Source organism: Exiguobacterium sp. S22-S28, from assembly GCF_043359615.1.
Lineage (GTDB): Bacteria > Bacillota > Bacilli > Exiguobacteriales > Exiguobacteriaceae > Exiguobacterium_A.
This window is the reverse complement of record NZ_JBHFFC010000029.1, coordinates 57,672-173,014: the sequence shown is the minus strand read 5'-3', so window position 1 is coordinate 173,014 and position 115,343 is coordinate 57,672. Positions and strand designations below refer to the sequence as shown.

Annotated in this window: 109 protein-coding genes, 1 tRNA gene, 1 pseudogene and 3 other annotated features (2 of these 114 cut by a window edge); of the genes and pseudogenes, 15 read left to right on the top strand and 96 right to left on the bottom strand. The window is 46.7% G+C overall.

From position 1 onward, the window contains the following. The 14 genes and pseudogenes from hisS to ACHA8N_RS12525 form a co-directional block, all read right to left on the bottom strand. On the bottom strand, positions 1–1,107 hold the 5' portion of the coding sequence (hisS, locus tag ACHA8N_RS12590) for a histidine--tRNA ligase (RefSeq protein ID WP_393965933.1). It extends 174 nt beyond the left edge of the window; only the first 1,107 of its 1,281 coding nucleotides appear in the window; it begins with the start codon at positions 1,105–1,107; the stop codon falls past the left edge of the window. A 40-nt stretch (positions 1,108–1,147) separates the two neighbouring features. After that, positions 1,148–1,371: a binding site (T-box leader), on the bottom strand. Between the two features lie 56 nt (positions 1,372–1,427). Then, entirely contained in the window at positions 1,428–1,865 is a 438-nt protein-coding gene (gene dtd, locus ACHA8N_RS12585; protein WP_147510711.1) for a D-aminoacyl-tRNA deacylase, read from the bottom strand. Positions 1,866–1,878: 13 nt separating this feature from the next. Next, the gene (locus ACHA8N_RS12580) at positions 1,879–4,077 is read right to left on the bottom strand and encodes a RelA/SpoT family protein (protein WP_147510710.1); all 2,199 of its coding nucleotides are present in this window, start codon (positions 4,075–4,077) and stop codon (positions 1,879–1,881) included. Positions 4,078–4,218: 141 nt separating this feature from the next. Next, entirely contained in the window at positions 4,219–4,737 is a 519-nt protein-coding gene (locus ACHA8N_RS12575; protein ID WP_012370959.1) for an adenine phosphoribosyltransferase, read from the bottom strand. Continuing rightward, positions 4,716–7,025, bottom strand: coding sequence for a single-stranded-DNA-specific exonuclease RecJ (recJ, locus tag ACHA8N_RS12570; RefSeq protein ID WP_393965932.1), 2,310 nt, complete (start codon positions 7,023–7,025; stop codon positions 4,716–4,718). Before recJ ends, ACHA8N_RS12575 begins: the two co-directional genes overlap by 22 nt. A 69-nt stretch (positions 7,026–7,094) precedes the next feature. Then, positions 7,095–9,306: pseudogene (gene secD, locus ACHA8N_RS12565) on the bottom strand (protein translocase subunit SecD). A gap of 154 nt (positions 9,307–9,460) precedes the next feature. Then, entirely contained in the window at positions 9,461–9,751 is a 291-nt protein-coding gene (gene yajC / locus ACHA8N_RS12560) for a preprotein translocase subunit YajC (RefSeq protein WP_147510706.1), read from the bottom strand. Between the two features lie 71 nt (positions 9,752–9,822). Continuing rightward, positions 9,823–10,968 (bottom strand): tRNA guanosine(34) transglycosylase Tgt, encoded by a 1,146-nt coding sequence (gene tgt / locus ACHA8N_RS12555; protein ID WP_014970892.1) that lies wholly within the window; start codon positions 10,966–10,968, stop codon positions 9,823–9,825. Beyond that, positions 10,965–12,008 carry a tRNA preQ1(34) S-adenosylmethionine ribosyltransferase-isomerase QueA gene (queA, locus tag ACHA8N_RS12550; RefSeq protein ID WP_393965931.1) on the bottom strand — a complete coding sequence of 348 codons (1,044 nt, stop codon included), beginning with the start codon at positions 12,006–12,008 and terminating at the stop codon, positions 10,965–10,967. Before queA ends, tgt begins: the two co-directional genes overlap by 4 nt. A gap of 2 nt (positions 12,009–12,010) precedes the next feature. Then, positions 12,011–13,006, bottom strand: coding sequence for a Holliday junction branch migration DNA helicase RuvB (ruvB, locus tag ACHA8N_RS12545; protein WP_026832440.1), 996 nt, complete (start codon positions 13,004–13,006; stop codon positions 12,011–12,013). Positions 13,007–13,010: 4 nt separating this feature from the next. Then, positions 13,011–13,604: a Holliday junction branch migration protein RuvA gene (ruvA, locus tag ACHA8N_RS12540; RefSeq protein WP_026827827.1), complete on the bottom strand. Its 594-nt coding sequence runs from the start codon at positions 13,602–13,604 to the stop codon at positions 13,011–13,013. 199 nt (positions 13,605–13,803) lie between these two features. Further along, on the bottom strand, positions 13,804–14,901 hold the full coding sequence (nadA, locus tag ACHA8N_RS12535) for a quinolinate synthase NadA (RefSeq protein WP_393965930.1): 1,098 nt from the start codon (positions 14,899–14,901) through the stop codon (positions 13,804–13,806). After that, positions 14,891–15,733, bottom strand: a complete 843-nt coding sequence (gene nadC, locus ACHA8N_RS12530) for a carboxylating nicotinate-nucleotide diphosphorylase (protein WP_393965929.1) — start codon at positions 15,731–15,733, stop codon at positions 14,891–14,893. The genes nadA and nadC overlap by 11 nt, the downstream gene beginning before the upstream one ends. After that, positions 15,702–17,129 carry an L-aspartate oxidase gene (locus ACHA8N_RS12525; RefSeq protein ID WP_393965928.1) on the bottom strand — a complete coding sequence of 476 codons (1,428 nt, stop codon included), beginning with the start codon at positions 17,127–17,129 and terminating at the stop codon, positions 15,702–15,704. The genes nadC and ACHA8N_RS12525 overlap by 32 nt, the downstream gene beginning before the upstream one ends. Before the next feature lie 96 nt (positions 17,130–17,225). Between ACHA8N_RS12525 and ACHA8N_RS12520 the strand changes: the two genes are divergently transcribed. Next, the gene (locus tag ACHA8N_RS12520; protein ID WP_393965927.1) at positions 17,226–18,317 is read left to right on the top strand and encodes a cysteine desulfurase family protein; all 1,092 of its coding nucleotides are present in this window, start codon (positions 17,226–17,228) and stop codon (positions 18,315–18,317) included. Continuing rightward, a complete protein-coding gene (locus ACHA8N_RS12515) occupies positions 18,304–18,879 on the top strand; it encodes a transcription repressor NadR (protein ID WP_393965926.1) in 576 nt (191 codons plus the stop codon). The genes ACHA8N_RS12520 and ACHA8N_RS12515 overlap by 14 nt, the downstream gene beginning before the upstream one ends. A gap of 86 nt (positions 18,880–18,965) precedes the next feature. Here ACHA8N_RS12515 and ACHA8N_RS12510 read toward each other — a convergent pair whose 3' ends face one another. The 23 genes from ACHA8N_RS12510 to ACHA8N_RS12400 form a co-directional block, all read right to left on the bottom strand. After that, positions 18,966–20,246 (bottom strand): hemolysin family protein, encoded by a 1,281-nt coding sequence (locus tag ACHA8N_RS12510; RefSeq protein ID WP_147510700.1) that lies wholly within the window; start codon positions 20,244–20,246, stop codon positions 18,966–18,968. Positions 20,247–20,294: 48 nt separating this feature from the next. After that, positions 20,295–21,590 carry a GTPase ObgE gene (obgE, locus tag ACHA8N_RS12505; RefSeq protein WP_147510699.1) on the bottom strand — a complete coding sequence of 432 codons (1,296 nt, stop codon included), beginning with the start codon at positions 21,588–21,590 and terminating at the stop codon, positions 20,295–20,297. A gap of 15 nt (positions 21,591–21,605) precedes the next feature. After that, positions 21,606–22,091 (bottom strand): Spo0B domain-containing protein, encoded by a 486-nt coding sequence (locus ACHA8N_RS12500; RefSeq protein ID WP_147510698.1) that lies wholly within the window; start codon positions 22,089–22,091, stop codon positions 21,606–21,608. A 69-nt stretch (positions 22,092–22,160) separates the two neighbouring features. Then, positions 22,161–22,439: a 50S ribosomal protein L27 gene (rpmA, locus tag ACHA8N_RS12495; RefSeq protein ID WP_012370976.1), complete on the bottom strand. Its 279-nt coding sequence runs from the start codon at positions 22,437–22,439 to the stop codon at positions 22,161–22,163. A gap of 14 nt (positions 22,440–22,453) precedes the next feature. Beyond that, the gene (locus ACHA8N_RS12490) at positions 22,454–22,792 is read right to left on the bottom strand and encodes a ribosomal-processing cysteine protease Prp (RefSeq protein WP_393965925.1); all 339 of its coding nucleotides are present in this window, start codon (positions 22,790–22,792) and stop codon (positions 22,454–22,456) included. 3 nt (positions 22,793–22,795) lie between these two features. Beyond that, complete coding sequence (gene rplU / locus ACHA8N_RS12485) at positions 22,796–23,104, bottom strand: 50S ribosomal protein L21 (protein WP_012370978.1); 309 nt, start codon at positions 23,102–23,104, stop codon at positions 22,796–22,798. Between the two features lie 15 nt (positions 23,105–23,119). Beyond that, positions 23,120–23,189 (bottom strand) — a sequence feature (ribosomal protein L21 leader region). 78 nt (positions 23,190–23,267) lie between these two features. Next, on the bottom strand, positions 23,268–24,605 hold the full coding sequence (locus ACHA8N_RS12480) for a ribonuclease E/G (RefSeq protein ID WP_393965924.1): 1,338 nt from the start codon (positions 24,603–24,605) through the stop codon (positions 23,268–23,270). Positions 24,606–24,669: 64 nt separating this feature from the next. After that, a complete protein-coding gene (gene minD, locus ACHA8N_RS12475) occupies positions 24,670–25,473 on the bottom strand; it encodes a septum site-determining protein MinD (RefSeq protein WP_393965955.1) in 804 nt (267 codons plus the stop codon). A gap of 50 nt (positions 25,474–25,523) precedes the next feature. Then, a complete protein-coding gene (locus ACHA8N_RS12470; RefSeq protein ID WP_147510694.1) occupies positions 25,524–26,198 on the bottom strand; it encodes a septum site-determining protein MinC in 675 nt (224 codons plus the stop codon). Between the two features lie 3 nt (positions 26,199–26,201). Then, on the bottom strand, positions 26,202–26,705 hold the full coding sequence (gene mreD / locus ACHA8N_RS12465; protein ID WP_393965923.1) for a rod shape-determining protein MreD: 504 nt from the start codon (positions 26,703–26,705) through the stop codon (positions 26,202–26,204). After that, on the bottom strand, positions 26,698–27,582 hold the full coding sequence (gene mreC / locus ACHA8N_RS12460) for a rod shape-determining protein MreC (RefSeq protein ID WP_147510692.1): 885 nt from the start codon (positions 27,580–27,582) through the stop codon (positions 26,698–26,700). Before mreC ends, mreD begins: the two co-directional genes overlap by 8 nt. A gap of 14 nt (positions 27,583–27,596) precedes the next feature. Beyond that, positions 27,597–28,631 (bottom strand): rod shape-determining protein, encoded by a 1,035-nt coding sequence (locus tag ACHA8N_RS12455; RefSeq protein WP_012370984.1) that lies wholly within the window; start codon positions 28,629–28,631, stop codon positions 27,597–27,599. A gap of 161 nt (positions 28,632–28,792) precedes the next feature. Then, entirely contained in the window at positions 28,793–29,446 is a 654-nt protein-coding gene (radC, locus tag ACHA8N_RS12450) for a RadC family protein (protein ID WP_147510691.1), read from the bottom strand. A 26-nt stretch (positions 29,447–29,472) separates the two neighbouring features. After that, positions 29,473–30,051 carry a Maf family protein gene (locus tag ACHA8N_RS12445; RefSeq protein WP_393965922.1) on the bottom strand — a complete coding sequence of 193 codons (579 nt, stop codon included), beginning with the start codon at positions 30,049–30,051 and terminating at the stop codon, positions 29,473–29,475. Positions 30,052–30,158: 107 nt separating this feature from the next. Further along, the gene (locus ACHA8N_RS12440; protein ID WP_147510689.1) at positions 30,159–30,887 is read right to left on the bottom strand and encodes a hypothetical protein; all 729 of its coding nucleotides are present in this window, start codon (positions 30,885–30,887) and stop codon (positions 30,159–30,161) included. Beyond that, positions 30,884–32,626: a fimbrial assembly protein gene (locus ACHA8N_RS12435; protein WP_393965921.1), complete on the bottom strand. Its 1,743-nt coding sequence runs from the start codon at positions 32,624–32,626 to the stop codon at positions 30,884–30,886. The genes ACHA8N_RS12440 and ACHA8N_RS12435 overlap by 4 nt, the downstream gene beginning before the upstream one ends. 18 nt (positions 32,627–32,644) lie before the next feature. Next, positions 32,645–33,400, bottom strand: a complete 756-nt coding sequence (locus ACHA8N_RS12430; RefSeq protein ID WP_393965920.1) for a prepilin peptidase — start codon at positions 33,398–33,400, stop codon at positions 32,645–32,647. 62 nt (positions 33,401–33,462) lie between these two features. Then, the gene (locus tag ACHA8N_RS12425; protein ID WP_393965919.1) at positions 33,463–33,981 is read right to left on the bottom strand and encodes a type II secretion system protein; all 519 of its coding nucleotides are present in this window, start codon (positions 33,979–33,981) and stop codon (positions 33,463–33,465) included. A gap of 137 nt (positions 33,982–34,118) precedes the next feature. Beyond that, positions 34,119–35,336, bottom strand: coding sequence for a type II secretion system F family protein (locus tag ACHA8N_RS12420; protein WP_147510685.1), 1,218 nt, complete (start codon positions 35,334–35,336; stop codon positions 34,119–34,121). A gap of 4 nt (positions 35,337–35,340) precedes the next feature. Continuing rightward, positions 35,341–36,384 carry a type IV pilus twitching motility protein PilT gene (locus tag ACHA8N_RS12415; protein ID WP_147510684.1) on the bottom strand — a complete coding sequence of 348 codons (1,044 nt, stop codon included), beginning with the start codon at positions 36,382–36,384 and terminating at the stop codon, positions 35,341–35,343. After that, positions 36,381–38,045 (bottom strand): GspE/PulE family protein, encoded by a 1,665-nt coding sequence (locus ACHA8N_RS12410; protein ID WP_147510683.1) that lies wholly within the window; start codon positions 38,043–38,045, stop codon positions 36,381–36,383. The genes ACHA8N_RS12415 and ACHA8N_RS12410 overlap by 4 nt, the downstream gene beginning before the upstream one ends. Before the next feature lie 8 nt (positions 38,046–38,053). Next, positions 38,054–38,371 (bottom strand): hypothetical protein, encoded by a 318-nt coding sequence (locus ACHA8N_RS12405; protein WP_147510682.1) that lies wholly within the window; start codon positions 38,369–38,371, stop codon positions 38,054–38,056. Between the two features lie 27 nt (positions 38,372–38,398). Beyond that, positions 38,399–39,778: a G5 domain-containing protein gene (locus ACHA8N_RS12400; protein ID WP_393965918.1), complete on the bottom strand. Its 1,380-nt coding sequence runs from the start codon at positions 39,776–39,778 to the stop codon at positions 38,399–38,401. Positions 39,779–39,955: 177 nt separating this feature from the next. On the opposite strand from ACHA8N_RS12400, the gene ACHA8N_RS12395 reads away from it, so the two are divergent. Genes ACHA8N_RS12395 through ACHA8N_RS12385 form a run of 3 tightly spaced genes read left to right on the top strand, consistent with a single transcriptional unit; the run spans position 39,956 to position 42,652 of the window. Next, a complete protein-coding gene (locus tag ACHA8N_RS12395; protein WP_393965917.1) occupies positions 39,956–40,480 on the top strand; it encodes a prepilin-type N-terminal cleavage/methylation domain-containing protein in 525 nt (174 codons plus the stop codon). Continuing rightward, on the top strand, positions 40,443–41,057 hold the full coding sequence (locus ACHA8N_RS12390; RefSeq protein ID WP_393965916.1) for a PilW family protein: 615 nt from the start codon (positions 40,443–40,445) through the stop codon (positions 41,055–41,057). Before ACHA8N_RS12395 ends, ACHA8N_RS12390 begins: the two co-directional genes overlap by 38 nt. A 17-nt stretch (positions 41,058–41,074) precedes the next feature. Then, entirely contained in the window at positions 41,075–42,652 is a 1,578-nt protein-coding gene (locus ACHA8N_RS12385) for a type II secretion system protein (RefSeq protein ID WP_393965915.1), read from the top strand. Between the two features lie 51 nt (positions 42,653–42,703). Here the strand turns inward: ACHA8N_RS12385 and ACHA8N_RS12380 are convergent, their stop codons facing one another. From ACHA8N_RS12380 to ACHA8N_RS12255, 26 genes are all read right to left on the bottom strand, one after another. Beyond that, positions 42,704–43,393 (bottom strand): ankyrin repeat domain-containing protein, encoded by a 690-nt coding sequence (locus ACHA8N_RS12380; protein WP_393965914.1) that lies wholly within the window; start codon positions 43,391–43,393, stop codon positions 42,704–42,706. A 16-nt stretch (positions 43,394–43,409) separates the two neighbouring features. Beyond that, positions 43,410–46,985 (bottom strand): GEVED domain-containing protein, encoded by a 3,576-nt coding sequence (locus ACHA8N_RS12375; RefSeq protein ID WP_393965913.1) that lies wholly within the window; start codon positions 46,983–46,985, stop codon positions 43,410–43,412. Between the two features lie 72 nt (positions 46,986–47,057). After that, the gene (locus ACHA8N_RS12370; protein WP_393965912.1) at positions 47,058–48,308 is read right to left on the bottom strand and encodes a bifunctional folylpolyglutamate synthase/dihydrofolate synthase; all 1,251 of its coding nucleotides are present in this window, start codon (positions 48,306–48,308) and stop codon (positions 47,058–47,060) included. 56 nt (positions 48,309–48,364) lie between these two features. Then, a complete protein-coding gene (locus ACHA8N_RS12365) occupies positions 48,365–51,001 on the bottom strand; it encodes a valine--tRNA ligase (protein ID WP_393965911.1) in 2,637 nt (878 codons plus the stop codon). A gap of 48 nt (positions 51,002–51,049) precedes the next feature. After that, positions 51,050–51,279, bottom strand: a binding site (T-box leader). Positions 51,280–51,334: 55 nt separating this feature from the next. After that, entirely contained in the window at positions 51,335–52,645 is a 1,311-nt protein-coding gene (hemL, locus tag ACHA8N_RS12360) for a glutamate-1-semialdehyde 2,1-aminomutase (protein WP_147510673.1), read from the bottom strand. Further along, a complete protein-coding gene (gene hemB, locus ACHA8N_RS12355; protein WP_393965910.1) occupies positions 52,642–53,631 on the bottom strand; it encodes a porphobilinogen synthase in 990 nt (329 codons plus the stop codon). Before hemB ends, hemL begins: the two co-directional genes overlap by 4 nt. Further along, positions 53,628–54,314 carry a uroporphyrinogen-III synthase gene (locus tag ACHA8N_RS12350; RefSeq protein ID WP_393965909.1) on the bottom strand — a complete coding sequence of 229 codons (687 nt, stop codon included), beginning with the start codon at positions 54,312–54,314 and terminating at the stop codon, positions 53,628–53,630. The genes hemB and ACHA8N_RS12350 overlap by 4 nt, the downstream gene beginning before the upstream one ends. Further along, on the bottom strand, positions 54,304–55,230 hold the full coding sequence (gene hemC / locus ACHA8N_RS12345; RefSeq protein WP_393965908.1) for a hydroxymethylbilane synthase: 927 nt from the start codon (positions 55,228–55,230) through the stop codon (positions 54,304–54,306). Before hemC ends, ACHA8N_RS12350 begins: the two co-directional genes overlap by 11 nt. Positions 55,231–55,312: 82 nt before the next feature. Further along, entirely contained in the window at positions 55,313–56,653 is a 1,341-nt protein-coding gene (gene hemA / locus ACHA8N_RS12340) for a glutamyl-tRNA reductase (protein ID WP_147510670.1), read from the bottom strand. Between the two features lie 200 nt (positions 56,654–56,853). Further along, positions 56,854–58,002, bottom strand: coding sequence for an AI-2E family transporter (locus tag ACHA8N_RS12335; RefSeq protein ID WP_147510669.1), 1,149 nt, complete (start codon positions 58,000–58,002; stop codon positions 56,854–56,856). A gap of 185 nt (positions 58,003–58,187) precedes the next feature. Further along, positions 58,188–58,769 (bottom strand): ribosome biogenesis GTP-binding protein YihA/YsxC, encoded by a 582-nt coding sequence (yihA, locus tag ACHA8N_RS12330; protein ID WP_147510668.1) that lies wholly within the window; start codon positions 58,767–58,769, stop codon positions 58,188–58,190. A 1-nt stretch (position 58,770) separates the two neighbouring features. Further along, a complete protein-coding gene (gene lon / locus ACHA8N_RS12325; RefSeq protein WP_147510667.1) occupies positions 58,771–61,080 on the bottom strand; it encodes an endopeptidase La in 2,310 nt (769 codons plus the stop codon). Positions 61,081–61,151: 71 nt separating this feature from the next. Beyond that, positions 61,152–62,417, bottom strand: coding sequence for an ATP-dependent protease ATP-binding subunit ClpX (gene clpX / locus ACHA8N_RS12320; RefSeq protein ID WP_147510666.1), 1,266 nt, complete (start codon positions 62,415–62,417; stop codon positions 61,152–61,154). Between the two features lie 233 nt (positions 62,418–62,650). Next, positions 62,651–63,943, bottom strand: a complete 1,293-nt coding sequence (tig, locus tag ACHA8N_RS12315; protein ID WP_393965907.1) for a trigger factor — start codon at positions 63,941–63,943, stop codon at positions 62,651–62,653. 109 nt (positions 63,944–64,052) lie between these two features. After that, the gene (locus ACHA8N_RS12310; RefSeq protein ID WP_393965954.1) at positions 64,053–65,069 is read right to left on the bottom strand and encodes a hypothetical protein; all 1,017 of its coding nucleotides are present in this window, start codon (positions 65,067–65,069) and stop codon (positions 64,053–64,055) included. A 25-nt stretch (positions 65,070–65,094) separates the two neighbouring features. Further along, on the bottom strand, positions 65,095–65,619 hold the full coding sequence (locus ACHA8N_RS12305; protein ID WP_393965906.1) for a hypothetical protein: 525 nt from the start codon (positions 65,617–65,619) through the stop codon (positions 65,095–65,097). A gap of 102 nt (positions 65,620–65,721) precedes the next feature. Then, a tRNA-Arg gene (locus ACHA8N_RS12300) sits at positions 65,722–65,795 on the bottom strand. A gap of 67 nt (positions 65,796–65,862) precedes the next feature. Then, positions 65,863–66,369: a metallophosphoesterase family protein gene (locus ACHA8N_RS12295; protein WP_393965905.1), complete on the bottom strand. Its 507-nt coding sequence runs from the start codon at positions 66,367–66,369 to the stop codon at positions 65,863–65,865. 6 nt (positions 66,370–66,375) lie between these two features. After that, a complete protein-coding gene (locus ACHA8N_RS12290; RefSeq protein WP_393965904.1) occupies positions 66,376–66,972 on the bottom strand; it encodes an XTP/dITP diphosphatase in 597 nt (198 codons plus the stop codon). After that, complete coding sequence (rph, locus tag ACHA8N_RS12285; RefSeq protein ID WP_147510660.1) at positions 66,969–67,721, bottom strand: ribonuclease PH; 753 nt, start codon at positions 67,719–67,721, stop codon at positions 66,969–66,971. The genes ACHA8N_RS12290 and rph overlap by 4 nt, the downstream gene beginning before the upstream one ends. Further along, positions 67,712–68,527: a glutamate racemase gene (gene racE / locus ACHA8N_RS12280; RefSeq protein WP_393965903.1), complete on the bottom strand. Its 816-nt coding sequence runs from the start codon at positions 68,525–68,527 to the stop codon at positions 67,712–67,714. Before racE ends, rph begins: the two co-directional genes overlap by 10 nt. A gap of 87 nt (positions 68,528–68,614) precedes the next feature. Beyond that, positions 68,615–68,878: a phosphocarrier protein HPr gene (locus ACHA8N_RS12275; protein ID WP_012371023.1), complete on the bottom strand. Its 264-nt coding sequence runs from the start codon at positions 68,876–68,878 to the stop codon at positions 68,615–68,617. A 65-nt stretch (positions 68,879–68,943) separates the two neighbouring features. Beyond that, complete coding sequence (locus ACHA8N_RS12270) at positions 68,944–69,399, bottom strand: acyl-CoA thioesterase (RefSeq protein WP_393965902.1); 456 nt, start codon at positions 69,397–69,399, stop codon at positions 68,944–68,946. A 71-nt stretch (positions 69,400–69,470) separates the two neighbouring features. Then, on the bottom strand, positions 69,471–70,277 hold the full coding sequence (gene sdhB / locus ACHA8N_RS12265) for a succinate dehydrogenase iron-sulfur subunit (RefSeq protein ID WP_147510657.1): 807 nt from the start codon (positions 70,275–70,277) through the stop codon (positions 69,471–69,473). Then, on the bottom strand, positions 70,277–72,040 hold the full coding sequence (gene sdhA / locus ACHA8N_RS12260; RefSeq protein WP_147510656.1) for a succinate dehydrogenase flavoprotein subunit: 1,764 nt from the start codon (positions 72,038–72,040) through the stop codon (positions 70,277–70,279). The genes sdhB and sdhA overlap by 1 nt, the downstream gene beginning before the upstream one ends. Positions 72,041–72,059: 19 nt before the next feature. After that, positions 72,060–72,677, bottom strand: a complete 618-nt coding sequence (locus ACHA8N_RS12255; protein ID WP_393965901.1) for a succinate dehydrogenase cytochrome b558 subunit — start codon at positions 72,675–72,677, stop codon at positions 72,060–72,062. A gap of 224 nt (positions 72,678–72,901) precedes the next feature. Here ACHA8N_RS12255 and ACHA8N_RS12250 point away from each other — a divergent pair, with 224 nt between their 5' ends. Both ACHA8N_RS12250 and ACHA8N_RS12245 read left to right on the top strand, forming a co-directional pair. After that, a complete protein-coding gene (locus ACHA8N_RS12250) occupies positions 72,902–73,312 on the top strand; it encodes a YslB family protein (protein ID WP_147510655.1) in 411 nt (136 codons plus the stop codon). 109 nt (positions 73,313–73,421) lie between these two features. Continuing rightward, on the top strand, positions 73,422–74,036 hold the full coding sequence (locus tag ACHA8N_RS12245) for a PH domain-containing protein (RefSeq protein ID WP_026832382.1): 615 nt from the start codon (positions 73,422–73,424) through the stop codon (positions 74,034–74,036). A gap of 142 nt (positions 74,037–74,178) precedes the next feature. On the opposite strand, the gene uvrC is transcribed toward ACHA8N_RS12245, so the two are convergent. Further along, positions 74,179–75,963 carry an excinuclease ABC subunit UvrC gene (uvrC, locus tag ACHA8N_RS12240; RefSeq protein ID WP_147510654.1) on the bottom strand — a complete coding sequence of 595 codons (1,785 nt, stop codon included), beginning with the start codon at positions 75,961–75,963 and terminating at the stop codon, positions 74,179–74,181. Between the two features lie 82 nt (positions 75,964–76,045). Here uvrC and ACHA8N_RS12235 point away from each other — a divergent pair, with 82 nt between their 5' ends. Both ACHA8N_RS12235 and ACHA8N_RS12230 read left to right on the top strand, forming a co-directional pair. Next, on the top strand, positions 76,046–77,368 hold the full coding sequence (locus ACHA8N_RS12235; protein ID WP_147510653.1) for a dihydrolipoyl dehydrogenase family protein: 1,323 nt from the start codon (positions 76,046–76,048) through the stop codon (positions 77,366–77,368). A 22-nt stretch (positions 77,369–77,390) separates the two neighbouring features. Then, complete coding sequence (locus ACHA8N_RS12230; RefSeq protein ID WP_147510652.1) at positions 77,391–77,768, top strand: VOC family protein; 378 nt, start codon at positions 77,391–77,393, stop codon at positions 77,766–77,768. Between the two features lie 68 nt (positions 77,769–77,836). Here ACHA8N_RS12230 and trxA read toward each other — a convergent pair whose 3' ends face one another. The 11 genes from trxA to zapA form a co-directional block, all read right to left on the bottom strand. After that, positions 77,837–78,199 (bottom strand): thioredoxin, encoded by a 363-nt coding sequence (gene trxA, locus ACHA8N_RS12225; protein ID WP_147510651.1) that lies wholly within the window; start codon positions 78,197–78,199, stop codon positions 77,837–77,839. 115 nt (positions 78,200–78,314) lie between these two features. Beyond that, entirely contained in the window at positions 78,315–79,277 is a 963-nt protein-coding gene (locus ACHA8N_RS12220; RefSeq protein ID WP_393965900.1) for an electron transfer flavoprotein subunit alpha/FixB family protein, read from the bottom strand. A 15-nt stretch (positions 79,278–79,292) separates the two neighbouring features. Beyond that, entirely contained in the window at positions 79,293–80,066 is a 774-nt protein-coding gene (locus tag ACHA8N_RS12215) for an electron transfer flavoprotein subunit beta/FixA family protein (RefSeq protein ID WP_393965899.1), read from the bottom strand. An 81-nt stretch (positions 80,067–80,147) separates the two neighbouring features. Next, positions 80,148–80,726, bottom strand: a complete 579-nt coding sequence (locus tag ACHA8N_RS12210) for a fatty acid metabolism transcriptional regulator FadR (RefSeq protein ID WP_147510648.1) — start codon at positions 80,724–80,726, stop codon at positions 80,148–80,150. A gap of 71 nt (positions 80,727–80,797) precedes the next feature. Beyond that, complete coding sequence (locus ACHA8N_RS12205) at positions 80,798–82,471, bottom strand: AMP-binding protein (protein ID WP_147510647.1); 1,674 nt, start codon at positions 82,469–82,471, stop codon at positions 80,798–80,800. Positions 82,472–82,643: 172 nt separating this feature from the next. Next, positions 82,644–83,537, bottom strand: coding sequence for a YitT family protein (locus ACHA8N_RS12200; protein ID WP_147510646.1), 894 nt, complete (start codon positions 83,535–83,537; stop codon positions 82,644–82,646). A gap of 180 nt (positions 83,538–83,717) precedes the next feature. Next, positions 83,718–84,125 carry a DUF350 domain-containing protein gene (locus ACHA8N_RS12195; RefSeq protein WP_012371039.1) on the bottom strand — a complete coding sequence of 136 codons (408 nt, stop codon included), beginning with the start codon at positions 84,123–84,125 and terminating at the stop codon, positions 83,718–83,720. Positions 84,126–84,136: 11 nt separating this feature from the next. Further along, entirely contained in the window at positions 84,137–86,503 is a 2,367-nt protein-coding gene (locus ACHA8N_RS12190) for an endonuclease MutS2 (protein ID WP_393965898.1), read from the bottom strand. Next, positions 86,504–88,219, bottom strand: a complete 1,716-nt coding sequence (polX, locus tag ACHA8N_RS12185) for a DNA polymerase/3'-5' exonuclease PolX (protein WP_393965897.1) — start codon at positions 88,217–88,219, stop codon at positions 86,504–86,506. 45 nt (positions 88,220–88,264) lie between these two features. After that, positions 88,265–88,813 (bottom strand): CvpA family protein, encoded by a 549-nt coding sequence (locus tag ACHA8N_RS12180; RefSeq protein WP_393965896.1) that lies wholly within the window; start codon positions 88,811–88,813, stop codon positions 88,265–88,267. Positions 88,814–88,815: 2 nt separating this feature from the next. Beyond that, complete coding sequence (gene zapA, locus ACHA8N_RS12175; RefSeq protein ID WP_012371043.1) at positions 88,816–89,052, bottom strand: cell division protein ZapA; 237 nt, start codon at positions 89,050–89,052, stop codon at positions 88,816–88,818. Positions 89,053–89,168: 116 nt separating this feature from the next. On the opposite strand from zapA, the gene rnhC reads away from it, so the two are divergent. After that, complete coding sequence (gene rnhC / locus ACHA8N_RS12170; RefSeq protein WP_393965895.1) at positions 89,169–90,089, top strand: ribonuclease HIII; 921 nt, start codon at positions 89,169–89,171, stop codon at positions 90,087–90,089. Positions 90,090–90,109: 20 nt separating this feature from the next. On the opposite strand, the gene ACHA8N_RS12165 is transcribed toward rnhC, so the two are convergent. Next, positions 90,110–91,579, bottom strand: coding sequence for a UDP-N-acetylmuramoyl-L-alanyl-D-glutamate--2,6-diaminopimelate ligase (locus tag ACHA8N_RS12165; protein WP_393965894.1), 1,470 nt, complete (start codon positions 91,577–91,579; stop codon positions 90,110–90,112). A gap of 122 nt (positions 91,580–91,701) precedes the next feature. Here ACHA8N_RS12165 and tnpB point away from each other — a divergent pair, with 122 nt between their 5' ends. From tnpB to ACHA8N_RS12145, 4 genes are all read left to right on the top strand, one after another. After that, entirely contained in the window at positions 91,702–92,877 is a 1,176-nt protein-coding gene (tnpB, locus tag ACHA8N_RS12160) for an IS200/IS605 family element RNA-guided endonuclease TnpB (protein WP_393965893.1), read from the top strand. A gap of 196 nt (positions 92,878–93,073) precedes the next feature. Next, positions 93,074–93,343, top strand: coding sequence for a response regulator transcription factor family protein (locus ACHA8N_RS12155; protein ID WP_393965892.1), 270 nt, complete (start codon positions 93,074–93,076; stop codon positions 93,341–93,343). 73 nt (positions 93,344–93,416) lie between these two features. Then, a complete protein-coding gene (locus ACHA8N_RS12150) occupies positions 93,417–93,854 on the top strand; it encodes a MarR family winged helix-turn-helix transcriptional regulator (protein ID WP_393965891.1) in 438 nt (145 codons plus the stop codon). Further along, positions 93,851–95,035 (top strand): MFS transporter, encoded by a 1,185-nt coding sequence (locus tag ACHA8N_RS12145; RefSeq protein WP_393965890.1) that lies wholly within the window; start codon positions 93,851–93,853, stop codon positions 95,033–95,035. Before ACHA8N_RS12150 ends, ACHA8N_RS12145 begins: the two co-directional genes overlap by 4 nt. Positions 95,036–95,120: 85 nt before the next feature. On the opposite strand, the gene ACHA8N_RS12140 is transcribed toward ACHA8N_RS12145, so the two are convergent. The 9 genes from ACHA8N_RS12140 to infC all read right to left on the bottom strand — a co-directional run bounded on the left by ACHA8N_RS12140 (position 95,121) and on the right by infC (position 102,721). Next, the gene (locus ACHA8N_RS12140) at positions 95,121–95,300 is read right to left on the bottom strand and encodes a hypothetical protein (protein WP_393965889.1); all 180 of its coding nucleotides are present in this window, start codon (positions 95,298–95,300) and stop codon (positions 95,121–95,123) included. 74 nt (positions 95,301–95,374) lie between these two features. After that, positions 95,375–97,771 carry a phenylalanine--tRNA ligase subunit beta gene (gene pheT / locus ACHA8N_RS12135; RefSeq protein ID WP_393965888.1) on the bottom strand — a complete coding sequence of 799 codons (2,397 nt, stop codon included), beginning with the start codon at positions 97,769–97,771 and terminating at the stop codon, positions 95,375–95,377. 12 nt (positions 97,772–97,783) lie between these two features. Beyond that, positions 97,784–98,806 carry a phenylalanine--tRNA ligase subunit alpha gene (pheS, locus tag ACHA8N_RS12130; RefSeq protein ID WP_147510637.1) on the bottom strand — a complete coding sequence of 341 codons (1,023 nt, stop codon included), beginning with the start codon at positions 98,804–98,806 and terminating at the stop codon, positions 97,784–97,786. A 311-nt stretch (positions 98,807–99,117) separates the two neighbouring features. Further along, positions 99,118–99,873 (bottom strand): TrmH family RNA methyltransferase, encoded by a 756-nt coding sequence (locus ACHA8N_RS12125; protein WP_147510636.1) that lies wholly within the window; start codon positions 99,871–99,873, stop codon positions 99,118–99,120. Positions 99,874–99,876: 3 nt separating this feature from the next. Beyond that, positions 99,877–100,959 carry a M42 family metallopeptidase gene (locus ACHA8N_RS12120; RefSeq protein WP_393965887.1) on the bottom strand — a complete coding sequence of 361 codons (1,083 nt, stop codon included), beginning with the start codon at positions 100,957–100,959 and terminating at the stop codon, positions 99,877–99,879. 12 nt (positions 100,960–100,971) lie between these two features. Continuing rightward, positions 100,972–101,454, bottom strand: a complete 483-nt coding sequence (locus ACHA8N_RS12115) for a dUTP diphosphatase (protein WP_147510634.1) — start codon at positions 101,452–101,454, stop codon at positions 100,972–100,974. Positions 101,455–101,571: 117 nt separating this feature from the next. Next, positions 101,572–101,931, bottom strand: a complete 360-nt coding sequence (gene rplT, locus ACHA8N_RS12110; protein ID WP_012371057.1) for a 50S ribosomal protein L20 — start codon at positions 101,929–101,931, stop codon at positions 101,572–101,574. Positions 101,932–101,968: 37 nt separating this feature from the next. After that, the gene (gene rpmI, locus ACHA8N_RS12105; protein WP_012371058.1) at positions 101,969–102,163 is read right to left on the bottom strand and encodes a 50S ribosomal protein L35; all 195 of its coding nucleotides are present in this window, start codon (positions 102,161–102,163) and stop codon (positions 101,969–101,971) included. Positions 102,164–102,190: 27 nt separating this feature from the next. After that, positions 102,191–102,721 (bottom strand): translation initiation factor IF-3, encoded by a 531-nt coding sequence (gene infC / locus ACHA8N_RS12100; RefSeq protein WP_012371059.1) that lies wholly within the window; start codon positions 102,719–102,721, stop codon positions 102,191–102,193. A 432-nt stretch (positions 102,722–103,153) separates the two neighbouring features. On the opposite strand from infC, the gene ACHA8N_RS12095 reads away from it, so the two are divergent. Then, the gene (locus ACHA8N_RS12095; protein WP_147510633.1) at positions 103,154–104,623 is read left to right on the top strand and encodes a catalase; all 1,470 of its coding nucleotides are present in this window, start codon (positions 103,154–103,156) and stop codon (positions 104,621–104,623) included. A 64-nt stretch (positions 104,624–104,687) separates the two neighbouring features. Here ACHA8N_RS12095 and ACHA8N_RS12090 read toward each other — a convergent pair whose 3' ends face one another. The 11 genes from ACHA8N_RS12090 to polA form a co-directional block, all read right to left on the bottom strand. After that, on the bottom strand, positions 104,688–105,893 hold the full coding sequence (locus ACHA8N_RS12090) for a glycoside hydrolase family protein (protein ID WP_393965886.1): 1,206 nt from the start codon (positions 105,891–105,893) through the stop codon (positions 104,688–104,690). Positions 105,894–106,100: 207 nt separating this feature from the next. Then, on the bottom strand, positions 106,101–108,041 hold the full coding sequence (thrS, locus tag ACHA8N_RS12085) for a threonine--tRNA ligase (protein WP_393965885.1): 1,941 nt from the start codon (positions 108,039–108,041) through the stop codon (positions 106,101–106,103). A gap of 320 nt (positions 108,042–108,361) precedes the next feature. After that, positions 108,362–109,279 (bottom strand): primosomal protein DnaI, encoded by a 918-nt coding sequence (gene dnaI / locus ACHA8N_RS12080; RefSeq protein WP_147510630.1) that lies wholly within the window; start codon positions 109,277–109,279, stop codon positions 108,362–108,364. A gap of 12 nt (positions 109,280–109,291) precedes the next feature. Further along, entirely contained in the window at positions 109,292–110,644 is a 1,353-nt protein-coding gene (locus ACHA8N_RS12075) for a replication initiation and membrane attachment family protein (protein WP_393965884.1), read from the bottom strand. A gap of 70 nt (positions 110,645–110,714) precedes the next feature. Continuing rightward, positions 110,715–111,197 (bottom strand): transcriptional regulator NrdR, encoded by a 483-nt coding sequence (nrdR, locus tag ACHA8N_RS12070; RefSeq protein ID WP_147510628.1) that lies wholly within the window; start codon positions 111,195–111,197, stop codon positions 110,715–110,717. A gap of 13 nt (positions 111,198–111,210) precedes the next feature. Beyond that, positions 111,211–111,579: a hypothetical protein gene (locus ACHA8N_RS12065; RefSeq protein ID WP_147510627.1), complete on the bottom strand. Its 369-nt coding sequence runs from the start codon at positions 111,577–111,579 to the stop codon at positions 111,211–111,213. 106 nt (positions 111,580–111,685) lie between these two features. Further along, positions 111,686–112,072 (bottom strand): adenosylmethionine decarboxylase, encoded by a 387-nt coding sequence (gene speD / locus ACHA8N_RS12060; RefSeq protein WP_026827753.1) that lies wholly within the window; start codon positions 112,070–112,072, stop codon positions 111,686–111,688. Positions 112,073–112,330: 258 nt separating this feature from the next. Next, a complete protein-coding gene (locus ACHA8N_RS12055) occupies positions 112,331–113,374 on the bottom strand; it encodes a glyceraldehyde-3-phosphate dehydrogenase (RefSeq protein WP_147510626.1) in 1,044 nt (347 codons plus the stop codon). Positions 113,375–113,553: 179 nt separating this feature from the next. After that, positions 113,554–114,141 (bottom strand): dephospho-CoA kinase, encoded by a 588-nt coding sequence (gene coaE / locus ACHA8N_RS12050; protein ID WP_147510625.1) that lies wholly within the window; start codon positions 114,139–114,141, stop codon positions 113,554–113,556. Beyond that, positions 114,138–114,968 (bottom strand): DNA-formamidopyrimidine glycosylase, encoded by an 831-nt coding sequence (gene mutM, locus ACHA8N_RS12045; RefSeq protein WP_147510624.1) that lies wholly within the window; start codon positions 114,966–114,968, stop codon positions 114,138–114,140. Before mutM ends, coaE begins: the two co-directional genes overlap by 4 nt. 24 nt (positions 114,969–114,992) lie before the next feature. After that, positions 114,993–115,343: the 3' portion of a DNA polymerase I gene (polA, locus tag ACHA8N_RS12040; RefSeq protein ID WP_393965883.1), read on the bottom strand. The gene runs 2,247 nt beyond the window's last position; the window shows 351 of its 2,598 coding nt (coding positions 2,248–2,598); its start codon lies beyond the right edge, outside the window; it ends in the stop codon at positions 114,993–114,995.

Genomic DNA, 115,343 nt, shown 5'->3' with positions numbered 1-115,343 from the left:
TCCTTTGAACTTCCGTCCGAGATAATCACGGTCAGCGGCAAGTCCTTCCAGACGCATCAACTGAAGCAGGCGGGTCGCTGTTTTTTCGACTTCTTCATTGCCTTGCGCGACGATGAAGACATCGATTGAATCATCGACTTCCGGTAAAACTGCTTCGTTTTCAAGCGCCATCAACAGACGTTCAATGCCGATTCCAAAACCGATTCCCGGTGTAGCGGGACCACCAATCTGTTCGACGAGTCCGTTATAACGTCCACCGCCGCACAGCGTCGTGATGGCACCGAATCCTTCTGCCTCCGACATGATCTCAAACGACGTGTGGTTATAGTAATCGAGACCACGAACGAGTGTCGGATCAATCACATACTCGATGCCAAGTGCATCTAAATGGAGCAAGACCTGATCGAAATACGCTTTCGAAGCCGGATTCAAGAAATCGAGAATCGACGGCGCCGTCGCCATGCTCGGGTGATTGCGGTCGACTTTACAATCGAGTACGCGGAGCGGGTTGGCTTCGAGACGGTTTTGACAGTCTTGGCATAACTCGTGGGCGACCGGCTTAAAGTGATTAACCAATGCTTCCCGGTGCGCGGTACGGCTTTCGCTGTCTCCGAGTGAGTTGATGACCAGTTTGAGTTTTTTCAAACCAAACGAGCGGTAAATGCTCATTGCTAGACTGATGACTTCTGCATCGATTGCCGGTTCTTCACTACCGAGCGCTTCGACACCGTATTGGTGTAATTGGCGGAAACGTCCGGCTTGCGGACGTTCATAGCGGAACATCGGTCCGATGTAAAACAGTTTGACCGGTTGGTTGGCTGCGCCATACAGTTTATTCGTCACGAACGATCGAACGACGGCTGCTGTTCCTTCCGGACGAAGCGTAAACTGTTCCTTGCCGCGTTTTTCAAGCATGAACATCTCTTTTTGAACGATGTCCGTCGTCTCACCGACACCCCGTTTGAACAGCTCTGTTTCTTCGAAGATTGGTGTCCGGATTTCTTTATAGTTGTACCGTTTACTGATCTCCCGCAATTGGTTTTCAATATACTGCCAACGTTCGACTGTACCCGGAAGTACATCAAACGTTCCGCGTGGTAATTTCATCCTAATTCCTCCTTTTTGAATACAAAAAAGTCCTCGTCCGCAAAGGGACGAGAACTTGAAGATCCCGTGGTACCACCCTGGTTGCCGAAAAATCTCAGCCACTCGGTGCAGTTAACGCCTGCCTACGATTCCCCCTACTCTACACATTTCAGGAAAATACCTCAAAAGGGTCTTTCATCTAGTTCGTCTGATCACCCTTCCAGCCAAGGGGCGACTCTCTAAGCAGCCGAGATCTAAATTACTCTTCTTCGTCATCGGTTCTATAATCGTTCTATTATCCCTTATATTGCCTCGTTCGAAAGATCCTGTCAAGACTTTGGTCACTTTTCTAAAATCAAGGTCACTGGTCCATCATTGACGAGCGCAACATCCATCATTGCTCCGAACTGTCCGGTTTCGACCGTGATACCTTGGGTGCGCAGACGCGCATTAAAGGCTTCATACAATTCATTTGCAAAATCCGGTTTCGCCGCTTCTGTAAAGGCAGGACGGCGTCCTTTTTTGACATCTCCGTACAGGGTGAACTGGGAAACGGACAAAATCTGACCGTCCACATCTTGGAGCGAACGGTTCATCCGTTCTTCCTCATCTTCGAACACCCGTAGTCCGGCAATCTTATCCGCCAACCAATTGACTTGCTCCAGCGTATCTTCATGCGTGACCCCGACGAGTAAAAGAAATCCTTGATCGATTTGACCGGTAACTGTCCCTTCGACCGTCACGCTTGCTTCTTTGACCCGTTGTAATACGACTCGCATTTCTATCCGCTCCTTATGTCATCATGACGCGATGCACGGCATACACGTCTGATATCTGTTTAATTCGATCGACGACTTTTTGCAGGTGATTGACGTTATCGATCGCAATCGTCATCGAAATCTTCGCTTGTTTGCTGTCGTCCCCTTTACCGCTGACAGCCACGATATTCGTATTCATCGCGGACACGGATTGCAGGACATCGTTTAACAAACCGGCCCGGTCAAAACCGGAAATCTCGATTTCGACGTTATAGCTTTTAACCGTCTTGCCTTCGTGCTCCCACTCGACTTCAAGCAATCGTTCCGGATTTTGTTCATGAATGACGTTCAGACAATCAGACCGGTGAATCGAGACGCCTCTACCACGGGTAATGTATCCGACGATGTCGTCACCCGGAACCGGATTGCAACAACGGCTCATCCGGACTAACATGTTGTCGATTCCTTTAACACGAACGCCTTCCGGATTTTGTTTCTTCGGTCGGTCAAATGTCTTCATTTCACTGATAGCTTCGTTCAGCTCAAGATTTTTTGATTCTTTATCTTTGCGCAATTTTTCCGTCAATTTATGGGCGACTTGCGCAGCGGTCAGACCGTGGTATCCAACGGCGGCATACATATCTTCTTCTTGAGAAAAATTGAACTTCCGTGTGACATCTTCCAGTGTTTTTTCGTTAATGACTTCTTTTGGCTCAAAACCAAGCTTTTTAACTTCCGCCTCAATTAATTCACGACCTTTTGAGACATTCTCTTCCCGTTGCTGGCGTTTAAACCATTGACGAATTTTGTTTTTCGCCTGGCTCGATACACAAATCTTCAACCAATCTTTACTTGGACCGTAACTGTGTTTCGACGTGACGATTTCAATGATGTCACCCGTCTTCAGTTTATAATCGATCGGCACCATCCGTCCGTTGACTTTCGCACCAATCGTCCGGTGTCCGATTTCCGTATGGATCCGGTAAGCATAATCAATCGGCACCGATCCTTTCGGCAATTCGATGACGTCACCCTTTGGTGTAAAGACGTACAGCATATCACTGAAGAAGTCGACTTTGACTGATTCCATAAATTCTTCCGCATCGGCGGTATCTTTTTGCAGCTCCAGAATTTCACGGAAGTGGGCGATTTTATCTTCAAAACCAGATTTTGCTTCCTGCTCTTTACCTTCTTTATAAGCCCAGTGCGCAGCGATTCCGTACTCGGCGATAAAATGCATATCGCGTGTCCGAATTTGCACTTCAAGCGGTTCACCCTTCGGCCCGATAACCGTTGTATGCAACGACTGGTACATGTTCGGTTTAGGCATCGCGATATAATCCTTGAAGCGTCCCGGCATCGGTTTATACTGCGTATGAATGATTCCGAGGACAGCGTAACAGTCCTTGATGGAGTCAACGATGATTCGCACAGCCATCAAGTCGTAAATCTCGCTGAACTCTTTTTTCGAGTTTTGCATCTTGTTATAGATGGAATAGATATGTTTAGGACGACCATCGACTTCAGCTGCAATTTCCACCTCGTCCAAGACTTCATTGACTTCATCGATGACCGATGTGACGAGTGCTTCCCGCTCCGTCCGTTTTTGTTTCATCATCGAAACAATCCGGTAGTACTGTTGCGGATTGATGTAACGCAGGCTGATGTCCTCAAGTTCCCATTTGATTGTGGAAATTCCAAGCCGGTGGGCAAGCGGCGCAAAGATTTCGAGCGTCTCTTCTGCCTTTTGGACTTGTTTTTCTTTTACCATATGTTGAAGCGTCCGCATATTATGCAGACGGTCGGCTAACTTAATCAAAATGACGCGAATGTCTTCCGCCATCGCAATGAACATCTTACGATGGTTTTCAGCCAATTCTTCCCGTTTTGATTTATATTTGATTTTCCCGAGTTTTGTCACACCATCAACTAGCATCGCGACATCTGCTCCAAACCGTTCTGTCAGTTCTTCCAGCGTAATGTCGGTATCCTCGACGACATCATGAAGAAGCGCGGCTACGATTGTTGTCGCATCCAAACCGATATCCACTAGTATCCCCGCTACTTGAACGGGGTGAATGATGTAAGGTTCACCCGATCGGCGAAATTGTCCGTCATGCTCGTCTTTTGCGAATTGGTAGGCACGTTCGATGTCTTTGACTTCTGCCTCCGTCATGTACTCCGCACTTCGAGCGAGAAGGTCTTCTACATTTACGATTTGTTTATTTGTCATCCCTTATCCTCACCCAGTCCCCGGGATTGATTACGCTGAATCCCTAATATATATACCTTCTATTATCGTGAAATTTTGATAATATGTCAAAATAAAAAGAAATACCCCCCCGACCAATGTCGGGAAGGTACTTAGTATTCCTTAATCTGCATAACGAATCAACGATAGGATATCGTATCCTTCGAGTTTTTCACGTCCACCTAAACCATCCAGTTCAATCAAGAATCCGATTCCAGCAACCGTTCCACCAAGTTGCTCAATCATTTTGATTGTCGCTTCGATCGTGCCGCCCGTTGCCAGTAAGTCATCCAGAATGACAACGCGTTGCCCTGGTTGGATTGCATCATGGTGCATCGTCAAAACATCTTTTCCGTACTCAAGACCATACTCGACACGGACTGTCTCACGTGGTAATTTGCCTTCTTTACGGACAGGGACGAATCCGATTTCCATCGCGTATGCAGCCGGGCATCCGACGACGAATCCGCGTGCTTCCGGTCCAGCAATCACGTCTGCTCCTTGTTTACGGGCATAATCAATTAAAGCATCGACGGACTGCTTGTAGGCAGGACCATTCTGCATCAAGGATGTGATATCTTTGAAACTAATTCCTTCTTTCGGCCAGTTTTCGACCTCTTTTATATGCTGTTTGAACTCCATGTCATTTCCTCCTGCTTCGCCGCTTCTACCAAAGTATCAAAACGCTCTTTCAACTGAGCGAGTGACGAATAAATGTATTGTTGCTCAAGACGTTGACGTTCTTCATGACGCTTGTACGTCGCAGCTTCCGTCAAGTCCCGTTTTTCAGCATTCGGGTTCACACCCGGCAGCCCGTCCTCCATTGTAACAAGAAAATCAAGTTCCGAAAACACTGAATGCATAAAGTTAATCGAACGTTTCGACCATTTTCGAGATTTCGACAAACGAACCAGTCCGATTCGGAGCTCATCACGGGGACATTTTGCAAAGTAATTGAAATAATGCTTAAATTCTTCCCGTGATGGGATCGTCTCGAAATAGTACCCTTCGTCTTTGAAAGCACAGTAGATCCGTTCCGCTTGTTTCAAGTAGGGCAAAAAGGCCGACTCTTCTTCCGGTAAATCCAAAAAGACAACATTCGCTTTAGCCTCGCCATTTAGCGGACGCTCGGCATATTTGGATTGTGTTTCTTCCGAAAACGCAACGAACGTCGTCATTTCGTGTGGAAGCTCAAACACATTCGTCAACGGCTTTTTTCCACCACGGTAATCAAACAGTTGGTAATCCACGACTGCCAAATCCTGAATCATCAGTTGTGGTTTACGGAATCCGTTCCATTCATTGATGTTCAGACTCCCCATCAACGAAACTTCTGCCAGTGACGAAACTTCATCGACCGCGTCACCAAATCCGAATCCGATTCCATCCAGCTCCGTTTGCCCGTCCGTCACGAGTACCTTTAAGTGTGTCAAATCACGACCGATTCGTTTCAAGTCACGAATATTCGCTCCTTCCACGACAACACGGGGCGATGGATTACCCATACCGAACGGGGCCAACCGTCCCATCTCTTCAATCAATCCGATCGAGACATCAGAAACAGTTAAGCGTAAATCAATTTCTGTCGTCGCGATGAAGGCTTCTTCCGGTAAACTTGCAGCTTGAGCATTCAATCGTTCCCGCAGAACACTGACGTTTTCGGATGACAATGTCATGCCGGCCGCAGCCGGATGTCCCCCAAAGTGCGGCAGGATATCAGCACATTGATTTAACTCGGCAAATAAGTCAAACGCTGCAATCGAACGACCTGAACCTTTTGCAGTCCCTTTTTCTCTATCGTGGCACAACAGAATGACTGGTCGATGATACTTTTCAACGAGCCGGGACGCTACAATTCCGACGACACCGGGATTCCACTGATCCGAATCGACAACTAAGACACGGTCTGATAAATAATGCTGTTCTACCAGTTCGGTTGCTTCTTCTGCAATGTTCTTGACGATATCCTGTCGTTGTTTATTCTGTTGATCGAGTTGCTCCGCGAGCAGACTAGCTTCCTCAATCGTTTCCGCGAGTAACATCTCAAGTGCCGGCATCGCCGAGTCGAGTCGACCCGCTGCATTGATCCGGGGACCAAAGGCAAAACCAACCGATTCTTCCGTCAACTCTTCTTCAACGAGACTGCAGACTTTCCGTAAGGCCAGGATGCCCGGTCGTTCACTGGCGTTCAACGCTTCGATCCCTTTTGCTGCAAGCAAACGGTTTTCACCGACTAACGGTACCAGGTCGGCAATCGTTCCGAGGACAGCCAAGTCGAGCAGTTCTTCCGGCATGCGTCCGAGCAACGCATGGGCAACCTTAAAGGCAACACCGGCTCCGGCAAGCTTTGAATATGGGTAGTTGGGATCGATCCCAGGATGGATCATTGCAAAGGCATCCGGCAACACGTCTTTTGCTTCATGGTGATCCGTGATGATCAAATCGACACCGAGTTCTTTTAAGACGACGGCTTCCTCGATCCCGGAAATCCCGCAGTCGACCGTGATGACGAGACCAAATCCCTCTTCCGCAGCCCACTTGAACGCCGCCTCGTTTGGTCCATAACCTTCTGTAAAACGATTCGGGATATAACATTCCGCCATCGCACCGATTTCAATCAACGCATGCCATAAAATAGCAGCGGAACTGACACCGTCGACGTCGTAGTCGCCATAAATCAAAATCATCTCACCTTCGTCCGCTGCTTGCTGAATCCGGGCCACGACCTTGTTCATGTCCTGAAACAAGAAAGGATCATGGAACGCCGTTTGATCGGTTTCCAAAAAAGCTTTGGCTTGGTCAGCTGTGTCGAACCCCCGCTGAACGAGCAGATGCGCGACCTGTCGGGATACGTTCACCTGGTCGGCTAATTCGTCTATTTTAAGTGAATCAACTTCTTTGTCGATCCATGTTTTCTTTGAATGATACATCTAATCCCTCCAATCAACTTCATCATTATAGAACAAAACCCGCGTTAGCGATAGCTAACACGGGTCAGGTTATGAAGCTTGTTTCGATGATTTTAGTGTCCGACCTTTCATGACAAGCCACAGTTGGGCTGCGATGAAGATCGAAGAGTACATCCCCATGATCAAACCGACCAATAAGGCAAGACTGAAGCCACGGATGGCTTCACTGCCGAAGATATAAAGGGCAGCTGCCGTCATGATGACCGTTACGACCGTATTGATCGAACGAATGATTGTCTGTTGAATCGATTCATTAACGATGTGCGACAATTCACTGAACGTCACTTGACGACCACCTTTTTCAGCAAGACCTAAGTTTTCCCGGACCCGGTCAAAGGTAACGATCGTATCATTGACGGAATAACCGATGATGGTCAAAATCGCTGCGATGAAGTACAGATTGACCTCAATTTGGAACAACGAGAAGAATGCGATAATCATCAACGCGTCATGGAGCAGGGCGAGGACTGTCGCAATCCCGTAAAGCGGTTGGAAACGGAACGAGACGTAAATGACGATTCCGAGTGAAGCCAACAAGACGGCATAAATCGCATTACGGGCGATTTCTTGACCGACTTGAGCCGAGACGGTCGAGATGCTCGGTTCTTTTTTATACTTGGCTTCAATGACCTGTTTCATTTTCGAGATTTGTTCCTGACTGAACTCTCCAACGAACGTTACGTTGGCCAGTTTTCCACCTTGGGCAAATTGAACACCGTTGATTTCAGCTGCATCAATTCCAGCATCTTCAATGACAGAGCGAACTTCAGATTCTTTAATCGTATTTGTTGAAGAGATTTCTACCCGAGTTCCTTCTGTAAAATCGATTCCGAGGTTTAGTCCCCGAAACGCGAGTAATAGGACAGAAATCAGCACTAAGGCAATTGTAATCGTAAAGTAAATTTTCCGATGTTTAACATAGTCGAATTTCGTTGGATTAAAGTTCACGAATTTCACTCTCCTTTACGCCGAACCAGGTTTTTTTCTTATCAAACCAGCGGCTGCTGACGAGAAGTTGCATCAAGTAACGGGAGATAAAGACATTCGTAATAAACGTGACAGCAATCGAAACCATCAACATGATCGCGAATCCTTTGACGGTACTTGTTCCGAAGTAATAAAGTACTCCTGCCGAAATCAACGTCGTCAAGTTCGCATCAAGAATCGTGCCGAATGAACGGCGGTTACCGGCTTTGAACGCCGACAAGACCGATTTCCCGCTTCGGAGTTCATCTTTAATCCGTTCGGCTGTGATGATGTTGGCATCCACTGCCATCCCGACACCCAGTACAAGGGCAGCAATCCCCGGTAAGGTTAGTACGGCATTGATTCCGTTAAAGAAAATCATGACGAGGTAGATGTAGAATAATAGTGTAATGATCGACACTAAGCCGGATACCCGGTAAAACAGCAACATGAACAAGAAGACGGCTGCGACACCGATCATCGAAGCAAACAACGTCTGATCGAGCGCGTCTTGACCAAATGCGGCCGAGACAGACGTCGAATAGATTTCATCCAATTTCACCGGAAGTGCTCCAGCATTGAGGATCGATGAAAGTTGTTTGCCGTATTCTGCTGTGATATCGCCACCGGAGATAATGGCTTTATCCGAGTTGATCGGTTGTTGGACCGACGCATCAGAGACAATTTTGGAATTTTCTTTTTGAATCTCTTTTTCGTACGTATCGCCTTTTTCATAATCCAGCCAAATGACAAGACGATTCGCTGGTGGTTGCATTTTTGACACTTCTTGTGTCACTTCATAAAATTTCTCTTTTGATTTCATCGTCAGTTCGACGAGTGGTGCATTGGTCTGCGGATCGTATCCGACTTTTGCTCCTTTTGCCTTTAAGTCTGATCCATCAAGTAACACTTTGTCGTTGATGTCTCGGAATGACAATTCGGCCGTAGAGGATAGAATCTGACGGGCTTCACTCTGATTTTTGACACCTGCCAGTTGAACACGGATCCGGTTATCTCCTTCAATCCGAATGTCCGGCTCAGAAACACCGAGTACGTTAACCCGGTTTTCGATTGCTGTCAGCGTCGCGCTCATTGCATTAGCATCGATGACGTCACCTTTTTTTAATGGTTGTACTTCATACAACACTTCAAACCCGCCTTTTAAGTCTAAACCGAGTTTCGTGTCTTTTAAGAGCCAACTCGACGTCGTGCCGATCAAAACGAGCAGCGCGGCAACGATGATGAAGAATGTGGCCAGTTTTCCTTTCTTAATCATGCTACATTGTCCTTTCTCTCAATCCCATTATATTTTCAGACAACTTTCTTATCCTATCCTAGCTTACATAAGAATTGGTAATCTTAGCAATCGTTTTTCTCATATATAAACAGAAAAGACGCTTTCCGAATTCGGAAAGCGTCTGTTTCGAGCCTCATTCGACGATTTCGTCGTCCATGACAGCAGTCGATTTTTTCGTAACTTCTGCGACCGCACTACGGTTAAACGTCAATTGCGCGTTACCCGATTTCAATGTGACTGTTGTCTCATCTACTTTTTGTACGACCCCATGAAGGCCACCGATCGTAACGATCGAGTCACCGCGTGATAACTGGGTTTGCATCTCACGCACTTGCTTCTGGCGTTTGTTCTGTGGACGAATCAACAAGAAATAAAACACCACGAAGATCAAGATCATCGGGAGGAATGTCAATAATTGTTGCATCTGAGTCAGCTCCTTTTCATTCAAATCACGTTCATTATACCGTAAAAAGAATGGAATTGTCAGACCATTTATCAGAAATTCTTTGCGTTCGGTAAATTATAGCCGTATTCTTCGAAGAATTCGTCTTTGAAATCAAGCAGACGGTCTTCACGAATCGCTTGACGGACGCCTTCCATCAACTTGACGAGGAAGTGAAGATTGTGTGTCGAACAGAGGTGCAGACCAAACGTTTCCTGTGCCCGAATCAAGTGATGGATATAGGCACGTGAGTAATTCTTACATGCGTAGCAATCACATTTTTCGTCGAGCGGACGGAAATCACGGGCATATTTGGCATTTCGGACGACAAGGCGTCCGCTTGATGTCATCAAGGTCCCGTTTCGTGCAATCCGTGTCGGTAAGACACAGTCAAACATATCAATCCCGCGAATCGCACCTTCGATCAAGGCATCCGGTGAACCAACACCCATCAAGTAACGCGGTTTGTCTTCCGGCATGAGTGGTGTCGTAAAATCAAGTGCGCGGTACATGACGTCTTTCGGTTCTCCAACCGACAATCCACCAACGGCATAACCCGGGAAATCAAGCGACGCGAGGTCACGTGCACTCTGACGGCGTAAGTCTTCATACTCGCCACCTTGGATGATGCCGAACAACGCTTGATCTTGCGGACGTTCGTGTGCAGCAAGGCAGCGTTCCGCCCAACGGCTCGTCCGTTCGACAGACGCTTTCATGTATTCATGAGAAGCCGGGAACGGCGGACATTCGTCAAACGCCATCATGATGTCCGATCCGAGGGCGTTCTGAATCTCCATTGCTTTTTCCGGTGACAGGAACAGCTTATCGCCGTTCAAGTGATTGCGGAAATGGACGCCTTCTTCCGTGATGTTCCGTAAATCGGCGAGCGAAAAGACTTGGAAACCACCGGAATCGGTTAAAATCGCCCCGTCCCAGTTCATGAATTTGTGCAGTCCGCCGGCTTCTTTGATGACATCATGACCAGGACGGACCCAGAGGTGGTACGTGTTCGATAGGATGATGTTGGCATTCATATCCTTGATTTGTTCCGGTGCCATCGTCTTGACCGTCGCTTGTGTCCCGACCGGCATGAAGACGGGTGTCTCGAAACTACCGTGCGGCGTATGGACGATTCCTAACCGCGCACCGGATTGTTTACAGGTTTTGATGTGTTCGTAAGTTACTGCATGTTTTGTCATCGGTTTAATTCCTCTCTCGTTAAGAACATTGCGTCTCCGAAACTAAAGAATCGGTATCCTTGCGCAACGGCTTCTTCATAGGCATGTAAAATATGTTCGCGTGTCGATAAGGCAGATACGAGCATGATCAATGTCGACTTCGGTAAATGGAAGTTCGTGATCAATCCGTCGATTCCTTTGATTTCCTGACCGGGATAGATGAAAATATCCGTCCAACCGGAGGCTTCGACGAAATCACCATGATCCCGAATGACGGTCTCGAGTGTCCGCGTCGATGTTGTTCCGACAGCGATGATCCGTCCGCCGTTTTTTCGGGTGTCTCGTAAAATTCGTGCCGACGATTCCGGCAACTCATAGTATTCACTGTGCATCTTGTGGCTGTCGACATCATCGACCGAAACCGGTCGGAACGTTCCGAGTCCAACGTGTAGCGTCAATGGCGCCAGCTGGACCCCTTTGTCCGTCAACGCTTGCAACAATTCAGGCGTGAAGTGAAGTCCTGCTGTCGGAGCTGCCGCACTCCCACGTTCCCGGGCATAGACCGTCTGATAACGGTCCTGGTCTTCCAATTGTTCATGGATGTACGGCGGCAACGGCATCGTCCCCAGTAGATCGAGCACTTCGTAAAAGATCCCTGTATAGGAAAATTTCAAGATTCGTCCGCCGTCTTCAAGTGCTTCCGTACATTCTGCCCGCAGTAAACCGTCGCCAAATGACAGCACGGTTCCCGGTTTGACCCGTTTCGCCGGCTTCGCGAGGGTCTCCCAGACATCATCACTCGTCTGTTTGAGCAACAACAGTTCAATTTTACCACCCGTCTCTTCCTTGACGCCGAACAAACGGGCCGGTAAGACTTTTGTATCGTTGATGACAAGCGTATCTCCTGCGTTGAAGTGTGACACGATGTCATGGAACTTCTCGTGTCGCAGAGCACCTGTTTCCCGGTTAATGACCATCAATTTCGAACTGGTCCGGTCGAGCAACGGGACTTGGGCAATCTGTTCTTCTGGTAAATGAAAATCAAATAAATTTACATCCATCTTTAATTTCCTTCTTTCAATCCTAAATGTTGCCGTGCAAACGGCGTCAAAACACGTCCGCGTGGTGTCCGTTGTAAAAATCCCTGTTGAAGCAAATACGGTTCGTAAACGTCTTCGATCGTCTGCGCATCCTCACCGATCGTCGCAGCAATCGTCTCAAGACCCACCGGACCACCCGCAAACCGTTCGGCAAGCGAACGTAACAACCGGTGATCAACGTCATCGAGTCCGAGCGCGTCGACATGCAGGCGATCCAGCGCACTCGTGGCAAGTGTCGCATCAATTGCGGTTTGATGGGCGACCTGAGCAAAATCACGGACCCGCCGTAAAAGACGGTTTGCGACACGAGGTGTCCCACGTGAACGGAGCGCAATCGCTTCTGCTGCCATCCGGTCCGCTTCAAAGCCAAACAAACGGGACGTCCGCGTGACGATGGCTGACAATTCCGGCATCGTATAATACTCAAGTTTCAGCGTCACACCGAAACGGTCACGGAGCGGTGCCGATAACATGCCGGCCCGCGTTGTTGCGCCAACGAGTGTAAACGGTGGTAAATCAATCCGGACGCTTCGTGCCAGTTCACCTTGACCGATGACGATGTCGAGACAATAGTCTTCCATCGCCGGATATAAAATTTCTTCAATCGAGCGGCTCAGACGGTGAATCTCATCGATGAACAAGACATCTCCCGGTTCAAGCGAGGAGAGAATGGCTGCCAAATCTCCCGGACGCTCAATCGCCGGTCCGGCTGTCGTCTTGATCCCGACACCCATCTCATTGGCAATGATGGTCGCAAGCGTCGTCTTCCCAAGTCCCGGTGGACCATATAACAACACGTGATCCAGCGTTTCCTGACGGATTTTTGCCGCTTGGATGAAGACACTTAAATTGCCCTTCGCCTTTTCTTGACCGATGTACTGATCCAGCGTCTGCGGACGTAAACTCCACTCTTCTTGATCTTCTGCATGGGCAGATTCTGACAAAATACGCTCTTCCATATCCTCACCTCACATTCAATAACAGCTGCAACGCCCGTTTCACATATTGGTCGGTGGACAATACTTCGCCTTGAAGCGCTTTTTTGACTTTTTCGACTTCCCGATCGCTGTAACCAAGTGCCGTCAAGGCTTCGCATGCTTCGTTCAGTTCGGCGTTTCCTTGTGCAAACAAACCTTCGCTCGGGATATAATCCGGTGCCAGTTCAGCCAATTTGCCTTTTAAATCCAGAGTCATCTGTTTCGCTGTCTTTTTACCGACACCCGGGAACTTAATCAAATAACTTTCCTTTTCCTGTTCAATCGCTTCAACGAGTGCGTCCACGTCTCCCGATGCCACGATGGCAAGTGACCCTTTTGGACCAATGCCGGTCACACCAAGTAATTTCGTGAACAGTGCCCGCTCGCGTCGGGAACGGAATCCGAACAATACTTCCTGATCTTCTCTGACATAATGATACGTATATACGATAACCTGTTCGTCTCCGGTCCGATAAAAAAACGGGTTCGGTGCTACGATTTTGTAGCCAATCCCCCCGACCTCGATCGTCACGAATTCCGCACAGACATAAGCGACTTCGCCGCGTACGAATTCTATCACTTTAGAACGCTCCCATCCATTAAGAAACTCTCGTGTTATTGTAGCATATAACGAGGAAGCTCTTCAAAACGTAATTCCGTAAACGTAGCAATCGGGCAATCTGAATAGCCATATAAAAAAGCGAGGATGGCAGATTTTAAATCTGCCACCCTCGCCTGTCTGAAGCGACTTGCACATCCGCCTCTGCCATGACTTGATTTTAAGAACGTTCGAGCATCCGCTCAAGCGCGAGAACGGCATACCGGGTCGTCTCCGGATCCACCGTGATGATGTTGACAGGCTCTCCTGCTTCGATCTGAACAAGTGACCACGCGAGATGTGGTAAATCAATCCGGTTCATCGTCAGGCACGGACACATGAAAGGATTCAACGAGACGATATCGAGCTCCGGATGATCTTTTGCCAGGCGTTGTACCAGATTCATTTCTGTTCCAATCGCCCATTTTGTTCCCGGTTCCGCTTGTTCAATCTGCTGAATGATGTACGCCGTCGAACCATTCAAATCAGAAGCCGCGACGACTTCAAACGAACATTCCGGATGGACGAGAATCGTCCGGTCGGGTTCTGCCTTCCGGAATTGTTCGATTTGACCAACGGTGAACTTTTCATGGACCGAACAATGCCCCTTCCAAAGGATGACCCGAATCTCATCATCTGCGCCGTCAAACAACAGCTCATCCGCAATCGGATCCCAGACCGCCATCTGTTCAAGCGGAACGCCCAGTGCATGCGCCGTATTGCGGCCAAGATGTTGATCCGGTAGGAAAAACAGAATCTCTCGTTCCGCAAGCGCCCATTCGACCATTTGGACGGCATTGGACGAAGTGACGGTCGCGCCACCGTGGCGACCTACAAACGCTTTGATTTCCGCCGTTGAATTGACATACGTCAACGGGAGAATGGAACGTTTGAGACGTTCCGATAAAATCTCATAGGCACGTTCCGTCTGAAAACCATTTGCCATGTCAGCCATCGAACATCCGGCCCGCATATCCGGCAAGACGACCGTGTGGTCACTCGAGGTCAGCATATCTGCCGTCTCCGCCATGAAATGAACGCCGCAAAACACGGTATACTCCGCCGCTGTCATCTTTTTCGCGATTTGCGCGAGCTGAAGCGAATCTCCTGTCGCATCGGCAAACTGGACGACTTCATCTTTTTGGTAATGATGGGCCGGTAAAAATAATCGACTGCCCATGCGGGATTTCACACCTTCAATCTCAGCAATCAGTTCTGCATCTGATTTTGCCAAATATGTTTTCGGAATGCCGTTATCGGTAAACAAATCAAGCTTCATCTTTTTTTCCTCCTACGATTTTCATACTGATATCCAGTGCGGGCGCTGAATGCGTCAATGCACCAAGCGAGATGTAATCGGCACCGGTCTGACAATAAGCGGGTAACGTGTCGAGGGTAATCCCCCCCGACAATTCGACTGTGATGTGATTCGGTATGCGTTGCCGTAACACCTTGACCTCTTCCGGCGAACGATTGTCGAGCATGATGATATCCACCTTTGCCGCCACTGCTTCTTCGACTTCATCCGCTGTCTCGACCTCGACCTCGATTGGTGTCATATGACCAATCTGTCGTTTCGCCCGTTCCACGGCTGCCGTAATCGATCCGGCGACCGTGATGTGATTGTCCTTAATCATGACTGCGTCATCAAGGCGCCCCCGGTGGTTAAATCCTCCACCGATCCGGACGGCATGTTTCTCAAGCATCCGTAATCCGGGTGTCGTCTTCCGGGTGTCCGAAATCCGAACGTGTCCCGCCGCTTGTCGGACCGCCTGATGTGTCAGCGTCGCAATCCCTGATGTGCGTTGAATCAGATTCAAGGCGACCCGTTCGCCCGTCAAGATCGATCGCAAGTGTCCGGACCACCGGGCAAGGACTTGTCCCTGTTCAATCGCTTGTCCATCCTTGACTAAAAGCTCCTGCTCCACTCCGAGCAACGCTGCAAGTTCGGTTAAGACGAGTTCTCCGCAAAAGACGCCGGATTCTTTAGCAATGAATCGTCCGACCCCCTGTTCGCTTCCGGTCAGACATACTTCACTGGTCACATCTTGATGACCGATATCTTCCGTTAAAAAACCTTCAAGTTGTTGCCGCAGTAACCATTTGTTCATGTACTTGTTCTCCTTTTAAGCGTCGGATCGCCCCTTCTAACAACAACCGGGCCGTCCTCGTTTTTAACTGATTGATTTCTGCTTGCCGTCCTGTCCGCTGACCGTCTGACGACAGCTCGATTGTTCGCAAGGCATCCTCGAGCAATTTTTCATGCAACTCTACCTGCAGAACCTCAGTCAGCAAGGATTCGACAGCACGGGTTTCGTCGTCCTGTACACGTCTGTTCAACAATGGTTGTCGCTCCGGCAGCTGAAGCTGCTGAGCCAGTTGTTTCCCAACCACAAAACACTCGAGAAGCGAGTTCGAAGCGAGACGGTTTTTTCCGTGCAGACCGGTCGAGGCTGTCTCCCCGACTGCATACAAGCCGGGCACCGTCGTCCGTCCCGTTTGATCCGTCTTGATTCCCCCCATCAAGAAATGAACACCTGTCGTCACTTCGACGAGATCGGATGATATGTTCAATGATTCACATTTTTCAACAAACGTCGGGAATCGTTGATCAAGCGCCTGAACCATAGTCGTATTCAAATACACCGATTCTTTTTTTCTCGTTGCAGTAATGACGGCAGCCACTTCGTCCCGCGCCGCTAAATCCCCTTGCGGATGGTCAACCATCAATCGTCGACCGTCTGCTGTCATCAAATAAGCCCCGGCTCCCCGCAAGGCTTCTGTGATCAACCCTTGGCTCTTACCATCATGGACCAGGACCGTTGGATGGTGCTGAATGTATCCTAAGTCGGCCAGTTCGGCTCCCGCTTGACCGGCAAGTGCTAGACCGTCTCCGGTCAGACTCGGATCGTTCGTCGACGTCAGGAATAATCCGCCAATCCCTCCCGTCGCCAAAACCACAGCTCGAGCGGAAATCCGAATCGGATTTTCCCCTTGGTATCCATCAGCTCCGACAACCTGGTGACCGTTCATCAACAGCTCCGTCACCACCGTATCCTCCAAAATCGGGTGCTGAAGTTGTTGCAACAAACGAGTCATCATCCGTTCACCTGTTTGGTCGCCGCCGCTGTGAAAAATTCGTGGCAGGCTATGAGCACCTTCGCGTCCGAGTGCATAGTGTCCGGATGCGTCCCGATCAAAGGTCACGCCAAATGATTCCAGTTCGGTGATGACATGCCGGCCGGCCTCTGTAATGAACTCAATCATCTCTTCGTGGGTATGTCCTTTTGCCGCTTGGATCGTATCTGCTTGGTGGGAGAAATGAGTCTGCTCCAGATACGCGGACGCAATGCCGCCTTGTGCCCGCATCGAGTTCGTCTCGGTCTTCTTGCCTTTCGAGACGAGCAGGACGTTCATGGACGGCGGAACGTGTAAAGCAACCGAAACTGCTGCTAGTCCTGTCCCAACAATTAATAGGTCGACTTCCAATTCTTTATGTAAAGACATTTGTTTTACACCTCTGTATTATTTGTTTACTATTGACTTGACAATAAGTTTGGCATATTTTTAGCTGAGTGACAAGATGAAAGGATACGATAACTGATGATTTATTTGGATCATGCTGCAACGACCCCTATCCATCCGGATGCGTTGGAACAATACAAAAGAACAGCAGAAACCGCCTACGGCAACAGTTCTTCGCTCCATGACGCGGGGGATGATGCCCTTCGATTATTAAACCAAGCCCGTGCTCAACTACTTGATTGGCTCCAATTAACCGAAGGAAATATCTTATTTACCGGCAGTGGTTCAGAAGCAAACTATATCGCGCTCAGTCATTTGCTTCGCCAAAGCAAGAAGACAACTGTCTTGACACTTGCTTCGGAACACGATTCCGTCCTGCTCCCATTAAAACGCTTGGCCCATCAAACGGTGACGATTAACTTGTTACCAACAGGAGAATTTGACTGGAACGCCTTTCATGAGGCTTGCACCGACGACATCGGTGTCGTCTCCGTCCAACACGTCAATTCCGACACCGGTTTTGTGTTTCCGGTCGCTGACATCGCTGCCTTTTGCCGGCAAAACAATATTTTAGTGCATTGCGACGGAGTTCAGGGATTCTTAAAGCACCCCGTCTGTTTAAAAGATGTCGATGCCTATACGATCAGCAGTCATAAAGTCTACGGTCCAAAAGGTCTTGGCGCCGTCTACTTGCGACGCCCGTTATTCAGTCCGTATTATGAAGCCCATCACGAGTTCGGGATTCGTCCCGGCACGGTCGACGTCCCGGGGATTGCTGCATTCTTGATGGCTTGCCAGCGGTACCGTGTTGAAAATCAAAAGATCCAGGCATCGAGTAAAAGATTTCGTGGTATGCTAAAAAAAAGACTTCCCTCTACTCGGTATCACATCATTGAATCGCCTCAGCAACTCGACTCGATTTGCGCCATCCGGACAAAACAACGGGATGGTCAATTCGTCCTTCTTGCCCTGAACCGTGCTGGCATTGCCGTCTCGGCAGGAAGTGCTTGTCGTGCAGGTGAAAATGGTCCAAATGCGACGTTACGTGCAATCGGATATGATGATTCAGCAGCGCATGGACTCATTCGTCTGAGCTTTGGCCGCACCACCACTACCGAAGAAGTCAATCAGTGTATCGCTGTACTTTGTTCACTGGATGAATCAGATTAAGAGAAAGGTAGGAGTCGTCATGGAAAGAAGACAGTCCGGAGAAGAACGCCGGCAAGAATTACTGCGAATGATCCAAGAAAATGATCGTCCTGTTACCGGCACACAACTGGCAAAACAAGCGGGGGTGAGTCGTCAGGTCATCGTGCAAGACTTATCATTGTTAAAAGCTAAAGGATATCCGGTCGTCGCGACCGCCAGAGGATACTTATTAAATGATCCGGTGCTCGACGGAACCCGTCGGATTCGAAAAGTCGTCTGCCGTCACGGTTACGATCAATTAAAAGCTGAATGTGATGCCATTGTTGATGAAGGTGTCATTTTGCGAGATGTCATCGTCGAACATCCGGTGTATGGGTTTTTAACAGGTGAATTGATGTTGAAAAGCCGGCGGGATGTCCGTGCCTTGATCGAGCGGCTTGAAGAAACACAGGCTACACCTCTGTCCAGCCTGACAGATGGTGTCCATATCCATACACTCGAAGCCGATAATGAAGAAGCTTTGGACGCGGCGATTGAAGCCCTTGACCGGTTAGGTATCCTCGTTTCAGAACTGGATGTCTGAGCTTAGTCCATGTATTCCATGCAAATGCGCATATCAAAAAAGGTCCATCCCGTTTTTTTACGGAATGGACCTTTTTGTGGTTTAGATCAGACGGACTCATCGATCGGCTCAACAGGTGGTTCATCAGAAAATGTTGCCAAGACCGTTCGAACACGACGATTCTCGACGTGTAAGACAGTCAAAGTGACTTGTCGATACACCATCTGCGTGCCCTCTTCCGGAATATGACCGACATCTTCCATAATCCATCCGCCAAGTGATTGCGCATCTGTTTCCGGCATCGTCAGACCAAATTGATGACAAAAATCTTCAATGTCATATTCAGCGAGACATTCGTAACGATTCGTTCCGACTTGTTTCGTGTACTCCAGTGATTCATCGTGTTCGTCCCAAATTTCACCAACCAGCTCTTCGAGGATATCCTCGAGCGTGATGAGTCCTGCTGTCCCGCCAAACTCGTCCAGTACAACCGCCATATGGGACTGTTTTACCTTTAACTCAGGCAAAAGATCCATGATATGCGTTTGTGGAACGACAAATGAGACAGGTCGAATCAACTCTCGAATCTCCACCCGACCGTGTTTTACGAATTCACGTAAAAAATCGCGTTCGGATAAGACACCGATGATGTGATCGATGGAGTCTTTATAGACCGGCAAGCGTGAAAAGCCGCCTTTTTGAACTTCCTGTAAGATGTCATCAAAACTCGCATCAATATCGATCGCTTGAATGTCCGTTCGGGGTGTCAACGCTTCCTCGACCGTGACATTCTTGAAATCAACAGCGCGATGAACGATTTCCGCACTGGCTTGATTCATGATCCCTTCTTCTTCACTGATATCAACAAGTGCACGGAGTTCTTGTTCCGTGACGAGTGGTCCTTTCGGATCGGCACCAATCAGCACCAATGCGGCTTGACGTAACTTCAGGAATACAAAAATGAAGGGTTTGAAGACGACCAAACAGAGGTGAAGCGGACTGCTGATCCAAAACACATACGTTTCCGCATGTTCCCGCGCATACGATTTAGGAATTAACTCCCCAAACAACAAAATGAACAAAAACGTCAGGAAAATGATGCTGATTTGCATCAACAAATCCGTCGACAAGGACATCGCCAACCACCCGCCGATCATCGCTACACCTAAATTCGACAGTGTATTTCCGATCAGGATGGCGGTGAGTGTCTCCTCATAACGTTGTAACAGACGGAGTGCTTGTGTCGCACGTGCGTTGCCCTCTTCCGACTGATGTAAGATCCGTAACCGATTCGCACTAGATAAGGCTGTTTCAGAAGACGAAAAGAATGCTGAAATAACTAGTAAGACGAAGAACCAGATGAACTGAATCGCGGGAAGTGGGTCCACGATGCTCTCACACTCCATTTCTCAAATGAACTTATTTGACCGTTTCGATTAGAACGACGACTCGATGAATTCGAATTCGAAGTCACGGATTCGAACGACGTCGCCGTCAATCGCACCCATTTTACGAAGCTCTTCATCGACACCCATTTGACGCAATGTCCGGGCGAAACGTTTGATGGACTCTTCACGCATGAAGTTTGTCATCGTGAACAGTTTCTCAATCCGTGGTCCTTTGATGACGAAGCAATCATCTTCGTCTTTCGAAATCGTAAAGCCGGCTTCCGGTGCTTCATATCCGTAGACGACGCGTGGTGTCGCTGTTTTTTCTTCGAGTTCTTCCAGACCGAATTCAGGTGTTGCATCTACAAGATCCGCAATTCGGAACAGAAGATCGCGTAACCCTTGACGTGTTGCAGCTGAAATCGCAAACACTTCCAAGTCCGGGAAAGCTTCTTTAAATACTTCCAGATTGGCTTCCGCATCCGGCATATCCATTTTATTTGCAACGACGACTTGCGGTCGTTCTGTCAAACGCAAGTTGTAGTCGGCGAGTTCTTTGTTGATGATGTTGTAATCTTCAACAGGATCGCGTCCTTCCATCCCACTCATGTCGATGACATGGACGATAACTTTTGTCCGTTCGACGTGACGCAGGAATTGGTGACCGAGACCTACTCCTTCGCTCGCCCCTTCAATCAGACCCGGTAAATCGGCCATGATAAAGCTGCGGCTGTCTTCTGTTTCAACGACACCGATGTTTGGTGTAATCGTCGTGAAGTGGTACGCTCCGATTTTTGGACGCGCCGCTGAGACGATTGAAAGCATCGTTGATTTCCCGACACTCGGGAAACCGACGAGTCCGACATCCGCCAACATTTTCAATTCGAGTTTTAAATACTTCTCTTCCCCTGGTTCACCATTCTCCGCGTGTTCCGGAGCCGGGTTGGCCGGAGTTGCAAAACGTGAGTTTCCACGTCCGCCGCGTCCACCTTTTGCGACGATCGCTTGTTGACCGTGGTGAACGAGATCGGCAATGACTGCATCCGTATCATCGTCGTAGACGACTGTACCGGGTGGAACTTTAACGACGAGATGCTCGGCTTTACGACCATGCATCCCTTTCGACATCCCGTTTTCACCTTGGACGGCTTTAAAGTGACGTTTGTAACGGAAATCCATCAACGTCCGTAGCCCCTCGTCCACTTCGAGGACGACGTGGGCACCATGACCACCATCTCCTCCCGCCGGACCACCGTCTGGAACATATTTTTCGCGACGGAACGCAACTTGCCCGCGTCCTCCATCTCCTGCTTTTACATAAATATTTACCTGATCGACAAACATGTCAGATCCCTCCTATTACTGTTCTTCCTCTACAGGAAGACTTTCGATTTCGATCACACACTCATGTTCCGTCTGTGACTCGATCTCCATCGGCGTCACTAGATCTTTAAGGCGCGACATATCTAGTAGATCCCGATAGATCTCGATGGTCACGCCCTCATGAAAGGTTACGGATACTTCTCCATTCCCCACTTCTATCATGTCAAGCGCAGCTTCAATGATGGTCGCGAGACGCGAATCATCGATCTGCTTTGGTTTCTCAATCACATCATATTCGACAGTTAAGCCTGCCCAATCCGCTCGTTGTAGTGTGAGCGCTGCTTTCGGCAATTCAATCAAGGAGAGCCGTCCTTCTCGTGACGCTTGCTCCCGGTAGACTGAACAGATCGATTCAACAGCCGCCTCGTCACCCATCGCGCTATAAGAACGAACGAGTTGCAATCGATTCAACCATTCGTGACGAAGTGACTTCAAAAGATCCAGTACCTGCTCATCCTTCATCGGTCGTTCCCTCCTAAAAAAAGCAGACCCTAACCCCTGAAAGTGGCTAGAGTCTGCTTCATCGATCACTTATGCTGGGTAAACGCTGACTTGTTTTTTGTCGCGTCCGAGACGTTCGAAACGAACGACACCAGTTGCAGTTGCGAAAAGTGTATCATCGCCACCACGTCCGACGTTCATACCTGGGTGAATCTTCGTACCGCGTTGGCGGTAGAGGATTGAACCAGCAGAAACAGTTTGACCGTCTGCACGTTTCGCCCCAAGGCGTTTCGATTGCGAGTCACGACCGTTCTTTGTCGAACCTACCCCTTTTTTCGATGCGAAGAACTGAAGATTAAGTTTCAACATGTGGAATCCACCTCCTATATTTGTTCAAGTTGGATAAACTCACCGTAACTTTCGGCGATGGTTCCGAGTTGGACCAACATCGCTTCCAGTAACAATTGGGTGCGTTCACTGACATCCGGTGCTAAATCAGTGTACGGTTCTACATAAAAGTAGCCACCTTCTTGTTGTTCTGCCATTTCAAGGAGCAGGACCTGCCCGAGCAGTGACTCGATGGCATTGTATGCCCCGAAAATCACGCTTGATGTGCCGGCACAGACTAAATCTAAACCAGGCTCAGCGAACTCGGCATGTCCTGTCACTTCGATGGAGCGGATTAACTCTGCTCCATCTCGTCGAATCTTGACACGTATCATGGCTTACGCTTCGATTTTCTCGATGCGGACCTTCGTGTAAGGTTGACGGTGACCTTGCTTACGACGGTAGTTCTTTTTAGCTTTCATTTTGAAGACTGTGATCTTTTTCGCGCGAGCGTGTTTGATGACCGTTGCTACGACCTTCGCACCTTCTACGAGTGGAGCGCCGACTTTAACATCGTCACCACCAAGGATCAAGACTTCGCCGAATTCTACTGTGCTGTCGACGTCTGCGTTTAATTTCTCAACGTAGATCTCTTGGCCAGCTTCGACTTTAACTTGTTTACCACCAGTTTTAATAATTGCGTACATTACGTGCACCTCCTCTTAGGAACTCAGACTCGCCATCACGGGCAGCGGATGCTTTAAAACCCGGTCTGTGCGGTTGTAGTCATTTGGGTGCTTCCAAACGAACTAACGTTATTCAGAATACCAAACGATGTTGACTATTGTCAATAACCTTCTGATCGGATTCTTATTGTCTTTTGACGAAATTGTCACAATCCTCTTTCGTACCGGTAAATAAAATACCGGTTTCCCCTTCTATTAGAAACAATTCAAGTGGACTTTCCTGCAACAATAACGGACTGAGCAGGTCGAGCGGGGCACGCACGACAGCTGCTTCTGCATATGTCGCCATCTCCATCAATCGTGGTTCCAACTGCCGGTGGACGGCAATCCGCGACGGTTTCCCTTGATTGAAGGATCGCTCGGACAACGATTTCCCGTGCCGTTGCCGTGTCAATTCACAGAGCCCCATCTTCGTGAATCCATATACTTCAATCTGTTTTGATTCATGTGCGGCCCGCTCTTTCAACAATTGGGTGACACGGGTCTGTCCTTTACTCGAGCCTCGCAAGAAATCAACGGCAATCATCCCGCTGATATTGCGTAGACGGAGTTGACGCATGATTTCAACGGCTGCTGCTTCATTAATCTGATCAAACGTCCGTTTTTGTTCTTTGACGGACACGGTTTTACCGCTGTTGATATCAATCACCGTCATTGTCTCCACTTCTTCAATCAATAGATAAGCGCCGCCGTCCAGCCACACGACTTTTTCGAGCGCCTTCTCGATTGCCCGGTCGACTTGCTCCATAACAGGAAGACGCCCTTTGACGACCGGACGTTCTACCCGTAATCCCATCTGTTCGAGTCGTTCTTTCTCACTTCGATTTGTCACAATGGCCTCTTCGACATGACTCAATCGTTTCGCCTCTTGAAGAATCAACGACTCATCTTGAGTAATTGTCGTCTGTTGCAGCATCTGGTGATGACGTGCACGCAATTGTGTCAATTCCACTTGCAGGCTTGATGTCGCTGCTTGCGCCGCCTCCGTCCGGTAAAGAATACCTTCCTCTTCTTCGACTTGAATCACTCTGGAAAGTTGTTGTTGCGCCACGAGATCGAGCTTCCGACTGAAACGAATCCGGCGTCCGTAAGGAAAATAAACAAGAAAGCGGCCGCCGTACGTAATGTTTTGTGTGACTTTATGCTGTTTCGGTGCTGCACCTTCCTTAACAACTTGTACGAGCACAGTTTGTCCGACTTGCACCGCCTGACCGATTGTTGGAACTTCAGGATAACGATATAACGTCTCAAGTGTTTCATTGATCGGTAAATAGAGCGGAGTCCCGTCCGTCGCAATCAAAAATGCGGCTTCTAGCGTCGGGTGCAGACGATCAACTTTCGCCTGAAGCAGTGTTCCGACCCGAATTTCATCGCGCATCCGTTCATGGTATTCGATCACCCGTCCACCCTCGACCAAAGCCACCCGTTCAAGAGACGGAGTCTGTTCACTAATCCATTTCATCTTCATTCCTCCATGAAAAATAGACTAGAAGCATCAAAACCCTTCTAGTCTATTTTTCCCCATCTTATTTCATGCCAAGCATTTTTTTCAGTTTCACGAAAAATCCTTTTTGCGGTTGCTCCATAATATCAAGGAGTGGCACCGATTCCCCGAGAATCCGGCGGGTGATGTTCCGGTACCCGAGACCTGCCCGATTATCGGGATTCATTGTCACCGGTACACCGCGGTGAGATGCTGCAATGACTTCTTCGTCATCGATGATCAAACCAAGAAGATCAATCGACAAGATGCGCATGATTTCATCGATGTCGAGCATGTCACCGGACGCCATCATATGCGAGCGGACACGGTTAATGACGAGCTTCGGAATGATTTTTCGCTCTGATCGTTCGAGCATTCCGATGATTCGGTCTGCATCCTGAACGGCTGCTTTTTCCGGTGTTGTCACGATGATAGCTTCATCTGCGCCGGCAATTGCATTCATAAATCCTTGTTCAATCCCAGCCGGACAGTCAATCAAGACAAAGTCGTACTCTAATTTCAGAGAATCGATAATACCTTTTACCTGTTCCGGTGTGACAGAGGATTTATCCTTGGACTGAGCAGCAGGTAACAGGTACATCTCTTCAAAACGTTTATCACGAACGAGGGCTTGATGTAATTTACATTGTCCTGTCACGACGTCAACGATATTGTAGATACTGCGGTTATCCAGTCCAAGTACGATATCCAGATTCCGAAGACCGATATCTGTATCGACCAAACAAACTGAATGTCCCATCAGCGCAAGCGCTGTGCCGATGTTCGCCGTTGTCGTCGTTTTACCGACGCCGCCTTTACCGGATGTGACGACGATGGCACGTCCCACTTGAGATTTCGCCTCTGTATGTACCTGTTCTTTCACTTGTTCCATATCTGTCACCCTCTTTCACTGTCAATCGCAAATTGATCCATCCGCGCGAGCGGAACGGTTTGAAGACGAGAAAATTCTACTCCTGTTTCTCCGACGAACGCACACCCCATATCCAATGCCTGAATCGGCGCATCGTCTGGATCTTCATAGACAAAATCAGAAATCGAAATCCATTTTGGTTGTAAGACACTGGCAGCAATTACTGCCTGCTGATTTCCGCCTTTTCCGGCGTGAACCGTTCCCCGAAGTGCACCAAGACAGTAAATACTCCCTGTCGCATGTACGACAGCACCCGGATTAATGTCACCAATGACAACAATGGATCCTTCAACATCTACGACATGACCACTACGGGCTGTGCCGCCGAAATAATGAAATGTCCGTTCCCCGTACTGGGCTTTCGCTTCCTCTTTCGTCAGACATTCACTTTCATATCCGTTAAATAAAAATGAATCATGACGCGCGACGATAGATTCGACAGCCGTCACAACGCCTTCGTCGACATAACGGCGACCGAAGAAGAAGGTAATCGGTACGGCGCGTCCGTTCTCGACGGATTTGTCAGCAAGCGTCAATTCTAAATCGTCAAGAAATTCATCCACACTGCACCTTTCATTTACATAGACGGCGAGGCCACCACGATGACCTTTCATCGTTACATAACGCTTACGCTCAATCATGACTCATCCTCTTTTCTCATCAAGTGTGGATTGCACCAGTCGCGTCATCGGATAATACAGCACGATGATCCCGATCAACTGAGCAATGAGACTCCTTGGAATGATTTGCGTCGCGAGTTCCTTGAAGGGAACACCGACGCCTACGACCGAAGCCGTGAAGAAATAAATATCCAGTTCAAACAAAATAGCGCTGAACGTAAAGGTGACGATAATCGTTAATACGTTCTCCTTTACATATTTTAGCACGAAGCTACTAAAAAGCGGAATGGCAGATAGCGCAAATAAATAAATTCCGATGATATCGGAATAGACGAAATCATACAACAGACCAAATAACAGACCAAAACCAAGCGCCTGCTCGATTTTTCCATAACGTCCTAAAAACATCAACGCAATCAACGTCACATGCACGACGTACGGAGAACCGTCTCCGAGCGGTCCGGCAAACAGCGTCCCTTCCAAGATAAAAAGAAGGAACACGGCGAAAAACAACTTGACGTTATTCACGAGTGTCCCCTCCTTTGTCGGTCTCAGCGAAAGGTTCCTTCGCTTCGCGTTGAATCACAAAGACGTGACCAAACTGTTCGAAGTCTGCTGCCGGTTTGACGTATGCGATTTTCGAAGCACCGTATTGATCCGATTTCACCTGTTCAATCTTCCCAACGACAATCCCACTCGGATACTTACCACCGAGTCCGGAAGTCGTAACAGTCTGCCCTTTTTTCAGTTTGGCATCGTTCGGAATCTTCGTGAACTTTAAGCGGTTCGTCTCTTCATCAAATCCTTCGATCGTTCCGAAAACACTTTTCCCTTTCGTATCATCAGCGACTGCCGAGACATTATTCGTTCGGCTCGTATCCGATAACAGTTGTACGAGAGACGTGTAGGCACTCGTCTGAATGACCCGTCCGATTAGTCCGTCCGCCGTCACGACCGCCATATTCGTTTTGACGCCCTGTTCCTGTCCGATGCTGACCGTGACAAAACGTTGCCATTCGGAAGACGTTCGGCCAATCATCTCTGCCGGAAGTAATTTATAATCACGAATCGATCCTTTTAATTTCAACATGTCTTTTAATTCATCGTTTTCACGTTCCAAGTCGCGCACTTTAACCGAATTTCCGGCATAGTCCCCCAGTCGTGATTTTAAATACTCATTTTCCTTATATACATCGCGCACTTCTTTAACCGAAGTGACCGTATCATCAATCCAGCCAATCGGTGTCGCAAAAAGACGCTGACCAACTCCGACGGTATCACGGACAAAACTTTGATACCAGTGGCTTTGGTTACGTCCTTGAAGCGAAATTCCGATTAAAATCACCAAAAGGAGAAAACTAAGGAGTGTGATGAGCAGTTTTCGATTATTTAAAAATCGCTTCATCGCTCATCCCGTCCTTATCTTTTTTGTGAGATGCCTGATTTCGAACGCAATACATTCATCATCTCCAGTGATTTACCTGTTCCGATCGCTACACAATCAAGCGCATTTTCCGCAACGAGAGTCAAAATACGTGTCTCGTCTTCAATAACAGCATCCAAGTTTTTCAGAAGAGCACCGCCGCCTGTCAAGACGATTCCGCGATCCATGACGTCTGCCGATAATTCCGGCGGCGTCTGTTCGAGCGTGTGTTTGACTCCAGCCAAAATCGCATCGACCGTATCCGATAAGGCGTCACAAATTTCTGCACTCGTGACTTCAATCTGCTTTGGAAGTCCTGTCACGAGGTCACGTCCACGAATTTCCATCGTTTCGTTTTCCGACTCTTCGTCAATGCGAGCATAACCGATTGTCATTTTCAGCGTCTCAGCTGTCCGCTCCCCGATCATCAAGTTGTACTTCGACTTGATGTAACGAATGATTGACTCGTCCATCTCATCGCCGCCGACACGAATCGATTGACTTGTGACGATTCCGCCAAGCGAGATGACAGCGACTTCTGTCGTTCCGCCGCCGATATCAACGACCATCGAACCCGTTGGCTCAGAAACCGGAAGACCGGCTCCGATTGCCGCTGCAAACGGTTCTTCGATTGTATAGGCTTCACGTGCACCAGCCAGTTTCGCCGCATCTTCAACTGCCCGCTTTTCAACTGACGTGATACCACTTGGTACACAAATCATCACGTTTGTTTTTGACGAAAACAATCCTTTTTTCTTTGTTGCTTGATCCATGAAGTATTTGATCATCGTTGCTGTCGTTTCATAATCAGCGATAACCCCGTCTTTCATCGGGCGTCGTGCCGTCACGTTTCCCGGTGTCCGTCCAATCATGTTTTTTGCTGCATTACCTACTGCTTCAATCTTTCCTGTATCCGTACGGAATGCGACAACGGAAGGTTCGCGCACGACGATTCCTTGCCCCTTCACATAAACGAGCGTATTTGCCGTACCTAAGTCAATGCCGATTTCACGGCTAAATGATCCAAACATTATTCAAAAAACCCCTCTCTGAGAATACACTTCACTAATTATAACGGAAAAGCCTTCGTAGGAAAGCGTTAAAACGTTACAGCTTGTTTACAGTTCGTTGGTTATCACAAAAGCAAAAACGCCTGAGGTCAGGAAGCAAAGTTCCCCCTCAGACGTTATTCTTACATAAATCCCCGCTGTTTCATACTAATAAATTGTCCATGCCCGATGACGAGATGATCAATGCAGCTGATTCCGATCAATCTGCCTGCTTCAACCATCCGTTCCGACACTTCAATATCTTCCCGGCTCGGTGTCGGATCACCAGACGGATGATTGTGGACGGCAATGAAGCTTGCCGCCGAACAACGAATGGCTTCACGGAAAATATCACGGGGATGGACGATCGATGTATTAAGTCCTCCGATAAATAATGTTTTTTTCGAAATCACTTCGTTTTTCGTATTCAAATACAGGCAGATGAAGTGTTCCTGCTGATATAACCGCATCTCTTCCATTAATAATTCTGCCGCGTCCTCCGGTGAGCGGACGGCTGGTCGGACCCACTTCGGTTCCGTCACAAGCCGGCGGCCAAGTTCTAGCCCCGCCATGATTTGCATCGCTTTGGCTTTTCCAACACCTGGTGCTTTCTCCAGTCCGCCTACACCGGCCGCTTCAAGTTCAATCAACGATGGATAGATATCAAGTAACTCTTCTGCAATTTCAAGCGGTCCCCGGTTCCGTGTCCCGCTCCGGACGAGACAGGCGAGTAATTCGACCGTCGTTGCTTGCGCCAATCCCTTTAATTGAATCCTATCCTTTGGCCATTCAATCACTGCATCCGACCTTTCTCTACAAGGAATTACGCAAACATCGGATTGATTCCAAACGTTTCAAGGTGACGGCTGATCGGATTGATCGGCAGACCGACGACATTGTAATAATCTCCCTCAATCGCCTCGACGAACAGACCACCCTGACCTTGAATCCCGTATCCTCCTGCTTTGTCATAAGGCTCATTGGTCATGACATATGACAGGAGCCATTTTTCCGGAATCAAGCAGAACCGGACCTTCGTCGGCACGGTAAACGTCTCTTGCCGCTCCACTGTCCAGATGGTGACACCGGTTACGACCTCGTGCGTCCGTCCGGACAACAGCCGTAACATCTCAAGCGCAGCCTCCCGGTCGACTGGTTTTTCAAGGATGCGGTGATCCAGTGAGACGACCGTATCAGCAGCCAATACAATTTCACCCGGTCGTGCCACGGCCCGTGCTTTTTTCTGCGACAGGTAACGGACATACTCTTCAGCCGTCATCGGGTGTGGTGCTTCTTCTCTTACATCCGCCGGTCGAATCGTATGCGGCACACCGATTTGCCTTAACAGTTCCGTCCGCCTCGGCGACGCCGAAGCGAGAATCAATGAGTGTTGCGTTATCATTAGTATCACGCTCTTTTCTTTCTTTTTCGACCAGTCTTACTGGTATTATCTTTGAGTATAACGAAAAACAAGTGCTTCCCCGAGTCGAAGAAACACTTGTTAAGGGTTCAATTATCTGTGACATCCACAAACGGATCTGATTTTGGAGTCGTTTCTTTTAGGGGCGTTTGTTTATCCGGAATCAACTTGGTTAAATCCGGGCGATAATAACTTTCAATTTCGACCGTGAAGGACATCATTTCATCCTCAAGTACAATCGCTTGACTGCCCGGTCCCGGCTCCTCCGGTCCCGTCAGCTGGATTTGCCGCAAAATCGTAATCCGGTCCGTCCGTTCGATTTGCTTCAAAAATGCCATTAAATCCAAATAGGACGGAGCCTCGACAACTAATGAAGCAGGTAATGCGGTTGCCGTCGTTGCCGTAACCGGTGCTTCTGTTGCTTGTGCGGCATCCACTTCTGATTCTGTTGCCATTGCACCGTCGACAGCAGGTGTCGATTGGACAGGCGAGGCGGGGGTATCAGTACTTGCCGCGCCGAAGGTAATCCCCTGAACCTTGACACCGGCAATCTGACTGGCTGCATTGATGGCATCGATGACATCATCATTTGCCGGCAAGACAGGTACTTGTTTTTGCAGGAAGCTGGATTCTGCCACATCGACTTTTTGTTCGTTGGCTTTAGCTGCCTCAAGCGCCATCTGTTCCCGTTCGAGTGCTGTTTCCGTCTTGTTCAGTTCTTGATATGTCGTGTACGTCGTGTAACCAAAGTAGGATAGACCTCCGATGACAAGCAGGACTGTCAGGGCCAAAAGAATGAAACCACTATATCGTTTCAATTTCCTTCCACCTCCTCTACTTCAGTCGAGACGACTTCACCGCTTTCCGGATTCGCCGGATCCGGGACCACCTCTTCCGAATTTGTCTCCGGATCGGCGGCAGGTTCCGTTGTTCCGTCTTCTTTCGGTGCTTCCGGATCTGCTTGGTTCGTCTCTCCCTTGATGACTTCTGCCGGAATGACGGTTAGACCAAACTGACCGATATAGCGCGGTTCTTCCGTTTTTGTTTCATCAGACGGCGTAATCGTCGTCGTCGGCATTTCTTGTCCGGTCGTCGGATCAACAGCCGTTGATGTGACCACCTCTGCTTTTTCATTCATGGTCTTCGTCGTTACACTTGTCAAGCTGATCCCCGTAAAAGAAGTATCCGTCAACAGTTGACGGTAAAAACCGTTTAATTCATCCAGTGTTTCAAACTGAGCATTCATTGAGACGGTTTGGTCGGCACCATACGCAAACTGCAGAATATACCCCCGTTCCGGTAAATAACGCGTGATCCGTTCGAGGGTCGGAACAGCAGGACGCGGCGTCGTTTCAAGACCTTCAACCGTTTGCTTTAGTTGTGCGACTTCCTGTTTCGCGGACTGGGCTGATTCGGATTGAAGCGTCCGAACAATTTGAATTTGATTATTTGCCGTCTCAATCCGGTCGGCAAATTGATCGGTCTGCCAATAAAGATATCCACCGATTATCCCGCCGAATAACAATAAAACCAGTGAAGCAATCAGCGGGAACTTGGGCGCGACATCACTGTCCGGCAATAAATTGATGCGTTCTTTTTGAGTGGTCGAGAGACCAACGAGCGGTAAATAGGCTTTCGGCATCAACTGACCATTCAGATCCACTTGATCCGGGACTTGTTCCAAAACAAAATCAAAGTTCGCTTCAAATCGCCGGACCAATTCTTCTTGAAACGGAAAATCGCCTGTCAGCATGACCCGCTTAATTTCACGACCATCTCGTGCCAAAGAGAAACGATAAAAATCAAGTACACGTGAAAACTCCAACAGCATCTCTTCTAAAATGTATTCGACATTCTCATCATCCAATTGATATCGATAGTGCAGACGATCCTCCATGACCTCTACATCCCATGCAGTGGAAACAAATGTATCTACCGAACGGATCAAACGCGGGACACGATCTTCAATGATAATCAATTGGTGGTTCGTCGCGTTGACGTTCCAAATCAATAAGTTACTGTCCGCTTCGATTTCATAAAGCGCATCCAAGCCGAAAAATGTCGCAAGCGGTTGTGGTTCTGCTGCAACCAATCGAAGATGTTTTTTCTTAAACAACTCCATATACTGCTTCAATGCTTCGTTTGGAGCAGCGTACAACATGATTTCCCGTTTCCCATCTTCTTCGAGTAACGTGTAGTCAAAATAAGGTTCTTCAAACGGCAGAACGATGCTGTGACCCAGTTCCATGAATAAGTATCCCCGAATTTGATTCGTCTCGATGGTTTCGGGAATTTCAAGTTTTCGGGCAAGAACAAGTGAACCGTCAAGAGCTAAAACAGCTTGCGCACTACGCGGAACTTTTAACTTTGTCAGTAAACTTTCAAAAATAAGATCAAGCGATGCTTCCGGTTGAAGCCATCCGCCTTGCAGTGTGCCTGGAGGGAGCGAAACGACGGCACGACGTTTGATGATTCCGTTTTTAACGACCGCACCAAAAATTCCGACATCTGTAAAATTAAAATAAATGTACGTACCTCTGCGCCTAACTTGCGGCATATGTATGTTCTTCCTTTCCTAGAGGAACAGATCGAGATAAAGATTCACCCAATCGTCCGCAAAATAATATGTCAGTAATGTCCCGACGGCGATGGACGGAACAAAGGGAATAGGTTGTTTTCGTTTGACCCGCTTGAGTCCAAGCAACGTCAGACCGATGACGGATCCGACAAAGGCGGAGACGAACAAAGCGATCACGACATGCAAAGGACCTAAGAAGATGCCGAGCAACCCAAACAGTTTGACGTCCCCCGCCCCCATTCCTTGTCGTGAAGCAAGATAAATCACGAACAATAAACAGAAGCCGACGAATCCGCCAATAATTGGATTATACCAGTTCTCAAGGGGGGAAAGGTAGCGAACAATCAGACTAACCGGTAAAAAAAATAATAAAATTTTATTAGGTATCAGCATATACGCAAGGTCCGACATCACAAGGATACTTAACAAACTCGTTAATACAATCGACAGGACGAACTGCATCGACCAGCCGAACTGATAAAAGGCGTAGGCATACAGGATGCCGCCGAGTAATTCGAGCGCCGGATACTTGATTGAGATCGGCAACTGACAGGTCCGGCACTTCCCTCCAAGAACCAGATATCCGATGACCGGTGTCAGCTCCAGCGGACCAAGAACATGACCACAGTTCGGACAATGCGACCGCGGCCGGATGACCGATTCCCCAACCGGAACACGTAAACCGACGACGTTCGTAAACGATGTTACGAGCATTCCAATCAGAAAAAAATAAACCGTAAAGACCACTGTCATCTTCGCGTTCCCTCCTTAAAAAAGTTCAGAAAAAAACCCCCGAGATGGGGGGATTTTACTTCTTATGGTTTTTCGACGACGCCCGAACGTTTCAGATCATCCGGTGATTTTTTAGTGAAATACGTGTAATCCGCAGACTGACTTGCCAATGTAACTTCATACGTGTAACTACCATTCTTTTCAGTCACAACTACATATGAATCTTTGTAGGCTTTATCTGAGTTTAACGCATCCTTCATCGAATCGATGTATTTGCTGAGTGAATCTTCGCGTGGCGCAGTTGTAGTCCCTGCTTTCGGTCCGATATTATTATTATTATCTTTAATTCCTAATTTCACGCTCTCACCCGGTTGAATCGGATTCGAAGATGTATAAAGTTTTGCTGCAGCAACCAATTGTTTCGCATCAGATACGACCGCATCTTTACGCGAGTTCTCAATCAATCCGCCGATAGCGACGACAGCGATCGCTGCAATGATTCCTAAAATAACAACAACAACAAGTAACTCGATCAATGTCAAGCCGCGCTCATCGCGCATTTGTTTGGCATCTAACCAAACTTCTTTTAAACGTTCTAACATGTTTATTATTCCTCCCTAATGCTTTTTCCTGTGACTGGTGTATAGGTCATACTGTCCAGATGAATACTATTATAGTAGCACCATATTTTTTGTAGAAAATGTCTTTTTTCTACAACAGGTAAATGTTTTGACAGTTGTCAACTTGCTTGAATATCGGAATAAATCTTGAACATCGGTACGACGACCGCGATGACGATGACACCGACAATGACAGCGAGTACAACAATCAATAACGGCTCGATGATCGACTTCAAACGATCCGTCGTCGTCTCGACTTCCGTTTCATAAAAGTCCGCGACTTCTGTCAGCATCGAATCGAGCCGTCCGGACTCTTCTCCGATCGCGATCATCTGCGTCACGAGTGGTGGGAAATGTTTGTTTTTCGTTAAAGGCTCGTGCATCGGAATCCCGCGGGACATCGCTTCGTTTGCAGCAGCAATTCCTTTACGGATGACACGGTTCGTTACGATGCGTTCCGTGATGTCCAGAGAGGCTAAAATCGGAACCGAGGCATTCAATAAAACAGATAAGCCACGTGTCATTAAGGCAATTTGTGATTTTTGAATCAATGGACCAAAAACAGGAATCATTAATAAAAAGCGATCAAAAATGACCCGTTGTCTTTCATTTTTTAAATTGAAATAAAGCAACCCGATTAAACCAAATACGATAAGCAACAAGACCCACCAATAGGCGACGAAAAAGTCTGAAACAGCGACGACGATTTTAGTGATCAACGGCAACTCACTTCCGAGCTGATCAAAAATCGAAGCAAAGGTCGGGACGACGTTCAACATCAAGAAGACGACAACCCCAATCGCAACAACAGAGACGACTGCCGGGTAAATCAATGCTGAAATCACTTTTCGTTTAATTTCATACTGTTTCTGAAGTTGCGTCACGATATTATCCAAAGCTTCTTCCAAGTTCCCGCTCGCTTCCCCGGCCATCGCCATACTGACGAAAAACGTATCGAATACCCGTGGATGTTTTTCAATGGCCGCGGAAAATTGAATCCCGCTCCGCAAGTCATCCTCAACTTCGACGAGTGCCCGTTCGAGCGGCTTGGATTCCGTTTGCTTTCGCAAAATTTCGGTTGCTTTGACAATCGATACACCCGACCGAACAAGCGTCGCAAACTGTCGCGCATACATGACAAGATGCTCGATTTTCGGTTTGGCGGTCAAAAATGTAATTTCTGTATTCAACCCTTTGGATTCTTGTTTTTCAAGGGATGTCACAGCAATTTGTTCCGTCCGTAACCGTTCCGCCGCTTCCCGTTTTGTCAAAGCGGTAATTTTACCTTTTTTCCGTTTCCCGGTCATCGTTCGACCTTCATATATGAAAACTGCCATTAACTCACCCCGATATGTAAGGTGTCGCGGCTGATGCTGGAATCAGTCCTCGACTTACTAAGTCTTGTAGTGCCATTTGCATCGTCTGCATTCCGTATTGTTTACCGGTTTGTAGAACGGATTGAATTTGATACTCTTTGCCCGTCCGAATCAAGTTTGATACTGCCGGCGTCTCGACCATGATTTCCAGTGCAGCCACACGTCCTGTCCCGTCACTGCGCGGCATCAGGCGTTGGGACACTACCCCTGCCAAAACATTCGCGAGCTGTGCCCGAATTTGATCTTGTTGCTCAGCCGGAAAGACATCGATAATCCGACTGACGGTTGAAGCGGCTGTCGAGGTATGGACCGTCGCAAAGACGAGATGCCCCGTCTCGGCGGCTGTGACGGCCGTCGAAATCGTCTCAAGATCACGCATCTCACCCAGCAAGATGACATCCGGATCTTGTCGTAATGCTGAACGAAGACCTGTTGAAAAACGGGGAGCATCAATCCCGATTTCGCGTTGATCAATTAGACTCTTATTGTGACTATGCAAATATTCAATTGGATCTTCCAGTGTGATGATTCGTTTATACATCGTTTGATTGATTTCATTAATCATTGCCGCAAGTGTGGTCGATTTCCCGGATCCCGTCGGTCCCGTCACAAGAATAAGGCCATGTGGTTTCGTTAAAAACCGTTTTAAGACAGGTGGTAAATTGAGTTTATCGAACGTTGGAACTTCAGTCGGAATCGTCCGGAAGGCCATGGATAAGGTCCCACGCTGATAAAAACAGTTGACACGATATCGTGCCACACCCGTGACACCAAACGAAAAGTCAATGTCCCGGTCTTGTTTCAATTGAAGAAACATTTCCTCGGTAATAAGTGACCGAACAAAACCTTCGATAATGACAGGTTTCATCTTGTCTGTCCCAAATGATGTCAGCGCCCCATTGATTCGGAAGACCGGAGGAGATCCTGCTGTCAAATGAACATCGGACGCCCCTTTTTCTTTGGAAGCCCGTAGAATATCCTCAATTTGCGCACGTTCCATCGTACTCATTCGGAAATCACCGTCCGTAGAATTTCTTCAGTCGTCGTGATGCCTTGTGCGACTTTAGTCAACCCATCTGTCAGCAGTAACTGTTGTCCTTGTGAACGAACATATGTCGTAATTTCACTTTCAGTCGACTGATTCATGATCATCCGACGTAACACTTCATCCACCATGACGACTTCTTGAATGGCTAAACGTCCTCGATATCCTGTCATGTTACAAGAGGAACAACCGCGACCACGAACAACACTTGTTGCTTCAATGCCCTCCTGTTCAAACAATTCCAATTCACGCTTCGACAGCGGTTGGACTTCTCCACAGTCTCGGCAGACCCGCCGGACAAGACGCTGGGCAATCAATCCCGTGACCGAGGCCGCAACAAGGAATGGCTCAACCCCCATGTCAATCAACCGGGTAATCGAACTGACTGCCGAATTCGTGTGCAACGTCGAAAGAACCAGGTGACCGGTCAGTGACGCTCGGATGGAAATTTCGGCTGTCTCAATATCCCGGATTTCCCCGACCATGACAACGTTTGGATCCTGCCGTAAGATGGACCGTAAACCGCTGGCGAACGTCAACCCGATTTTTGAGTTGACCTGTACCTGATTAATCCCGTCGACTTGGTACTCGACCGGGTCTTCGACCGTGATGATATTCCGCGACTCATCATTCAATTCATTTAACGCGCCATATAAGGTTGACGATTTTCCTGATCCGGTCGGTCCTGTAATCAAAATAATTCCGTTCGGTCGTTTTAACATCTCCCGGAATTGTTGCTCGTTTCGTTCACTGAATCCGATTTTAGCGATGGAAATATTAGAGTTTGAACTGTCGAGAATTCGGATAACTACTTTTTCTCCATAAACGGTCGGTAACGTCGACACGCGGAAGTCGTAGGCGGCACCATTATATAAAAACTTAATCCGTCCATCCTGCGGCAAACGGGTTTCTGTAATGTCAAGTTCACTCATGACTTTAATCCGTGTTGTTAAGATATTTTGAATTTGTTTCGGATAATTATTTTCTGTCCGAAGTTCACCGTCAATCCGAATTCGGATGGATAAAGATGTTTCTTGCGGATCCATATGGATATCGGATGCCCGCTGTGAAATTCCGTTTTCAAGAATTTGATTCACAAGCCGGATAATCGGTGCATCTTCCCGGGTGACTGTATCACGTGAAGTATCAGAAATCGTCATCTCATCCGACTCGAGCAATTCCCGTAAGGACGAATCGATATCGTAATATTTGAGAATCGTCCGTCGGATTTCATCACGTGTCGCTAGTCCCACTTCGATCATCAAACCGGTCTGAAGACGCAAGTCGTCGATTGCAATCAAATCCATCGGATCTGCCATTGCGATGAACAGCCGGTTTCCTTCCCGGTAAACCGGAACAAGTGTATGGCGTTGCGCCAGCTCTTTTGAAATCAACTTCGTAACGGCGACATCGACCGGGTAGTTATACAATTGAATGACCGGAATCTTTAACTGGTGGTGTAAGGCTTCAATCAATTGTTGTTCCGTCAAATGACCGAGTCGTAACAACGTGTCGCCTAGTTTTTCCGCCGTTCGCTTGACGGATAACGCTTCCTCGATTTGTGCTTCCGTCACAACACTTTCTTCTAACAGCATTTCACCTAATCGTTTTCGCTTCATCGCCATTTACATCGTCATCCTTCCGCGTGCCATGTTTCTTCGTCTTCAAGAGGTGTCTGCTTCGTTTGCTTTTTTTCATCGACCACACTCGTAATGGCTGCAACGATTAAGATCGTTACGATATATCCCGCAATAACAAACGGATTTGTCACCCCATCTAGTTTGACAATCAAGTAAAGGGCAACGACTAAAAGGAGTGCTGTCAATGAAAGAATGACTTTCGAGACCGTTGTCTTCACAAACGGAATTTGAATGGCAAACATCAATCCACAAATGATTGTTGCAAGACCGATGATGATACCGAGTTCAATCGCTAAATCTGTCCAGTTCATATTTCATCCTCTTTTCTTCTCATGAAGTTAACCGACTGCGCCGTCTGTTGGATCACCCTCACCCTCGGCAGGAGATGCCGGATCACCGGTCGTCGGTGTATCGGGTTTGTCAGGAGCCGATGGTTGATCCGGTGTATCCGGTGTCGGTGTCCCGTTATCAGTTGTTTCATCAGTCGAGCCGTCTGTTGAGCCGTCTGTTGAACCGTCTGTCGATTCGTCGTTAGTTCCATCTGTCGTACCGTCATTCGTCGTACTGTCGTCTGTCGTCTCCTCTGAAGGTTCGGGCGTTACGACAGGCGGTGCTTCTTCTTGGCTGCTTTTCGTCACAATGGCAGGTGTCGCCCGGTAAAAATCAAGAGCAAGTAATCGCTTGACTTCGCCTTTGTTTGATTTCGTAACCCGGTACAATTCAATGGACTTCCCTTCGGTCCCGGCTTGAGTATCACTGCTTGTTCCCGCAGATAATGTGGCTGAATAGCGTGTAATCGTGCGGTAAGGAATTGTTTTTTCTGCTTCAAGAACAGCTGAAACGGTTTCTTTAAACGATGTTCCGCGTAATTCCAACGTGACATCACTGCCATTTTTTGTCGCTACTACTTGATAATTAACCGACTGTGTATTACGGACAGCAAAGTCTGTCTTTTCATCGATCTTGACATCATAGCCGAGTGTAATGTCATCCGGTAACTTGTCATGCGGCATCCGTTCTACAATTTCAAACGGTGTTTTTGCAAACAATTCATATAACTTACTGCCGATGTATGATCCTGCGATTGGGTCCATGCCATATGTTTTCACATTCATCAGTTGGCCGGCTTTGATGTCGACATTTCTCATAGCCTCAATCATTTGATCTTCTGATGCAGAACGTGTCGTAAACGTAACGCTTGATACGACCTCTCCCGACGAGTTAGTGGCGGTCGAGGTGGCGGCCGGATCAAAGTTTCCGTCTTCCAAACCTTTACTGCTAGCAATCAACCACTCTTTAAATGCTTTGTTTTGGTCTTCTGAATATGTAACAGGTTGCGTCGATAGGTAAGCTGAAACTGCTTCTTCATCCAATGTCACGCGCAATGCCCCTCCCTTTTTTAGGGACGCATTTTTAACGGACTGGTTAATGTCAAAAGAAATCAACTCTGTCGGAACAGGCAACGTATCTTCCCCGGTTCCAATCGTCAAAGGTGTTTTTTTCGACCATGCCGTGACCGCTTCTTGAACTTTTGGTTTTGCCTCTTTTCGTGTCAATCCACTGACAGGAATAGAACCAATTCGAGCCGTATCAGAAAAGTTTTCGGAAACCGTTGCTTTTCCAGTAAAAGAAATCAAAGCAAAAGAAGGTACGTAGATTAAGGCGACTAACGCCACTAAAAGTAAAGTATGTACAGCAAAACGCTTAAAATTTATCATCATCTGTTTCCTTTCCGTTTGAAATAACCATTTCGGGTGTCTAGTATTTCCATTATAATGAATAATATGATGAAACATAAGTCCTACCTGACAAATACTTTCTTCATGTGAGAATACATACCGTTTTTTTATACTTTTCATCCTAATATCCTATCGATTCAGACACGAGGTGAGTCCATGCAAGATGAGCAACATGGTTTTTCGTTGATTGAAGTGTTAGTCAGTATAACCATTTTATCCATTATTTCAGTATCCTTAATCAGCATCTTTTCACAATCGCTCTCAGCTTCCAGAAATAGTACAGAATTGACCTTTGCCAATTATTTAGCTAAAAATGCTGTTTCTTATATCGAACGCGAAGTGCTCGAAACTGACTCCGGTCCATTTGTTTTCGATACCTTGTTCGAAGAAGCTCAATTGACTATTTATCAAAACGGTGCTTTTGAAGTACCCGCTCCCCAATCGCCTTCATGTAATGTATCGGCTGTTTGCGATTCAATCTTCAATGACGCAGAAATTAATAACCTGCCATTTGACGTGAAATTCAGCGTTACACCACACAGAATCAATGGGAAAACCGATCCGAACCTACTGGATTTATATGTCTACGTTTATCCGGACGGGCAGCCAGAACCTATTACGTCTTTGAAAGGATCGATCACGAATGCGACGCTTAATCAAAGTTTTCCATCAACGAAGTAATGGATTTTCGCTCGTTGAGTTATTGGTCGCCATCGTCATTGCAGCGATTTTCAGTGCTGTCATCTTAACAGTCTTCATTTCCGGAACTAAAAGTTTTCAAGCAACCGGAATCATCAGTGAACTGCGAAGTGAAGCAGATAGTTCCGTCGGAATGATTCTAAATGAAATCACAGGTTTTGACGCCATACGGATCGATCAACCCAACGAAGTCGCTTTTTATCAAAAAACGTTGCCCAGTCTCAGTCAATCAACCGGTTTATTGGAACGATCCATCGGTTTTATACCTTACCGAGCCAATCAAGAAAAAGAGGAGACGGTGATTCAACCCGTCACGTATACATTCACCGATCATCAAACAAATCAGTCGACGCTCATTTATAACGGTCCGCTCGAAACTGTCAATGAGCAGACTACGCTGCAAAAAACATTTACTTTATCGCGTCCGGAAACCGTCACGATTAAAACCGGTGAATATCCCGGCATTTATGTCATTCACGGAATTTTGACGATCACCCTAACGATCCAGTCGACTGACCAAGAAGAAAAACAAACACTCACGAGTACGATTGGTTTTTAAGACAGAAAGGACGACCCATGCGAAAATCTGAAGAAGGTTATACTCTACTATTTGTATTAGTTACATTGACGGTCCTTTCTGTTTTAGCCGTCGCGACAATTGGCATCAGTTTACAATCCACACGTTTGACAGAAATACGCGGCACGAATATTGAAGTCGAATCAGCGGCACAAAATGAATTAAACCAAGCTGTGGCTGCGCTGCAACAAGTCGTTGCGACGACGACAGGCGAGAATCCTTCCAGTTCGTCAACGCAATTATTCAACGATCCGACCAATCAAATTATTCTCAAACTGGCAACTGCGGCGCCCAATGTTAAAGTGACATTAAACGAAGGAGCTTCGAATGTCCGGGTCAAAGCATTTGATTTAACTGCACAGGCGGAAGAAACAAAGGGTGATCAACCGACGGTCCAAAAAACATATGCCCAACGTGTTTATCTGTCTGCGATTCCGGGATTTTTATATTACATTCTTGGTTCTGATAATCAGGTTATCTTAAATGGTGCTCCACGCATTCAAGGAAATGTATTCTCGCGTAAACCATTGGAAGTATCCGCCTCACCTAATTTTATCTACAACGGTGTTAAGGGCACGTACACCGACAAGACAGCCCGTTCCTATATTGACGGTCAAGTCAAAGTCTTTCAACCAAAGGATCAACCACTCTTGACCTGTCGTGACTTCATCACTTGCGACAGTACTGTTTTTGATCCGAAAGTCAAAACAGATGTATTGGCAACAAAAGATGCACTCGTTCCTTTTGATTTTGAATTTGCACTCAATGACTTTTTGGCTTTACCGAGTTCAACACCGCTTGCGACATTGCCTGCTTATTTAAGAAATTTACCGAACGAGCAACTCAAACAATATCCGCTCGACGGTCCTTTTCTAAACGAGTTAAGTACGGATAAGCAACTTGTTCAGCCAGGAAAATTAGCAAACAATACGGTTACGATTACGGACGATATTGTCAAAGCAACTACTGAACCGCTGATTATCGACGGTAATTTAACGATTTCTTCTTTAAATCCTGTTGATCAACCGCTCGAAATTAAACGACCGATTGTTGTGCTTGGTAACCTGTTAATCCGAGGCAACGTCAGTTTTGCGACAACGATGTTCTCGACAGGTTCCAGTCGTCTTGATGATGCCAATATTCAAGGTATTGCCAGTTCATCGAGTCAAAACACACTTATTTTACTCAGTAAAGGGAGTTTGACCATCAACCGGGTTAATAAGTTTTCAACACCGAAAACCGCAACACCTAACATGAGTGCTTTTTTATACAGTGATGATCCTAAGGTGAATCATATTTATTCAGTCGGTTCGACGATGAACCTTCAAGGCGGCATTTTCACGAGAGGAAGTCTCGAAGTCAATGCCTATCGCGGAACACTTGATTTACCGGAAAACAGCTTTCCTCAAGACGTAACAGCTCTTGAAACATTGATGCAAGCAAAAAAATCAATGGATGCTGAAAAATCAAGACTTCGTTTAACTTATGACGCCAGTGTATTAAAAAATCCAACATCCATGCTTCCGCTCAGCCGTGCAGTCCAACTTTATGTCGAGACGCCAAAACGTCTCCGATGACAAACAAAAACACGAGATCCTCTCAGTAATACCAGAGAATCTCGTGTTTTATTATTGAAATGCTTCCGCCCCATAGTTTTTAGCTAATGTTTTCACTTTTTTTTCGTCCGGTGTTGCTCCACTTGTTTTTAACAATTGATACAGATCTTTGCGATTTTGTTTGACAGTTTCATAAATCGGAGGATTTGCACCTTCATCAGGTGAAGCACCCGCTTGAAGCAACAGCTCCATCGCTTCCTCATTCTGATCAACAGTCGCATAATAAAGCGGTGTGTGCTTCGATTGATCTTGTTGATTCAATTGACGGTTCGTTGCTTTTTTTACGAGTAAGGCATACGCATCCACCGAACGGTTTACACTTGTTGCGACATGCAACACATTTTGTCCCTGCTTGTTGACTTGTTTGATGGAAGCTCCGGTTGCCAACCAGTCTGCTACAACTTCTGTCGGTGCAAACTGAGCTGCATAAAACCAGTTCGTTTGATTTTTTACACTCGTTTCATCTAGCAGTACAAGTGCCTTTTTATACTCCAGTGATTCTTGAAAGCGCTGAATATAACGGTTGCGTTCTTTCGTAGACAAATCAACGGCTTCAGCTGCCTGTTCCAACTCACGCGAATCCTTTGCTTTGAGACTGCTTTGAAAATTTTGCTGATTTCGATAATCAATAAGAAAATACGTCGCTCCTCCAACTCCAACTAAAATCAGAAGGACGATGCTGATGATTTTTTTACGTGTCACGTTGTTTTCTCCTCTTTTAATACACGTCCGTATCGCTTTCTGTTGTTGATCCTGATCCTTCAGACGATATCGTGACCTTAAACGTCGTCGTCAACGGCTGTTTCTCCGTTGTTCCTTCTTTTATCACTTCTAACACGTCTTTATTTTCTTTTAGAGCAGTGACCTTAACTCGTGCAACACCTGGTCGCAGTGCTTTTAATGTTTGAGCAGTCGGATCTGTCTTCACATATTCTTTTCCTTGCAGAATCTCGAGACGATAAAAACGCTCTGTTGTCGTCGCAGGCAACCAGTTTAAAAGCGGTCGTTTTTGATCATCCTGTAACGTCATCGTCAAGTCACTTGCCGTTAAGGTCAATGGATTTTCGCGTACTTTAATTCTTGTGACAGCTTGAGTATCCGGGAAATCACTTAGTCGCAATACAGCTTCGACCGGTCCATCCGGTGTTCCTTTGACACCTCTGACAGTATATCCTGTGTCTGTTGCTGTTAATTCAATCGCGTCGCTGACTTTCGAAAGGATAAACGGCAAACGGATATCTGGTGCAAACGATGCTGTCACATTTTGTGTTGTCCCAGCCCATAGTTCCAGATTGGTCGGATTAACAGACAGCTCCGGTACTTTCACTTCAATCGAATACACTTGTGATTGTGCCAAATACGTTGTACTGCCTGCTGTCGCCGGTACAACTGCTTGTACCGTCAAGATGCCCGGCTTCATACCTTTTAAAGTTAATGAGTCCGTATCGTTTCCTTTTGAATCGACAGCTGTCGGGTTTGTAATGATCCATTTAATAGGTGCATCCGTACCGGATAACATGATGGCGTCTCCGGTCATTGTTTTGTTTTGCCCTACATATATCACATTCGGAACATCTTTTACAATCAGTCCGCCAAACACATCATTGACAGTCAACTTAGACGTTGTGACAAGTTCTTTTCCGTTTGCGACAGGAACAATCAATTTTATATCGGTCGTACCGATTTTTTTCGGAACGATGATTCCTTCTTGGTTGATGGTCGCAATACTCGTATCTGCAATCGACCATTTTAATGTGCCGTACTGGCTGCCGGCAGGTCCAATCTCAGGTAGAATTTTGTAAGACGGTGTATTGAGATCGATCCGAACCGGAGAAATCTTCGCTTCCGTTGCATACCGATTGGATAACGCATACCCCAGTACTTGGAATGACTGGACGTCATTCGCCACACTTGTAAATCGATCACTCGTCGAATTCGATCGGTATACGTTTTTCATGGATGTCAACGTGTTATTCTTTTTATCCAATGAGTACGTTCCGCTGTTTTCTTTAGCCCGAACAACCACTTTGAACGTAATTTCTTTTTGGTTCGAAACCCACTTGCCTAAACTCGTGTCTTCCCGATATTCAATCCCTTTAAAGGAGCCAGATAAATTTTGATTTGTAATACTGACATCCTCGATTCCAGTAGCAGAGACGATTTCAAGGTTACTCGGGAACTGTTCTTTAAACTTAATATTTTCCATCTTGACGACGTACGGTTCATTGGCAGTGACGTTATCGCCAATCGCATACGTCCGGGAGATTGGATCGGGTTTAATCGTATACGTGATTGTAGCCATCTCCCCTTGAGGAATCGTTGTTGGATCAATCGAACGCGACAGTGTAAACGGTGAAGAAGCTGCTGGTTGAACAACTTGAATCGTCCGTGTCTCAATCGTTTTCGCCCCACGTTGATCCTCTGCTTCAATCCGGATCACCGCCGTTGTCTTACCCGCCAGTTTTCCTGTGAACGTTTCACTGACAAACGAATTATTTTTTAATTTATCATTGTCATATACTTTTTCATTATCAATATAAATACGTGTTTTGAGTACACGATCACGTAGATCATAATCATTCACTTGATAGGAGATTGTAAGTGGTTCGTTATTCAAATAACTCGCTTGGTTATTCGGTAAAACATTTTTGATTAACGGTTTATGGTTCGCACCGATAAAGGCGCGGTACATCGTATTCGAAAACAGTTCTTTTTCCTGTTGCTGGTTAAACGTCGACGTATGACCGGCACCGGAATACGTAACATTCCCTTTTGTATACATATAGTAGTGGTTTCGAGCGTCACCAATTGTTCGTCCTGCCGCTTGGTTCGCGGAAGTGACACTGTTCTCACGAATGTTGTACCACGGAATCAAATCAGGTTGCTCTAAGTCCAAACCAAAATATTGATTGTGGGTCGTCGCAATCTGGACGTTATTTCCTAATGTAAAGGGATAAGACGTCATAACCCCTTCGTTTTGTTTAACGGCTTGTCCTGATGTCTGAGGTGCTCCGTAGCCCATGTTCGTAAAGTTTTTCTGTCCGGCAAGTCCGGCAAACTTTTTTTCCCAGAACAACTCTGGGTTTGACGATTGACTTGGTCTAAAAATCGTATCGTGGGACAACATTAATCCTTGTCCAGTATTTGTAAAATCAAGAATTTTATTTGATGCAGAATCACTTAACGATGCCGCTCCATACGAATCTTGAAAACCAAATATCAACAAATCATACTTAGAATTCAAATCAACGTTCGCATAATCTGAAGAAAATTTTGCAGAGTCAGTTACTTCTACATTAAAATTATAAAAACCGTCTTGTTTTAACAACGTTCCCGAATTCATAAATCCGTTGATTGAACCGGTCGCTCCGCTCCGAGTCACTTGGAGAATTTTCGCTTCCGCGACCTGATCCTTCATTAAGAAACTGCCGGTTTTATAGTCCGTCAAGCCATCACTGCTTGAGACACGAATCATCCAGTTCCGTGGACCGGTATAACTTGGCGCGTCAAAATTATAGCTTAGTGTACCCGTTTTCCCTGCTGGTTTTTCGTCGACTTTTTCCGACTCTTCAAATTGATCGTTACTGTCAAAATCAATGTAGAGTTGAACAAGTTGATTCGTATTTTCAGCACTCGTCGTGTACGCAAAATCAATCGGGACGTTTGGAACGGCTGTAGTTCCTTTGTCAATTTTTGTTAATGCCGTTCCTTTTTGTTGAACCGATACGCCTTCTAGTCGAGGGCGAATAATTTTAGATGTCTTTAATCTCGTGATAACACTTGAAAGGTCTGTATACGTCGGTACACCTTTAAACACCGATGTAAAGTTACTTGATGCATGCGTCAGAACATCTTGATGTAAGAAGACAGGTAATCCTTTTTTGATGTAAGCATTGTTGATCTCATTCGCCTTTAACTTCGTAATATCATTTTCAATCTTACTTGTATTATGATTTTTTTTCGCATCAGAAATAGTCACCGAATAACGGTCTGTTCCCGAAAATACAGATGGATCAAAAACGATTGCATCAAACGCCCCGTCAAGCGGAAAACGTGACGCATTCAGTTCCTTGACCGTCATCATTTTAATATCATACTGATCAGGCTTCAGTTCGGTTAACATCGAAGAAATCACTGTATTCGGATCAATCCGGTTCGTCGTTGACCAATCGTCACGGATTTCCAGAATTTTAAACTTTTCACCATTTGCCGCCTTTGTATGTGGTGGTTGTATATACGTAAAGCTGGTAAAGATCAACAGACTGACTATAAATAGACGTGCTAAACGCTTCATCTTCATCGTCTCCTCGTCGTAAGATCGTAACATTTGGGAATAAATTCCCCCAACCTTAGTATACAAGTTCTTTTACCGTTTCCCCTTTTTTGTAAAAGACTGTGCCGTCAGTAATGTGCGGACAGTACTGATGAAATAAAGAGAGCCTGTCACAATCCGTGTTTTATCGACCGTGTCATTCTCACTGAAAAAAGACTCGATATCTGTCACATTCGCTCCGTTTGCGTTTAGTTCTTCTAACGTCCGCGCCCGCGGAAAATCAAACGTCGTCTCATAGATGTCTTGCGTCACTTCCCGCAATTGGTTTAGCATTGCTTCTCGGTCTTTATCCCGTAAGATCGAGCACAAGACAATGACAGGTTTTGTCTCTTCCTTTAAACGTTCGACAAGTGCCGTCACGCCTTCCGGATTATGCGCACCGTCTAAAATAATCCGCGGCTTTCGGGAAATGATTTCAAATCGTCCTGGATGTGTCGCATTCCGCAATCCGCGCCGGATGGCGGTCTTTGACCAACCGAGTTGTTTTGCACAGACGACGGCATTGGCCGCATTGTGGACTTGATGTATACCTTCGAGTCCAAGACGTGTCTCGGGAACGCCTTCATAGGTTGCCCATGTCCCCGCTTCACTCAGGCGGTAATCCCGGATCACTTCCTGACTCCAGGCCAGATTTGCTTGTCGATCGCCACAATAAGCCATTAACGGGACCGTCAATTCTTCCTGCAACTTCCCTGCGATAACCATCGTTCCTTGCTTGATGATACCGAATTTTTGTAAGGCAATCTCTTGGAGCGTATCTCCGAGGATGGCTTGGTGATCGTGACCGATCGAGGTGATGATTGCAGCTTTCGGTTGTTTTAGGACATTCGTCGAATCATACAAACCACCGAGTCCGACTTCATAAATGACGAAATCAGGACGGACGTGACTAAAATGATAAAAAGCGAGTGCCGTCAAGGCTTCGAATTCCGTCACAGTCCCGACCGTTGAATCGATATTCGCGATCGCTTTCTGGACAGCAACGGCCGCCTCCACCAAATCCGCTTCACTGATCGGTACACCGTTCAACATGATTCGTTCTTCAAACTGAATGATATACGGTGACGTAAAAGTTCCAATCCGCAGTCCTTGCGCTACTCCCATCTCGCGCAAAAAAGCGACCGTCGATCCTTTGCCGTTCGTTCCCGCGACATGAACCGTCGAAATCGTATCCGGATCGATTCCCAGTTCCGTCAGTAATGCTTCCATCCGACTCAGTCCCGGTTTGATGCCAAATGCCAGTAACGCCGATAACCATTCGAGCACATCTTCTCGTGTTCTCACGCTTGCTTCACTCCTTCAAAAAAAGTGACTCAAGAAAACTTGAGCCACTTTTAAGATTATTTTGCGAGTTCGCTGATCCGGACTTCAACTGCCGCCTGTTTCTCTTTATAGTCTTGTGCTTTTGCTTGTTCTTCTTCAATGACGTGTGCCGGAGCTTTTCCGACGAAGCCTGGATTGTTGAGTTTTTTCTCGACCCGTTCGACTTCTTTTGTATACTTGACGAGTTCTTTGTTCAGACGAGCGATTTCTTCTTCGATGTTGATCAAATCAGCCAACGGAATGAACAATTCCGCTCCCGTGACGATCGCACTCATCGCTTTTTCTGGTGCCGTCATATTGCGTTCAACAAGTAATTCAGACGCATTCGTGAATTTTTTCAAGTACGACAGATTTGTTTCTAAATCGTGCTGGACTTGATCGTCACTCGTTGAAATCATCAACTGGATTTGTTTCGACATCGGCGCGTTCACTTCCGCCCGAATATTTCGGACTGAACGGATGACGTTCTGAACGGCTTCAAATGCCGGAACAGCTTTTGGGAAGTCCAGTGAATCGTTCCGTGTCGGCCATGCGGCACGTGTGACGGTTTCACCTTCATGCGGTAGATGCTGCCAGATTTCTTCCGTGATGAACGGCATGAACGGATGCATCAGACGCATGATTTGATCCAGCGTATAGGCAAGAATCGAACGCGTCGTCAATTTGGCTGCTTCGTCCTCACCGTTTAACGGTAACTTCGCCATCTCGATGTACCAGTTACAGAAGTCTTCCCAAATGAAGTGATAGAGGACACGACCGGCTTCACCAAACTCGTATTTGTCCGACAGACGCGTCACATCATCAATCGTCGTGTTCAGACGTGTCAGAATCCATTGATCGGCAAGTGATTTCTCGCCTGACAGGTCAATTTGATCGTGTGTCAGTCCATCCATGTTCATCAAGGCAAAACGGCTTGCGTTCCACAATTTGTTCGAGAAGTTCCATGTCGCTTCGATTTTCTCCCAGTAGAAACGTAAATCGTTTCCTGGTGTTGAACCGGTCGTTAAGAACCAACGGAGCGAATCCGCACCATATTTTTCGATGACATCCATCGGATCAATCCCGTTACCGAGTGACTTCGACATTTTCCGTCCTTCTGAGTCGCGAATCAAACCGTGAATCAGTACATCGTTGAATGGACGTTCGCCTGTGAATTCATACGATTGGAAGATCATCCGTGAGACCCAGAAAGCGATGATATCATAACCTGTTACGAGTGTTGACGTTGGGAAGTACTTCTGATAATCAGCTGCGCCTTCGTTCGGCCAACCCATCGTCGAGAACGGCCAGAGCGCTGAAGAGAACCATGTATCAAGCACATCATTGTCTTGTTCCCAGTTTTCGATGTCAGCCGGTGCTTCTTTGCCGACGTAGACTTCGCCCGTTTCTTTATGGTACCAAGCCGGAATCCGGTGACCCCACCAGAGCTGACGGCTGACACACCAGTCGCGGATGTTTTCCATCCAGCGGACATACGTGTTTTCAAAACGTTGTGGAATGAAGTTGATTTTGTCTTCCCCTTGTTGCTCGTGCAGTGCTTTTTCAGCAAGCGGCTCCATTTTGACGAACCACTGGAGCGACAAGTACGGTTCGACGATAGCATCCGACCGCTCGGAGTGACCGACGGAATGCAGATGCGGTTCGACCTTGATCAAAACACCTGACTCTTTCAGATCTTCAACGATTTGCTTGCGGCATTCAAAACGATCCATGCCTTCATATTTCCCTGCATTTTCGTTCATCGTTCCGTCTTCATTCATGACAAGGACACGTGGTAGATCATGACGGTTTCCGACTTCGAAGTCATTTGGATCGTGGGCTGGCGTGATTTTCACAACCCCTGTTCCGAATTCCATGTCGACGTACTCATCGGCGACAATCGGAATTTCCCGTCCGACGATCGGTAACGTGATCGTTTTTCCGACCAGGTGCGCATAACGCTCGTCTTTCGGATTGACCGCAATCGCCGTATCCCCAAGCATCGTTTCCGGACGTGTCGTCGCCAGTTCGACGTGACCTGATCCATCCGTCAACGGATAACTGAAGTGATAGAAGGCACCTTCGATGTCTTTATAGATGACCTCGATGTCCGAGATCGCTGTTTTCGTCGCTGGATCCCAGTTGACGATGTATTCGCCACGGTAGATCAAGCCTTTTTCGTATAATTTAACGAACACTTCTTGAACCGCTTCCGACAATCCTTCATCGAGTGTAAACCGTTCCCGTGAATAATCGAGCCCGAGTCCGAGTTTTGACCACTGTTCACGGATCGTTGAGGCGTATTCTTCTTTCCAGGCCCACGATTGTTCCAGGAACTTTTCGCGTCCCATCTCAAGGCGTGACTTGCCTTCTGCCCGGAGTTTCTGTTCGACTTTTGCTTGCGTCGCGATTCCGGCATGGTCCATCCCTGGCAGGTACAAGACGTCAAAGCCTTGCATCCGTTTCATTCGTGTCAGCATATCTTGGAGTGTCGTATCCCAAGCGTGACCGAGGTGTAATTTCCCGGTAACGTTTGGCGGGGGGATGACAATCGTATACGGTGCTTTTTCCGGGTCTTGATCGGCTTTGAAGTATTCCCCTTTCATCCAAAAGTCGTACCATTTTTCCTCTGTTGCTTGCGGATCGTACTTTGTTGGCATTGATAATTCCTGCATCTAAATCGCTCCTTTAATCCATAATAAAAACGGCTTCTCTCGTCCTCATCTAAGGACGAAAGAAGCCGTTGCTCTTCCGCGGTACCACCTTAGTTCACTCTTTACAGAGTGCCCTCTAGCCCGCGTAACGTGCGGCAATCCGGATCTCGCTTGCTGTTGCTTACGAGACCAGCTCGTGGGGTGACCTTCATCAGGACGTCCTGTCACATCTCTCAGCCATGGATGTGTTCTCTCATAACAGTTCGTTTCTCGACTACTCTTCCCGTCATCGCTGTTTTCCAAATTATTCTTTCCTTATTTTATCCGAGACGTCCGTGACTCGTCAAGAACTGCTTAACGATTAAATTCGAGTTGTAATTCTTTGAACGTCAGCTCAACCGCTGCAAGCGTCTGTTCGATGTCTTCGTCCGTATGAACGGTCGACAAGAAGAGACCTTCAAATTGTGATGGTGGTAAGAAGACACCGCGTGCTGCCATCTTTTGATAATACGAACGGAACATCTCAAGATTCGATGTTTTCGCTTGTTCGAAGTTCGTGACCGGCTGATTGGTAAAGAAGACACCAAACATCGCACCCGCCCGGTTCGTCGTTAACGGAATGTTATATTTCGCCGCTGCTGCGAGATACCCTTCCGCCAGTCGACCGGCTTTCCGGTCAAACTCTTCGTAATGCTCCGGCTTCAGTTGCGTCAGTGTCGCGAGCCCCGCTGTCATCGCCAGTGGGTTACCGGATAGTGTACCGGCTTGGTAAATCGGACCTTGCGGCGCAATTTGTTCCATGATGTCGCGACGACCACCGTAAGCACCGACCGGCATGCCGCCGCCGATGACTTTCCCGAGGCACGTAATATCCGGTGTGACACCAAAGTATCCTTGGGCACAGTTGAAGCCAACCCGGAAACCAGTCATGACTTCATCAAAAATCAAGAGTGTCCCGTATTGTTCCGTGATGTCGCGTAATCCTTCGAGGAAGCCCGGCTGCGGTGGGACAAAGCCCATATTTCCGGCTGCCGGCTCCACGATGACACCCGCGATGTCGTCGCCGTGTTTTTCAAAGGCAATCCGGACTGCGTCCATGTCATTGTACGGAACAGTTAACGTCATGCTGGCGATTTGTGCCGGAACACCGGGTGAATCCGGTAAACCAAGTGTCGCCACGCCCGATCCTGCTTTAATCAAAAGCGAATCGCCATGACCGTGGTAACAGCCTTCGAACTTCAGGATTTTCGTTTTCCCTGTATATCCGCGTGCAAGGCGAAGTGCCGCCATCGTCGCTTCTGTACCCGAGTTGACCATCCGGACGACTTCGACCGACGGCACACGGCTGATGACGACTTCTGCCATCGCTGACTCAATTTCTGTCGGTGTCCCGTAACTCCATCCGCGTGTCGCTTGTTCTTGAATCGCTGCCGTCACGATTGGATCGGCATGACCAAGAATCATCGGTCCCCACGACAAGACATAGTCGATATATTCTTTGCCATCGATATCGTAAAGTCGCGAACCTTTTGCCCGCTCAGCAAAAATTGGTGACATCCCGACTGATTTATAGGCACGCACCGGGCTGTTGACACCACCCGGCATCAACGGTAACGCCCGTTCAAAAGCGGCTTTTGATTTTGAGTTTTGATTAATCAGGCTCATTTTGTCCCCTCCAAGTAATGACAGATGTCTTTTGCAAAATACGTAATGATTAAATCAGCGCCTGCTCGTTTGAAACCAAGCATCGTTTCCATGACAATCCGTTCCTCGTCAATCCAGCCGTTTAACGCAGCGGCTTTGACCATTGCATATTCACCCGATACGTTGTAAGCGACGATTGGTAACTCGACGCGTTCGCGGACGTCACGGATAATATCCATAAAGGCAAGTGCCGGTTTGACGATCATGAAGTCTGCTCCTTGATCGACATCGGCTGTCGCCTCCCGGAATGCTTCGCGGCGGTTGGCAGGATCCATTTGGTAACCTTTACGGTCCCCTTCGCCCGGTGCTGAATTGGCTGCGTCACGGAACGGTCCGTAATAAGCGGAAGCATATTTGACCCCGTAACTCATGACCGGGATATGGCTGAAGCCATTTTCATCAAGTCCCTGACGAATGGCTGCCACGAATCCGTCCATCATCGAAGACGGCGCGATGATGTCTGCACCGGCACGTGCTTGTGACACAGCTGTTTGGACATGCAACGGAAGCGATGCATCATTATCAACGGTTCCGTCAGCAACGATACCGCAGTGGCCTGTTGACGTGTATTCACATAAACAAGTATCTGCAATGACCGTCAGTTGTGGTGCGACCTTTTTAACGAGTCGTGTTGCTTCTTGCACGATCCCGTGATCATGAAACGCTCCTGTTCCTTGCTCATCTTTTAAATGATCGTGCGGAACACCAAACAAGATGACGGACTCGATACCGAGTTCAACCACTTCTTTGATTTCAGCTTCCAGATGATCGAGCGAAAGGTTAAACACACCGGGCATCGAGCTGACTTCCCGTTTGATATCGTCCCCTTCTGCAATAAACAGCGGATAAATCAAATCCGATTTGTGCAGATGATTTTCCCGGACGAGTGAGCGTAATGACGCGGTATTCCGTAAGCGGCGGTGGCGTGCGAATTCTAATGTATTCATAACAGTTCCTCCTCTAAAATACAGTCAATCAGTCCATCGAGTGTATAGATGTCAGCGACCAAAAGCGGTGCCAAACCAGATCGTCGAGCGGCTTGCTCGGTGATTGGTCCGATCGTCACATAGGTTGCGGTCGTTTCTTTGCAAAGCGGCGCAATCGCTTCGACAGCTGAAGGACTTTGTAAACCAATATACGTAGCACGTTGCAATACATCAGGTGGAATCACCCGTAACTTCGTTTCGTATGTGATGACTTCCAACACTTCAGCCGCAACGGCGTTTCTTAATCGTTCGAGCGGTTCTTGACGCGACCGGTTTCCGCGGGCAAAGCAAATGCGTTGTCCCGCTTGAAGCAGCGGTCGTAATTCTTCGACCAGCACATCCCCTGTAAAAGCCGATGGTATAAAATCAGGTGTTCGTCCCTGTTTGATTAATGCCGCCGCCGTTTTCGATCCGACCACTGCAATCTTTGTGTCCTGCAAGGAAGGGAGCTCCGACTGGATGCGTTCGACGCCTGTCGGGCTCGTCACGATCAGCCAATCTAGTTCTGTCGGTAAGTGAAACGCGACGGGAATCGTTTTGATGACCGGATGATAAACGACTTCGATTTGTTGTTCCGCTAATCGCGCCACCTGCTCTACAGTTGGTCGACGACTCCCTGTCAAGACAAGTTGCTTAAAGATCATCCGGTAAAGAAGCGAGAATTTCACGACCACCCGCATCAAGAAGACGTGTTGCTACCATTTGACCGAGTTGCATCGGATCAAGTGATGTTTCTCGTTCAAGCAAAATTTGTTGTCCGTCCACTGAACCAAGGAAACCGACAAGTGTCGTTGATAAATCTTCATTGATCGTCGCAAATCCACCGACAGGAACATGACAGCTTCCTTCGATTGCTGCCAAGAAAGAACGTTCCGCAAAGGCTACTTTTTCTGTCATCTGATCGTGGATCAAATTCAACAAGTCGCGTACTTCTTGATCGTCCGCCCGGCATTCAATTGCTAAAATCCCTTGTCCAACCGCCGGAATCATATCGTCAGTCGAAAGATATTCGGAAACGGTCTCATCCGACCAACCCATTCGTTGCAGGCCGGCAGCAGCAAGCAGGATGCCGTCAAACGGTCCTGTCTTCAGCTTTTCAAGACGTGTGTCGATATTGCCGCGAATGGATTCGATTTTTAAATCCGGACGCAGTTTGAGTAATTGAGAACCGCGGCGTAAGCTGCTCGTTCCAACAATTGCCCCTTCCGGAAGTGAGTCCAGTCCGCCACCCGTCGTCGTAATCAACGCATCTCGTGCATCTACACGGGCGGGAGTCGCACCGATGATGAGCCCTGCCGGTAATTCAGACGGGAGATCCTTCATGCTATGCACAGCAAAATCAATGTCTTCGTCAATCATCTGTTGTTCGATTTCTTTAACAAACAATCCTTTACCACCGACTTTAGATAGTGTCACGTCAAGGATGCGGTCACCCTTCGTGATGATGTTCTTGATTTCGAATTCGTATGGTGCACCTGCTTGTTTCAATTGTTCGATAACCCACTTCGTTTGAGTCATCGCAAGTTTTGAACTACGTGAACCTACTATGATTTTTCGCATGCTGAAATCCCCCTGTACAATAATAAAGGGGCGGCACAAGTCCGCCCCATGCTTTTCTATTGTAACACAATTCGGTCTATGTTCATCGATTCACAGCTTTACGTTCAGCTGCTGGTTCGTCTTGTAATACCATTTCCTCGACGCCACCGTCAAACAGTTCTTCGTCTAATGCAAACGTATCCATGAACTGAGCAATCCGTTGCTCGGCATCCGGTTTTGCTGCCGCGTCTTTGATGTACGACAGCGGCTCACGAAGCAGTTGGTTGATGATCGATTTCATGTGTTTTCCAATAACGGTTTTTTCCCGATTCGTCATGTTCGGTAACTTCCGTTCCAGGCTTTGCATCGTCTCTTGCTGAATTTTAAGCGATTGATCACGCAGTTCGGTAATGATCGGAACGACACCAAGTGTTGTCATCCAACCTTCAAACTCAGCAATTGCGGCCTCAATCCGACGTTCGATTTTTGCGGCTTCTTTCATTCGTTCCGCCATGTTTTGTTGCACGATCGACGTCAAATCATCGACATCGTATAAATGGACACCCGGCAGGTCTCCTGCTGTCGGCTCGATATCGCGTGGAACCGCGATATCAATCAATAGAAACGGACGCTCGCTCCGGAACAGCTGTGCCGCAGCAATATCTTCCCGTTTAATGATGGCTCGTTTGGCTCCGGTTGAAGAAATAACGATGTCAGCCCGAAGCAGACCGCATTGCATTTCATTAATCGAATGTGCGGATCCTTCGAAACGATTCGCCACTTCTTCGGCTTTGGCGAGTGTCCGGTTAAAGACCGTAATGTCGCGCGCACCTGCTTCATATAAGTTCAATGTCGTCAATTCACCGGTCTCGCCTGCACCAATGACGACGATTGATTTATCTTCAAGCGATCCAAGCAACTGTTCTGCTAACGTTACGGCAGCCGCACTGACCGAAACCGCGTTTTCACCGATTCCCGTTTCGGCATGTGCCCGTTTCGCAAGTGTAACGGCTTCTTTGAACAATTTATTGAAGACCGTTCCTGTCGTTTCGAGTTTTTGTGCCGTGAAGAAACTTGTCTTCACTTGACCTAAAATCTGTGTTTCCCCGACGATCATCGAATCAAGTCCACTTGTGACCCGGAAGAGATGTTTCATCGCGTCAAATCCCTCATGGATGAACAAATAAGGCTCTAATTCTTCCATCGTCAAACCAAACCAATTCGCCAGAAAACGTTTTGTATAATAACGGCCTGTATGCGGTTGATCTGTGACGACATATAATTCCGTTCGGTTGCATGTCGAAACGATGACACTCTCGAAAATACTTTTTTCGTCACGTAGCGCAACGACCGCTCCCTTCATCTCATGTTCCCCAAATGAGACTTGTTCGCGGATTGATACAGGCGCCGTCTTATTATTTAAACCGACAACTACGATATGCATGCGCTCTACCCCTTACGTCCAAAGATTTCATTCTCATCTATCTTTCGTTCTCTACTCTACATTATAACCATTATAAAAAAGATTCCAATCAATTTATAAACTAAAATGAGTCGAAGTTGTGAAACTTATCTTCTTACCATATCCCTCTCCACGACAAAGTACAAACCCTCTGCTTTTATCGTCAGCAGAGGGTTATGGTTTTATTTGGTCGAATCGGTGATAATTACGGATTCTTCCGTTTGTAAATCAAATTTTTGTTGTCGCAATTGATAAATCCGAGCGATGTTTTGGACAACAACTTTGGTGACGGCATACGTCGGGACAGCGAGAATGACACCGATGATTCCGCCGATTTTCCCGGCGACGAGTAAGACGATGATGATCGTCAGCGGATGCACCTTCAATGTTTTCCCCTGAACGTACGGAGAAATCAAATTCGATTCAATCTGCTGGGCGACGACAATCGTGATGATCGCATACAGCGCCTTGATCGGATCATCGATGAAACCGACGATGACCGCAGGGACAGCTCCGATGTAAGGTCCAAGATAAGGAATGATGTTCGTGACCGTACAGAACAAGGCCAGTAGTAACGCGTACTGGATATCTGCGATGAAGAAACCAATCAGCGACATCAAGCCGACACACAACGACACGATGACTTGACCGTTGACGTAATGTTTGACCGTCACGTGCATATCGTGAAGAATCTTCCGTGTTTCCGTCTCGTAGCTTTTCGGCAACAACTTGACGACGGAGTTCGGGAACTTATAGCCGTCTAGCAACATATAGACCAAAATGAACGGAACCAATACGATGATCAAGACTGTTGAAGAAATGACATTGAAGATGGTTCCGACAGACGTCGAAACAGACTTGAACAGCGTCCCGATATATGATGTTGCTTCGTTTGTCCACGAATCAAACAACGCCGTATTCTCATGTACCCAATTGGAGATGAGCCGGTTGTTCATTAATTGATCCCGGAGATTCAACGTTTGATCACGCAGTTCGACGACCAAGTTCGGAATACTCGTCACGAAATCCGAAACTTGCTCGACCAGAATCGGACCGAGCGATGCGACTGCAATCGTGATGATACCGAGGAAACCGACTAAAACGATTAAGACGGCTAATCCGCGTTTTTTCACTCGTTTTTGAAGCATATCGACGATACCGAGCGTAAAGTAATAAAAAATTCCGGCAATGATCAACGGCGGGAAAATTAAAGCGAGCATGACTTTGATCGGTTGGAACAGGAAGGAAATTTTTGTTCCGACCCAAATCACCAAAAAGATTGTCAAAATCCAGAGTAATGCTTTAAACCATTTATTTCGAAGTAAATCCACGCACAGTCCTCCTACAATTTCACATTTATTCATTTTTATGCTGTTTATTTTAACTTATTTGACGTGTCCCGTCTTTCTTTTTCGAAATTCATACTGATTTTTTGGTATGTAAAGATTTTTAAAGTCTAGAAGACACTTAAAAAAAGAAACTTGTCCCCAAAAGAACAAGTTTCCTTTTAATTCAATCATAAATGACGATAAATCGCTTCCCATGCTGCATCGACACCTTCACCCGTTTCCGATGAAAACGGAATGAACGTATCTTGCCCGTCAAATTGAAGCTTTCGCTTAACGGCCGCGATGTGTTTGTCACGCTGACTCCGCTTAATTTTATCCAGTTTCGTCGCCACGACGATTACTGATAAATCATAATACTTCAGAAAATCATACATAATGACATCATCCGCTGAAGGTTCATGACGAATATCGACGAGGAGAACGACGCCTTTTAAAATTTCACGCGTCGTGAAATATTTCTCCATCATCTTGCCCCATGCTTCGCGTTCCGTTTTTGAAACTTTCGCATATCCGTAACCCGGGACATCGACGAACATGACTTCATCATTGATGTTAAAGAAGTTTAAGGTCTGTGTTTTCCCCGGTTTAGATGATGTGCGTGCGAGCGCTTTACGCTGGACAAGCTTATTGATGAACGACGATTTCCCGACGTTCGATCGTCCGGCCAACGCCACCTCTGGAAGGAGCGGTTCCGGATAATGCTCCGGATTGACACCACTCGTAATAAAATCTGCTTTATAAATTTTCATGTTACTCTCCTTTTAATGCATGTTCGAGCACTTGATCCATTGTCGCGACCGGTATGAAGCGAATACCATCCCGAACCGTTTCCGGGATGTCATCGATATCACGAGTATTGTCTTGCGGCATCAAAATCGTTGTCAGACCGGCACGATGCGCCGCGAGTGACTTCTCTTTCAGACCACCAATCGGCAAGACACGTCCTCGTAACGTGATCTCTCCCGTCATCCCGACATCACGCCGGACCGGTCGTTTCGTCAACGCTGATATCAGAGCTGTCGCAATCGTGATCCCGGCAGAAGGACCGTCTTTCGGAACAGCCCCTTCCGGAACGTGAATATGAATATCTTGTGTCTCATAAAAATCAGGATCAATTTTGAACTCCGCTGCATTGGCACGGACAAAGCTGTGTGCCGTCTGCGCCGACTCTTGCATGACATCTCCTAATTTCCCCGTTAACTGCAATTTCCCTTTACCTGGAGCGAGACTGACCTCAATGGTCAACGTATCGCCCCCAAATGCAGTATACGCTAAACCGGTCACGGCGCCAATCGTATCTTCAAGCTCACTTTGACCGTAGCGGTAAATTGGTTTTCCTAAAAAGTCCGGTAAATTCCGTTTTGTGACGGTAACCCGTTTCTTTTCACCCATTGCAATTTGTTTCGCCGCTTTCCGGCACAAGGCACCGATAACGCGCTCTAAACTCCGGACACCGGCTTCGCGGGTGTAACGACGCACGACTTCTTGCAAAGCGTCCGGTTTAACCGTCAATTGACTTTTTTTCAAACCGTGTTCTTTGATTTGCTTCGATAACAAGTGACGAATAGCGATCTCCGTTTTTTCCTGTTCCGTGTATCCACCAATTTGAATCAACTCCATCCGGTCAAGCAACGGTCCCGGAATGTTTGAGACATCATTGGCTGTCGCAATGAACAAGACGTTTGATAAATCAAACGGTTCTTCGATATAGTGATCGGAAAAACTGTTGTTTTGTTCCGGATCAAGCACTTCAAGCATTGCTGAAGAAGGATCACCTCGGAAATCATTGGACATTTTATCAATTTCATCGAGCAGGAAGACGGGATTATTCGTTCCCGCTTGTTTCAAACCACGGATGACACGACCCGGCATTGCTCCGATGTACGTCCGGCGATGACCACGGATTTCAGCTTCGTCCCTGACTCCGCCAAGCGAGACACGAACAAATTTCCGTTCAAGCGCTGTCGCGATGGACCGGGCGAGCGAAGTTTTCCCGACTCCCGGAGGGCCGGCTAGACACAAAATCGGTCCGCGTAACGAATCCGTCAACTGCCGCACCGCCAAGTATTCCAAAATCCGTTCTTTGACTTTCTCCAGTCCATAATGATCTTCATCTAACTGTTCCGATGCAGCTTCGACATTTAAGAAATCATCCGTCGCTTCATTCCAAGGAAGGGAAAAGAACCATTCCAAATAATTTCGGATAACACCGTGTTCAGGACTCGTTGCCGGAACTACAGCAAGACGGTTGATTTCTTTTTCAATGTTCAGGACTGCCGTCTCCGACAAATCGAGCATCGCTAGTTTTTCCTTGTACTTAACAGCATCACTTTCGGCCGAAACTGCTTCTCCACCAAGTTCTTGCTGAATCGTCTTCAGCTGTTCCCGCAAGTAATATTCCCGTTGTGATTGTTCGATTGTTTTTTTCGTCCGTTCCCGCATTTCCCGTTCGAGTTCAACGACCTCGTACTCATGCTTCATGACATCGAGCAACATGACGCCGCGCTCGACCGGATCATTTTCTTCCAGGAATTCTTGTTTTTTCGCAATGTCGATCGGTAGTTTAGAAGCGATATAATCCGTCAATGAATCTAGACGTTCATAAGTTTCAAAACGACGACGCTCATCCGTGCCGATCCCTTTAATCCGTGACACCAACTGACCAAACTGTTCCTTAATCAAACGAACGAGCGCTTCTTGTTTCGCCCCTTTGATATCTGCTTTTTCAATCGGTTCGATGTTCGCTTGATACCCTTCGTCCGTTTCCGTGACTTGATCAATCCGGACACGTTCTTTCCCGATGACACGCACCCGGACCGTATCATTTCCAAGTTCACTCATTTTCGCGATTTGAACAAGCGTGCCGATCGTATGCAGTCCGTCAACGGATGGTTCTGCTTCCGGATCCCGTTGCGTGACGACGACTAAATCAATCTCATGTTCTTTCGAGGCAAGCAATGCTTTCAGCGAGACAGGACGCCCGACATCAATTGTCAATCCGATTAATGGATAAGCCACGACGCCACGTAGTGGCAATAATGGATATTGTTTTGTCTTCATCAAAAATCTCCTCCTAAACAAAAAGACTCGGAAAGGCGTACAAGTAGCCTCCGAGCCGATTTGTCACGGTGTTACGCCGTTTCTTTTTCTTTGCCTTGTTCAATTGTACCATCTTTCAACTCAAGCGTCGGACCGCGTTTACCCGTCAGCGTCTCTGCTGTGATGACGACTTTTGCGATATCTTCGCGTGATGGTATTTCAAACATAATATCAAGCATCGTTTCTTCGATAATCGAACGAAGACCACGTGCTCCTGTTTTCCGTTCAATCGCAAGTTTAGCAATTTCAACGAGTGCATCTTCTGTGAAGTCGAGTTCGACATCATCCAGTTGAAGCATTTTTTTGTATTGTTTAATCAATGCATTTTTAGGTTTCGTCAAAATTTGAACGAGTGCCTCTTCATCCAATGGTTCAAGTGTCGCCATGACAGGCAAACGACCGATGAATTCTGGAATCAATCCAAATTTTTGTAAGTCTTCCGGTAAGGCTGCTGCAAGAATTTCTTTTTGCGTCAGGTTACGGTTTTCTGAATCGTTTCCGAATCCAATGACTTTTTTACCGAGACGACGTTTGATTGATTGATCGATTCCATCAAACGCACCACCGACGATGAACAGGATGTTCGTCGTATCGATTTGGATGAATTCTTGATGTGGATGTTTACGTCCACCTTGTGGCGGAACACTTGCCACAGTACCTTCCAAGATTTTTAGAAGGGCTTGTTGCACCCCTTCCCCAGACACATCACGTGTGATGGACGGGTTCTCAGATTTACGGGCAATCTTATCAATCTCATCGATATAGATAATGCCTTTTTCTGCTTTTTCCACATCATAATCAGCAGCTTGAATCAATTTCAAGAGAATATTTTCAACATCTTCCCCAACATAACCAGCTTCTGTCAAACTTGTTGCATCCGCAATTGCGAACGGAACATTCAGAATACGAGCCATCGTTTGTGCAAGAAGCGTTTTACCACTACCAGTTGGTCCGATCATGACGATGTTCGATTTCGATAACTCGACATCATCCGCACGACCACCTGCATTGATCCGTTTATAATGATTATACATCGCGACAGACAACGATTTTTTCGCTTTTTCCTGCCCGATGACATAGTCATTTAAAGTCGCACGGATTTCATGCGGTTTCGGTACATTTTTTAATTCGACTTCTTCTTCTGTACCAAGCTCTTCTTCAACGATTTCGTTGCAGAGTTCGATACATTCATCGCAAATGTAAACGCCAGGTCCAGCAACAAGTTTGCGCACTTGTTCTTGTGTCTTTCCGCAGAAAGAACATTTCAGCTGACCTTTTTCTTCGTTAAATTTAAACATAAAGGTCCACCCCTTTAACGTGGAAGTTGTATAGATCCGTTTCGCATCTATTCTCACGTTTTACTATTTATGATTGTAGCATGAACAAGGAAACTCTTTCAAATCTTGGATGAGCGTTTTACAGTTTGATTTAAAAATCATAATTTAGTTTGTCCTTGTTTGACCTATCGTACAAAAAAATCGACTTCAAGACCAGAAATTGGCCTTGAAGTCGACTTGTTCGGTTGGTTTGCTTATTTTGCTTTTGCGTTGTCAACGAGAACGTCGATTGCTTTACGGAACTGAAGATCACCTTTAAGTGTATCAAGTCCGCCTTGTGGAGCAAGCATCGTTTCGAGTTGGTCAGCAGGAATGTTGTAGAGTTCAGACATCGATTGAAGTTCAGCTTGCGCTTCTTCTTCTGTTACTTCGATTTTTTCGTCTGCAACGATTTGTTTAAGAACAAGACGCGCTTTAACACGCTCTTCTGCTTGTTCTTTCATTTCAGTGCGCATTGCCTCTTCAGTCGTTCCAGTTAACTGGAAGTACATGTTAAGGTCAATTCCTTGTGACTGAATACGTTGTGTGAATTCTTGGACCATACGCTCCACTTCGTTTTCAACCATAACTTCTGGAAGATCCACTGTCGCGTTTTTCGTCGCTGCTTCAACCAACTCATCACGCATAGAAGAATCAGCTTCTTGTTTACGTGTGTTTTCAAGACGTGTACGGATTTTTGTTTTCAACTCGTCAAGAGAAGAAACTTCTTCGTCCATTTCTTTAGCAAACTCATCCGTCAATTCAGGAAGTTCCTGAGCTTTGACTTCGTGGATTGTTACTTTGAATACGACTGGTTTTCCAGCGAGTGATGCTTCATGGTACTCTTCTGGGAATGTTACGTCGATGTCTTTTTGTTCGCCTGATTTAAGACCAACCATCTGCTCTTCAAATCCTGGGATGAAGTTTCCAGAACCGATGACGAGTGAATAGTTTTCTGCAGTACCACCGTCGAATTGGTTTTCACCATCGAAACCTGCGAAGTCGAATACGACTGTATCGCCATTTTCGATCGCGCCGTCTTCTTTAACGACGAGCTCTGCACCGCGTTCTTGCATTGTTTTGAGTTCAGCATCGACATCTTCGTCTGTAACGTCTGTTTCGACTGCTGTATACTCAAGACCTTTGTACTCACCGAGTGTTGCGTCCGGCTCAATCACGAATGTGATTTTGAACTCAACTGGTTTTCCTTTTTCGAGTGTTTCGACGTCGATGTTATCAAGCGCGATTGGCTCGATTCCTGATTCGACGACAGCACCTTCGATTGTGTCTTGATACAAGATATCAAGTGCATCTTGATAAAGTGCTTCTTCGCCGTACATTTTGTTAAACATTGCGCGTGGCATTTTTCCTTTACGGAAACCTGGTGTGTTCAATGTCTTAACGACTTTTTTGAACGCTTGGTCTACCGCTTTATCAAATGCTTCAGCAGGCGCTTCATACGTGAGAACGCCGAGGCTACCTGATTGTTTTTCCCATTTTGCAGTCATGCTGAGTCCCTCCAAAAATGTCAATTAGCGTACATGTGTGTACAACAAGTCACATTATAGCACAATCTTTCTGAGGATTACCACTGTTGAACGAGGCAATCGCCTTCAATTACTGAAGGAGTGCTTGTTCGTACAGTTTTCCTTCCGGCAGCACCAAATGGACAGCACGATAAATCTTTTGCGCCTGTTCACTTAAAGATTCCGGCGGTACGACAGATGAAAAGTCGAAATCCGCCAATTCTTCGACGGCATGCAGCCACTCATCGGCCGATTCATCCTGTTCCACCGTCTCCTCCAAGTAAACGATTTGATACCACGTCATGATCAAAAGCGCCTTAAACGGATCCATTCGCTTCAAGTCGAACGCGCTGTCGGCAAATCGGTGTAGTTGTGTTGCCTGCTTTGCCAGATACAACTCAAGCTGTTCCGGACGATGAAATAAAACATGAACATCCAGCGACTGGATCGACACATCGATTGGAAAGACGTGCGCCGAATCCGTCAGTTGAGGAAGTAATCGGTGAATGACAAGAGCACTTGGATTCCTCACATCCCGGCCCGTCAAGTAATCGTTGACGATGTAGTGCATTAATATAGGATGTACCCGCAAGTCCGTTTGTGCCAAGAATCGAAATTGTTCGTTCAGCGTTCCGGTGCGGTAAAGTTCGATCCACTCCTGCTCCGTAAGTGTTGCTGCAGGTTTTTCTTCCCATTGTAAATATGACGCATCATCCGTGTGCTGGGCATTACGCGTTGTACGTGAGCGTGATACGGTCACTTCTTCTAACTTTAAAGCTAACCCGTATGGCAAATAAGGGGATGCTGTTCGCAGAGCAAGATCAAATGCATACCGTTCTCCCTTTTCATACATAAAAATCGCCAATACCTGCTCGACGCCATCCAATCCAAGAAAAGGGTCAACGATGCTTGAATAGACTTCGATTCCGTCTTCCCTTGCTAAAAAAGCACCTTGGATCGTATAGAGAAGATATAAGATATCATCTTCCGACGTCATGGTTTGAAGCTGGTTTAGGAGAACATTTAATTCTGCCTGACTCAATGCGGCAAGACGTTTTTGTTCATCCATTAACGGTTGTTCCATCCAACGTGACTGTCCCACGATCATTCCACCTTTTTCCTGTCTGACGTTCTTATTTCGTGAACGGATCAAGCAAAGACGTCCAGTTTGTAATCGCTTCTTGCAACTGGCCTGCCTGCTCGATGCCCATCTTGTTCAGTGTATCTAACGAGACATCGGCTTCTAGTAAACGCGTAATGTCTTCGGATTGATTGACGTATTGTTCGAGTTTTTCACTGAGATTCTTCAATTCTGCCGGCGGACTCTCTAAACTCGCCAGACGCTCATCAATTTGATTTAATTCTTCATTCAACTGCTGAACGGTTCCATCAGTTTGAAGTTTTTCGATTTGCTGATCGAGTGCTTGCTCCGGATTCGCTGAATCACGTGCTTCCGTGGCCGCTTGATCCAGTTTTGCCGATAATTCAGATGTCACTTTTGAAGTATCTTGGGCGATGTCCTGCAGCTGACCTGCATAATCGACACTATTTTTCACATCCGTCACTTGCTGTTTCGCATTATCCACAGTATCCGTAACCTCGCTACATCCCGCTAAAGCAACGGTCAGCAACAGGATTCCACTCATTCGTTTCATCATCTTCATCATCCCTTTCAAGTTCATGATACCTTAAGTATACCTGAATAAAAGGATAAAAAAAAGAGACCTTCCTCATAAGGAAAGTCTCTATTTTAATTATAGTGTCCCAAGAGGGATTCGAACCCCCGACCGACGCCTTAGAAGGGCGTTGCTCTATCCAGCTGAGCTATTGAGACGTGTCAACACGAATAAACTATACTAAAACAATTCTTTCGTGTCAATCACATTAGTAAAAACTATTTTTTAAAGTGTTCCGTCAAGATGTAAGGCATTGATCGTCTCACCGGTCAAATCATAAAAATCGACTGTGAACTGTCCGTCCTCTAACGTTAAGACGGCATACGTCTTTTCCGGACGGTGACGGGGCATCCGGATTGATCCCGGATTGATGAATAATTTCCCGTCACGCTGTTCTGCCTTCGCGACATGGGAATGACCGTATAAAACGATTGCGGCATTTTTTTGATCGGCATGATGAATCAACTGATCGAGACTGTATTTAACATCTTGTCGGTGACCGTGCACACATAAAATCCGAAATGTTCCAAACTCTTCCATCACTTCGTCCGAAAAATCATTTCCGTAGTCACAGTTCCCTTTGACAACACGATAGGGATATAATGATTCCGCACTTCCTGTCAATTGAGAGTCGCCGCAGTGAAAAGCGATATCGACATCCTGATGGCGATTAAAAATCGTCAGCAACTCTTGATCAAGTCCATGGCTATCACTTACGATTAATGCTTTCATCTCTGATCACTCTCCTAAAAAAGTAGTCAATGCCAATTCAAGTTTTCGTAATGCCTGTCCCCGATGACTGATGGACGCTTTTTCACTTTTCGTTAACTCAGCTGCCGTCTGATTCAAGGACGGGATGATAAACAACGGATCGTAACCAAAGCCGTTTGTTCCCTGCCGTTCAAAACCGATTGCCCCTTCCATCGTTCCGCGTACGGTTAACGTTTCACCGGACGGTTTCGCAAGAGACAAGGCGCAGACAAAACGGGCAGTCCGTTTTTCTGTGGGTACGCCGGCCAGTTTTTCCAGCAACAATGCGTTATTCGCTTCGTCTGATTTTTCCTCACCTGCAAATCGGGCGGAGTAGACACCCGGTGCTCCGTCCAAAGCATCTACTTCAAGACCGGAGTCATCCGACAGCACGGCATGACCAAAATAAGCTGCCGCCTCTCTTGATTTCAATTCGGCATTTTCTTCAAATGTCGAACCGGTCTCATCCGTCTCCGGAGCCGTTTCGTAGTCGAGTAAGGATTCGACATCATATCCGAGTCGTCCAAGCATCTCCTTGAATTCGTTTACTTTACCAGGATTTCTAGTCGCGACGATAATTTTCATCGGTGCTCCACCTCTTCTCCGACATACCACCATGAAGCGCCAAGTGCCTGCTCGGCCTCATGAAGGAGTTCTTCAATACCCTTTTCCCCAAGTTCGAGCATATCGAGCATTTCAAGACGAGAAAACGTCGCTTCTTCACCCGTTGCCTGAAGTTCAACAATTTTACCGGACGATGTCATGACAAGATTCAAATCGACGTCTGCCGCAGCATCTTCTTCATAACAAAGATCAAGCAACAAATCCGTCCCGACTTTACCGACCGAAACTGCCGCGATGCCTTCCTTGATTGGTGTATCCGTTAACTTCCCGCTTTGAATCAGTCCGTCGACTGCTAAGACGAGTGCTAAAAAACCACCCGTGATTGCAGCCGTTCGTGTCCCGCCATCCGCCTGCAACACGTCGCAGTCAATCCAGACCGTCCGTTCGCCCAACTTTTCCAAGTTGACGACCGATCGTAATGCCCGACTGATCAGACGCTGAATCTCCATCGTCCGTCCGGTTTGTTTTCCGCGGACCGCTTCCCGACCTGTCCGTTGCGCCGTTGCGCGTGGCAGCATCGCGTACTCCGCATTAATCCATCCTTGACGTTTCCCGCGTAAAAACGGCGGAACTTTTTCTTCAACCGTCGCCGTACAAAGGACACGGGTATCGCCAATTGAGATCAGGACGGACCCTTCCGCATGTTTATTAACTTCCGTTTCAAAGCGGATCGTCCGCATCTCAGACGGTTTTCTTTGATCTAGACGCATTTTTCTTCCTCCGTTCCTAACACTAACCTTTTCGCCTGAACAGATTGATTTAACCAGTCACTGGCGATCCGTTCAAAAGATCGCGTATCACCAGTCGCATGGTAGACATGCTCCGGGACATTATCAAGATCTGCTGTAATTCCGTTGTAATCGAGCAAGGCACTGACTTCGAGTGCCGTCTCATCTCCGGAAGAAATCAGTTGGACATCGGGTCCAATGACTCGTCCAATCACTTCCGCAAGCAACGGATAATGAGTACATCCTAAAATTAAGGTATCCATATCATAGTCCAGCAATGGCTTCAGCGTGTTGACAACGACACGCTCGACGTATGAACCACTCGTCTGTGATGATTCGACAAGCGGAACGAACGGCGGACAGGCAAGGGATTCAACGACGACCTGCCCTTCGACGTGACGCAAAGCTTTTTCATACGAATTACTTTCAATCGTCATTTTCGTACCGATGACACCGATTCGTTTCGACCGTGTGACTTTAACTGCAGCACGAGCTCCCGGATCGATGACACCGATGATTGGGATCGATAATTTTTGACGCGCTTCCTTTAAGACGACTGCCGTTGCCGTATTACAGGCGATGACAATCAATTTCACATCCTGCGCGACCAAATAATCAATCATTTCCCAAGTGAATTGACGAATTTCTTCTTCCGGTCGTGGCCCGTACGGACAACGTAACGTATCCCCGACATATATGATTTGTTCATGGGGCAGCTGACGCATCAATTCGCGTGCGACGGTTAATCCACCTACCCCAGAATCCAATACTCCAATTGATCTGTTCACGATTACCCCTCACTTTCCTCTCATCTCATATGGTAACAAAAAAGGACGACGGTGCAAGACCGGCGTCCAAGAATGTACGATAAAGGATTACTGAGCAAGACCTTCGCTTGTCAGCATATCTGAAAGAGTCGTGATTGCTTCAGAAGCATCGTCACCGTTTGCAACGATTTTGATGTCTGAATCTTTTGCGATTCCGAGTGAAAGAACACCCATGATCGACTTGAGGTTAACAGTCTTTCCGTTGTATTCCAAGTTGATGTCTGATTGGAATTTAGAAGCTGTGTTGACGAGTTGTGTTGCCGGACGAGCATGAATGCCTGAATCCGCGATGACTTTGAATGTTTTTTCCATGATTAAGAAATCTCCCTCCACTAATAACGTACTAGTGAGTCGTTTTCGAATATGTGAACTCATTATCAAATGATAACGGATTCGAATCGATTCTGCAAGGAATTTTTATACGCTTCATTCCAAGCAAACGCATTCCCGGAACGATCAATTTGGACCATCGAGGTCCGACCGGTGAACATCAATTCCTCGTTTTCACTAAATGCCGCATAGTGAACATCACAGGAAGCTGTTCCCACTTGAACCGGGTACGCATAGACCGCAAGACGGGCTCGTGGATAGACTTGTCGGATGTAATTGCATTGGGCATCCGCGACGACGACAATCCCGTCATCGGCAAGTGAATACCCTGTCTCTTCGAGCATCAATGTCCGGACATCCTCGAAATAGACGAACGGGACACGATTGTTCATATGTCCGTACGCATCGGTTTCCGCAAATCGAACGGCGACATCGAGTCGTGTGCCGTGTTTCATCTGTTCCAACCATTGATCGAGATCATTAATATAACTAGGTACACGCACGAAATTTCCTCCTCTGAAAATATAAAAAGAAGGAGCAAGGCCCCTTCTTTAATTTTACGATTTCCTATTGATTAACTACTGACTGCTTCTCCCGTACGTCCTTCGTCACTGCCGAAGAACTTCTTGAATGAGTGGAGTGTCGTTTGACGGTTCATTGCTGCGATCGATGTCGTCAATGGAATCCCTTTCGGACACACTTCGACACAGTTTTGCGCGTTCCCGCACTGCATGATTCCACCGTCTTCCATCAATGCTTCAAGACGATCTTCTTTGTGGAACGCACCTGTTGGATGCGAGTTAAAGAGACGGACTTGTGAAATGGATGCCGGTCCGATGAAGTTCGACCGGTCATTGACGTTTGGACATGCTTCGAGACAAACACCACATGTCATACATTTCGATAGTTCGTATGCCCATTGGCGTTTGTTTTCCGGCATACGGGGTCCTGGACCTAAGTCATACGTTCCGTCAATCGGTACCCAAGCTTTGACTTTTTTCAAAGCATCAAACATCCGTTGACGGTCGACTTGAAGGTCACGGACGATTGGGAACGTCTGCATCGGTTGAAGACGAATCGGTTGCTCCAGCTTATCAACAAGCGCCGTACAGGATTGACGGGGCGTTCCGTTGATGACCATTGAACACGCGCCGCAAACTTCTTCGAGACATCCCATGTCCCAGTTGATTGGCGTCGTTTTTTCTCCGGCCGCGTTGACCGGATTCCGGCGAATCTCCATTAAAGCTGAAATGACGTTCATATTGGGACGGTAAGGTACTTCAAACGCTTCATCATATGCTTTCCCGTCCGGTCCGTCCTGACGTTGGACGATGAATTGAACTGGTTTCTGGTTCGTTTTCTGTTCGAGTGGTGTCGCCATTATGCTTTCACCTCTTTCTTCGACTTCTTGCTGTAGTCGCGTTTACGCGGTGGAATCAGTGATGTATCGACTTCTTCATAATAAATTTCCGGATGACCGTCCGTATAGCGGGCCATCGTTGTTTTCAAGAAACGCTCGTCATCACGCTCCGGGAAGTCCGGTTTATAATGAGCCCCACGACTCTCGTCCCGTTTTAAGGCTCCGAGCGTAATGGCTTCCGCGAGATCCAGCATATGATCGAGTTGACGAATAAATGATGCGCCTTGGTTGCTCCAACGTGCTGTATCCGTCGCTGAAATCCGCGTGAATCGATCACGCAGTTCATGGATTTTCTCAAGCGTTTGCTCGAGTTTGTCATTGTAACGAACGACCGTGACGTTATCCGTCATGACTTCCCCGAGTTCACGGTGGATTTGGTACGCATTTTCCGTACCTTCCATTGCAAGAATATCGTTGAAACGGTTAATTTCTGCAATCTTATGCGCTTCCACGACCTCTTCCGGCATTTCATGGACAGATTGATCGAGATCGTTCATATAAGCAATTGCGGCTGGTCCCGCAACCATTCCGCCATATACGGCGGACAATAACGAGTTGGCTCCGAGACGGTTTCCACCGTGCATCGAGTAATCACATTCGCCGGAAGCGAACAATCCTGGAATGTTCGTCATCTGATCGTAGTCGACCCATAATCCACCCATTGAGTAATGAACTGCCGGGAAGATTTTCATCGGAACTTTCCGCGGATCATCCCCGACGAATTTTTCATAGATTTCAAGAATCCCGCCGAGTTTGACGTCGAGTTCTTTTGCGTCCTTATGCGACAGATCGAGATAAACCATGTTTTCCCCGTTGACGCCGAGCTTCTGATTAACACAAACATCAAAAATTTCGCGCGTCGCGATATCACGCGGTACAAGATTTCCGTATGCCGGGTACTTTTCTTCAAGGAAATACCATGGTTTTCCGTCTTTATATGTCCAGACACGACCACCTTCACCACGCGCTGATTCGCTCATGAGACGAAGTTTGTCGTCCCCTGGAATCGCTGTCGGGTGGATTTGGATGAACTCCCCGTTCGCATAGACAGCACCTTGACGGTAAACCGCTGCTGCCGCCTGTCCTGTATTGATGACCGAGTTCGTCGATTTTCCGAAGATGACACCCGGTCCACCTGTTGCTAAAATTACTGAGTCAGCTGCGAACGCTTCGATTTCCATCGAACGCAGATTCTGACATACCGCACCACGACAAATACCTTCTTCATCAATGATTGCACGAAGGAATTCCCATCCTTCATACTTTTCTACCAAACCTTGCGCTTCAAACTTACGGACTTGTTCGTCAAGAGCGTACAACAATTGTTGCCCTGTCGTAGCACCGGCATATGCTGTCCGGTGGTGTAACGTTCCGCCGAAACGGCGGAAATCGAGTAACCCTTCCGGTGTCCGGTTGAACATGACGCCCATCCGGTCAAACATGTGGATGATTTTTGGTGCTGCTTCCGTCATCTTTTGGACCGGTGGTTGGTTGGCTAAGAAATCGCCCCCGTATACCGTATCGTCCAAATGTTGGTAAGGTGAATCACCTTCCCCTTTCGTGTTGACGGCCCCGTTAATCCCACCCTGTGCACAAACGGAGTGTGAACGTTTAACCGGCACGAGTGAAAACAGTTTAACCGGTACGCCTTGCTCTGCTGCTTTTATCGTAGCCATCAAACCGGCGAGTCCTCCACCGATGATGACAAGATTTTTATTCGCCATGTTGTTAGTTCCCCTTTCCTTACAACACGCCTGCAAACGTTAAGATCGAGCGTACGCCTACAAACGATAATCCGATGAATACGAGGGCTGCCACATACGACATCGCTTTTTGGGAAGCGGGTGATTGTGTGATTCCCCATGTGATACAGAACGTCCAAAGTCCGTTCGCCAGGTGGAACGTCGTTGCCAAAATCCCGACGATGTAAAACGCCAGCATGAATCCGTTATCGACGATATTTTGCATCATACTCGCGTCGACTGCCGTTCCCATTGCTGCCGCAATCCGAGTTTCCCAAACGTGCCATGTAATGAACACAACAAGGAAAATACCCGAGAAGCGTTGTAACACATACATCCAGTTCCGGAAGTATGTATAGCGACCTGTGTTCGCGGAACCTGTAAACGCGATGTAAACACCGTAGACACCGTGTAGGATGATTGGAATGAAGATGACAAACACTTCCAAGAACAACCGATACGGAACGCTCCCCACGACTTCCGCAGCCTTATTAAAGTCTTCCTCCCCACGTACGATGAAATAGTTCGTCGTAAAATGAGAAAGTAAGAATAACCCGATTGGAATGACGCCGAGCAGTGAGTGTATTTTACGCCCCACGAAATCACGATGATTCGCCATCCAAATCCCCCCTTTTGTTTGCCAATCAAACGTTGGCGCATTTTGGTAGAAAAGCGCTTTCATAAGGAAATTCGTCTTTTCATTCCTTATTCTACTCCTGTGCATTTTATAAGACAACCCGAGGTGTTGCATTTATCTGCAAATAACTGCAAATTTTTTTAGGAAAACAATGACCCGTCGGAATTACCCCGCTATAATAGTTTCAGAGATAGGAGTGATTGTTGATGGATTCAGTACCAAACACCTTCGGAATCGAATTAATCCGCGACTATGTGTTGACAGATTTATTAGGAACAGATTACCGCCACGTCATTTATTGGGCGGGAAAGCGATTGGCACGTGACTTCCCTGTCTTAAGCATCGAAGAAGTAACACCATTTTTTCAAGAAGCCGGATGGGGACATCTCGAACTGCAAAAACAAAAAGGAACATCGGCCACATTTTTGTTAACGCCGCCGGAATCGATCCGAACGGAACGTCCGACAGGTTACTTTCAACTCGAAGCCGGATTTTTAGCCGAGCAATTTTCCAAAATGAACGGTTGTGTGGCGGAAGGTTATGCCGAACTCGTTAAATCGCAAGTACACATTATGATCGAAATGGATCCAAAAGATCCGATTGATCCGTCTCTTTAAATCCGATACAGGAGATTACAATCGGACAGCGAATTTCTTGAGACATGAAACCTTTTTGTGTTGACTGTCGTATTCATAACCAACCGTATCCATCAAAGGAGGAATTTTTATGTTCAAGAAACTCGCAGCCGATTTAACAGGATTCAGTGATATTGGGCAAGTGATTCACCCGGACGACTTTGACAAAGCCGCCGCTGATGATTATGTATTACATGAAGACGGTGAAAAAATTTATTTTCTGATCAAATCGAAAACCGATGAATACTGCTTTACGAACTTAGCGCTTGTGCATCTTGACGGCGAGAGTGCCGTCAGTTCAAAACGTGTTCTTTATCGTTATCCATATGCCCACTATCCGATTCGTCACGTCATGTTCGAGACGGCCGGTACGGTTGATCTCGATGTCGAGATCAAATTTGAAATCGGCGGAAAACATTATTCAATTGACGTTGATAAAAAGCAGTTGGAACACGTAAAGGATTTGTATAAAGCCCTTCTTGCGATTGCCGAAAAACAATATGAAGGACAAAAAATGCTGGAGTTTGCGAACAACTCACTTAATCATTCAGTCACGATTCTTGGTGGTCTCCGCCAAGGAGATATGAATGTACCGCAAACATTTAAAGACTTGTCGCAAGAGTCCTTCGACTGGTTGCAGGGACATTACTACAAATGGAACCAAAAAGACTTCGGTTCGTTCTACGAAAAATACATCAACAACTAAAGATATTTAATCAGGCGCGCTGAACACTCAGTGCGCCTGATTCTTTTTAAACTGAATCCTTAGGCCAAAAAAATGCGAACCCGCTGTTTGTCTGAGAGCGGGTTCGCATTTTTTATCCAACTGATTCAATTAAACCAAAACTCTACTCTTCATTCGTCTGACTGAGATATTCCGCAACAGTCTCTGCCAATTTAATGGGTAAGCCCGCTTCCGTCAGCTGTTCAATGTTGGCTTTCTTTAAGCTCCGCATCGATCCGAAATGACGGATCAACTGTTGACGGCGTTTTGGTCCCACACCGGGAATATCATCAAGCAGTGATCGCGTCATCCCTTTTGAACGCAGTGAACGGTGGAAGGTGATCGCAAAGCGGTGGACCTCGTCTTGCATGCGCTGTAATAGATAAAAGGCACTGGATCGTGGATGCAGTTCAACCAATTGACCGCCCTCCCCAAACAACAGTTGACTCGTCCGGTGCTTGTCATCTTTCTTAAGTGAACCGACCGGCAGGGATAAACCCAATTCATCTTGAATGACTTCAAGAGCCGCATTGAGTTGACCGAGTCCCCCATCAATCAAGACGAGGTCCGGCAATCGCGCTCCTTCTAATAAGAGACGCCGGTAACGTCGTCTGACGATTTCACGCATCGATTCATAATCGTCCGGTCCTTTGACCGTCTTAATCTTGAATTTCCGGTACTCTTTTTTGAGCGGCTTCCCGTCTTCAAAGACGACGAGAGCCGATACGGCATCAGCGCCTTGAATATTGGCATTATCGATGATTTCAATACGTGACAGCGGATGAACATCGATGGCATCAGCCAGTTCTTGCACCGCTTGAACAGTTTTTTTCTCGTCCCGGGCAATCAATTCAAACCGCTCGCCAATCGCATTTTCCGCATTTTTCGTCGCCAAATCAAGCAACTTACGTTTTGAACCTCGGACCGGAACATGGACCCGAAGCTCAAGTGCTTCTTTGAGCAGCATCTGATTGACGAGCGGCGGGACGTAAATCTCGCTCGGCTTAATGTTTTTCTCATAGAACTGAACGATAAAACTTTCGAGTTCTTCTGCCGGTGTTCCGTAAATCGGAAACAGGGATACATCCCGTTCAATCATTTTTCCGCCACGCAGGAAAAAGACTTGAACACACATCCATCCTTTGTCGACATAAATTCCGAATACATCCCGGGATGTTAAATCTGCCGTAATCATATTCTGCTTATTCATGATGGATTCAATGGCCCGAATTTGATCACGCAGTTCACCTGCCCGTTCGAATTCCATTGCTTCTGCTGCACCGCTCATCTTCTCTTGAAGGGATTGGACAAGGTCTTTTGTTTCACCGGACAGAAAACGACGGATTTCCGAGACGAGGTCCTTTTGCTCATTCTCTAGATTCGGAATCTCACAAGGACCGAGACACTGACCGATGTGGTAATACAAACACAGTTTTTTAGGCATCGGCTGACACTTTCGAAGCGGGTACAATCGATCGAGCAAGCGTTTTGTTTCATTTGCGGCATACGCATTTGGGTACGGACCAAAATAATGTCCGCCGTCTTTTTTTAATTTACGCGTCGTAATCAGACGCGGATATGTTTCATTCGTAATTTTGAGATAAGGATACGACTTGTCATCCTTCAACATGATATTGTATTTCGGATCGTGTTTTTTAATTAACGTCATCTCAAGAAGTAAAGCTTCCAGCTCACTTCCGGTGATGATGTACTCAAAATCACGAATATCGGAGACGAGACGCTCGGTCTTTAAATCATGCGCACCGGTAAAGTAAGACCGGACACGATTCTTTAAATTTTTGGCTTTTCCGACATAAATGACTTCGTCAAACTGATTTTTATGCAAATAACAGCCCGGTTCATCAGGTAAAAGGGATAATTTCGCCTTAATATGTTCTTGATGACTCACAAAAATGTCTCCTCCCACCGTTTTTAGTTTTACGTAATAGGGTAAATATCTTACATTGATTATGACACATGGGGGATAAAAAATGCGTACATACGATTGCATTGTTATTGGAACTGGTGCAGCAGGAAATCAAGCAGCTTATAAGTTCGTTGAAAAAGGGCTCCGCGTAGCCATCATTGAAAACTTCACACCAGGTGGTACATGTTCACAACGCGGATGTGATGCTAAAAAGATTTTATTGACAGGTAGCGAAACGAAAGATGCGGTGGAACGTTTGCTCGGTTATGGCTTAAAAGGACTTGTCTCCATTGACTGGCGTCAATTGATGGAACGGAAAAACGAATATACCCGTGCTATCCCGGAACAAACACGACAGCGATATGATGATTTAGGAATCGACTACTATCATGGCGAGCCTCGTTTCATCTCTGACAAAAAGCTTATCGTCGATGACGAAGAACTGGAAGCAGATACATTTTTGATTGCAACAGGTCTTCGTCCCCGGGAATTATCGATTCCCGGAAGTGAACGTTTCCTCAACAGTAATGAATTTTTAGAACTGCGCGATGTGCCGCGTCGTCTTGTCTGTATCGGAGGTGGATATATTTCCTTTGAATTTGCTCACTTGGCACGTATTGCAGGTGCTGAAGTTACGATTTTGTTGCGTTCAGGCGCCTTGAAACAGTTTGAACAAGATTTGGTCATGGTGCTTCTTGAAGCGACGAAAGCCTTGGGTATTCAAATTCTTCATGAAACAGAGGCCGTCTCTTATTCGGAGAAGACATTGACACTCTCGGATGGAACACGACTTGAAGCTGATGTCGTCCTAAATGCGACAGGTCGTATTGCAAGCATTGAACACCTTGATCTCGATAAAGCAGGTGTCACGTTTGAAGAAAAAGGTATCCACGTCAACGACTATCTGCAATCTTCCGCCCCCAATATTTATGCGGCAGGTGACGTCGCAGTCAGCGGAAACCCTGCCTTGACTCCTTTTGCGGGAACGGAGGGACGTCTCGCCGCCTGTAACATGCTTGAAAATAACACACGTACACTCGAATTACTTCCTGTTCCGAGTATCGTCTTCACTGCCCCGAATCTTGCACAGGTTGGTCAGACGGAGGCACGTCTAAAGCAGAACAACATCCGCTACCGCGGAAAATTGATTGATACATCCAGTTGGCAAACAAATGTCCGGATTAAAGATCCGTTTGCCCGGGCAAAAGTATTAATTGGTGATGACGATCAGATTCTCGGTGCCCACTTCATCGGTGTGCATGCCGCCGAACTGGCTAACTATTTTTCATTTGCCATGCAGCACCGGATTCCAAGCTCCGCTCTTCAAAAAACGAGTTTTGCTTATCCGACACCTGCATCTGACATTGCCTCATTACTTGAAGACTAAAAAATGAAAGCGAGGAGTTGACATGGTTAATTATGGCTATACGATTCTTTACATTACGGACCCCGTAAAAACACGTCTGTTCTACCACGGTCTGCTTGGTCTTTCGATTAAGGCTGAGCACGGAAGTTATACGGAATTCGAAACCGGTTCGACAATTCTTGCTTTCAATACAAAAGAAGACGTTCGTTCGATGATTCCCTATGAGATACCGGACAAAACCGGGCAACAATCGATTGAACTTGGTTTCGTGACTGATGATGTCGCGTCCTTGTATGAGAAGATTCGAGCTGCCGGACATGAAACGGTCTTACCACCAACCCAAAAGCCCTGGGGACAAACTGTCGCCTACGTGCTTGATCCCGATGGTCATTTGATTGAAATCTGTTCCCCGCTTTCTTAAAACGACTAGACAAAAAGATGGCATTCCGCGAATTGACGGAATGCCATCTTTATATATCGATTTTAGAATTAGTTAGATGTCTCAACGAATTCTTTTAAAGCGTCTTTAGGCATGAAGCCCATTGTTTTATTAACCGGTTGACCGTCTTTGAACAAGACAAGTGTAGGAATACTTTGGACTTGGAATGCTCCAGCGACTTCCGGGTTAGCGTCAACGTCGACTTTTACGATTTTTACGTTTTCCATATCCGCATCGAGTTCTTCGAGAACAGGAGCAAGCATGCGACAAGGTCCGCACCATGTTGCCCAGAAATCAACGAGAACGAGACCTTCTTGTGTATCTTCTTTAAACGATTGGCTAGTTGCGTGTACGATTGCCATTGAAAAAAACCTCCTATTTTTAGATCGATTTGATTTGTCTATCAAACCCATCTTTTTACTGACTTGAGTATAGCACAGCCCTACCTTACAACAAACGAAACTGCTCAGACAAGTCATAGCATAAAAAAGAAGCAAAGAAGTTACTCTTCGCTTCTTTTCCTGCCGCTTAATGGACAAGCATTTTTTTGAATTCTGCGGTTAACAATGGAACCACATCAAATAGGTCACCGACGATTCCGTAATCTGCTACGGAGAAGATATTCGCTTCCGGATCTTTGTTGATGGCGACGATGACTTTCGCATTGGACATTCCCGCTAAATGTTGAATCGCACCGGAAATACCGCAAGCGATGTACAAGTCAGGTGTCACGACCTTACCTGTCTGACCGATTTGTAGGGCGTAATCGCAATAGTCTGCGTCACAGGCGCCACGCGATGCGCCAACTGCGCCACCGAGTAGATCTGCCAGCTCTTGTAACGGTGCGAAACCATCCGAGCTTTTCACGCCCCGCCCACCGGCAACGATCACTTTCGCTTCCGACAAATCGACACCACCTGTTGCTTTTCGGACAACTTCTGAGACAATTGTTCGTAAATCCTTTAGCTCTACCGTGACAGACTCAACGGTTCCTTCTGAAACTCCTTCAGCCAGCGGCTCAATGTTGTTCGGACGGACTGTAAAGAGCGTTTTCCCTTCCGATACCTTCACTTTTTCAAAAGCTTTCCCTGAATAAATTGGTCGGATGAAGGAAGCGTCAGATCCAGTTCCTTCGATTGAGGTGACATCACTGATCAATCCTGCTTGCAGTTTCGCTGCAATTTTCGGAGACAGATCTTTACCGAGCGACGTATGACCAAACACGATGACGTCCGGCGCAACACGTTCCATCAGTTGCATGAAGACTTGTCCGTATCCGTCCGGTGTATAATGCTGTAATCGTTCGTCTTCAACGACCAGTACCTGATGTGCTCCTCGTGTCGCCAGTTGAGCTGCATCTGCTGCTACGTTTTGTCCAATTAAGGCAACCACGACTTCATCTGCCACTAGATTTGCTGCTGCAATTGCTTCAAATGAAACATTTCGTAAATTCCCGTCCCGTGATTCTGCAAGTACAAGTGCTTTTGACATATCGTTTCTTCCCCCTTAAACAACTTTTGCTTCGTTACGTAGTAATGAAGCGAGTTCTTGAACTTGTGTCGACAAATCACCTTCTAGAATTTTACCGGCTGCTTTATTTGGCGGTAAAAAGCGTTCGATTGTCTCAAGACGTGGTGCAAGTTCGTCCTCATCTAATTCAAGATCAGATAATTCGAGTTCCTCGAGTGGTTTCTTTTTCGCTTTCATGATGCCCGGAAGACTTGGATAACGGGGTTCGTTTAATCCTTGTTGTGCTGTAACGAGCAACGGTAACGATGTTTTAATGACTTCAGTATCCCCTTCTGAGTCACGTGTAACAACAGCTTCCGTTCCATTTAACTCCAGTTTCGTAATCGTCGTGACATATGGAATATCCAGTAGTTCTGCGACGCGTGGAGCGACTTGTCCGCTTCCTCCATCAACCGCGACATTCCCGGCAATAATCAGATCAACAGTCTGTTCCTTGAGATAACCGGCCAAAACTTCTGAAACCGAATAATGATCGGCTTCTTCAATATCCTCTTCAATCGAAATCCGTACTGCTTGATCGGCTCCCATCGCGAGCGCAGTCCGAAGTTCTTTATCGGAATCTTCCGGTCCGACTGTTACGACCGTCACCGTTCCGGATTGTGCATCCCGCACACGGATTGCTTCTTCGACTGCGTATTCGTCATAGGGATTAATGATAAATTCCGCACCATCCTCTTCGATTTGACCATTTTCGAGTTGGATTGCTTCTTCCGTATCAAATGTTCGTTTTAACAAGACGTAGATTTCCATTCTTCGTTCCCCCTCGTATCAACTTCTATAGACCACCATCATTTTTGTATCCGCTTACAAAAAGTTTTTCATGAAAAGGGCTTAACTCAGCCCTTTAATCAACATGCGATGAATACCGTGACGCGTCTCGAGCAACTCGTATTTAAATCCGCTCGCCATCCAACTCGTCACGACTTCGTCAATCGTTCCGAATACCATCTGTCGTGCTAAACGATAATCCAGCTCGTTCGAGAACTCCCCCGATTCCATCCCTTTTCGAATCACACGATCAATCAGGTGAAGATACGGTTTTAAAACCGTTGCGATGTTATGTCGCATTTCTTGATTAGATTGGCGTAATTCAATTTGGGTGACGACCGCTAAATCGTAATCAACCGACAATTGTTCGAGATGCGCTTCAATGAGCGCTGCCAGTTGTTGCGTCGCTGATTGATGATGCGCGATTTGCGCTTCCGAATATTCGATGAAGCTGCCCATCTTCGCTTGGAACAAAGAAATCAACAGGTGTTCCTTGTTCTTGAAGTAAAGATAAATCGTACCATCCGCTACGCCGGCTTCTTTCGCAATAGCCGTTACTTTGGCACCGTGGTAGCCGTTTTTCGCAATCACCTTCACTGCCGCATCAATGATGCGATCACTCTTAGACATCGTTCTTTTCATAAGACTATCTCCTAACACATAAAATGAATGATGGTTCATTCATATTTATTCTATCATGCCAATTTGAGCTGTCAACTGCTTTCTTCTAGTTGTTTTGCCCGTTCTTCCTCGACTAAGACACGACGAAGGATTTTCCCGACGAACGTTTTTGGTAACTCTTGTCGGAACTCATATTGCTTCGGCACTTTGAATGACGCCAAACTTTTCCGGCAAAATTGATCGAGTTCCTCTTCTGTCGTCTTCACGTCATCTTTCAAAACGATAAAAGCTTTGACCGTTTCCCCTCGGTAAGCGTCCGGAACACCGATGACGACGGCTTCTTTGACCGCTGGATGTTCATATAAAATCTCTTCGACTTCCCGTGGATAAATATTGAATCCCGATGCGATGATCAAATCTTTTTTCCGATCAACGATTCGGAAATAATGGTCCTCGCCGACATATCCAAGATCCCCCGTATGCAACCACCCGTCACGCAAAACAGCCTGCGTATCTTCCGGCCGTTTCCAATATCCTTTCATGACTTGCGGACCACGAACAAGAATCTCTCCGATTTCCCCTGGTGCAGCAGGTGTTTCTCCATCCGGTTGTACAATTTTCGCAATCGTATCCGGAACAGGAATACCGACCGAACCCGGAACACGTTTATCCCAAATACAGTTCGTATGCGTCACAGGACTGGTTTCTGACAATCCATATCCTTCGACGATCCGTCCGCCTGTCACCTGTTCAAACTTTTCTTGTACTTCAACCGGCAATGGTGCCGATCCCGAAATACACGCTTCGATTGAGGATAAATCATATTTTTTCAATTTTGGATGATTTAACAAGCCAACATACATCGTTGGGGCGCCTGGAAACAAACTTGGTTTTTCTTTATCAATCGTCTTCAAGACTTGTTCCAAATCAAATTTCGGCAAAATGATTTGTTCATACGCATTGAACATGCCGAAGTTCAAGTTACACGTCATACCGTACACATGGAAATAAGGGACGACTGCCAATAACTTTCGCCCGTCTCCCCGAGAATACTTATAGAACCAATGACTGATCTGTTCGACGTTGGCACTTAAATTAAAGTGCGTCAACATGACTCCTTTAGGCGCACCGGTCGTCCCGCCTGTATATTGTAACACTGCAATATCTTCTTTTGGGTGAATGATAATCGGTTCAATCATTGTACTGCCGCGATGGGATAGAAAAGGAATGGACCCCGTCGTATCAATAATGATGTTATTATCTTTACGCGACTTGATTGGGTACAGTTTATTTTTAGGAAATGGCAGGTAGTCAGCAATGCTTGTCGTGACGACGGTTTTTAAAAGCGTCTTCGCTTTGACACGCGAAGCTTTCGGATACAGTAAATCCAGCGTGACAAGTATCTCTGCCCCTGAGTCGACCAAAATCTGTTCAAGTTCACGGTCCGTATACAACGGATTGACTTGAACGACAATTCCACCGGCGTATAACACCGCGTAGTAACTGATCATGTACTGCGGACAGTTCGGTAACATCAAACCCACTCGATCACCCTTCTCAAGACCGGCGTCTTGCAGAACTTGAGCAAAACTCCGCGCTTCCTGCCGGACTTCCTGAAACGTCATGCGTTTCCCGAGAAAACTAAGGGCTCTTCGCTCCGGAAACTCGTTTGCCGCCTCTTCGAGTGCTTGATAAAGCGGTACCTCACGATAGTCGATTGATGCAGGTACTTGTTCCGGATAATCCTTTAACCATGCTGATTCCATTCCATTCCCTCCTCGTAACTGAATTACTATTCATTTTTATTATACGTGTAATTCATCCATAGCGGCTAGTCCTCTGCTAAAATAAATTTCATTTTTTCCAAATTACAGGGATTTTAAGATACATGGAAAAACCACCTGTGACGACTCACAAGTGGTTGGCTTCGCATTCTGTTTAACGGGAAGGGTACGTAAATCCTTCGCCGATGACTTCACGGACTTTATGAATGACGACAAAGGCACGCGGATCCGCTGCCTCCACGATTTGTTTTAATGGCGCGAGCTGACGTTTGTCGACGATCATGTATAACATATCGTTTTTCTGTTTCGTGAAATGACCGTGGCTGTGAATCACTGTCGCACTGCGTCCCAGTGTTTCGGTCAAAATCGTGGCGATTTCTTCCTGACGGTGACTGATGATCGTCACGGCTTCACGGACGTTCAATCCTTCACTGACCAAGTCAATTAAATACGAACCGATGATGATGGCAATTAACGTATACAGCATCGTTTCTTCCCCGAACAAAAATCCGGAAGCCCCGACAACCGTCACGTCGATGATGAACATCGACACAGCAATCCCTAAATTCAAATATTTGTTCATCAATCGTGCGATGATGACACCACCGCCAGTTGTCCCGCCCGCCCGGATGACAAGACCGATTCCAAGACCAATCAAGATTCCGGCATATACCGTCCCGATAAGACGGCTGTCGGAGGTCGTCGCGAGCGATGCTGTTGACGAAAGGACAAACGATGTTGTGGCCACGGAAATGACGGAGTAGATCATCGTTTTTCGACTTAAGAAGCGGTAGCCGACGACAAAGAGTAACGCGTTGGCAATTAACGAGACTAAACCGGTATCCCATCCATACAGATAATAGAAGATGACGGTGATCCCGATCAATCCCCCTTCAGACAAGTCATTCGGAATCGTGAAGTAATTGATGCCGAATGCCAGAATGGCTGAACCGATGATGACCCAAAAGATATCTTTCCAAGAAATCAGTTGCATCGCTTCAAAGGCGCGTCGCCGTATTTCATTCGTATTCGTTTTTTTGACGTTCATAGTCGTTTCCTCCTTCATAGTTTTCCATCAATAAAAATTCCGTACTGAATCGATCTCAGCACGGACTAATCACTTGGCAGAGCCAGTTCTTTTTAATTCATAAAAATCCATAATAAACCGACGACCAAAAAGGCAATCGATACGCCGAACATAATTTTTGCTAATCGTTCTAACACCTGTTCACCCCACTAACGCTGAACCAATCACATAGGACATCCCGATCGATAACGAACAGGAAATGATGCCGACAGCGATATTTCCTTTTTCGATCTCCCGGTCGACCGGAAGATTCGGAGTTAAGAATTCAAAAATCCAATAAGTCGAAATCAATAATAAAAATCCGAACGCACTTTCTAGAAAGATGGCGCCGACACGTTGTTCGCTTTGGACGGCAAAATGAACGATATTTGCCAGACCAATGATCTTGCCGCCGGTCGCAAGCGCAACGGCGATGTTTCCACTCTTGATATGTTCCCAGTTCCGATACCGGGTTGTCAACTCAAAGAGTGCCAGCCCCATGATGATCAGTAGCCCCGCAACCGAATATAAAGCTGTCGTATAGACATAGACGTTTTCAAAAATATTCACCTAACCGCGCCTCATTTCAATTCGATGATCGTCACGCCATGTCCGCCTTCCCCTTGACCGCCTAAGCGATGGGTTTTGACATGACGGTTTCCACGTAGATATTCTTGTACTCCTTGACGCATCGCTCCTGTTCCAAGACCATGGATGACACGAATCTGTTCGTAGTTGGACAGCAAAGCCTGATCCATGAACCGGTCGAGCTTCGCCAGTCCTTCCTCGACACGGACACCACGTAAATCCAGTTCGGCTGAAGCAGCAGATTGTTTCGTGATACTTGTTCCACCAGATCGTTTTTTTATTTTCGAAGCCGCTTTGGCTTCACCGACTTTGGCCAGATCCCCCGGCTTGACGTTTACTTTCATGATGCCGACTTGGACCGTGTATTCACCGTTCGAATTTTGATTGATGATGTATCCTTTTTGGTTAAATGTCAGCACTTTTACTTCTTCGCCTTTTGCGAACACCGGAGCCTGGTTGGTTTTTGCTTTGACCTTAGCAATCCGTTGATCTTGTAACGAAGGTTTCGCTTGCTCTAGCTGCTTGCGGGCTTCAATCAGTTCATGCTCTTTAACAGCTCCCGCATCACGCAATTCTTTCAGACGCTTAATGACAGCTTCCGCTTCTTTTTGTGCCCGTTCGACAGCACGTGCTGCCTTTTCTTCTGCTTTTGCTAAAATTTCATTTTTTTCTTGATGAATCTCAGCTTGTTCCCGTTCGAACTCTTCCCGTTCTTTCAACAAGCTTTGTTGTTCTTGCAACAATTCCCGCTCCAAGGATTCCGCCCGTTGTTTCGCTTCCTCCAGTCGTCCGATCATCGTTTCAACGGACTGGGCGTCTGTTCCCACTTGATCGCGTGCCGCATCGATGACGCGGTCCTCTAAACCAAGTCGTTTCGAAATTTCAAAGGCATTCGAGCGCCCCGGTACACCAATCAGCAAGCGATACGTTGGACTAAGTGACTCGACATCAAACTCCATCGAGGCGTTGACGACACCTTCCCGGTTGTAACCGTATGCCTTCAGTTCCGAATAGTGAGTCGTTGCAGCAACGCGTGCACCGCGTCGTTTGACTTCGTCCAAGATGGCGATTGCAAGTGCCGCCCCTTCCGTTGGATCCGTTCCTGCTCCGAGCTCATCAAACAGCACAAGACTCATGAAATCAATTTTTCCCATCATCGAAACAATGTTCGTCATATGCGAACTGAACGTCGAGAGGTTTTGCTCAATCGATTGCTCATCACCAATATCCGCATAAATCGCATCAAAGACACTCAGCTCCGTCTCGTCGGCTGCCGGAACATATAAGCCGGATTGGACCATTAACTGGAGTAAACCGATTGTTTTCAGCGTGACGGTTTTCCCGCCGGTATTTGGTCCGGTAATGACAAGCGACGTAAACTCGCCGCCTAACGAAACCGTGATCGGCACAACTTCGTCATCCGGAATGAACGGATGCCGCGCTTCTTTCAAGACAATATGGCGATTTTCATTTAAGCGTGGTTCGACGGCACGAATCGTGTGTCCATATAAGGCTTTTGCCATGATGAAATCGAGCTCCGCCAAGACATCGACGTTAATCCGTAACGAATCGCCAACCGATCCGACGAGTGCCGAAAGTTGGGCTAAAATCCGTTCGATTTCCGCCCGCTCTTTCAGACGCGCTTCTTGAATTTCATTGTTAGCCGCAACGACAGCTTGCGGTTCGATGAACAATGTCGCACCGGACGCTGATTGGTCATGGACGATTCCGCCAAATGCCTGACGGTACTCTTGTTTGACCGGTACACAATATCGGTCATTCCGCATCGTCACGATGGCATCGGACAACATCTTTGACTTACTGCGTAATACGCCGTCAATTTTCGAGCGAACTTGCCCTTCAAGTGAGCGGAGTTGGCTCCGTAAGGTCCGAAGTTTATCGCTTGCCGAGTCTTGAACCGTCCCTTGATCATCGATGGCATGACGAATTCCCTGTTCGATTTCAACAAGTTTCGTAATCTGATCGATTCGACTATCAAGCGCCGGTAATCGGAGATCCGGGTGATCTTCATGCAGACGTTCCTGAAAGGCTTTAACTTGACGTCCGGAATAAACGACGTCTGCAACCGCAAGCAACTCACTTGTCGAGAGGACCGAGCCAATTTCCGCCCGTTTCACTTCACTGCGGACATCCGTCAGTCCGCCAAATGGATAACGATCGCGCAGTCGATAGACCGTAGTTGCTTCTCTCGTTAAAGCGAGCAAAGCTTTCACTTGTTCAAAATCTTCTGCCGGCTCCATCTTGCGCACAAATTGGGCACCGAGTGAACTCGCCGTTTGTTTGGCGAGTAGTTCTTTTAATTTATCGTATTCTAATACACGCAGTGCATTGGCATTCATTTACTTCACTCCTAAACGTTTTCGATCAAAAAAAGCACGCGCTTCTTCTGCTGTCCACGTATTGATGACATCGGATGGCTCCAAGTATGCTTTACGGGCATGAAGGACACCAAGTTTCATATCTTCTAACATTTCTGGACGATGGGTATCGGTATTGATCATGAGTTTGACACCAGCTGCCTTCGCTTTTGCGAGCGACGAGGCGGTTAAATCAAAACGTCCGGGATTCGCATTCAGTTCTAATGCCGTTCCGGTTTCAGCCGCGAGCTCGACCAGTCGATCAATGTTGACCGCATAGCCCTCACGGCGCCCGATAATCCGGCCGGTCGGATGAGCAATCAACGAAACGTACGGATTCCGACAGGCATTTTCAAGACGTTGCATGATCTCATCTTCCGTCTGATCAAATTTGGAATGAATCGAGGCGATGACGTAGTCCATCTCCTGTAAAAAAGCATCGTCATAATCCAGTGAGCCGTCCGGTAAAATATCCATCTCAACGCCGCATAAAATCGTCATTTCCGGATGCTTTTGACGTGCTGCTTCAATTTCAACACGTTGTTTCCGCAGTCGTTCTTCCGTTAATCCATTGACGAACTTCATATATTTACTGTGATCGGTAATGGCCATCCAGGAATATCCCCGTGCTGCACAAGCATCCACTAACTCATCGACGGACAACGTACCGTCCGACCACGTGGTATGCATGTGAACATCAGCTTTAATATCCGTCTCTTGAATCAGCGTATCTAAATCTGCTTCAAATTCCAAGCGTCCTGCCCGAAGTTCCGGCGGGATGAAGGGCAAATCATAGCGGGCAAACAAGTCTTGTTCCGTTTTGGGTTGGAACAGACCGTCCTTCGTTTCGACACCATACTCCGAGATGCTTTCGCCACGTTCTTTCGCCAGTTGCCGCATCCGGACATTATGATCTTTTGACCCCGTAAAGTGGTGTAACGTCGAAGCAAATGCCAAATCATCGACTAGTCGGAAATCAACCGCGATATACGCATCGTCCCGCTTGAGGACGATCGACACTTTCGTCTCACCGGCCGCAATGATCTCGTCAATCTGTTCGATTTCAAGTAAACGTGCCTTCACCTCTTTTGGCTGATCCGTCGAGATGATGAAGTCGAGATCCTTACACGTTTCCTCCGCCCGCCGGAAACTTCCTCCGACTTCAAAGCGGATGATTTGATCGATACCGGCTAGTGTTTGCTTCAATTCACTGACACTTTTACGCATGACACCGTACGGTAATCGTTCTGGTCGTGTTTCAAACGTTTCCAGTGCTTTACTGTATTTTTCAACCGTCTTTTTACCAAAACCGGGCATTGCTTCTACTGTGCCGTCTGCCAGTTTCTCAGCAAAGGAATCGGCATCAATGACACCGACTTCATGTAATTTCGCCAACTTCTTGCCACCGAGTCCCGGTATCTTCAACAGGGCAATCAATCCTTCCGGTACTTGCTGCTCAAGTTCCGTCAATGCCGTACTCGTACCGGTATCACGAAATTCCTCAAGTACAGTGGCCGTTCCCTTTCCGATCCCTTTCATCGCTGTGAAATCATCGATTTCCATAAAATCAAGCTCCGCCGCCTCCAGTATACCGGCAGCCTTACGAAACGCATTGATTTTAAACGGATTTTCCCCTTTTACTTCGAGATATACCGAGATTCGCTCTAAATGTCGAATCGCATCTTGTGTTGTCCGCATGTTCAATTCTCCCCTCAAAAAAAGCTCCCATTCAACGGGAGCACGTTATTTTATCAAACCAACTTTTTGCATCAACCAATCTGCGAGCACAGGTGTGTGCTGAATCATGAACGAGGCCAAACTCGAGTCGGCAATGGCATCTTGAATCGACTGAATCGGTGCAAAGGCTGCCAAGAATAGGAGCAGGAAGATGAAAATGTACATCTCGATGAATCCGAATACTCCACCTAACAGTCCTTTCACTTGCTTCAAGATCGGGATGTTCGTCAGTGAATCAAACATTGCAAGAATGATCGACAAGATGATTTTCGTCGCAAAAAACAGGACGATGAACCAAAAAGCTTTATAAAACACCTCGTCTAACCCAACTGAACTCGGAATTGAAAACATCGTCAAATCAATCCCGGCATCATCCAGTGTCGAGGGATAGGGAACCCATAGTTTAAATTTTTCAGCCAGCTCATCGTAAAATGACAAGGCAACGATAAAGGAGATAATCAGGCTCAACAAATGTCCTGCCTGCAAAATCACTCCACGACGGACACCCGTCATCGTACCTAAAGCCAAAAACAACAAAATTACGAAAGAAATCATGTTTACAATTCACCCAAATTCTTTTTGATTTTCACATAATCACTACCGATATTGAGAGCTGCTAAGACAGCAATTTGACGAACATCAAGTTGTGGTGCCTGGTCTCTGATTTCACGAATTTTTGTATCCACGAGGAGACCCACTTCGCGTACATGTTCAGGTGACTCCGTTCCGACAATCGTATAATCATTCCCTGCGATATGAATCGTCGTCCGGTTCAACCCTTCTGAATCAGCCATTTTTCTGTCCTCCTCATACTTTGCTTCTTTCATATAGTACCATCATTTTTGAAATAGGAAAAGAAGTCCACCATCCGTCTTAAGGATGGTATGCTTATTTTGAAAGGGTGATCGTTATGGGAACCGTCGTATTAAAGTTAACAAAAGAAAAACAAGAAACCGTGATATCCGATTTCGCGCAACAAGGAATATCCCCTCCACCTTATGCCCGTTTCGCCGCCCGGACGACAGGATGTATTTTAACCGTCTACAACTCGGGAAAAGTTATGTTTCAAGGACAGGCAGCCGAATCCATTGCTGCCCGGTATGGTACTCCTGCTGCCAAAAAGGCACCTTCGACAGCAAGCAATTCTCTGCCTGCGGACTTTTCTTCCTGGTCAGTTGTCGGAAGTGATGAAGTCGGGAAAGGCGATTTCTTTGGTCCGTTAGTCGTCGTTGCCGCGTACGTCGATCAATCAAAAATCGAACTGCTTCGTGAACTCGGTGTCCGTGATTCCAAGAACGTCTCCGATACGGAAATCCGGAACATTGCCCGTGACCTGCACAATGTCGTTCCATATGAATATCGGATCCTGCACAATCCGGAGTACAATCGGATGCAGCGGACGATGACACAAGGTAAGATGACGGCTTTGCTTCACAACTCGGCACTGAACGGTCTGCTCGATCAACTGGATACACCACCTCAAGCCATATTGATTGATCAGTTTGCTGAAAAAACAACGTACTATAAACATCTGTCCGGAGAAGCCAGACAGGTCAAAGATAACGTTTATTTTTCCACAAAGGCAGAAGGATTACACGTCGCTGTCGCAGCCGCCTCGATTTTAGCTCGTGCCATCTTTTTAAAAGAAATGGATCAGCTCAGCCGACAGACCGGAACTGAAATTCCAAAAGGTGCTGGTGCGAAAGTAGACCAAGTCGCTGCTTCACTTTTACTCCGCTATAGAGCAGAACGCCTGCAGCAATGGACGAAATTTCATTTCGCCAACACTAAAAAAGCACAGGCTTTAGCCGAAAAACGGAACCGACCATGATTTCAAATATGGTCGGTTTTTTACATGGCAGACTCATGGCCGGACAGCCGTCCTAATTCTTCCGTCAAAATCTCCATCTCATCAAACGGAATATCTTGCATTCCAATCCGTTCAAACCGCTCGTGTCCTTTACCAACGATGACGATCCGCTTTCCGGTCAAGGCGATTTTTGCTGCAATCTGCAAAGCTTCTTTTCGTGTTTCATGACAGGTGATGATTTTTCGCGGCGCAATCTCAGCAATCAATTCCGTAATGATTCGTTTCGGATTTTCCATTCTTGGATCATGAACGGTGACAATGATTCCTTCGCAATATTGACTTGCGATTTGTCCCATCGCACTTCGTTTCGAACGATCACGTTCTCCCGCCGCGCTTAAAACCATATATAACGGTTCATCTGGAACAGACAATGCCTTCAAACATTTCTCTAAGCCATCCGGCGTGTGGGCATAATCGATATACACCTCGCACCCTTCAAACGGTACACGTTCCAAACGTCCTTTCGGTAAACGAAGCTCGGGGATATGTTGGATCAGGCGGTACATATTGACCTCACCTGCTTTCAGTAAACCGATTGCCGCCGCCAGATTAGCCGCATTGAAGTCTCCGAGTAAAAAAACGGGAACTTCCGTGATCGTCCCGTCGAGTTGGACAGAAACCGTCTCTTCTTTCCACTCTACTGTAACTCGGGCTGATGAATCTGCTTTTGTCGCATACCAAATGACAGGTACTCCCTTTGCTGCATGTGCCATGATTCGGCTTGTTTCATCCGCCTCATTTAGGACGACAGCCTGACCTCCGCTCACTGCGACTTGTTTAAACAACAAGGATTTCGCATTCGCATATTCTTCCATCGACGCATGATAATCCAAATGATCATGCGTCAAGTTCGTAAATGCCGCAGCATACAATCGGACTCCTTCTATTCTTCCTTCCATCAAGGCATGCGACGATACTTCGAGCACACAATCCGTTACTCCACGCTCTACCATCTGATAAAGTATGCGGTGTAAAATGACTGCCTCCGGGGTTGTATTCGGTGTATCGATCATCTCCCCGTCAATCATTGCTCCTACTGTACTGATCATTCCGGAACGGTGACCGGCTGAACGAAACAAGTCATACGTCAGTTTGGTGGTCGTTGTTTTTCCATTCGTACCTGTAATTCCATATACCCGGAGCTTTTGACTCGGGTGATCGTAAAATAAATCTGCCACTTTTCCCGCAGCGTGTTTCGTATCTGGTAAGACAATTATCGGAATGGTGAGTCCTTCAATCCGTTCTTCCGCTAAAATGGCTGCCGCCCCGTTGCCAACTGCTTCTTGCGCATACTGATGTCCGTCAACCGTATAACCCCGGACACAAATAAATAAACTGCCTGCCGTCACTTGGCGTGAGTCTGTCTCAATGCTCATAACAATCGGGTCTTCCTCACATGTAAGCTGAAATAAGGCAATTAATTCTGACAAGTGTTTGTATGGACGATTCATGGTGTATGTTCTCTCCTTTTTTCAAAATTAGGCGATTCATCTCCCACTTCTAAACGAAGTGAAAGTGGGAGATGAATCGCCAGTCTGCCTTTCGGGTATAGTTCCTTTGAAGGAGGTGAAAAATGGTGTCGAAGCACAAGGCCTACAAATTCAGAATCTACCCTACAAAAGAGCAGGAAATCCTGATCGCGAAGACGATCGGTTGTTCGCGCTTCGTTTTTAACCACTTCTTGGCGAAGTGGGATGAAATGTACAAGACCACTGGAAAAGGACTGTCCTACGGTTCTTGTTCTAAAGAAATTCCTTTGTTGAAGCAGGAGTTTGACTGGTTGAAGGAAGTCGATAGCACATCTGTTCAAATCAGCGTCAAACATCTTGCTGATGCGTTTGACCGCTTCTTCAAGAAGCAGAACGAACGCCCTCGTTTCAAGTCGAAGCGCCATCCCGTCCAGTCGTACAAAACCAACATCCAAGGCAAAAACCAGCTTCCTGAAGTCTCGATTGGATGCAACAAGCTCAAACTTCCGAAGCTGAAATGGGTTCGTTTCGCCCACTCGAAACAGGTCACAGGCCGTATCTTGAACGCCACGATCCGACGTAACGCTTCAGGAAAATACTTCGTTTCCCTGCTCGTCGAGCAGGAAATCAACGAGCTGCCAAAGACCGGTTCATCTGTCGGCGTTGACGTCGGACTCAAGAACTTCGCCATCCTGTCGGACGGCACGGTCTACAAGAACGACCGTTACTTCCGTACCCTCGAGAAGAAACTGGCGCACGAGCAGCGCAAGCTCTCCCGCCGTCAGCTCATCGCATTGAATAAGAAAGTGAAGCTTTCCGAGTCTAAGAATTATCAGAAGCAAAAGCGGAAGGTCGCCCGTATCCACGAGAAGATCGCCAACAAGCGCACCGACTTCCTGCACAAGGTATCGACCGAGATCGTCCAAAACCACGACGTCATCGGGATCGAGACCTTGCAGGTGAAGAACATGCAGAGGAATCGCAAGTTGAGCAAGTCCATCTCAGACGTCAGTTGGTCGGCGTTCTTCCACATGCTGGAGTACAAGGCGGACTGGTACGGGAAGACCGTAGTGAAAGTCGGCAAGACCTTCGCTTCCAGTCAACTGTGCTCCAGTTGCGGACATCAACACAAAGACGTGAAACATCTCGGCTTGCGTGAATGGACATGCCCGAGTTGCGGGATCCATCACGACCGAGATATGAACGCAGGACTGAATCTTAAACAAGAAGCCGAACGCATTTTAGCTTCTTCAACCGTCGGGACGACGGGGTTAGCCTGATCAGGTTTCGACCGTCAGGTCGGATAACTCAGGAATCCTTCACCTCTAAGTGAAGCGTAGGTGGAGGTAGTTCAAGTGTAAACGAACGGTAGCTACATTCTGACTGGTTTTGTCTAAAAAAGAATACACGTCAATTCATCTTCAGTTAAGCTTCAGATAGCCATGATACAAATGAAAGGATTTGATCTTGGGATTGATGATTACATCGCCAAACCTTTTTACGTTACGTATCTTGTTGCGCAGCATTGAAGCCATCATTCGACGCCTTCAAACAAATATCGAAGCAGAACTCTCTTTTCGTAAAATTACCCTATTTCCGGCAAGCTATAACGTTTTAATTTCTGGTAATACTATCATTTTGACGTTAACAGAACGCAGGCTAATGGAACGTTTAGGTGTCGCGGCGCATCTGCACGGTACGAGGGATCACGTGACGGTTCAAATCGTTTTTCCAAAAACATCTTGAATCGCCTTGCCAACATCCTCTTGGATTCGGTATACTCCTTTAAGTTAACTAGTTAACTTAAAGGAGGTTTTTTATGTCCGCCCACCAAGAAGACTTACTGAGTCAATTGTCCAAAGTAGCACGCCTCGTCAAACGCGACATCGATGTCGCGCTTGCTCCGTTTTCGTTACACACCGGTCAATGGGCTTTAATAAAGGCTGTTGCGATACTTGAACCCGTATCACAAGTCGCTTTATCCAAATATTTGGTCATTGAAAAACCAGCTGTCACGAAAACCGTCACGCGACTCGAGACACTCGGCTTCATTTCTCGGACAGGATCTGGTCGAAAACGTACCGTCACCTTGACGCGACAAGCACATGATGTTTTTGAAGCAATGGATCGAGCAGTCCAGGCTGCCCATCAGCGTTTTTTAGAAACGCTTTCGAACGACGAACAGCAGATGATGGGCTCCATCCTGACACACCTGCTGGCGACACACCGCCCCGATGAACAGGAGGAGCTCCATTGAAAAACCGTTTATTCCATCGCCACTATGTCCTGACGCTTGTGATCAACCTGTTTCTGTTCATCACATTTTATTTATTAAATGCTTCCTTGCCGTTACTGGCCGCTAAACGGTTCGATGTCTCACAAGCGGCACTCGGTTGGGTCGTGACAAGCTTCATTTTAGCAACCGTCTGTTCACGCCCCTTGATCGGTCATTGGCTCGATCGATTTGACTTAAAGCGGATGTTACTTCTGTCGGCAGGATTGTTTACGTTCATGAGTCTGTTATATGTCTTTGTCCTGCCGCTCGACTCGTTCATCTATCTGATTGCCGTCCGAGTGTTACACGGATTTAGTTTTGGTATGTTATCTTCCTCCATCAGCTTGGCTGTGACGACACTCATTCCGAAATCACGCCAAGGAGAAGGTATGGGCTATTTTGTTCTTTCGATGAATCTGGCTTCCGTTTTAGGTCCGGTCATCGGGTTGGCATTGATTCAACAACAAGCGTTCTTCGTCTATTTCATCATGGTCGCTTTACTCGCACTGGTTTCGTTTATGCTCATGATTCGTCTTCCTTTGACGAGTCAGCATGTGCCGAGCACACAGGTGTTCCGTCTGCACCAGTCCTTATTTTTATCGCGTCCTTTATTGCTCGCTGCTACGATTCTCGCCGGCGTCGCGATTTCCAGTACATCTGCCTTCATTTCACTTTATGCGGATACAATCGGACACATTACGTATGCCTCTTATTTTTATGCCGTCGTCGCACTTGGGATGGTCGCGATTCGTCCTTTGGCCGGAAAATGGTTTGATCAAAAAGGTCCCGGCTTCGTCTTGTTTCCGTCTTTTGGTTTGTATGCCATCGGCTTTTTGATTTTAGGCATATTTCCCTCGCTCTTTGGACTGTTGCTGGCCGCTCTGATCATTGGTGTCGGTTCTGCCTCAATTTTCCCCGGTCTTCAAACGGTCATGCTGACGTATGCCGCTCCGCATCAGAAGGGAAAAGCCATCTCCACCTTTTTCTTGGCATATGATAGCGGTTTTGGTCTCGGCGCTTTACTGCTCTCAAGCCTTGCAGCAGGCATCGGTTACTCGAAGATGTTCTTGTTTTGCAGCATCATCGTCCTTACCAGTGGTTTCATCTATTTTGTATTCAACCGTCAAAATCAACCTCCCCACGACCAAAAGCTTGCTTCTTGATTGCTTCATATATGAAAAAACACCGGATGCTTTCCTCTTCCGTTAAGAACGGTGGAGGTCATCCGGTGTTTTTTGTATCGGTGCATCAACGTGATACCGTTTGTAGGTATACATTCGTTCTCATTTGAAAACGTTGTGGCTTCAGTTCGATGATATGATCCGCTGCGCGCGCGACTGTAATCACGCAACGATTCAGTTGTTGAAACAAATGAATCGTATCAGCCGCGGTTTTCTCATCAAACGCTCCTGTCGGCTCATCCGCCAAAATAATAGTTGCTTTCGCCGCTCTTACCTGTGTAGCGAATGGCTTTTAAGCCAGTCCGCAAATGCTGTTAATTATTAAGCACGCAACTCGGCGTCAAACGTCGATTGGAGTGCTTCGACCACCTGTTGATGAGCTGTCGTGACTTCCTCATCGACGAGTGTTCGCTCTTTATTTTGATAACGTAATGAAAATGCGAACGATTTCTCATCGGCCCCAACGTTATCACCTGTATATACATCAAACAGTTCCACTTGCTTCAGCAGCGGTCCCGCAGCCTGCGTAATGACGGTCTCCACTTCGCTTGCGGATACAGAACGTTTAAGAACAATCGCAATATCCCGTGTCATTGACGGGAAACGCGAGATTTCTTGATAGATACGAGCCTCTTTTGAATGGAGTGCCATCGCATCCAGTTCGAACACATAAACTTCTTTCAAACCATATTCTTCTTTTGATAATCCCGGATGGACTTGTCCGATGAAACCGATTGCCTCACCGTCAAGGAAAATCCGTGCTGTCCGTCCCGGATGCATCGACGGGAGAACTACTGCTTCATATGATAATGTGACATCAAGTGACTCAGCGAGTGTTTCGACGATCCCTTTCATGACGAAGAAGTCTGCTTTGACTTGCGTTCCGTGCACCCGGTGTTGTTCTGTCAGACCTACCATCATGCCGGCAACCATCTCTTGCTCAATCGGTAACGTCTCAAGCGAAGCATCCCGTTGCAAATATACACTGCCGAGTTCATAGTAAGCTAAATCTGCATGTTGGCGCGCGACATTATGTTGTGCAACTTCCAACATTCCAGGCAGTAACGAGGTCCGGAGTGTCGATCGGGCTTCACTGATTGGCATAGCTAATTTAACAGGATGCAGATCCTGCTGCTCGTTAAACTGCATCGCCCGTTGTTCGCTCGTCAACGAGTACGTGATTGCTTGAGACAATCCGGCACCTTGAAGAAGACGACGAATCTGACGGCGGTGTTGATTACGTTTGGGCAGGAATCCGCGACTTGCTTCCCGCGGCAGGCTTGAAGTCAGCGCGTCGTAGCCATAGAGTCGCGCAACTTCTTCTGCTAAATCCGCCGGAATCATCAAATCTTGACGCCGTGTCGGTACACTGACTGTTAAAGCATCTGCCGATAATTCGACTTCAAGACCGAGGCGTTCCAACAGATCTTTCATGACTGTCCCTTCAATTTCCATACCGAGACGGTGGTTGATATACGAGACACTGGCTTCAATTAAACGATCTTCGAGTTCCAGTGTGCCGGCCTGGGCAATACCGGAAAGAACTGTTCCACTTGCCACTTCTGCAATCAACATCGCCGCACGGTCAAGTGCCAACAGCACTCGACGTGGATCAACACCTTTTTCGAAACGGGAACTTGAATCTGAACGCAGCCCCAGAACACGGCTTGTTTTACGGACAGAAGTCGGTGCAAAGTATGCAGACTCAAGGATGATTGATGTCGTCGTCACATCTACTTCCGTATTCGCCCCGCCCATGACACCAGCCAGTGCGACCGGACGTTCACCATCTGTGATAACGAGCATCGATGGGTCGAGTGTCCGTTCCACTTCATCCAGTGTCTGGAACGTTTCCCCGGCTGCCGCTTGTCGAACGACAATCTGTTGACCGAGTTTTTCCGCATCAAAAGCATGGAGTGGTTGCCCTGTCTCCAGTAAAACAAAATTCGTAATGTCGACAACGTTGTTGATTGGACGAATTCCGTTTGCAATCAGACGATTTTTTAACCAGAGTGGTGATTCGGCAATGACGATGTTCCGAATTTCACGTGCTGCGTAAAAAGAACAGGCTTCTGAATCCAGTCGGACTTCGAGACCCGTAGTTGCAGACGTTTCCGTCACTTCGACCGTCGGGAAAACCGGTTTCGTATTCAAGATTCCCGCGACTTCGTGGGCGACGCCGTACATGCTGAGACAGTCCGAACGGTTTGGTGTCAGCCCAAGCTCCAAGATTTCATCATGCATCCCGAGTACTTCTAATACGTCTTGGCCCGGTGCAACTTTTTCACGGAACGTATGGATTCCGTCCTGCTCGTCTTCTCGGATGTATTTTTTCTCGAATCCAAGTTCTTCAAGAGAACAGATCATGCCTTCTGAAACGACTCCACGGAGTTTCGCCCGTTTGATTTTGATTCCCGGAAGGCGTGCGCCAACACGCGCTACGATGACATCTTGTCCGACATCGACGTTCGGTGCACCGCAGACGATTTGAACCGGCTCGTCTTGCCCGATATCAACTGTCGTCACATTTAATTTGTCGGCTTCCGGATGTTTCTCCTTCGTCAAGACACGACCGACGACGATGTTGTTCAAGTCAGCGTCGCGCACCTCAACACCTTCAACTTCAATCCCACTTTTCGTAATCAAGTCGGCTAATTCCTGACCTGATGTTTGACGCACATCCACAAATTCTTGTAACCATTGTTTTGAGACTAACATCTGTTTTCCCCCTTAAAACTGTTCGCTGAAGCGAACGTCATTCGTATAGAAGTGACGAATATCATCGACACCATATTTCAACATGGCGATTCGCTCAATCCCCATTCCGAAGGCAAAGCCGGACATTTTTGTACTGTCATATTCCGCCATTTCCAGCACGTGCGGATGAACCATACCTGCTCCCAAAATTTCAATCCAACCTGTCTGTTTGCAGATGTTGCAACCTTTACCGCCACATTTAAAGCACGATACATCGACTTCGACCGATGGTTCAGTGAACGGGAAGAAACTTGGACGTAAACGAATTTCACGCGCTTCGCCGAACATCTGCTTCACAAATGCTTCGAGCGTCCCTTTTAAATCGGCCATCGAAATCTCTTCACCGACGACCAAACCTTCCACTTGCATGAATTGGTGAGAGTGCGTCGCATCATCTTCATCCCGGCGATAGACTTTACCAGGGCAAAGAATCCGGATGGGTTCTCCTTTTGAAGCGAGCATTGTCCGGGCCTGAACCGGTGACGTATGCGTCCGCATCAAAATTTCATCTGTGATATAAAATGAATCCTGCATATCACGAGCCGGATGATCCTTCGGTAAATTTAACATTTCGAAGTTAAACAAATCTTGCTCGACTTCCGGTCCCTCGGCAATCGTATAACCGAGTCCAACGAAGATATCTTCGATTTCATCTGTTACTTGTTGTAATAAGTGGGCTTGTCCAACTTGTTTCGAACGACCGGGAAGTGTTACATCAATCGCCTCGAGTGCCAATTTCGCATTCATTTCCTGTTGTTTGACATCCGCAAGTCGCTGTTCAAGTTCTACTTGAATCGCGCCACGAACCGTATTGGCGATTTCGCCCACGACCGGACGTTCCTCTGCTGATAACTTACCCATTCCACGCAGAACTTCTGTAATCGGTCCTTTTTTTCCAAGATATTTGATCCGAACATCATTCAGTTCTTTTTGTGTGCCAGCCTGCTTCACCAGTTGCAGGGCTTCATCACGAAGCGCTTCTAATTGTTCCCGCATGTTCCTCACTCCTTCTTTAAAATAAAAAAAATCGTCCCTCCGGCATTATGCCGAAGGGACGATTCAATTTCATCGTGGTACCACCCTTGTTCAACTTGAATTCATCAAGTCCTCAAGCAGCGCGATAACGGGCGCTTCCCGTCACGATTTCTCGTGCGACTCCGGAGTGAATTCAGCTAGCGGATTCATAAGGAAGCTTTCAGTCCAAGGCTTCCTCTCCCTGATTGAATCGTTTTCTAACCTACTCTGTTCCATCATTGTCTCGTTAAATGTTCTGCTGTCATTTACTTTAACATGACCGCGTTTGTGATTCAATCAGCCGGAGCAAAATGATACAGTAAAATTCCGGCAGCAACTGCGGCGTTCAACGATTCTGCTTTTCCGCGAATCGGGATATAAGCCCGCCCGTCACATTGATCGAGTAATTCCGGCGCGACACCTTGCGCTTCATTTCCGATGATTAATCCGATGGCGCCAAGATTTTCAACATCTGTATAAGGCTGTGCCCCGCGTAAATCCGTTCCTAAGATAAAGACTCCGAGTTCATGTAAATCTTGAATGGCATCTTCCAGTGACATCATGATTACGGGCAGGTGGAAAATCGATCCTTGCGTCGCCCGGAGAACTTTACTGTTATAAACGTCAACCGTTCCATGTCCAATGATGACCCCATCAAATCCGGCAGCATCTGCTGTCCGAATCATGGTTCCGACATTACCCGGATCCTGAAGACGGTCAAGCAACAGATAACGCCCACGCTCCAAGCGTTCTGTCTGTTCCTTCATTTCACAGACTGCGAAAATCCCTTGCGTCGTTTCTGTTTCGGAAAGAACTTTTGCGACCGATTCATCAATCGTAATCAGGTCAGCGGCATTCTTTTTCCAAGAACCCGGTACTTGAACATCTTCTCGGACAATCAATTCTTTGATAATTCCTGCACGAACGGCTTCTTCCACCAAATGTTCTCCTTCAATTAGAAAACGTTTTGATTGCAAGCGTCCTTTTTTCGTCAGTAATTTTTTCCACTGTTTGACGATCTCATTTTTTGCAGATGAAATATGTTTCATAATTTACCCCTCATAAATCGCTTGGACCGTCTCTGCGTCCAAACGTTTCGTGACCGCGACAATCAAGTCGACGGCCGCTTCAAAATCTGCTTTATGCATGATCGAAACGTTTGTATGCAAGTAGCGGATCGGAACTGTTAAGGCAAGAGAAGGTACTCCTGTATGCGACAGGTGGAACTTCGCTGCATCCGTTCCGCCACCCGGTGTCAGATCCAATTGATATTTAATATTTTCTTCTTTGGCAACAGTCGTTACGAAGTCAACCAAACCACGGTGTGCTATCATCGTTGCGTCAAAGATAATGACTTGAACACCTTCTCCGAGTTTCGATAGCGCTTCCCGATCGGTCATCCCCGGTGTATCACCCGGAATACCCGTATCGACTGCAAACGCAATCGTCGGACGAAGCAAGTTTGCGATCGTTTGAGCACCACGTAATCCGACTTCTTCTTGAACCGTAGCACCGGCAAAAATCGTATTCGGATGTCCATCTGCTTTCAGACGCTTAATGGCTTCAATCGCAATTGCACAACCTATCCGGTTATCCCATGCTTTGGCCATTAAGAAGTTATCATTTTTCATCACAGTAAATTCGCAATGCGGTACAACCGTATCTCCCGGTCGGACTCCCCATCCTTCGACTTCTTCTTTTGAAGTCGCCCCGATATCAATGAACATATCCTTGATCTCGACTGGTTTATTGCGCGCTTCCGGTGGTAAAACATGAGGTGGTTTTGCTCCGATGACACCCGGGATGACTTCACCAGATGACGTGACAATATTCATACGCTGCGCGAGAAGAACTTGTCCCCACCATCCGCCGAGTGGTTGGAAACGAAGGAATCCTTTTTCATCAATCTTTGTGACCATGAATCCGACTTCGTCCATATGACCGGCAATCAAAATTCGTGGCGCATCTTCTCCTGCCCCTTGATGTTCAGCAAACAAACTTCCTAATCCATCTTGGTGAAAGGCTTCTGCGTGTGGTTCAAGATACTCTCGCATCAATTGACGGACTTCTTTCTCATTCCCGGGAACACCCGTTGCGTCTGTAAGACGTTTCAGCATATGTAATTGTTCGTTCATCTGATTTCCTCCTCAGTACCCGTTGTCTTGGCGAACGTGATTCGCCTCGTTTTTTGCGACATAAGCTTTGAAAATCATTTCTTGTGTAAATCCAAGTGTAGCACCTAATGCTAAGTAGGCACCAATTAAAACCTCGTAACTTTGCTCTGTTCGCGAAATGGCGAACACATTTGTTTTGTTATAGACATCTAAAAAGGCATCTGTTGCCGTCAAATAGTAATCGCCTTCGACAAATGCATGTTTGCGATAATCTAATGAAAGTCCTAACGAAAGCAGGAAATGAACACCATCGACGTATTCTTCAAGAATCGTGACTTGAGCCGATGGTCCTTTTGTCGACCAGAATTTAAAACAACGCGTTTCGTTCGCCAGTTCACCCAGCTCGACTAACAGCGCCAGTAAACGTTCGTCAAATTGATTTCCCGTCAAATTATGTTCTGACTGAATTCGTTTATCTAATTGTTCCTGCATTTCAAAAAGTGTCAACCAGTCCATCTTAATTCTCCTTTTACTCTAAAAAAATTACCTTAGCGTACAAAAACGTGCTTTTTTATTTTACCATGAATCCAAAAAAAACGTCGGAGAATTAAATTCCCCGACGAATGGTTGAACTTAAGCGTTCAATTTTGCTTTTGCTGTGTCAGCAAGTGAAGCAAATGCAGTTGCATCTGTAACTGCGAGGTCAGCGAGCATCTTACGGTTAACGTCGATACCTGCTAATTTAAGACCATGCATCATGCGGCTGTAAGAAAGACCGTTGATACGTGCAGCCGCATTGATCCGAGTGATCCAGAGGCGACGGAAGTCACGTTTCTTTTGACGACGGTCACGGTAAGCATACATGAGTGATTTCATGACCTGCTGTTTTGCAACCTTGAAGAGTGTATGTTTCGAGCCGTAATAGCCCTTAGCTAATTTGAGTTGTTTTTTACGACGTTGACGAGTCGTATATCCGCCTTTTACGCGTGGCATATAAATTCCCTCCTAAATCTGTGTACGATTGGGTAAATTACTTAGCGATCATGTGACGGATACGTTTAAAGTCACCCGATGATACCATGCTAGCTTTACGTAATTTACGTTTCGCTTTAGTTGATTTGTTACCGAATAAGTGGCTTGTGTAAGCACGACCACGTTTCAATTTACCTGAAGCAGTACGTTTGAAACGCTTAGAAGCACCGCGGTGCGATTTCATTTTAGGCATGAGAGATTCCCTCCTACTTCGATTCGATTAGTCTTCTTTCTTTGGAGCAAGCACTAAGAACATGCTGCGTCCTTCCATCTTCGGTCTCTGTTCAATGACACCGAACTCGCTTAATTCTGTAGCGAGACGTTCGAGGACACGTCTACCGATTTCTGAGTGAGTGATGGCACGTCCACGGAAACGAATACTCGCTTTCACTTTGTTGCCATTCTCTAAGAACTTCTTCGCATTACGGAATTTCGTTTGGAAGTCATTCTCCTCGATTGTCGGGCTGAGACGGACTTCTTTCATCTGAATCACTTTCTGATTCTTCCGAGTTTCTTTGTCCTTTTTTTGCAACTCAAAACGGTATTTACCGTAGTCCATGATTTTACATACAGGCGGCGTCGCTTGTGGTGCGACCATGACGAGGTCAAGGTCAGCTTCCTCAGCAAGACGTAACGCTTCCGTACGCGACTGGACTCCAAGTTGTGCACCATCCGCTCCGATAAGACGAACTTCTCGAGCGCGAATGCCTTCATTGATTAACAGATCTTTGCTAATGGTTAGCACCTCCATCGTGCAGAGCACGAAAAATGAATGATATAAAACGCTATAAAAAAAGCGTCGGCAGTTTTTCCCGCCCACACTCATAAAGAATACAATAGTCAGAGAACACTCTACTATCACATATCATCATGATGGACCAGCATAGATTGCTATACGTGGTGAGAAGCGGGATGCTTCTGCTTTGTTGTCATTTCACTTTGCTATCATAGCACTTGTTTTCCCTCGATGTCAAGCCGCTATATCTGTTCAATAGAACGTTGCTCAGATACTTGATTATAATAGCAATCCTCTGTCCGTTTAGCAAGAAGTTTCTAAGTTTGTTTGCACGGGTAAATAAAAAAAGTCAGAAAAAGTTTTCAGAATTCGCAGAGCATAATTCTTTATTTAGAATAATTATTGTTTTATAATCAATGTAATCTTATACATAAGGGGGAGTTATTAATGAGTGAAAAACGATTAACCACAAACCAGGGTGTCCCGATTGGCGACAATCAGAATTCGCGCACGGCAGGTCGTCGCGGTCCGACATTACTCGAGGACTATCAACTGATTGAGAAAATGGCCCATTTCGACCGGGAACGTGTTCCCGAGCGTGTCGTTCACGCCCGTGGTTTTGGTGCACATGGTGTCTTCACGGTTAAAAATTCGATGAAGAAGTATACGAAAGCTGCATTCCTTCAAAACGAAGGTACTGAGGTTCCAGTCTTCGCTCGTTTCTCAACCGTCATTCATGGTACACATTCTCCTGAAACATTACGTGATCCACGCGGCTTCTCTGTTAAGTTCTATACAGAAGAAGGCAACTGGGATTTCGTCGGAAACAACTTACCGGTCTTCTTCATTCGCGATGCGATGAAATTCCCGGATATGGTCCACTCGCTAAAACCGGACCCACGAACGAACATTCAAGACCCGGACCGGTACTGGGACTTCATGACGTTACGTCCGGAATCGACAAACATGTTGATGCATCTTTTTACAGATGAAGGAATTCCGGCAAGTTACCGTAAAATGCGCGGTTCATCGGTCCACGCCTTTAAATGGGTGAATGCGCACGGAAACACCGTTTACGTTAAATTGCGTTGGGTACCAAAAGTCGGTGTCCATAACCTGTCAGCGGATGAAGCGACAGAAATTCAAGGAAAAGACTTTAATCATGCTTCAAACGATACATTCCAAGCAATCGAAGACGGAGAATTCCCAGAGTGGGATTTGTTCGTCCAAGTGCTTGACCCATCTGATGTCGATAACTTTGACTTTGATCCACTCGACGCAACAAAAGATTGGTTTGAAGATGTCATTCCGTTCCAACATGTCGGAACGATGGTCTTAAATAAAAACGTCGACAACTACTTTGCTGAAACGGAATCTGTCGGCTTTAACCCGGGTGTTCTCATTCCAGGAATGTTGCCGTCAGAAGACAAGTTGCTTCAAGGACGTCTCTTCTCGTATTCAGATACGCAACGTTACCGTATTGGAACGAACTACCAACAGTTGCCGATCAACTGTCCGTTCGCCCAAGTCAACAACTACCAACGTGATGGTGCGATGCCGGTCGGTCAACAAACAAGTCCGGTGAATTACGAACCAAACCGCTATCAGGACGAACCGAAACAAACGCCGGAATACACGGAAGAAAATCAGCCGTTGTATGATGATATCCACGGTCGTCTTGAAATCGAAAAAACAAACAACTTCGGTCAAGCCGGTGAAGTATACCGTCGTATGACGGAAGAAGAACAGACTGCACTGTTGAACAACTTAGTCGATGATTTGAAACAAGTCCGCCATGAAAATACCGTATTGCTCGCCATCTGTAATTTCTACCGGGCGGATGAATCCCTTGGTAAGAAGTTGTCAGAAGCTTTGCAGGTCGATATCCAACCGTTCTTGCAGCAGATGCAAAAATAAAATGGCATGACGAAAAGGTACGCCGAAAATTCGGTGTACCTTTTTTGCTGTCCTTTATATGAGTTTAGTAAGACGTGAACGAATACCGTTCGGCCGTCTTGTACGTATATTCGTTTAATCGCGTGAACAAGACGATTTGATTTAACGTAACGTCCTTGACACGATTTTGTTGCATCATTTGTTTTTCTTGTTCTGTGAAGACGTTATAAATCGGAGCATAGCCATCACTTTGGAACGGCTGCATTTGAATGGCACGATCGGCATTTTCAAACTGGTTATACCGAATTGTTCCACCAATCACGCCTCGCCCAAGAATCGTCATAGCTTTTTTATCCGCACGGTGCACATCCCGAATGACATTATTGATGACGGTCGGATTTTTCCAATTCATCATCGAAATAGCATAATCTTTTGTTCCATCAATTAAATTATTTTCAATTCGAACGTTGGAATGAAGACGGTTTTCAGAATATTGATGCGTCCCAATCGCTACATTAATGTTCAAAAATTTGTTTTTTCGAATCGTGATATTTTGATTCGGTGTACTGTCTTGTTTCGACCACTTCCAAGGGAATCCCTTCGTGACTGGATCCGGTGTATCTAAGTTAATGGATTCATTCGGACCTGTATTTGGAATCATCGTCGAATCCACGAACTTCATATTTTCAATAACGGCTTTATTGGTCGCATCTAATTCCATCGCATGGGATCCTTTTTGATTACGTACAGTAATTCCGCCGATGTAAAGATTCTCATTATGGGCAATCGCAAAGGCAGATCCACGCGGGAAATGATTTAAATCAATTTGCGCATTCCCTTTCCCGATGATTTTAGCGTTTTTGGTTCCGTTGTATCCTGACATTTTTTTATTCAGACGTAGGACGGACGGGGCAACTAAATCAAAAACACTTGATGTGGCACTGATTTTAGAAGTGCCCGTTTCGCTTGTTTTTTTGATAATGACACCATCTTCAAGAATAACGGTCGTATTCGAAGGAATGCCGACACGTAATGGAGACAGGTAGGTCCCTTTTTTCAGAATAAGTGTCCCTCCGCCTTCTGCCTCAAGTTTCTCTAAATAAGACCGCATCGTATAATGGTTACGTGTTTTTGCATTGTATGTCGTATATTTACGGATCAGCGGATCGATCGCTTCTGTTTTAGGTGTGATGCTATACGTTTTTTTCGTTGCCGCTTCGGCTGGATTACTTAACATTCCTCCAAACACACATGCTGTTATTCCCATCACTATCACACTTTTCTTTTTCATCTCTCTATAACCCCTTCTAACTACCTGATTATTTTTTCCAAATTCATCCTATCATGAAACAGCTAAAATTTGGAATAATCCACATATCGATTTATCTTTTTCTTTTCATGTCTTTATTATCGGCATCTTCGCATCTATCATTCACCGCAAAAAAAATTCCGTTAAAACACTCTTCAAAAGAAGCTCGTTTTAACGGAATACCATTTTTTATTTTGAACGGTTTGCGATTTCTTGTTCTAAATCCAGTACAAACTGTTCGAGCGAGGCGTTACTTGAATCTTTTGAACCGTAACGGCGAATGTTGACTTCGCGCGCTTCAATCTCTTTATCACCGAGGACCAGCATGACCGGGACTTTGTTGACTTGTGCTTCCCGAATCCGGTAGCCGAGTTTTTCGTCACGGAAGTCCGTTTCGACACGAATCCCTTTTTTCAAGAGCATTGCTTTGATTTCACGTGCGTAGTCTTCATGCACGCCTGAAACTGGAATCAATTTCACTTGAACCGGTGCGAGCCACGTCGGGAATGCCCCTTTGTACTCTTCGATCAAGTACGCGACAAATCGTTCCATCGTCGAGACGACACCACGGTGCAAGACGACAGGACGGTGATCTTGTCCATCGTTTCCTTTGTATGTCAGTTCAAAGCGTTCCGGCAAGAGGAAGTCGAGTTGGACGGTCGACAATGTTTCGTCTTTGCCGAGTGCCGTCCGGACTTGTACGTCAAGCTTTGGTCCATAGAACGCCGCTTCGCCTTCCGCTTCAAAGTATGGCAGCTCCAGCTCATCCATTGTTTCTTTTAACTCACGCTGCGCCATTTCCCAAATCGCATCGTTGTCGAAGTATTTTTCTTTATCGGCCGGATCGCGGTATGACAGACGGAATTTGTAGTCTGTGATGCTAAAGTCAGCGTACACTTCTTGAATCAAGTGGACGATTGCTTTGAACTCTTCCTTCATTTGATCCGGACGGACAAACGTATGCCCATCATTCAGGACCATGTAACGAACGCGTTGGAGACCTGTTAACGCACCAGACATTTCATAACGATGCATTCCACCGAGTTCAGCGACACGAAGCGGTAAATCACGGTATGACCGTGGCTCGTTTTTGTAGATCATCATGTGGTGCGGACAGTTCATCGGACGGAGGACCAACTCTTCATTGTCCATCTCCATTTTCGGGAACATATCATCTTGATAATGGTCCCAGTGCCCGGATGTTTTATACAGTTCAACGGAACCGAGAACCGGTGTATACACATGCTCGTAGCCGAGTTCGAGTTCCTTGTCGACGATATAACGCTCGACAGTGCGGCGGATGGCGGCACCTTTAGGTAACCACATCGGCAACCCTTGTCCGACATCTTGGGATGTGAAGAACAAATCAAGTTCTTTCCCCAGTTTCCGGTGATCGCGTTCCTTCGCTTCTGCCAGGAAATGCAGGTGTTGTTTGAGTTGATCTTTGTTCGCCCACGCTGTTCCATAAATTCGTTGCAACATTTTATTTTTTGAATCACCGCGCCAGTAAGCGCCGGCGATGCTCATCAATTTGAAAACTTGTAATTTAGCTGTCGCCGGTACGTGCGGTCCACGACATAGGTCGAAAAATTCCCCTTGGCGGTAGAAAGTCAAATCTTGATCCGCTGGAATCGATTCAATCAGTTCGATTTTAAGCGGATCATTCAATTCTTGATAGACAGCCAGCGCTTCATCACGTGAGACGACTTCCCGCTCGATTGGTAAGTTCTCACCGGCAATCTTGTTCATCATCTTTTCGATTTCCGGGAGATCTTCTTCTGTCAGACGACGCTCCATATCGATGTCATAATAAAAACCGTTTTCAATTGTCGGTCCGATCCCCAAATGAATCGTTTCATCCGGATACAGACGTTTGATAGCCTGTGCCATTAAGTGTGCGGACGAGTGACGGATGAGATCCAATCCTTCTTCCGAATCCGGCATAACGAGTTCAATCGCCCCATCCTCTTCGATTGGACGACGGTAGTCGATGACTTGACCGTTTAACTTGGCAGCAAATGCCTTTTTCCGTAATCCTGGACTAATTGAAGCGGCAACTTCTTCAGCTGTTGTTCCGACTGCGAATTCTTTTACTGCACCATCTGGAAATGTAAGAGCAATGTTTGACATGACTGCTTCCCCCTCAAATTAAAATAAAAAAAGACCCATCCCTCAAAAAGGGACGAGTCTCAATCTCGTGGTACCACCCTCGTTCCCGAACATGTCTCCATGTACCGGCTCGAACACGCGTTAACGGACGTGACTCGCAAACGGATTGTCCCCGTTTGAGCTATGAGGGAGTAAAGAAATGATGGATTCCATGAGAAGCTTTCACCGTCCTTCTCTCGCTTGTTTGGTCCGTTTCATTTTTCATATCCTCAATCGTAGCTGACTTTTATACAGATTATGTCTTCAGTATAGCGAAAAGCAAACTTCTTTGACAAGAGAAATTAATACCGACGGCGGTTTTCCCCTAAAAATTCGACTGGATTCGTCGTCGTCCGGATTCGTTCCATCAGTCGCATTGCTTTCAGTTTATCCCCTTGGTCGTTCGTAATCCCAAAGTGCAACTCCAATTCATCATACGACAGGTTTGAACTGAACAAGGTCGGTAAACGATGCATCATCCGATATTGCAAAATGATACCGAATAATTCATCCCGGACCCATGGGCTGATCGACTCTGCTCCGATATCGTCAATCAACAGAACGGGCACCGTCTGAAAACTTTCTAAAAACGTATCGAAACTATCCGACCGGATCCGGCGTTTCGCTTCCGAGACAAAACCGGGGGCATGGACCAAAATTGTCGCAATCCGTTCTTTTTTTAACGCGTTGCCGATTGCCGCGAGCAGATACGTTTTACCGACGCCAAAACTGCCGTGCAAATACAACCCCTTCGTTTGCTGTTTCGAACGAGCCGCGTTTAAAAATTGTGAGGCTGCGCGCAACGCAAGCTTACGATCCGTCGTCGTTAAATCAAAATCACCGAAGTTGGCATCCCGGACTTCATCCGGCAAAAACAGGCTTTTGAACTTCTTTTCAAGTGCCCGCTCATTTTCTAAATCCTTCAAGGCCTGTGTTTTTTCATAGGCGACCATGATTTGTCCTTTTTCTAAATGAAGAACCGGTTGGTACCCTTCGATGACGGCCTTCTTTTCAATGATTTGATTTCCGTGCATTTGTTCCGCATACTCATTCAGCTTCAACATGCCGCGCTCGATTGTCCGTTGATCAATTTCCGGGTGAGTCCGTAAAAACATGATGACCCCCGGGTGGGACAACACCCGTTGATGAATGGCTCGAACCGATTCCGCCACGTCCGGGCGGTTTAAAATCTTTTCAATCGATGTTTGGATGTGTTCCATCTCATTACTCCTTTATTTGCCCTTGAGTTCCCGTAGAATCCGTTCCATTTCTTCATCATCCGGTACTTCTGCTTCAAAACTGGCTTTTTTTGTCGCTTCATACTGTTGCTGTTTTTCTTTTTCTTCTTGCAGCCACTTCGGATTCGGTCCCGTCGTATTGGAGCGTCCTCTTCGACCTCCGACGGTCTGACGCGACCGCTCTTGTTTTTGATCTTGCTTTTTAGAAATCAACTCATCTTGCTCTTTCGTTTTCGCCAATGCTTCGGCTGCCGTGATGTACCCTTTTTGTTTCCAGTCATCGACAATCGACAATAGGAAGTTTTTGCTGAACCGGTTGTCCTTTTTGACGACCAAGGCATAATAGTAAGCAGCATTCACGATTCCAGACGACATCTCGTAATCAATGATCAACTGTTGGATCAGTTCTTCATCGCGTTCCGATAACGCTTTGACTTTTCTGAGTTTCGCCACGTAATGTTTCGGATGGGTTCCTTCCATCGTCTCCGTTTCACTGAGTTCCCCGACTTCCACTTCTTCGAGCACAGCGACCTTAGCTTTCTTTTCTCGGCTCAGTTTTTGTTTCGCGGACAACATCATTTGTTTGCATCGTTCCTGTTTTTCACTGTCGGTCATCGGCAGGTACGCTTCATGGCGGAAACGGGCATTCAAAAGTTCTGCCATAAGCGCTTCATTTGATTGTGTGACATAAGCGAGTTTCAACAGAAGATGATCAATCGATTTCGTATAAAAACTGCGTGGTAAAAATCGATCCGTCTGTCGTTTCATTTCTTCAAGATCAAATGAATAATCAAATTCGTATGCTGCCCGCTCTTGTTTCGCATAAGATTTTGGTTGATGTGCGGATGCTAAACCCGCTTTGACGTCAAATACCTGATCAAACCGGACTGTCCGGTCCACCACATTTTTCGGCAACGGGTCAGTCCGGAAACGATTTTGAAGAGCCCGAAAGCGAATTTCACCGACGCGGTAAAACAACAGACTTGATAAGACACCGTCATTTAAGAACGTATTCGGCGCTAGCGGGACACGGATTTGATAGACATACCGGTAAGCCGCCTGTTTCGCTTCAAACGTCCGAATCAAACCGATTCCCTCGAGCTTAAACAGTTCCTCTTTGAATTCATCGACTGAAAATCCGAGCAGTGTACCGAGTTCCGCATGCGAAATATACTGTGATTTTGTTTTACCGGGAATCATCTCACTCCAAAATGTTTGATATAATCCGAGTGCTTTCACACCGATAATCGGTTGATATAAATAATACAGGGACTGGTAGGCTTCCCGGTCGACGACGCCGTTACTCATGATCAAGCAGAGATCGGTCCCTGACAATTCACGTTCCATCATTTGCTTCGTCCCTTCTTTCGTGAGAAAAAGAGAGGGCGCTCTGAACAGTCAGACGACCTCTCCATCATTAGGTTAAATTTTCCCGTTCCGTCTCTTGATGACGTTCCATCAATTCAGACAACTCTTGGAAAAAGACATTGATGTCCTTAAATTGTTTATACACGCTGGCAAATCGGACGTATGCCACTTCATCTACCGAAGCCAGCTCATTTAACACAAGACGTCCCACTTGTTCGCTTGGAATCTCGTGTTGTGCGGTCGCACGTAACGTTTTCTCGACCCGGCTGACGACTGTTTCCAACTGTTCAATGGAAATCGGACGTTTTTCGCATGCCCGGACCAGTCCGCGCAGAATCTTATCACGATTGAATTCGTCACGGGTTCCGTCTTTCTTCACAATAATCAACGGCGTTTGTTCGACCATCTCAAATGTCGTGAAACGGTAACCACATGATTCACATTCCCGCCGTCTTCGAATCGAGCCGAAATCTTGAACAGGTCTCGAATCTAATACTTTTGTCCCATTATAGTTACAGGCTGGACAGCGCATGTCGTACCTCCATTCACGTAATTTCTCGTGTTCCGATCATTTTTAAACGATAGGCTGCATCCAAATCTTGATAAATCGACTCAATCCACTTTTCTAAATCCGGACCAAGCAGACCATCCCGGTGCAAAAACAAATCGACTGCCGTTCGTCCGGAACCGACCATGATGACGGTCGCAAGTCCATCTACACCAGACGCACTAAACGCAAGCTCCCCGCGTCCTTGATCAATTCGTTTGACGGTTCCTTGTTGACGGGTGATTGTCGCTTCCAGTCCGGTAAACAACATATCCACCGTTGCCGCATAATAATGGGTCCGTAATTTTTCGTTTTTATGTGTGTCCGACGTTTCCATTTGTTTTTGTAATCGTTCTTTCAGTCCCATTCCGTCATCACCTTTTTCTGTTTTCTTCTACTATTAAGAATAACAGACGTCAGACATATTAAAAAGCCCTCGCCATAAGACGAGAGCTTGTTCATTCGTGTTTTTGTCAGTTAACGTGCTGAACCGTAGCAGCCGGAACTTCAACAGGTCCCATACCGCGTGGAATTTCGACATTTTCACGGATTTTCGCATCGAGTCCGTCAGCGATGTAATGCGCTGCGATGGCTGGATCGATTCGATCGCCACATGTAAATACATCAACTGATGCATAACCATGCTCTGGGAAACTGTGAATCGTTAAATGCGATTCAGAAATAATGACGACGCCACTGACGCCGTGTGGAGCAAACTTATGGAATGCGACTTCGCGTACTTCCGCACCTGCTTGAAGTGCTGCATCAACAAAAAGTCGTTCTACAAATTCCATGTCGTTCAATTTTTCAGGATTACAATCCCAAAGTTCTGCAATAATGTGTCTTCCCATAGTATCCATTTGTGGATCCCCCCTACATTCAATGGTCTTCAAAGTAGTTGATCACTTACTTTGCGCCTGAGTCGTTCGCACCCACGGGGGAAAGTTAGTCCAGAGAGGTCCTAACCCTTTAAGCTGCGATTGCCAGACCGATTGAAGTTCACGATTTGAATTATAGCGAGTATCAAAAAGATACACAAGGATAAATTTCAAATTTTATTATATTTTCTTACAGAAAACGCTCTACCGGTTGATGTAGAGCGATTCTTTGAGACTATTTTATTTTAACTCCAATTGTTTTTGTTCGTTTCCACTTGCCTCAATGTGCGCGCCAACTAAATGGACGAGATCAACGACACGACATGAGTACCCCCACTCATTATCGTACCAGGCAAGAACTTTTACCTGCCGTCCGCCCATCACCATCGTCGATAGACCATCGACAACTGTTGATTTTTCTTCTCCGTTAAAATCAATCGAGACGAGCGGTTCCATCGTCAGACCGAGTATACCGTCCAGTGCCCCGTCTGCGGCTTTAACGAATGCTTCATTGACTTCGGCGACCGTCGTATCGCGGCTGACTTCAACGACCAGATCAACAAGCGAGACGTTCGGTGTCGGAACGCGTAACGCAAGTCCGTTCAATTTCCCTTCCAAATGCGGCAAGACGAGTGAAATCGCTTTAGCTGCTCCCGTTGAAGTCGGGATGATGGATGATCCGCAGGCACGCGCCCGTCGTAAATCTTTATGCGGATTGTCGATATTGTTTTGATCATTCGTAAAGGCATGAATCGTCGTCACAAGACCCGATTCAATCCCAAATGCCCGGTCAATGACTTGAACGACAGGTGCGAGACAGTTCGTCGTGCACGAAGCGTTCGAGACAACCGCATCAGTCTCATGATCATACATCTCGTCGTTAACCCCCATGACGATCGTTCGTAAATCCCCTTTTGCCGGAGCTGTAATGACAACTTTCTTTGCACCGGCTGTCAAATGCTTCTCAGCACCCGTTTTTGAATTGAATTTCCCTGTCGCTTCAACGACGATGTCAATGCCCAGTTGTCCCCACGGCAACTGTTCCGGATCGCGTTCGCTGACGATTTGAATTTGCCGTCCATTTACCATCAATGCCCCGTCAATGATGTCGACTGGATAAGCAAATTTTCCATGAACCGTATCGTACTTGATGAGATGTGCCAATGTCTCCACTGGATAGCTCGCATTAATTGCGACGACCTCACTTTTTCCTTCAGCAATCAAACGCCGGAATACCATTCTACCAATTCGACCAAAACCGTTAACTGCCACCTTGACTCCCATTTGCGGATCCCCCTTCAATGTGACGGATAATGCTCCGTTTACAGATAGAACTATATCACGAAATGTAAGCGATTTCATTATGTAACGTAAAAAAAGTGAGAGAAGTTGGTAACTTTCTCCCACTTGGATTTTAAAAACCCTTTTTTAATTAAAAAATCAATGACATGTCAGGGATTTCTTCAATTGTCCTGTACGGATTTTAACCACGTATCAATTTGTTGATATAACGCTTCACGCGTTCCTTCGTTCCATAAGACATGGTCTGCCAAACGTTTTTTCTGTTCGATGTCGAGTTGTGAATCGATTCTTGCCTGCGCCTCTTCTGCTGTCAGTTGATTCCGTTCCATCAACCGTTCTTTTTGCAAAGAAGCGTTACAATAAACGACAACGACTTGATCGACAAGCCGTTTCCAATCACCCTCCAACAGTAACGGAATATCCAATACAATGACGGAATGTCCCGCTTGTTCATATTGAGCGGCCAGTTCCAACATCTGCTGGCGAATTTTCGGATGCATCAATTCATTCAATATTAACCGCTTTTCATTATCGTGAAAAATGATATCTCCCAATTTTGAGCGGACAAGCAGTCCGTCTACAAATGCCGTCGGAAATACTGCTTTAACCTCTTCAAAAGCCCGTCCGCCCGGTTCCACGACTTGACGGGCGACAAGGTCGGCATCGATGACCGGAATCCCTCGTCGCTGCAAATACGCTGATACCGTACTTTTCCCGCTTGCGATTCCACCTGTCAATCCGATTCTCATAAAGCCACCTGTTGACAGTTTGGACAGAAGTGCGTCCCTCGTCCTCCGACTTTAATTTTTTCAATCGCCGTTCCACAACGTGGACACGGGGCTCCGGTTTGCCCGTATACGGCTAACTGCAATTGAAACTCTCCCTTTCCGGTCGGAGACACATAACTGCGGATCGTGCTCCCACCGCTCTCGACGGCTTTTCCGAGTACATCGACGCCGGCGACATGAATCCTTGAAATGTCATCAAGTGTCAAAGCTCCTGCTTTTGTCAACGGATGAACACGAGCCGCGAACAGTGTTTCATCAACATAAATATTTCCTAGACCTAAAAAGATGGATTGATCAAGCAAGGCGGTTTTGATTGGACTTCGTTTTTTCCGAATCAAGTTTTCAGCTAATACTTCTGCTGTAAATGTCGGATCAAACGGTTCCCGTTCAAGTTGGGCCAGCGGTGGAACCGACATGGCTGTCTCTTTCTCCCGCAACTCCATCGTACCGAATTTCCGGACGTCGTTGTAATGCAGTTCTGATCCATCTGTAAAACGAAAAATCACGTGCGTATGCTTATCTTTTTCAATCGCCTGTGGATAAGGGAAATATTTACCCTCCATCCGTAAATGACTGACAAGATAAAACCGTTCAAATGCGAATAATAAAAATTTCCCCCGGCGTTCCACCTGTTCGATTCGCTCTTGCTTCAATGCATCAACGAACGGCGCTACTTCCATTCCTCGAATCATCTTCGGGTGGAACACTTTGACAGAAGAAATCGTTTTTCCGGAGACCGTCCGTTCCAAGCTTCGTCTGACGGTCTCGACTTCAGGTAATTCAGGCAACTTGTTTCCTCCTCTGACAACTTCTTATTTTGTTTCGTACCACGAATGACCGGCATCTCCATCGACGCGTAATGGTACAGACAAGTGAACCGTTTGCTCCATCGCTTGTTTAACCAATGCTTTTAACGCATCGAGTTCTTCATCCGGAGCTTCAAAAATCAATTCATCGTGCACTTGCAGTAACAGACGAGCTTGCAGTGGTGATGCTTCCAGTGCTGCATGGACATCCAACATCGCTTTTTTAATGATGTCAGCTGCCGAACCTTGGATTGGCGTATTGATCGCTGTCCGTTCCGCAAAACCGCGTAAATTAAAGTTTTTGGAGTTAATATCAGGAATGTTCCGGCGACGGTTCATCAGTGTTTCGACAAATCC

Bases quoted from the DNA above. Each gene is read 5' to 3' on its own strand.
- ACHA8N_RS12365 (WP_393965911.1), bottom strand. From the start codon at position 51,001: ATGCAGGAATTATCAATGCCAACAAAGTACGATCCGCAAGCAACAGAG.
- ACHA8N_RS12235 (WP_147510653.1), top strand. From the start codon at position 76,046: ATGCGTACATACGATTGCATTGTTATTGGAACTGGTGCAGCAGGAAAT.
- ACHA8N_RS12230 (WP_147510652.1), top strand. From the start codon at position 77,391: ATGGTTAATTATGGCTATACGATTCTTTACATTACGGACCCCGTAAAA.
- ACHA8N_RS12055 (WP_147510626.1), bottom strand. From the start codon at position 113,374: ATGGGAGTCAAGGTGGCAGTTAACGGTTTTGGTCGAATTGGTAGAATG.
- ACHA8N_RS12075 (WP_393965884.1), bottom strand. From the start codon at position 110,644: ATGGAACGTGAATTGTCAGGGACCGATCTCTGCTTGATCATGAGTAAC.
- speD (WP_026827753.1), bottom strand. From the start codon at position 112,072: ATGGATACTATGGGAAGACACATTATTGCAGAACTTTGGGATTGTAAT.
- ACHA8N_RS12400 (WP_393965918.1), bottom strand. From the start codon at position 39,778: ATGATAAATTTTAAGCGTTTTGCTGTACATACTTTACTTTTAGTGGCG.
- dnaI (WP_147510630.1), bottom strand. From the start codon at position 109,279: ATGGAACACATCCAAACATCGATTGAAAAGATTTTAAACCGCCCGGAC.
- nadA (WP_393965930.1), bottom strand. From the start codon at position 14,901: ATGAAGCTTGATTTGTTTACCGATAACGGCATTCCGAAAACATATTTG.
- ACHA8N_RS12415 (WP_147510684.1), bottom strand. From the start codon at position 36,384: ATGAGTACGATGGAACGTGCGCAAATTGAGGATATTCTACGGGCTTCC.
- pheS (WP_147510637.1), bottom strand. From the start codon at position 98,806: ATGCGGGAACAATTAGAAGCGCTTCGTGATGAAGCCCTGCAACTGGTG.
- tig (WP_393965907.1), bottom strand. From the start codon at position 63,943: ATGACTGCAAAATGGGAAAAACAATCAGGTAGCCTCGGCGTTCTCACG.
- ACHA8N_RS12095 (WP_147510633.1), top strand. From the start codon at position 103,154: ATGAGTGAAAAACGATTAACCACAAACCAGGGTGTCCCGATTGGCGAC.
- ACHA8N_RS12580 (WP_147510710.1), bottom strand. From the start codon at position 4,077: ATGACAAATAAACAAATCGTAAATGTAGAAGACCTTCTCGCTCGAAGT.
- ACHA8N_RS12525 (WP_393965928.1), bottom strand. From the start codon at position 17,129: ATGTCTTTACATAAAGAATTGGAAGTCGACCTATTAATTGTTGGGACA.
- dtd (WP_147510711.1), bottom strand. From the start codon at position 1,865: ATGCGAGTCGTATTACAACGGGTCAAAGAAGCAAGCGTGACGGTCGAA.
- ACHA8N_RS12420 (WP_147510685.1), bottom strand. From the start codon at position 35,336: ATGGCAGTTTTCATATATGAAGGTCGAACGATGACCGGGAAACGGAAA.
- yihA (WP_147510668.1), bottom strand. From the start codon at position 58,769: ATGAAAATTTATAAAGCAGATTTTATTACGAGTGGTGTCAATCCGGAG.
- hemB (WP_393965910.1), bottom strand. From the start codon at position 53,631: ATGAATACATTAGAATTCGCACGCCACCGCCGCTTACGGAATACCGCG.
- pheT (WP_393965888.1), bottom strand. From the start codon at position 97,771: ATGTTAGTCTCAAAACAATGGTTACAAGAATTTGTGGATGTGCGTCAA.
- ACHA8N_RS12395 (WP_393965917.1), top strand. From the start codon at position 39,956: ATGCAAGATGAGCAACATGGTTTTTCGTTGATTGAAGTGTTAGTCAGT.
- obgE (WP_147510699.1), bottom strand. From the start codon at position 21,590: ATGTTTGTCGATCAGGTAAATATTTATGTAAAAGCAGGAGATGGAGGA.
- nadC (WP_393965929.1), bottom strand. From the start codon at position 15,733: ATGAACAAATGGTTACTGCGGCAACAACTTGAAGGTTTTTTAACGGAA.
- ACHA8N_RS12210 (WP_147510648.1), bottom strand. From the start codon at position 80,726: ATGAAAAGAACGATGTCTAAGAGTGATCGCATCATTGATGCGGCAGTG.
- rpmI (WP_012371058.1), bottom strand. From the start codon at position 102,163: ATGCCTAAAATGAAATCGCACCGCGGTGCTTCTAAGCGTTTCAAACGT.
- nrdR (WP_147510628.1), bottom strand. From the start codon at position 111,197: ATGCGCTGTCCAGCCTGTAACTATAATGGGACAAAAGTATTAGATTCG.
- ACHA8N_RS12445 (WP_393965922.1), bottom strand. From the start codon at position 30,051: ATGATAACGCAACACTCATTGATTCTCGCTTCGGCGTCGCCGAGGCGG.
- ACHA8N_RS12390 (WP_393965916.1), top strand. From the start codon at position 40,443: ATGCGACGCTTAATCAAAGTTTTCCATCAACGAAGTAATGGATTTTCG.
- ACHA8N_RS12155 (WP_393965892.1), top strand. From the start codon at position 93,074: ATGATTACATCGCCAAACCTTTTTACGTTACGTATCTTGTTGCGCAGC.
- ACHA8N_RS12165 (WP_393965894.1), bottom strand. From the start codon at position 91,579: ATGAATCGTCCATACAAACACTTGTCAGAATTAATTGCCTTATTTCAG.
- hemC (WP_393965908.1), bottom strand. From the start codon at position 55,230: ATGCGAAAAATCATAGTAGGTTCACGTAGTTCAAAACTTGCGATGACT.
- ACHA8N_RS12090 (WP_393965886.1), bottom strand. From the start codon at position 105,893: ATGAAAAAGAAAAGTGTGATAGTGATGGGAATAACAGCATGTGTGTTT.
- ACHA8N_RS12455 (WP_012370984.1), bottom strand. From the start codon at position 28,631: ATGTTTGGATCATTTAGCCGTGAAATCGGCATTGACTTAGGTACGGCA.
- ACHA8N_RS12405 (WP_147510682.1), bottom strand. From the start codon at position 38,371: ATGAACTGGACAGATTTAGCGATTGAACTCGGTATCATCATCGGTCTT.
- tnpB (WP_393965893.1), top strand. From the start codon at position 91,702: ATGGTGTCGAAGCACAAGGCCTACAAATTCAGAATCTACCCTACAAAA.
- ACHA8N_RS12125 (WP_147510636.1), bottom strand. From the start codon at position 99,873: ATGAAACATATTTCATCTGCAAAAAATGAGATCGTCAAACAGTGGAAA.
- zapA (WP_012371043.1), bottom strand. From the start codon at position 89,052: ATGGCTGATTCAGAAGGGTTGAACCGGACGACGATTCATATCGCAGGG.
- ACHA8N_RS12205 (WP_147510647.1), bottom strand. From the start codon at position 82,471: ATGGAATCAGCATGGTTAAAGGATTATCCGGAACAAGTACCTGCATCA.
- ACHA8N_RS12480 (WP_393965924.1), bottom strand. From the start codon at position 24,605: ATGAAATGGATTAGTGAACAGACTCCGTCTCTTGAACGGGTGGCTTTG.
- rpmA (WP_012370976.1), bottom strand. From the start codon at position 22,439: ATGTTGAAACTTAATCTTCAGTTCTTCGCATCGAAAAAAGGGGTAGGT.
- ACHA8N_RS12180 (WP_393965896.1), bottom strand. From the start codon at position 88,813: ATGATTTCTTTCGTAATTTTGTTGTTTTTGGCTTTAGGTACGATGACG.
- ACHA8N_RS12350 (WP_393965909.1), bottom strand. From the start codon at position 54,314: ATGATCTTTAAGCAACTTGTCTTGACAGGGAGTCGTCGACCAACTGTA.
- ACHA8N_RS12425 (WP_393965919.1), bottom strand. From the start codon at position 33,981: ATGTTAGAACGTTTAAAAGAAGTTTGGTTAGATGCCAAACAAATGCGC.
- sdhA (WP_147510656.1), bottom strand. From the start codon at position 72,040: ATGGCGAATAAAAATCTTGTCATCATCGGTGGAGGACTCGCCGGTTTG.
- ACHA8N_RS12190 (WP_393965898.1), bottom strand. From the start codon at position 86,503: ATGAATGCCAATGCACTGCGTGTATTAGAATACGATAAATTAAAAGAA.
- lon (WP_147510667.1), bottom strand. From the start codon at position 61,080: ATGAAGACAAAACAATATCCATTATTGCCACTACGTGGCGTCGTGGCT.
- ACHA8N_RS12470 (WP_147510694.1), bottom strand. From the start codon at position 26,198: ATGATTGAGCGTAAGCGTTATGTAACGATGAAAGGTCATCGTGGTGGC.
- recJ (WP_393965932.1), bottom strand. From the start codon at position 7,025: ATGTATCATTCAAAGAAAACATGGATCGACAAAGAAGTTGATTCACTT.
- ACHA8N_RS12275 (WP_012371023.1), bottom strand. From the start codon at position 68,878: ATGGAAAAAACATTCAAAGTCATCGCGGATTCAGGCATTCATGCTCGT.
- ACHA8N_RS12150 (WP_393965891.1), top strand. From the start codon at position 93,417: ATGTCCGCCCACCAAGAAGACTTACTGAGTCAATTGTCCAAAGTAGCA.
- tgt (WP_014970892.1), bottom strand. From the start codon at position 10,968: ATGACAAAACATGCAGTAACTTACGAACACATCAAAACCTGTAAACAA.
- ACHA8N_RS12430 (WP_393965920.1), bottom strand. From the start codon at position 33,400: ATGACAGTGGTCTTTACGGTTTATTTTTTTCTGATTGGAATGCTCGTA.
- rplT (WP_012371057.1), bottom strand. From the start codon at position 101,931: ATGCCACGCGTAAAAGGCGGATATACGACTCGTCAACGTCGTAAAAAA.
- ACHA8N_RS12490 (WP_393965925.1), bottom strand. From the start codon at position 22,792: ATGATACGTGTCAAGATTCGACGAGATGGAGCAGAGTTAATCCGCTCC.
- ACHA8N_RS12385 (WP_393965915.1), top strand. From the start codon at position 41,075: ATGCGAAAATCTGAAGAAGGTTATACTCTACTATTTGTATTAGTTACA.
- ACHA8N_RS12215 (WP_393965899.1), bottom strand. From the start codon at position 80,066: ATGGAAATCTACGTCTTGTTAAAACGAACATTTGATACGGAAGAAGCA.
- ACHA8N_RS12250 (WP_147510655.1), top strand. From the start codon at position 72,902: ATGGATTCAGTACCAAACACCTTCGGAATCGAATTAATCCGCGACTAT.
- ACHA8N_RS12520 (WP_393965927.1), top strand. From the start codon at position 17,226: ATGATTTATTTGGATCATGCTGCAACGACCCCTATCCATCCGGATGCG.
- yajC (WP_147510706.1), bottom strand. From the start codon at position 9,751: ATGCAACAATTATTGACATTCCTCCCGATGATCTTGATCTTCGTGGTG.
- hemL (WP_147510673.1), bottom strand. From the start codon at position 52,645: ATGAGCCTGATTAATCAAAACTCAAAATCAAAAGCCGCTTTTGAACGG.
- polX (WP_393965897.1), bottom strand. From the start codon at position 88,219: ATGCGGACAACACAAGATGCGATTCGACATTTAGAGCGAATCTCGGTA.
- ACHA8N_RS12295 (WP_393965905.1), bottom strand. From the start codon at position 66,369: ATGAAAGCATTAATCGTAAGTGATAGCCATGGACTTGATCAAGAGTTG.
- ACHA8N_RS12065 (WP_147510627.1), bottom strand. From the start codon at position 111,579: ATGGGACTGAAAGAACGATTACAAAAACAAATGGAAACGTCGGACACA.
- trxA (WP_147510651.1), bottom strand. From the start codon at position 78,199: ATGGGTTTGATAGACAAATCAAATCGATCTAAAAATAGGAGGTTTTTT.
- ACHA8N_RS12200 (WP_147510646.1), bottom strand. From the start codon at position 83,537: ATGAACGTCAAAAAAACGAATACGAATGAAATACGGCGACGCGCCTTT.
- ACHA8N_RS12120 (WP_393965887.1), bottom strand. From the start codon at position 100,959: ATGAACGAACAATTACATATGCTGAAACGTCTTACAGACGCAACGGGT.
- ACHA8N_RS12375 (WP_393965913.1), bottom strand. From the start codon at position 46,985: ATGAAGCGTTTAGCACGTCTATTTATAGTCAGTCTGTTGATCTTTACC.
- rplU (WP_012370978.1), bottom strand. From the start codon at position 23,104: ATGTACGCAATTATTAAAACTGGTGGTAAACAAGTTAAAGTCGAAGCT.
- rnhC (WP_393965895.1), top strand. From the start codon at position 89,169: ATGGGAACCGTCGTATTAAAGTTAACAAAAGAAAAACAAGAAACCGTG.
- ACHA8N_RS12515 (WP_393965926.1), top strand. From the start codon at position 18,304: ATGAATCAGATTAAGAGAAAGGTAGGAGTCGTCATGGAAAGAAGACAG.
- hemA (WP_147510670.1), bottom strand. From the start codon at position 56,653: ATGCATATCGTAGTTGTCGGTTTAAATAATAAGACGGCGCCTGTATCA.
- ACHA8N_RS12290 (WP_393965904.1), bottom strand. From the start codon at position 66,972: ATGAAAATTATCGTCGCGACTAGAAATCCTGGTAAAGTAAACGAATTC.
- ACHA8N_RS12410 (WP_147510683.1), bottom strand. From the start codon at position 38,045: ATGGCGATGAAGCGAAAACGATTAGGTGAAATGCTGTTAGAAGAAAGT.
- queA (WP_393965931.1), bottom strand. From the start codon at position 12,008: ATGGATGTAAATTTATTTGATTTTCATTTACCAGAAGAACAGATTGCC.
- ACHA8N_RS12305 (WP_393965906.1), bottom strand. From the start codon at position 65,619: ATGATGAAACGAATGAGTGGAATCCTGTTGCTGACCGTTGCTTTAGCG.
- mreC (WP_147510692.1), bottom strand. From the start codon at position 27,582: ATGAAGCGATTTTTAAATAATCGAAAACTGCTCATCACACTCCTTAGT.
- sdhB (WP_147510657.1), bottom strand. From the start codon at position 70,277: ATGGCGACACCACTCGAACAGAAAACGAACCAGAAACCAGTTCAATTC.
- ACHA8N_RS12310 (WP_393965954.1), bottom strand. From the start codon at position 65,069: ATGATCGTGGGACAGTCACGTTGGATGGAACAACCGTTAATGGATGAA.
- clpX (WP_147510666.1), bottom strand. From the start codon at position 62,417: ATGTTTAAATTTAACGAAGAAAAAGGTCAGCTGAAATGTTCTTTCTGC.
- thrS (WP_393965885.1), bottom strand. From the start codon at position 108,041: ATGTCAAACATTGCTCTTACATTTCCAGATGGTGCAGTAAAAGAATTC.
- ACHA8N_RS12435 (WP_393965921.1), bottom strand. From the start codon at position 32,626: ATGCCGCAAGTTAGGCGCAGAGGTACGTACATTTATTTTAATTTTACA.
- ruvB (WP_026832440.1), bottom strand. From the start codon at position 13,006: ATGGAAGAGCGTATTTTGTCAGAATCTGCCCATGCAGAAGATCAAGAA.
- rph (WP_147510660.1), bottom strand. From the start codon at position 67,721: ATGCGTCTAGATCAAAGAAAACCGTCTGAGATGCGGACGATCCGCTTT.
- ACHA8N_RS12220 (WP_393965900.1), bottom strand. From the start codon at position 79,277: ATGTCAAAAGCACTTGTACTTGCAGAATCACGGGACGGGAATTTACGA.
- coaE (WP_147510625.1), bottom strand. From the start codon at position 114,141: ATGAGAATCGGATTGACAGGTGGAATCGCAAGCGGGAAAAGTACGGTA.
- infC (WP_012371059.1), bottom strand. From the start codon at position 102,721: ATGGAGGTGCTAACCATTAGCAAAGATCTGTTAATCAATGAAGGCATT.
- ACHA8N_RS12575 (WP_012370959.1), bottom strand. From the start codon at position 4,737: ATGGAGTTCAAACAGCATATAAAAGAGGTCGAAAACTGGCCGAAAGAA.
- ACHA8N_RS12500 (WP_147510698.1), bottom strand. From the start codon at position 22,091: ATGAAGGATGAGCAGGTACTGGATCTTTTGAAGTCACTTCGTCACGAA.
- ACHA8N_RS12115 (WP_147510634.1), bottom strand. From the start codon at position 101,454: ATGGACTGGTTGACACTTTTTGAAATGCAGGAACAATTAGATAAACGA.
- ACHA8N_RS12255 (WP_393965901.1), bottom strand. From the start codon at position 72,677: ATGGCGAATCATCGTGATTTCGTGGGGCGTAAAATACACTCACTGCTC.
- ACHA8N_RS12245 (WP_026832382.1), top strand. From the start codon at position 73,422: ATGTTCAAGAAACTCGCAGCCGATTTAACAGGATTCAGTGATATTGGG.